Source organism: Idiomarina rhizosphaerae (assembly GCF_024159085.1).
GTDB lineage: Bacteria > Pseudomonadota > Gammaproteobacteria > Enterobacterales > Alteromonadaceae > Idiomarina > Idiomarina rhizosphaerae.
Map to the genome: position 1 here is coordinate 286,026 of NZ_JAMZDE010000007.1, position 115,343 is coordinate 401,368.

Annotated in this window: 96 protein-coding genes and 6 tRNA genes (2 of these 102 cut by a window edge); 42 read left to right on the forward strand and 60 right to left on the reverse strand. The window is 46.6% G+C overall.

Going from position 1 to position 115,343, the window contains the following annotated elements; genetic code table 11:
• From ybeY to NJR55_RS09180, 19 genes are all read left to right on the forward strand, one after another.
• Nucleotides 1-14, forward strand: the 3' end of a protein-coding gene (gene ybeY, locus NJR55_RS09090) for an rRNA maturation RNase YbeY (protein ID WP_253619659.1). 478 nt of this gene lie to the left of the window's left edge; 14 of the gene's 492 nt are visible here — the last part of the coding sequence; its start codon lies off the left edge, out of view; the stop codon is at nucleotides 12-14.
• A complete protein-coding gene (gene corC / locus NJR55_RS09095) occupies nucleotides 11-898 on the forward strand; it encodes a CNNM family magnesium/cobalt transport protein CorC (RefSeq protein ID WP_253619660.1) in 888 nt (295 codons plus the stop codon). Before ybeY ends, corC begins: the two co-directional genes overlap by 4 nt.
• The gene (gene lnt, locus NJR55_RS09100; RefSeq protein WP_253619661.1) at nucleotides 898-2,409 is read left to right on the forward strand and encodes an apolipoprotein N-acyltransferase; all 1,512 of its coding nucleotides are present in this window, start codon (nucleotides 898-900) and stop codon (nucleotides 2,407-2,409) included. The genes corC and lnt overlap by 1 nt, the downstream gene beginning before the upstream one ends.
• A gap of 88 nt (nucleotides 2,410-2,497) precedes the next feature.
• Nucleotides 2,498-2,695: a hypothetical protein gene (locus NJR55_RS09105; protein ID WP_253619662.1), complete on the forward strand. Its 198-nt coding sequence runs from the start codon at nucleotides 2,498-2,500 to the stop codon at nucleotides 2,693-2,695.
• A gap of 36 nt (nucleotides 2,696-2,731) precedes the next feature.
• Complete coding sequence (gene leuS, locus NJR55_RS09110; protein ID WP_253619663.1) at nucleotides 2,732-5,308, forward strand: leucine--tRNA ligase; 2,577 nt, start codon at nucleotides 2,732-2,734, stop codon at nucleotides 5,306-5,308.
• Between the two features lie 3 nt (nucleotides 5,309-5,311).
• The gene (locus NJR55_RS09115; protein ID WP_253619664.1) at nucleotides 5,312-5,797 is read left to right on the forward strand and encodes an LPS-assembly lipoprotein LptE; all 486 of its coding nucleotides are present in this window, start codon (nucleotides 5,312-5,314) and stop codon (nucleotides 5,795-5,797) included.
• A gap of 12 nt (nucleotides 5,798-5,809) precedes the next feature.
• Complete coding sequence (gene holA / locus NJR55_RS09120) at nucleotides 5,810-6,892, forward strand: DNA polymerase III subunit delta (RefSeq protein ID WP_253619665.1); 1,083 nt, start codon at nucleotides 5,810-5,812, stop codon at nucleotides 6,890-6,892.
• Complete coding sequence (gene nadD, locus NJR55_RS09125; protein WP_253619666.1) at nucleotides 6,889-7,518, forward strand: nicotinate-nucleotide adenylyltransferase; 630 nt, start codon at nucleotides 6,889-6,891, stop codon at nucleotides 7,516-7,518. Before holA ends, nadD begins: the two co-directional genes overlap by 4 nt.
• A 63-nt stretch (nucleotides 7,519-7,581) precedes the next feature.
• Entirely contained in the window at nucleotides 7,582-7,899 is a 318-nt protein-coding gene (gene rsfS, locus NJR55_RS09130; protein ID WP_011234202.1) for a ribosome silencing factor, read from the forward strand.
• A gap of 3 nt (nucleotides 7,900-7,902) precedes the next feature.
• Nucleotides 7,903-8,373, forward strand: a complete 471-nt coding sequence (rlmH, locus tag NJR55_RS09135) for a 23S rRNA (pseudouridine(1915)-N(3))-methyltransferase RlmH (RefSeq protein WP_253619667.1) — start codon at nucleotides 7,903-7,905, stop codon at nucleotides 8,371-8,373.
• Nucleotides 8,374-8,381: 8 nt separating this feature from the next.
• Nucleotides 8,382-10,277, forward strand: coding sequence for a penicillin-binding protein 2 (gene mrdA / locus NJR55_RS09140; protein WP_253619668.1), 1,896 nt, complete (start codon nucleotides 8,382-8,384; stop codon nucleotides 10,275-10,277).
• Nucleotides 10,264-11,382 (forward strand): rod shape-determining protein RodA, encoded by a 1,119-nt coding sequence (gene rodA / locus NJR55_RS09145; protein WP_253619669.1) that lies wholly within the window; start codon nucleotides 10,264-10,266, stop codon nucleotides 11,380-11,382. The genes mrdA and rodA overlap by 14 nt, the downstream gene beginning before the upstream one ends.
• A 17-nt stretch (nucleotides 11,383-11,399) precedes the next feature.
• Complete coding sequence (gene mltB, locus NJR55_RS09150) at nucleotides 11,400-12,371, forward strand: lytic murein transglycosylase B (protein WP_253619670.1); 972 nt, start codon at nucleotides 11,400-11,402, stop codon at nucleotides 12,369-12,371.
• Nucleotides 12,358-13,185, forward strand: coding sequence for a septal ring lytic transglycosylase RlpA family protein (locus NJR55_RS09155; protein ID WP_253619671.1), 828 nt, complete (start codon nucleotides 12,358-12,360; stop codon nucleotides 13,183-13,185). Before mltB ends, NJR55_RS09155 begins: the two co-directional genes overlap by 14 nt.
• 62 nt (nucleotides 13,186-13,247) lie before the next feature.
• Nucleotides 13,248-14,405 carry a D-alanyl-D-alanine carboxypeptidase family protein gene (locus NJR55_RS09160; RefSeq protein ID WP_253619672.1) on the forward strand — a complete coding sequence of 386 codons (1,158 nt, stop codon included), beginning with the start codon at nucleotides 13,248-13,250 and terminating at the stop codon, nucleotides 14,403-14,405.
• Nucleotides 14,406-14,417: 12 nt separating this feature from the next.
• Nucleotides 14,418-14,684, forward strand: coding sequence for a DUF493 family protein YbeD (ybeD, locus tag NJR55_RS09165; RefSeq protein ID WP_253619673.1), 267 nt, complete (start codon nucleotides 14,418-14,420; stop codon nucleotides 14,682-14,684).
• Between the two features lie 44 nt (nucleotides 14,685-14,728).
• Nucleotides 14,729-15,394 (forward strand): lipoyl(octanoyl) transferase LipB, encoded by a 666-nt coding sequence (gene lipB / locus NJR55_RS09170; RefSeq protein ID WP_253619674.1) that lies wholly within the window; start codon nucleotides 14,729-14,731, stop codon nucleotides 15,392-15,394.
• Nucleotides 15,378-16,346, forward strand: coding sequence for a lipoyl synthase (lipA, locus tag NJR55_RS09175; protein WP_253619675.1), 969 nt, complete (start codon nucleotides 15,378-15,380; stop codon nucleotides 16,344-16,346). The genes lipB and lipA overlap by 17 nt, the downstream gene beginning before the upstream one ends.
• Before the next feature lie 16 nt (nucleotides 16,347-16,362).
• Complete coding sequence (locus tag NJR55_RS09180) at nucleotides 16,363-16,755, forward strand: MAPEG family protein (protein ID WP_253619676.1); 393 nt, start codon at nucleotides 16,363-16,365, stop codon at nucleotides 16,753-16,755.
• 9 nt (nucleotides 16,756-16,764) lie between these two features.
• Here the strand turns inward: NJR55_RS09180 and NJR55_RS09185 are convergent, their stop codons facing one another.
• The 17 genes from NJR55_RS09185 to rlmE all read right to left on the reverse strand — a co-directional run bounded on the left by NJR55_RS09185 (nucleotide 16,765) and on the right by rlmE (nucleotide 34,088).
• Nucleotides 16,765-17,880: a peptidase gene (locus NJR55_RS09185; RefSeq protein ID WP_253619677.1), complete on the reverse strand. Its 1,116-nt coding sequence runs from the start codon at nucleotides 17,878-17,880 to the stop codon at nucleotides 16,765-16,767.
• Between the two features lie 11 nt (nucleotides 17,881-17,891).
• Entirely contained in the window at nucleotides 17,892-18,776 is an 885-nt protein-coding gene (nlpI, locus tag NJR55_RS09190; RefSeq protein WP_253619678.1) for a lipoprotein NlpI, read from the reverse strand.
• Nucleotides 18,777-18,900: 124 nt separating this feature from the next.
• Nucleotides 18,901-21,051: a polyribonucleotide nucleotidyltransferase gene (gene pnp, locus NJR55_RS09195; protein WP_253619679.1), complete on the reverse strand. Its 2,151-nt coding sequence runs from the start codon at nucleotides 21,049-21,051 to the stop codon at nucleotides 18,901-18,903.
• 180 nt (nucleotides 21,052-21,231) lie between these two features.
• Nucleotides 21,232-21,501, reverse strand: coding sequence for a 30S ribosomal protein S15 (gene rpsO / locus NJR55_RS09200; protein WP_011234216.1), 270 nt, complete (start codon nucleotides 21,499-21,501; stop codon nucleotides 21,232-21,234).
• A 97-nt stretch (nucleotides 21,502-21,598) separates the two neighbouring features.
• The gene (truB, locus tag NJR55_RS09205) at nucleotides 21,599-22,531 is read right to left on the reverse strand and encodes a tRNA pseudouridine(55) synthase TruB (RefSeq protein WP_253619680.1); all 933 of its coding nucleotides are present in this window, start codon (nucleotides 22,529-22,531) and stop codon (nucleotides 21,599-21,601) included.
• Nucleotides 22,531-22,917 carry a 30S ribosome-binding factor RbfA gene (rbfA, locus tag NJR55_RS09210; RefSeq protein ID WP_034820154.1) on the reverse strand — a complete coding sequence of 129 codons (387 nt, stop codon included), beginning with the start codon at nucleotides 22,915-22,917 and terminating at the stop codon, nucleotides 22,531-22,533. The genes truB and rbfA overlap by 1 nt, the downstream gene beginning before the upstream one ends.
• 18 nt (nucleotides 22,918-22,935) lie before the next feature.
• Complete coding sequence (gene infB / locus NJR55_RS09215) at nucleotides 22,936-25,626, reverse strand: translation initiation factor IF-2 (protein WP_253619681.1); 2,691 nt, start codon at nucleotides 25,624-25,626, stop codon at nucleotides 22,936-22,938.
• A gap of 26 nt (nucleotides 25,627-25,652) precedes the next feature.
• Nucleotides 25,653-27,152, reverse strand: coding sequence for a transcription termination factor NusA (nusA, locus tag NJR55_RS09220; protein ID WP_253619682.1), 1,500 nt, complete (start codon nucleotides 27,150-27,152; stop codon nucleotides 25,653-25,655).
• Nucleotides 27,153-27,178: 26 nt separating this feature from the next.
• Nucleotides 27,179-27,637 (reverse strand): ribosome maturation factor RimP, encoded by a 459-nt coding sequence (rimP, locus tag NJR55_RS09225; protein WP_253619683.1) that lies wholly within the window; start codon nucleotides 27,635-27,637, stop codon nucleotides 27,179-27,181.
• Between the two features lie 176 nt (nucleotides 27,638-27,813).
• A tRNA-Met gene (locus NJR55_RS09230) sits at nucleotides 27,814-27,890 on the reverse strand.
• A 75-nt stretch (nucleotides 27,891-27,965) separates the two neighbouring features.
• Nucleotides 27,966-28,052 (reverse strand) — tRNA-Leu (locus tag NJR55_RS09235).
• Between the two features lie 6 nt (nucleotides 28,053-28,058).
• Nucleotides 28,059-28,400 (reverse strand): preprotein translocase subunit SecG, encoded by a 342-nt coding sequence (gene secG / locus NJR55_RS09240; RefSeq protein ID WP_034820144.1) that lies wholly within the window; start codon nucleotides 28,398-28,400, stop codon nucleotides 28,059-28,061.
• A 4-nt stretch (nucleotides 28,401-28,404) separates the two neighbouring features.
• Nucleotides 28,405-29,163: a triose-phosphate isomerase gene (tpiA, locus tag NJR55_RS09245; protein WP_253619684.1), complete on the reverse strand. Its 759-nt coding sequence runs from the start codon at nucleotides 29,161-29,163 to the stop codon at nucleotides 28,405-28,407.
• Nucleotides 29,164-29,250: 87 nt separating this feature from the next.
• Nucleotides 29,251-30,591, reverse strand: a complete 1,341-nt coding sequence (gene glmM, locus NJR55_RS09250; protein ID WP_253619685.1) for a phosphoglucosamine mutase — start codon at nucleotides 30,589-30,591, stop codon at nucleotides 29,251-29,253.
• The gene (gene folP / locus NJR55_RS09255) at nucleotides 30,588-31,403 is read right to left on the reverse strand and encodes a dihydropteroate synthase (RefSeq protein ID WP_253619686.1); all 816 of its coding nucleotides are present in this window, start codon (nucleotides 31,401-31,403) and stop codon (nucleotides 30,588-30,590) included. Before folP ends, glmM begins: the two co-directional genes overlap by 4 nt.
• Before the next feature lie 70 nt (nucleotides 31,404-31,473).
• Nucleotides 31,474-33,420 (reverse strand): ATP-dependent zinc metalloprotease FtsH, encoded by a 1,947-nt coding sequence (gene ftsH / locus NJR55_RS09260; protein ID WP_011234226.1) that lies wholly within the window; start codon nucleotides 33,418-33,420, stop codon nucleotides 31,474-31,476.
• A 41-nt stretch (nucleotides 33,421-33,461) separates the two neighbouring features.
• Nucleotides 33,462-34,088 carry a 23S rRNA (uridine(2552)-2'-O)-methyltransferase RlmE gene (gene rlmE / locus NJR55_RS09265; RefSeq protein ID WP_011234227.1) on the reverse strand — a complete coding sequence of 209 codons (627 nt, stop codon included), beginning with the start codon at nucleotides 34,086-34,088 and terminating at the stop codon, nucleotides 33,462-33,464.
• 91 nt (nucleotides 34,089-34,179) lie between these two features.
• Between rlmE and yhbY the strand changes: the two genes are divergently transcribed.
• Nucleotides 34,180-34,476: a ribosome assembly RNA-binding protein YhbY gene (gene yhbY / locus NJR55_RS09270; RefSeq protein WP_253619687.1), complete on the forward strand. Its 297-nt coding sequence runs from the start codon at nucleotides 34,180-34,182 to the stop codon at nucleotides 34,474-34,476.
• Here yhbY and NJR55_RS09275 read toward each other — a convergent pair.
• The 10 genes from NJR55_RS09275 to grpE form a co-directional block, all read right to left on the reverse strand.
• Entirely contained in the window at nucleotides 34,451-34,999 is a 549-nt protein-coding gene (locus tag NJR55_RS09275) for a hypothetical protein (RefSeq protein ID WP_253619688.1), read from the reverse strand. The genes yhbY and NJR55_RS09275 overlap by 26 nt on opposite strands.
• A 159-nt stretch (nucleotides 35,000-35,158) precedes the next feature.
• Nucleotides 35,159-35,635 carry a transcription elongation factor GreA gene (gene greA, locus NJR55_RS09280; RefSeq protein WP_011234230.1) on the reverse strand — a complete coding sequence of 159 codons (477 nt, stop codon included), beginning with the start codon at nucleotides 35,633-35,635 and terminating at the stop codon, nucleotides 35,159-35,161.
• Entirely contained in the window at nucleotides 35,632-38,856 is a 3,225-nt protein-coding gene (gene carB / locus NJR55_RS09285; protein ID WP_253619689.1) for a carbamoyl-phosphate synthase large subunit, read from the reverse strand. Before carB ends, greA begins: the two co-directional genes overlap by 4 nt.
• A gap of 58 nt (nucleotides 38,857-38,914) precedes the next feature.
• Entirely contained in the window at nucleotides 38,915-40,060 is a 1,146-nt protein-coding gene (carA, locus tag NJR55_RS09290; protein WP_253619690.1) for a glutamine-hydrolyzing carbamoyl-phosphate synthase small subunit, read from the reverse strand.
• 158 nt (nucleotides 40,061-40,218) lie between these two features.
• The gene (dapB, locus tag NJR55_RS09295; protein ID WP_253619691.1) at nucleotides 40,219-41,025 is read right to left on the reverse strand and encodes a 4-hydroxy-tetrahydrodipicolinate reductase; all 807 of its coding nucleotides are present in this window, start codon (nucleotides 41,023-41,025) and stop codon (nucleotides 40,219-40,221) included.
• Nucleotides 41,025-42,257, reverse strand: coding sequence for a dicarboxylate/amino acid:cation symporter (locus tag NJR55_RS09300; protein WP_253619692.1), 1,233 nt, complete (start codon nucleotides 42,255-42,257; stop codon nucleotides 41,025-41,027). The genes dapB and NJR55_RS09300 overlap by 1 nt, the downstream gene beginning before the upstream one ends.
• A 128-nt stretch (nucleotides 42,258-42,385) precedes the next feature.
• Nucleotides 42,386-43,222, reverse strand: a complete 837-nt coding sequence (locus NJR55_RS09305) for a M48 family metallopeptidase (RefSeq protein ID WP_253619693.1) — start codon at nucleotides 43,220-43,222, stop codon at nucleotides 42,386-42,388.
• A gap of 50 nt (nucleotides 43,223-43,272) precedes the next feature.
• Nucleotides 43,273-44,427 (reverse strand): molecular chaperone DnaJ, encoded by a 1,155-nt coding sequence (dnaJ, locus tag NJR55_RS09310; protein ID WP_034820113.1) that lies wholly within the window; start codon nucleotides 44,425-44,427, stop codon nucleotides 43,273-43,275.
• A gap of 102 nt (nucleotides 44,428-44,529) precedes the next feature.
• Nucleotides 44,530-46,458, reverse strand: a complete 1,929-nt coding sequence (gene dnaK / locus NJR55_RS09315; RefSeq protein WP_253619694.1) for a molecular chaperone DnaK — start codon at nucleotides 46,456-46,458, stop codon at nucleotides 44,530-44,532.
• Nucleotides 46,459-46,563: 105 nt separating this feature from the next.
• Nucleotides 46,564-47,229, reverse strand: coding sequence for a nucleotide exchange factor GrpE (grpE, locus tag NJR55_RS09320; protein WP_253619695.1), 666 nt, complete (start codon nucleotides 47,227-47,229; stop codon nucleotides 46,564-46,566).
• A 142-nt stretch (nucleotides 47,230-47,371) separates the two neighbouring features.
• Between grpE and nadK the strand changes: the two genes are divergently transcribed.
• From nadK to NJR55_RS09345, 5 genes are all read left to right on the forward strand, one after another.
• A complete protein-coding gene (gene nadK / locus NJR55_RS09325; protein WP_253619696.1) occupies nucleotides 47,372-48,250 on the forward strand; it encodes an NAD(+) kinase in 879 nt (292 codons plus the stop codon).
• 80 nt (nucleotides 48,251-48,330) lie between these two features.
• Nucleotides 48,331-49,995 carry a DNA repair protein RecN gene (gene recN / locus NJR55_RS09330; RefSeq protein WP_253619697.1) on the forward strand — a complete coding sequence of 555 codons (1,665 nt, stop codon included), beginning with the start codon at nucleotides 48,331-48,333 and terminating at the stop codon, nucleotides 49,993-49,995.
• 86 nt (nucleotides 49,996-50,081) lie between these two features.
• Nucleotides 50,082-50,432: an outer membrane protein assembly factor BamE gene (locus NJR55_RS09335; RefSeq protein ID WP_253619698.1), complete on the forward strand. Its 351-nt coding sequence runs from the start codon at nucleotides 50,082-50,084 to the stop codon at nucleotides 50,430-50,432.
• A 30-nt stretch (nucleotides 50,433-50,462) separates the two neighbouring features.
• Nucleotides 50,463-53,186: an insulinase family protein gene (locus NJR55_RS09340; protein ID WP_253619699.1), complete on the forward strand. Its 2,724-nt coding sequence runs from the start codon at nucleotides 50,463-50,465 to the stop codon at nucleotides 53,184-53,186.
• A 204-nt stretch (nucleotides 53,187-53,390) separates the two neighbouring features.
• Complete coding sequence (locus tag NJR55_RS09345; RefSeq protein WP_253619700.1) at nucleotides 53,391-57,158, forward strand: EAL domain-containing protein; 3,768 nt, start codon at nucleotides 53,391-53,393, stop codon at nucleotides 57,156-57,158.
• 15 nt (nucleotides 57,159-57,173) lie between these two features.
• Here the strand turns inward: NJR55_RS09345 and fadJ are convergent, their stop codons facing one another.
• Nucleotides 57,174-59,300, reverse strand: coding sequence for a fatty acid oxidation complex subunit alpha FadJ (fadJ, locus tag NJR55_RS09350; RefSeq protein ID WP_253619701.1), 2,127 nt, complete (start codon nucleotides 59,298-59,300; stop codon nucleotides 57,174-57,176).
• Nucleotides 59,300-60,610 carry an acetyl-CoA C-acyltransferase FadI gene (fadI, locus tag NJR55_RS09355; protein ID WP_253619702.1) on the reverse strand — a complete coding sequence of 437 codons (1,311 nt, stop codon included), beginning with the start codon at nucleotides 60,608-60,610 and terminating at the stop codon, nucleotides 59,300-59,302. Before fadI ends, fadJ begins: the two co-directional genes overlap by 1 nt.
• 211 nt (nucleotides 60,611-60,821) lie before the next feature.
• Here fadI and NJR55_RS09360 point away from each other — a divergent pair, with 211 nt between their 5' ends.
• Genes NJR55_RS09360 through NJR55_RS09385 form a run of 6 tightly spaced genes read left to right on the forward strand, consistent with a single transcriptional unit; the run spans nucleotide 60,822 to nucleotide 67,745 of the window.
• A complete protein-coding gene (locus tag NJR55_RS09360) occupies nucleotides 60,822-61,778 on the forward strand; it encodes an AAA family ATPase (protein WP_253619703.1) in 957 nt (318 codons plus the stop codon).
• Nucleotides 61,778-62,737, forward strand: coding sequence for a DUF58 domain-containing protein (locus NJR55_RS09365; RefSeq protein WP_253619704.1), 960 nt, complete (start codon nucleotides 61,778-61,780; stop codon nucleotides 62,735-62,737). Before NJR55_RS09360 ends, NJR55_RS09365 begins: the two co-directional genes overlap by 1 nt.
• Nucleotides 62,737-63,213, forward strand: a complete 477-nt coding sequence (locus NJR55_RS09370) for a DUF4381 domain-containing protein (protein ID WP_253619705.1) — start codon at nucleotides 62,737-62,739, stop codon at nucleotides 63,211-63,213. Before NJR55_RS09365 ends, NJR55_RS09370 begins: the two co-directional genes overlap by 1 nt.
• The gene (locus tag NJR55_RS09375) at nucleotides 63,206-64,189 is read left to right on the forward strand and encodes a vWA domain-containing protein (protein ID WP_253619706.1); all 984 of its coding nucleotides are present in this window, start codon (nucleotides 63,206-63,208) and stop codon (nucleotides 64,187-64,189) included. Before NJR55_RS09370 ends, NJR55_RS09375 begins: the two co-directional genes overlap by 8 nt.
• On the forward strand, nucleotides 64,186-66,024 hold the full coding sequence (locus NJR55_RS09380) for a VWA domain-containing protein (protein ID WP_253619707.1): 1,839 nt from the start codon (nucleotides 64,186-64,188) through the stop codon (nucleotides 66,022-66,024). The genes NJR55_RS09375 and NJR55_RS09380 overlap by 4 nt, the downstream gene beginning before the upstream one ends.
• On the forward strand, nucleotides 66,018-67,745 hold the full coding sequence (locus NJR55_RS09385; protein ID WP_253619708.1) for a BatD family protein: 1,728 nt from the start codon (nucleotides 66,018-66,020) through the stop codon (nucleotides 67,743-67,745). The genes NJR55_RS09380 and NJR55_RS09385 overlap by 7 nt, the downstream gene beginning before the upstream one ends.
• Nucleotides 67,746-67,818: 73 nt before the next feature.
• Here the strand turns inward: NJR55_RS09385 and NJR55_RS09390 are convergent, their stop codons facing one another.
• From NJR55_RS09390 to NJR55_RS09440, 11 genes are all read right to left on the reverse strand, one after another.
• A complete protein-coding gene (locus tag NJR55_RS09390) occupies nucleotides 67,819-69,687 on the reverse strand; it encodes a SurA N-terminal domain-containing protein (RefSeq protein ID WP_253619709.1) in 1,869 nt (622 codons plus the stop codon).
• Nucleotides 69,688-69,840: 153 nt separating this feature from the next.
• Nucleotides 69,841-70,113: a nucleoid-associated protein HU-beta gene (gene hupB, locus NJR55_RS09395; protein WP_011234253.1), complete on the reverse strand. Its 273-nt coding sequence runs from the start codon at nucleotides 70,111-70,113 to the stop codon at nucleotides 69,841-69,843.
• A 305-nt stretch (nucleotides 70,114-70,418) separates the two neighbouring features.
• On the reverse strand, nucleotides 70,419-72,743 hold the full coding sequence (lon, locus tag NJR55_RS09400; protein ID WP_253619710.1) for an endopeptidase La: 2,325 nt from the start codon (nucleotides 72,741-72,743) through the stop codon (nucleotides 70,419-70,421).
• 121 nt (nucleotides 72,744-72,864) lie between these two features.
• Entirely contained in the window at nucleotides 72,865-74,136 is a 1,272-nt protein-coding gene (gene clpX, locus NJR55_RS09405; protein WP_253619711.1) for an ATP-dependent protease ATP-binding subunit ClpX, read from the reverse strand.
• Between the two features lie 28 nt (nucleotides 74,137-74,164).
• Nucleotides 74,165-74,785, reverse strand: a complete 621-nt coding sequence (clpP, locus tag NJR55_RS09410) for an ATP-dependent Clp endopeptidase proteolytic subunit ClpP (protein WP_011234256.1) — start codon at nucleotides 74,783-74,785, stop codon at nucleotides 74,165-74,167.
• Nucleotides 74,786-74,884: 99 nt separating this feature from the next.
• On the reverse strand, nucleotides 74,885-76,186 hold the full coding sequence (gene tig / locus NJR55_RS09415; RefSeq protein ID WP_253619712.1) for a trigger factor: 1,302 nt from the start codon (nucleotides 76,184-76,186) through the stop codon (nucleotides 74,885-74,887).
• Nucleotides 76,187-76,367: 181 nt separating this feature from the next.
• Nucleotides 76,368-76,595, reverse strand: a complete 228-nt coding sequence (locus tag NJR55_RS09420) for a hypothetical protein (protein ID WP_253619713.1) — start codon at nucleotides 76,593-76,595, stop codon at nucleotides 76,368-76,370.
• Between the two features lie 99 nt (nucleotides 76,596-76,694).
• Nucleotides 76,695-76,771, reverse strand: a tRNA-Pro gene (locus NJR55_RS09425).
• 27 nt (nucleotides 76,772-76,798) lie between these two features.
• Nucleotides 76,799-76,874 (reverse strand) — tRNA-His (locus NJR55_RS09430).
• Between the two features lie 26 nt (nucleotides 76,875-76,900).
• Nucleotides 76,901-76,977: transfer RNA gene (locus NJR55_RS09435), tRNA-Arg, on the reverse strand.
• Nucleotides 76,978-77,005: 28 nt separating this feature from the next.
• Nucleotides 77,006-77,082 (reverse strand) — tRNA-Pro (locus NJR55_RS09440).
• Here NJR55_RS09440 and NJR55_RS09445 point away from each other — a divergent pair.
• Together NJR55_RS09445 and folD are read left to right on the forward strand one after the other, a co-directional pair.
• The gene (locus NJR55_RS09445; RefSeq protein WP_253619714.1) at nucleotides 77,055-77,234 is read left to right on the forward strand and encodes a hypothetical protein; all 180 of its coding nucleotides are present in this window, start codon (nucleotides 77,055-77,057) and stop codon (nucleotides 77,232-77,234) included. The two genes, NJR55_RS09440 and NJR55_RS09445, sit on opposite strands and share 28 nt — an antisense overlap.
• Nucleotides 77,235-77,322: 88 nt before the next feature.
• Nucleotides 77,323-78,183, forward strand: a complete 861-nt coding sequence (folD, locus tag NJR55_RS09450; RefSeq protein ID WP_253619715.1) for a bifunctional methylenetetrahydrofolate dehydrogenase/methenyltetrahydrofolate cyclohydrolase FolD — start codon at nucleotides 77,323-77,325, stop codon at nucleotides 78,181-78,183.
• A 3-nt stretch (nucleotides 78,184-78,186) separates the two neighbouring features.
• On the opposite strand, the gene NJR55_RS09455 is transcribed toward folD, so the two are convergent.
• Both NJR55_RS09455 and topA read right to left on the reverse strand, forming a co-directional pair.
• Nucleotides 78,187-78,921, reverse strand: a complete 735-nt coding sequence (locus NJR55_RS09455; RefSeq protein ID WP_253619716.1) for a TadE family protein — start codon at nucleotides 78,919-78,921, stop codon at nucleotides 78,187-78,189.
• A gap of 111 nt (nucleotides 78,922-79,032) precedes the next feature.
• Nucleotides 79,033-81,651 carry a type I DNA topoisomerase gene (gene topA / locus NJR55_RS09460; protein ID WP_253619717.1) on the reverse strand — a complete coding sequence of 873 codons (2,619 nt, stop codon included), beginning with the start codon at nucleotides 81,649-81,651 and terminating at the stop codon, nucleotides 79,033-79,035.
• Nucleotides 81,652-81,946: 295 nt separating this feature from the next.
• Here topA and astB point away from each other — a divergent pair, with 295 nt between their 5' ends.
• Nucleotides 81,947-83,290: an N-succinylarginine dihydrolase gene (gene astB, locus NJR55_RS09465; RefSeq protein WP_253619860.1), complete on the forward strand. Its 1,344-nt coding sequence runs from the start codon at nucleotides 81,947-81,949 to the stop codon at nucleotides 83,288-83,290.
• 34 nt (nucleotides 83,291-83,324) lie between these two features.
• On the opposite strand, the gene purF is transcribed toward astB, so the two are convergent.
• From purF to fabB, 10 genes are all read right to left on the reverse strand, one after another.
• Nucleotides 83,325-84,842 carry an amidophosphoribosyltransferase gene (gene purF, locus NJR55_RS09470; RefSeq protein WP_253619718.1) on the reverse strand — a complete coding sequence of 506 codons (1,518 nt, stop codon included), beginning with the start codon at nucleotides 84,840-84,842 and terminating at the stop codon, nucleotides 83,325-83,327.
• 14 nt (nucleotides 84,843-84,856) lie between these two features.
• The gene (locus tag NJR55_RS09475) at nucleotides 84,857-85,351 is read right to left on the reverse strand and encodes a CvpA family protein (protein WP_253619719.1); all 495 of its coding nucleotides are present in this window, start codon (nucleotides 85,349-85,351) and stop codon (nucleotides 84,857-84,859) included.
• Nucleotides 85,352-85,440: 89 nt separating this feature from the next.
• Entirely contained in the window at nucleotides 85,441-85,986 is a 546-nt protein-coding gene (locus NJR55_RS09480; protein WP_253619720.1) for an SPOR domain-containing protein, read from the reverse strand.
• 2 nt (nucleotides 85,987-85,988) lie between these two features.
• Nucleotides 85,989-87,281: a bifunctional tetrahydrofolate synthase/dihydrofolate synthase gene (gene folC, locus NJR55_RS09485; protein WP_253619721.1), complete on the reverse strand. Its 1,293-nt coding sequence runs from the start codon at nucleotides 87,279-87,281 to the stop codon at nucleotides 85,989-85,991.
• Nucleotides 87,281-88,159 carry an acetyl-CoA carboxylase, carboxyltransferase subunit beta gene (gene accD, locus NJR55_RS09490; protein ID WP_011234267.1) on the reverse strand — a complete coding sequence of 293 codons (879 nt, stop codon included), beginning with the start codon at nucleotides 88,157-88,159 and terminating at the stop codon, nucleotides 87,281-87,283. The genes folC and accD overlap by 1 nt, the downstream gene beginning before the upstream one ends.
• A 91-nt stretch (nucleotides 88,160-88,250) precedes the next feature.
• Nucleotides 88,251-89,036, reverse strand: coding sequence for a tRNA pseudouridine(38-40) synthase TruA (gene truA, locus NJR55_RS09495; RefSeq protein WP_253619722.1), 786 nt, complete (start codon nucleotides 89,034-89,036; stop codon nucleotides 88,251-88,253).
• Nucleotides 89,037-89,047: 11 nt separating this feature from the next.
• The gene (locus NJR55_RS09500; protein WP_253619723.1) at nucleotides 89,048-91,405 is read right to left on the reverse strand and encodes a FimV/HubP family polar landmark protein; all 2,358 of its coding nucleotides are present in this window, start codon (nucleotides 91,403-91,405) and stop codon (nucleotides 89,048-89,050) included.
• A gap of 79 nt (nucleotides 91,406-91,484) precedes the next feature.
• Nucleotides 91,485-92,501 carry an aspartate-semialdehyde dehydrogenase gene (locus NJR55_RS09505; RefSeq protein WP_253619724.1) on the reverse strand — a complete coding sequence of 339 codons (1,017 nt, stop codon included), beginning with the start codon at nucleotides 92,499-92,501 and terminating at the stop codon, nucleotides 91,485-91,487.
• Nucleotides 92,502-92,510: 9 nt separating this feature from the next.
• Nucleotides 92,511-93,656, reverse strand: coding sequence for a 4-phosphoerythronate dehydrogenase (locus NJR55_RS09510; protein ID WP_253619725.1), 1,146 nt, complete (start codon nucleotides 93,654-93,656; stop codon nucleotides 92,511-92,513).
• A 21-nt stretch (nucleotides 93,657-93,677) separates the two neighbouring features.
• A complete protein-coding gene (gene fabB, locus NJR55_RS09515) occupies nucleotides 93,678-94,892 on the reverse strand; it encodes a beta-ketoacyl-ACP synthase I (RefSeq protein WP_253619726.1) in 1,215 nt (404 codons plus the stop codon).
• A 133-nt stretch (nucleotides 94,893-95,025) separates the two neighbouring features.
• Between fabB and mnmC the strand changes: the two genes are divergently transcribed.
• Complete coding sequence (mnmC, locus tag NJR55_RS09520; protein ID WP_253619727.1) at nucleotides 95,026-96,846, forward strand: bifunctional tRNA (5-methylaminomethyl-2-thiouridine)(34)-methyltransferase MnmC2/FAD-dependent 5-carboxymethylaminomethyl-2-thiouridine(34) oxidoreductase MnmC1; 1,821 nt, start codon at nucleotides 95,026-95,028, stop codon at nucleotides 96,844-96,846.
• Here mnmC and NJR55_RS09525 read toward each other — a convergent pair.
• Complete coding sequence (locus tag NJR55_RS09525; protein ID WP_253619728.1) at nucleotides 96,811-97,107, reverse strand: YfcL family protein; 297 nt, start codon at nucleotides 97,105-97,107, stop codon at nucleotides 96,811-96,813. The two genes, mnmC and NJR55_RS09525, sit on opposite strands and share 36 nt — an antisense overlap.
• 105 nt (nucleotides 97,108-97,212) lie before the next feature.
• On the opposite strand from NJR55_RS09525, the gene fldB reads away from it, so the two are divergent.
• Entirely contained in the window at nucleotides 97,213-97,734 is a 522-nt protein-coding gene (fldB, locus tag NJR55_RS09530) for a flavodoxin FldB (RefSeq protein WP_034820885.1), read from the forward strand.
• 5 nt (nucleotides 97,735-97,739) lie between these two features.
• Nucleotides 97,740-100,142, forward strand: coding sequence for a zinc-dependent metalloprotease (locus NJR55_RS09535; RefSeq protein WP_253619729.1), 2,403 nt, complete (start codon nucleotides 97,740-97,742; stop codon nucleotides 100,140-100,142).
• A gap of 18 nt (nucleotides 100,143-100,160) precedes the next feature.
• Here NJR55_RS09535 and NJR55_RS09540 read toward each other — a convergent pair whose 3' ends face one another.
• The 3 genes from NJR55_RS09540 to NJR55_RS09550 form a co-directional block, all read right to left on the reverse strand.
• Nucleotides 100,161-100,553 carry an acyl-CoA thioesterase gene (locus NJR55_RS09540; protein WP_011234277.1) on the reverse strand — a complete coding sequence of 131 codons (393 nt, stop codon included), beginning with the start codon at nucleotides 100,551-100,553 and terminating at the stop codon, nucleotides 100,161-100,163.
• 40 nt (nucleotides 100,554-100,593) lie between these two features.
• On the reverse strand, nucleotides 100,594-102,825 hold the full coding sequence (locus NJR55_RS09545; protein ID WP_253619730.1) for a S9 family peptidase: 2,232 nt from the start codon (nucleotides 102,823-102,825) through the stop codon (nucleotides 100,594-100,596).
• 139 nt (nucleotides 102,826-102,964) lie between these two features.
• Complete coding sequence (locus NJR55_RS09550; RefSeq protein ID WP_253619731.1) at nucleotides 102,965-105,112, reverse strand: TonB-dependent receptor; 2,148 nt, start codon at nucleotides 105,110-105,112, stop codon at nucleotides 102,965-102,967.
• Nucleotides 105,113-105,288: 176 nt separating this feature from the next.
• Here NJR55_RS09550 and NJR55_RS09555 point away from each other — a divergent pair, with 176 nt between their 5' ends.
• Nucleotides 105,289-106,935 carry a M28 family metallopeptidase gene (locus NJR55_RS09555; protein WP_253619732.1) on the forward strand — a complete coding sequence of 549 codons (1,647 nt, stop codon included), beginning with the start codon at nucleotides 105,289-105,291 and terminating at the stop codon, nucleotides 106,933-106,935.
• Nucleotides 106,936-107,063: 128 nt separating this feature from the next.
• Nucleotides 107,064-108,767, forward strand: coding sequence for a bifunctional ornithine lipid synthase OlsF (olsF, locus tag NJR55_RS09560; protein WP_253619733.1), 1,704 nt, complete (start codon nucleotides 107,064-107,066; stop codon nucleotides 108,765-108,767).
• Here olsF and NJR55_RS09565 read toward each other — a convergent pair.
• The gene (locus tag NJR55_RS09565; RefSeq protein WP_253619734.1) at nucleotides 108,749-109,450 is read right to left on the reverse strand and encodes a UDP-2,3-diacylglucosamine diphosphatase; all 702 of its coding nucleotides are present in this window, start codon (nucleotides 109,448-109,450) and stop codon (nucleotides 108,749-108,751) included. The genes olsF and NJR55_RS09565 overlap by 19 nt on opposite strands.
• 4 nt (nucleotides 109,451-109,454) lie before the next feature.
• Nucleotides 109,455-109,952 (reverse strand): peptidylprolyl isomerase, encoded by a 498-nt coding sequence (locus NJR55_RS09570; RefSeq protein ID WP_011234283.1) that lies wholly within the window; start codon nucleotides 109,950-109,952, stop codon nucleotides 109,455-109,457.
• A gap of 117 nt (nucleotides 109,953-110,069) precedes the next feature.
• Here NJR55_RS09570 and cysS point away from each other — a divergent pair, with 117 nt between their 5' ends.
• Nucleotides 110,070-111,449 carry a cysteine--tRNA ligase gene (cysS, locus tag NJR55_RS09575; protein WP_253619735.1) on the forward strand — a complete coding sequence of 460 codons (1,380 nt, stop codon included), beginning with the start codon at nucleotides 110,070-110,072 and terminating at the stop codon, nucleotides 111,447-111,449.
• A 28-nt stretch (nucleotides 111,450-111,477) separates the two neighbouring features.
• Entirely contained in the window at nucleotides 111,478-113,022 is a 1,545-nt protein-coding gene (locus NJR55_RS09580; RefSeq protein WP_253619736.1) for a M17 family metallopeptidase, read from the forward strand.
• An 87-nt stretch (nucleotides 113,023-113,109) separates the two neighbouring features.
• Here the strand turns inward: NJR55_RS09580 and NJR55_RS09585 are convergent, their stop codons facing one another.
• Nucleotides 113,110-113,709: a Yip1 family protein gene (locus NJR55_RS09585; protein ID WP_011234286.1), complete on the reverse strand. Its 600-nt coding sequence runs from the start codon at nucleotides 113,707-113,709 to the stop codon at nucleotides 113,110-113,112.
• A 198-nt stretch (nucleotides 113,710-113,907) separates the two neighbouring features.
• Between NJR55_RS09585 and miaE the strand changes: the two genes are divergently transcribed.
• Entirely contained in the window at nucleotides 113,908-114,690 is a 783-nt protein-coding gene (gene miaE, locus NJR55_RS09590) for a tRNA isopentenyl-2-thiomethyl-A-37 hydroxylase MiaE (protein ID WP_253619737.1), read from the forward strand.
• A gap of 55 nt (nucleotides 114,691-114,745) precedes the next feature.
• On the opposite strand, the gene NJR55_RS09595 is transcribed toward miaE, so the two are convergent.
• A protein-coding gene (locus NJR55_RS09595; protein WP_253619738.1) for a dicarboxylate/amino acid:cation symporter crosses the window boundary here: on the reverse strand, nucleotides 114,746-115,343 show its end. 686 nt of this gene lie beyond the right edge of the window; the window shows 598 of its 1,284 coding nt (coding positions 687-1,284); its start codon lies off the right edge, out of view — the gene reads right to left on this strand; its stop codon occupies nucleotides 114,746-114,748.

Below are 115,343 nucleotides of genomic sequence, written 5' to 3' on the forward strand. Positions count from 1 at the left end.
TTAACACTCAATGAGCGACGACAACCTCCACTCAGCCAACGGCTCATCGGGAAAATCCTGGGCAGCGAGACTGCTGCAAGTATTCGCTGGTGAGCCGAAAAGCAGAGAAGAACTCGTCGATTTGATTCAGGACGCCGAAGACCGCGACCTGATAGACAACGATACCAGAGAGATGATTGAAGGCGTGCTCGATGTCGCTGAGCTTAAAGTCCGCGACATTATGATTCCACGTTCACAAATGGTCACCATTGATATCCATCAAGGTGTAGACGAATTCCTGCCTATCGTTATCGATTCTCAACACAGTCGTTACCCGGTTGTTACTGACAATAAAGATCACGTTGAGGGCATTCTGTTAGCAAAAGATTTGCTCAGCTACGGCTTTAACATGACCGATGAAGCCTTTTCGCTGGACAAAGTCATGCGCCCGGCGGTTATCGTTCCGGAGAGTAAACGCGTTGATGTGTTACTAAAAGAATTCCGTTCCAACCGTTATCATATGGCTATTGTTGTCGATGAATACGGCGGTGTATCTGGCTTGGTAACTATTGAAGATATTCTGGAAGAAATAGTTGGCGAAATTGAAGACGAAACCGATGCTCATGGTAACGACGAAAAGACCAATATTCGTCGCCTTAGCCCAAGCCGTTACTCGATAAAAGCTTTAACTACCATTGAAGATTTTAACCAATACTTTGACACCAACTTCAGTGATGAAGAACACGATACTGTCGGTGGCCTTGTTGCGCACGGCTTTGGCCATTTACCGCAGGCAGGTGAAGAAGTTAAACTCGGTAACATGACTTTCCGGGTCACTAACGCAGATAAAAGACGTATTCAACAACTGCAGGTCAGCCTCGACTCTGATACCGATACCCCGCCGGAGTCTGAACAGTAATGATAAAGCTTTCAGGAAGCGTTACGCGCTCTTTGCTGTTAGTGATTTGCGGCGCTCTCCTGACGCTGTCTTATTCACCTTTTCACTGGCATTGGCTGCCATTTATCATACTGCCTATAGTTGTAAGGCTGATATGGCCTCTCGCCCCTAAACGGGCATTCAGGGCCGGCTTTGTCTTTGGCATGGGCTTGTTCGGTGCCGGTTTAAGCTGGATTTACGTTAGCATCGATCAATATGGTGGTGTTCCGGTTCCGGTTACGCTACTTCTATTAGTACTGCTCTTTGCTTATTTAGCACTGTTTCCGGCAATTGCATTTTGGTGCTGGCAGAAGCTCTCTCATCGTAAATTTGCCTGGCGCTTCAGCTTGCCTTTCTTTTGGCTTATTGCTGAGCTACTCAGAGGCTGGCTATTCACTGGCTTCCCCTGGCTAAGTCTCGGTTACAGTCAAACAGATGGCATTTTCGGCGGACTGGCTCCGGTGATTGGTGAAACCGGTATTACCGTGGCTCTTTGGTTTACTGCCATTACTTTGGTTCTGGCACTAAGGTTCAAAAAGCCGGCGTCGCTTTTAATTCCACTTATTTTTCTCACTTGCGCTGTCGTATTTCCTAAAATACAACCCACAGAGAGAAAAGCAGAATCTATGTCGGTATTGCTGGTTCAGGGCAACATTCAGCAGTCATTAAAATGGCAGGCTGAACAACAATGGCCGAATATTCTTCGCTATCTTGATTTAACCCGCCCTAAATTTAATCACGATCTGGTTATTTGGCCGGAATCCGCTATAACCGCGCTTGAGCCATATGCCAGTGATGTCCTCAATACGGTAGAACAGTCCGCGAGTATGAACGACTCAGCCTTAGTTACCGGTATTATTGACTACGACAGGTTAAACGACGATTTTTACAACTCGGTTATTGTGCTGGACGAAGAAAGCTACAGTTACGGTAATGCTAACCGCTACCAAAAACATCAACTGTTGCCCATTGGCGAATTTGTTCCCTTTGAAGACCTTTTGCGCCCACTGGCTCCATTATTTAACCTCCCTATGTCGTCATTTAGCCGCGGGGGATACCAACAACCTAACCTTAAAGCCAACGGCAGCAACCTGGCCATGGCAATATGCTATGAAATAGCTTTTGCAGGGCAAGTTCGTAGCAATACCTACGACGATACCGATTACCTGGTAACCATTAGCAATGACACCTGGTTTGGTGATTCACATGGCCCCTGGCAACACATGCAAATAGCGCGAATGCGTGCAATGGAACTTGGTAAACCCTTGTTGCGGGCAACGAATAATGGTGTCACAGCGGCCGTTGATGAACATGGCCAGTACATAGAACTGGCTCCGCAGTTTACGGCAACAGCATTATCAGCTGATGTTTATCCGGTTAGTGGTTCAACGTTGTTTAATAAAATAGGTAACTGGGGGGCTATAATTCTGGCTCTGTTTGGCCTGTTACCTGTAATCGCTACAAAACGTACTAAGAAACGCGCTCAGACATAGTCATCGGGCGCGAAAATCAGTACACTATAAAGGCTTAGCAGAACTATTCTGTTGCTGTTCTTTTCCATTTTTTCACAGGGATCTCATTATGGAAAATATATTTGACGCCATTCTTTTTGCTGTGCTTGTTGCTGCAGGTGGTCTGGGACTAACTTCTTGGCTCATGCTGTTCGCCATTGATAAATCAGAACCTGCCGAAGTCAAACAACGCGCTGTTTTTGAAAACGGTTTTTTTGGTCTGGCCGGCATCGTCGTTGTACTTCTTATGTGGTACGCAATTAGCTAAACCGATATTTAAATTCAAACGGAATCAGCAGGAATTATGCAAGAACAATACAACCCGAGCAAAATCGAATCTGCCATGCAAAAACGCTGGCAGGAACAAGACGTATTTACGGCAAAAGAACAGCCGGGCAAAGACAAGTTCTACTGCCTGTCCATGTTCCCCTACCCCAGCGGAAAACTGCATATGGGGCATGTTCGTAACTATACTTTAGGTGATGTCATTAGCCGTCATCAGCGTATGCTCGGAAAAAATGTTATGCAACCTATGGGCTGGGATGCCTTTGGGCTTCCTGCTGAAAATGCCGCTATTCAGAATAAAACGGCACCGGCGAAATGGACTTATCAAAATATCGATTATATGCGCGAGCAGTTAAAAAGCTTAGGTTTTGGCTACGACTGGAACCGTGAGCTGGCAACTTGCTCGCCGGATTATTATCGCTGGGAACAATGGTTCTTCACTAAGCTTTATGAAAAAGGCCTGGTGTATAAGAAGAATGCGACGGTTAACTGGGATCCGGTAGACCAGACAGTGCTGGCCAATGAGCAAGTTATTGACGGCCGGGGCTGGCGTTCAGGCGCTAAAGTCGAGCAGAAAGAAATTCCTCAGTGGTTTATTAAAATAACCGATTACGCTGAAGAGCTGTTAGATGACTTGGATCAGCTTGATGGTTGGCCAGAACAAGTCAAAGCGATGCAGCGTAATTGGATTGGCCGCTCAGAGGGTGTCGAAATTGACTTTAACGTCGCATCCTCGGAGCAGACTTTACGCGTTTATACCACCCGTCCTGATACGCTTTACGGCGTTACCTACATGGGCGTTGCGGCACAGCATCCTTTAGCTACGGAAGCCGCCAAAACGAACCCTGAGCTGGCTAAATTCATTGAAGAGTGCAAAAACAGCAAAGTTGCAGAAGCTGATATTGCCACCATGGAAAAGCTGGGTATGGACACCGGTATTAAAGCCGTTCACCCAATGACCGGCGAAGAAATTCCGGTGTGGGTCGCTAACTTTGTTTTAATGGATTACGGTTCCGGCGCTGTTATGGCCGTGCCTGCACATGACCAGCGCGACTGGGAGTTTGCAACGAAATACCAATTGGAAATTCGCCCGGTAATTGAGCCTCTTAGTGGCGATAGTGACATTGAAAAAGCAGCCATTACTGAGAAAGGTACCGTTATTAACTCGGGGCCATATAACGGCATGAGCTCGGCACAAGCCTTTGACGCTATTGCAACCGAGCTAAAAGAGAAAGGCATTGGTGAGCGTAAAGTTAATTACCGTTTACGCGACTGGGGAGTATCTCGTCAGCGTTACTGGGGAACTCCAATTCCAATGCTGAACCTGGAAAATGGCGAGTCCGTGCCCGTACCGGAAGATCAGCTACCGGTTAAACTGCCTGAAGATGTGGTTATGGACGGTGTGAATTCACCGATAAAATCTGACCCCGAATGGCGTAAAACCGAATATAACGGCCAGCCGGCAGAGCACGAAACCGATACCTTCGACACCTTTATGGAGTCGTCGTGGTACTACGCCCGTTACTGCAGCGCACAAACTGATGATGCCATGCTGGATCCGGAAAAAGCTAACTATTGGTTACCTGTTGATCAGTATATTGGTGGTATTGAACACGCCATTTTGCATTTGCTGTATGCCCGTTTCTTCCATAAGTTACTGCGCGATACTGGCTTAGTGGAGTCTGACGAGCCATTCAAGCGTCTGCTGTGTCAAGGCATGGTACTGGCAGACAGCTATTACCGCGAAGATGAAAAAGGCGGTAAGCAATGGGTATCGCCTCTTGAGGTTGACATTGAGCGTGACGAAAAGGGTGCCATTGCCGGCGCTAAGCATAAGCAAGACGGCCAGCCGGTTAATATCGGCGGCATGAGCAAAATGTCAAAGTCTAAAAATAACGGTATTGACCCGCAAACCATGGTTGAACGCTATGGCGCGGATACCGTACGGTTATTTATGATGTTTGCCGCACCACCGGAAATGACGCTGGAGTGGTCAGACTCCGGTGTTGAAGGCGCACAACGCTTTCTACGCCGTCTGTGGAAACTGACTTACGACATAAATAACGCCGGTGGCGCTTGTACAGGTCAAAGCTTAAATGCAAACCAAAAGCAGCTGCGTCGCGAGTTACATAAAACCATCGCCAAAGTCAGCGATGACATGGGACGCCGCCAGCACTTTAATACAGCAATAGCAGCTATTATGGAGCTGCTTAACCACTTACAAAAAGCGCCGCTGGAAAGCGATGCCGACCGTCAGGTATTAGCTGAGTCTATTGATGCTATGGTGCGTATGCTTGCGCCTATCACGCCGCATATTTGCGAGCAGTTATGGCAGGAACTGGGACATCAGGAACCACTGTCTTTCGCCGACTGGCCAACGGTTGATGAAAGCGCGTTAGTTGAAGACGAAAAACTGATTGTGGTGCAAATTAATGGCAAAGTTCGGGCTAAATTAACCGTACCAGCCGATGCTTCCGCAGAACAAGTTGAGCAAATTGCTTTTGATGAAGAAGCCGTACAAAAGCATACTGAAGGCAAAGAAATTCGTAAGAAAATCTACGTGCCTGGAAAAATTCTCAATATTGTTGTTGGATAACCTATGCGCGTTACCATAAACCTTGTACTCACCCTGCTGCTGATAGCCACTCTTAACGGGTGTGGCTTTCAGCTGCGCGGAAACTATCAACTACCAGAAACACTGCAGGCGGTTTCTCTGCAAAGCCAGGTTTCAAAAGAATTAAGTGAGCATATGGAGCAGCGCTTTATTCATTCGGGAATTCAGGTCTCTAAAGCGGAACAACCTGTTGTTGTTCGGCTTCTTTCAGATAAGTTAGAGCGAAGAACATTGTCGTTGTTTGAAAGCGGTCAAGTTGCGGAATACGAGCTTCTGTATCAGGTCAATTATCAGTTGTTCAACAACGAAAAGCTGCTACTTGAGCGAACGGTTGAGGTGGCGCGCGACTATCAGGACGATCCTAACTTTGCATTGGCTAAAACCCGCGAACGGGAAATGCTGGTAGATGAAATGAGAGCCGAAGCGTCTCGCCTTATTTTGCAACAAATCATCTCCGAAATGTCGGAATAGAACTCTTAGCCAATGCAAACTATCTACCCTGAAAAGCTCGAACATTACCTGCAACAGAATGGGGTCCCCCCTGTCCTGCTAGTGTTTGGTGATGACCTTTTACTCAGGAACGACGCGCTGGCTAGTATTCGGAAAAGCATAGCCAGCGATGACCTCGAGCGGGTGCATTGGTTACAAAGTAAAGACTTCGACTGGCAACAACTGTCTTCCGGAGAACAGTCAATGAGTCTGTTTGGCAATATGCGTCTGATTGAGCTGGAATTGCCCGAAAACAAACCCGGTCGTGACGGCTCTGCCGCATTGACCGAATACGCGAAGAATCAGGCTGACAGCGAAATTCTGGTTGTTATTGGCGACCGGTTAAAAAAAGAGACCCAAAACAGTCGCTGGTTCAAAGCACTGGCAGAGCGCGGTCCGCTGGTTCGCACCCAAAGCCCGGATAAATCGCAGCTACCCGCCTTTATTCACCAGCGTGCTCAACGCTATCAACTCACTCTCGCCTCGGGTGTTCCGGAAAAGTTATCAGACTGGTTTGAAGGAAACTTACTTGCTCTGGATCAGGAGCTGAGTAAATGGCAATTGTTGAGCAACGATGGCGTCATTACAGAAGACTTTTTGAAAACATCAATTGATGATGTCAGTCGCTTTAGCGTGTTTGCGTTGCAGGAAAGTATCCAGCAACAAGACTTTGAAGGCGCATTGCATCGGCTGGAACGGTTACTGGACGAAGAAAATGATTTTCACAGGCTCATCTGGATTTTGCAGCGCGAAGTACAACTGCTAACAGCGTTGCAAAAAGCTAAGCAGACACAAGCCGATACAAACGCTCTTTTCCGTCAATTTATGATTTGGCCTAATCAACAACCGGGGTATCACCAGCGCGCAAATCAATTGAGACAACAAACTCTATTGAGTGCACAGCAGTTGATTGAGAGAATAGAAGCGGCGCTTAAGCTTGATAGCGGCGAATCCCCTCTTATACTAACGACTCATCTACTCAGTTTACTTTGCTGTAATAACGCCGACGCCATTAATGACGGGCTTTCGGTGTTTAATCACGGCATTGAGCCAAACGAAAAATTTATTCAGCTATGATACGCGCAATTTTTGGCGGCACTTTTGACCCGATTCATAACGGGCACCTGCAAACGGCAGTCGCTCTGGTGAAAGAGCTCGGTATTTCAACTTTAGCATTAATGCCAAGCGCGGTACCGCCGCATCGTCCGCAACCAGATGCCAGCCCGGAGCAGCGGCTGGACATGGTTAAGCTTGCATCTCAACAACACACGGCTTTCACCGTCGAGGACTGGGAGTTAAGACAGAATAGACCTTCCTTTACGGCGAATACATTAAGTGAGTTTAAAACCCAGTTTCCTGATGACACCCTACTTTTTGTGATGGGGATGGACTCATTAATGAGTCTTCACCGCTGGCATCAGTGGCACCAGCTTCTTGAATACGCTCACCTGGTTGTTATGCCAAGAGCAGGAGTACCTTTTAACCCTCAGGATGACGAGTTGAAAGAGTTTATTTCAACGCATCTGACCCGCGATAAAAACACCCTGCATGAGCAACGCCAGGGGCTGCTTTATATTGCAGAAACCCCGATGGTCGATGTTGCCGCCACCGAATTACGCGAGCAACTTAAACACCGTGAGAATAACCTGCCACTACCTTCCAATGTTTATGACTATATAAGACAACATCAGCTGTATTTGTAACTGAACACTTTTCCTAATTTCTGTTAAACTTCGGGTTTTAATCCTTAAATCGGAGAAAATCTTTTGCAGGCAGAAGAATTGCGTGAATTTGTCATTGATAAAATCGATGATCTTAAAGGTCGTGACGTTCAAATTTTAGATGTTCATGATAAAACGGACGTTGTTGATTACATGATCATCTGCTCTGGCAGCTCGAAAACGCATGTAAGAAGCATAGCTGAACATGTGGCGACAGAAGCAAAGCATGCCGGCACGCCACCTATTGGCGTAGAAGGTGGAGAACAGTCGGAGTGGGTTTTAGTTGACCTTGGCGATGTTGTTATACATGTTATGCAAGACAGCATCCGCGATTTCTATCAATTAGAAAAACTCTGGGGCTAGTCAGTGCAAATTCAATTACTCGCCGTTGGCACCAAAATGCCCACGTGGGTTACTGAAGGCTTCAACGAATATAAAAAGCGGTTCCCGGCGGATTGTAAGCTAGTGCTGCATGAGATTGCAGCTCAAAAGCGTACGCGTAAAGCAGATTTAAACCGCGTGATGCAACAAGAAGGTAAATCACTGCTGCAAGCAATACCCAAAGGGAACCGAATAGTCACTTTAGAGGTCACAGGTCAGGCCTGGGACACACCTAAGCTTGCTCAGCAACTAGAGAAGTGGCAAATGGACGGCAGAGATGTCACTCTATTAATCGGCGGGCCTGAGGGCCTTTCCGATGAATGCCTGGCAGCAGCTGAACAGCGCTGGTCTTTGTCTAAATTAACATTACCCCATCCGGTGGTGAGGTTAATCGTCGCAGAAAGTCTTTACCGGGCATGGAGCCTGAATAACAATCATCCGTACCATAGAGAATAAGAATAATAATGCGTCACCGCACCCACATACGTGATCATGATTCCGAAGCGGCCGTTTTTGGGCGACGCGTGCTTGTTGCTATGGTGATTGTTGTTGCGGCCTTTATTGCTCTGGCGTCAAACATGTATCACCTGCAAGTGAGTGAACATAAAGAGCTTCAGACGCGCTCTAACGATAACCGAATAAAATTACTTCCTCTGGCGCCGAATCGGGGCTTAATCTATGACCGCAACGGTGTTTTATTAGCAGAAAACACACCAATTTACAGTCTGGATGTAACTCCGGAAGAAATCGATAACCTTGAGCAGACCCTAAGTCAACTTCAACAGTTACTCAACTTTCCTGACAGCACTATTGAGCGCTTCTATCGGAATCTAAAAAATCAACGACGTTTTAATAATGTGCCCTTACTCGACGAGTTGAATGAAAAGCAGCTGGCAGTTTTTGCTGCGCACCAACATAAATACCCAGGCATAAGTATCGAAGCTCGTTTGATACGAAACTACCCTCACAAAGAATTATTAACACACGCAGTTGGCTATGTTGCCAAGATCAACCCAAGAGATGTCGAGAGTCTGCGCGAAAGTGGCGAACTACCTAATTACGCCGCCAGTCGGACTATAGGAAAACTCGGTATAGAGAGATACTACGAAAAAGATCTTCATGGCGAAGTCGGCTATCAGAGCGTAGAGGTAAATAACCGGGGACGTGCAGTTAGGACACTGAGTATTGAAGCCCCTAAACCGGGTCAGGACATCGTCCTGGAGCTGGATCTTGAATTACAGCGAAAAGCTGCGGAATTACTGAGTGAGCGACGCGGTTCTATCATATTAATGGATGCCACCACCGGTGGAATACTGGCTATGGTCAGCGCACCCAGCTACGATCCAAACTGGTTCGTCAATGGCATTTCGGTTAAGCAATATCAATCGTTATTGAACTCGACTCAGAGTCCGTTACTTAACCGCGTAACCCAAGGGGCTTACCCCCCTGCATCTACCATTAAGCCTCAGATAGGTCTGCTTGGATTAGAGGATGGCACCATTGAAGAAGATACTCGCATATGGGATCCCGGCTGGTTTGAAATAAAAGGCGTTGACCGACGCTACCGCGACTGGCTGGCCTGGGGACACGGCTGGGTCGATGTAGAAAGAGCCATTACTGAAAGCTGTGATACATTTTATTACGATCTAGCCCTTAAGCTCGGCGTTGATAAGATATCCAGTTTTATGACTGAGTTTGGTTTTGGCGAAAGAACAGGAATAGATATTCACGAAGAAGTCTCTGCACTAATGCCTTCTCGTGGTTGGAAGAGAGCTCGTTTTGGTCAGCCCTGGTATGCGGGCGAAACTCTCTCTGTCGGTATTGGTCAGAGTTACTGGACGGCAACGCCTATGCAACTGGCCGTTGCAACTGCCATGGTTGCAAATAAAGGTGAGCACCTTATTCCCCGGTTGCTTCGCGGCAAAATACAGGACGGTGTATTTGAAGAAGCTTTAATCGCTCACCGGGAAAAATTGACCTTATCCGATAGCAGTAACTGGGAAATTATCACTAGGGGAATGCGTAACGTCAATATGTCACCTAAAGGTACAGCGCATAGAGCTTTTAAAGACGCGCCCTACTCATCGGCAGGCAAAACCGGAACAGCTCAGGTCAGAAGCCTGGGACAGGAAGAGGAATATAATGCAGAAGATATTGCCGAGCGCTACCGCGATAATGCGATGTACGTGGGTTATGCTCCGGCAGACGACCCTGAAGTTGTTGTCGTAGTGGCAATAGAAAACTCTCTTGGGGGCGGTGGAAGTGTCGCGGCACCGGTAGCGAGAGAAATATTAGACGTCTGGCACGCCCGATTTAACAATGGCAACAAACAGCAGGAAAAAACAAATGCTGACAACTGAAGAACGTCAAAGAAGTCCTATTCTGAAGAAGTTACACATTGACGGGCCTCTGCTTATTCCTTTGATTGTACTCTCGGTTCTTAGTTTATTTGTTATTTACAGCGCTGCTGGGCAGGACCTGGAAGTCGTAGAAAGACAGTCGATACGTATAGGGTTATCTTTTGTTGTGCTTTTTGTGGTTGCACAAATTCCGCCACGTGCGCTATCTCGCTTTGCCGTGCCAGCTTTCTGTGGCGGGGTTCTGCTTCTAGTGGCCGTACTTGTTTTTGGTGAAATGGGAAAAGGCGCTCAACGTTGGTTGGATATAGGCCCTTTAACCATACAGCCGTCAGAAATAATGAAACTTGCCATGCCCCTTATGCTGGCCTGGTATATGAATCAACACCCTATCCCGCCCTCCATTTATAGGCTGTTTGGCGCTTTAGTGCTGGTGATTATTCCAACATTACTCATTGCCCGCCAACCCGATTTAGGAACTTCACTGCTGGTTGCCTGCGCTGGACTTTTCGTTATATTTTTAGCGGGATTAAGCTGGAAGTTAGTTACCGCCGCAGCTATTGCTGCCGCAGCCTTTACCCCGGTACTCTGGTTTTATCTTATGCACGACTACCAGCGTCAACGGGTGCTCACTTTTTTAAACCCTGAGCGTGATCCACTCGGTTCAGGCTACCACATTATTCAGTCAAAAATTGCCATCGGTTCAGGCGGCATTGATGGCAAAGGCTGGCTTCAGGGAACTCAGTCTCAACTGGAGTTTTTACCGGAGCGTCATACCGACTTTATTTTTTCTGTTTTTAGTGAAGAATTTGGCCTTACCGGAGTTATCCTTTTGCTTGCATTGTATGGCTTCATTATTTTACGAGGCCTAATTATTGCTCTGCAAACTCAGGATATCTTTTGTAAGTTATTAGCCGGTTCACTGACACTGACCTTCTTTGTTTATGTATTTGTAAATATTGGTATGGTTTCAGGACTATTGCCAGTGGTTGGGGTACCATTACCTTTAATCAGTTATGGTGGCACGTCGATGGTGACACTTATGGCCGGCTTCGGCATGCTCATGTCCATTGCGACCCATCATCGCTTAGTTATGAAAAATGGCTAAAAAAACAGGGAAACTTTATGCGCACCTTATTAGGATTAGCGTTGCTAACCGCAACAAGCAGCTTACCTGCAAATGCTCAGGAGCAAAGCCCTGAGATTGAAAAGTTTATTCAGCAGCAGGTAGAACAGCACCAACTTGACGAAGAGCAAGTTCGCCAATGGCTATTGACTGCCCAGAAAAACGACGAGGTTCTTGAAGCCATTCAACGTCCATGGGAAGCCAAGCCCTGGTACCAATACTACCCTATTTTCTTAACTGAAAAACGCTTAGAAGCGGGCGTTAAGTTCTGGAAAAAACATAAAGAAACGCTGGAACGTGCAGAAGCTGAATACGGAGTACCTGCTCAAATCATAGTTGCAATCATTGGCGTCGAAACCTTTTACGGCAATTATATGGGGAAATATTCCGTTCTGGATTCACTCTACACTTTAGGTTTCCATTATCCTCCTCGTTCAAATTTCTTCCGTTCCGAACTTAGCGAATTCTTTCAGTTAGCAACTGAAGAAGGTTGGGACGTAGCCGAAGCTAAAGGTTCCTACGCTGGCGCTATGGGTTTCGGTCAGTTTATTTCTTCCAGCTATCGGCATTACGCAGTCGACTTTGACAACGACGGACAGAGAGACATCCTGACGAATCCGGTCGATGCTATTGGTAGTGTGGCTAATTATTTTGCAGAACATAAATGGCAGCAAGGCCAACCCGTGGCACAGCCTCTTGGTAATGAACAAGACTGGAAAGCGTTAGTCAGCGACGGTATGAAACCCAATACCACGCGTTCCGAAATTAAGCGTAAAGGCTATGAGCTTCCGCAGCATCAGGCGGTTAATGATGACACCGAAGTTAGGGTATTTGAGTTTGAAACAAAAGACGCTTATGAATACTGGCTGGGATACGACAACTTCTATGTCATTACCCGGTATAACCATAGTCCACTTTACGCGATGGCTGTCTACCAGTTTAGCGAGCAACTGAAAAATGAAATGCAGTAATTTATCAACCATAATGCTGAGCGTGTTTTTGCTCAGTAGTTGCTCCAGCGGTCCCTCCGGCCGATACTCTCAGCATGAAGACAGTGCTCCGACTCGTTTACCTACTGAGTCGGAGTTACGCAGTGCCGTTCCCGTACATGAGCCTATCAGTCCTCAGGGTAATCGGGACTATCGGGTACTAGGCAATGACTATAAGGTAATGGACAGTGCGGTAGGGTATGTCGAGGAAGGTTATGCCTCCTGGTATGGTAATAAATTTCACGGACATCTGACTTCGAATGGTGAATATTATGATATGTACAGTATGTCAGCGGCTCATACTCGGTTACCTCTGCCTACTTATGTAAAAGTCACTAACTTGAACAACGACCGTACCGTTACTGTTAGGGTAAATGATCGCGGACCATTCCATCCTGAACGTATTATCGACTTGTCATTTGCGGCAGCTTATAAGTTGGGTATGCTGGATAGTGGTACAGCCCCGGTTAGGGTTGAAGCCATTAATTTAAAGACTCCAATGCGAGTCGAAGAGCAATCTGCCCCGAGAAGCCAATCGAATTATCATATTCAATTGGTTGCTTCATCAAATATTAACCGTTTATCGCAGTTAAAACACAACCTACCGCCCAAGTTCCAGGAAATTGCAACTACTGAGAAAACGGATGGTCTACATAAATTAATGCTGGGTCCGGTTTCAGAAGAGCAAAGCTACGACTTACTCGAGCAAATACGATCTTCCGGATACCCTAAAGCTTTTCGCGTAAAGGCGGCGCAAAGTCAGACGGATACTCCTGACGCTGTGCAACAAAACTGATATAATTCGGCCTCTTTACGCATTTGATTCACTTTTTGACCGATAAGATAAAGATAATCCCAATGAAAAAAATTTGTCACCTTTTTACCGCCGTAACCCTATTATTCAGCTCAGCAAGCTTCGCCGCTCAATCATTAGTTCCCGATGCGCCGTCGGTTAATGCGAAAGCCTATATCCTTATCGATCACACTACTGGCAAAGTGTTAGCAGAAAATAATTCCAATGAAAGTCTGCCTCCGGCCAGCCTGACCAAAATGATGACCAGCTATATTATTGGTAAAGAAATGCTAGCTGGACGCATTAGCGAGAAGGATATTGTTACTGTCAGCGAAAATGCCTGGGCCAAAAATTTCCCTGAATCATCCAAAATGTTTATCGAAGTTGGCAAAGAGGTCAGTGTTAAAGACCTAAACCGTGGCATTATTATTTCCTCTGGTAACGACGCCTGTGTCGCAATGGCTGAACATATTGCAGGAAGCGAAGACGCTTTCGCCGGCTTAATGAACAATTATGCTGAACAAATAGGCATGGAAGACAGTCATTTTGCAAACAGTCACGGTCTGCCTGATTCAGAGCAATACGTCTCCGCTCGTGATATGGCCACGTTAGCAAGTGCTTTAATAAATGAGACTCCTGAAGAATATAAACTCTACGCAGAAAAATCTTTTACCTACAATAATATCAAGCAATACAATCGCAACTCATTGCTATGGGATCGGAGTTTGAATGTCGATGGCATTAAAACCGGCCATACTAATGAAGCGGGTTATAGTCTGGTTTCTTCGGCAGTTGAAGATGGAACCCGATTAATTGCTGTGGTTATGGGTACTAACAGTGAACAAGCGCGTAAAGTTGAAAGTAAAAAACTACTTAATTACGGGTTCCGTTATTTCGAAACCGTCAAAGCGTACTCTGCCGGTGAAAGCTTCATTTCCCAACGTATCTGGGGTGGTGATTTAGATGAAGTCGAGCTGGGCATTAGTGAAGATGTCGTTATTACCTTACCTAAAGGTCAACGTGATAAATTAAAAGCTAACTTTGAGCTTGATGAGCAGCTACAGGCACCGCTTTCCAAAGGTCAACACGTAGGCACAGTTTACCTTCAGCTAAACGGCGAAGATGTTGCTTCGTTTCCGCTAGTAACTCTGCAAACGGTCGAAGAAGGTGGGTTCTTCAAGAAAATGATGGACTATATAAAACAGCAGTTTACCGAAGAATAAAGGTTTAGATAGATGCAAAAAACTCGTTTTGACGAACTGGTCGACTTTCCCTGTCACTTTACTTTTAAAGTGATGGGGGTTGCTAGTGAAAGCCTTCCTGACCAGGTCGTAGAAGTTTTACAAGAGCATGCTCCGGGCGACTACAGTCCTTCTGTAAAGCCCAGCAGCAAAGGTAACTACCATTCAATTTCTGTTGCTGTGCGTGTTGAAAGCCAGCAGCATATCGAAATACTGTATCGTTCACTGTCAGATATCGAGGACGTTCGCTACGTTCTGTAGTCATAGGGCTAGCCGTTATTGCTGACAAACGTTATAATGACGGCATGAACGATACCCTAATTATCCGTGAATTGGGCAGGCAGCCATACGAACCCGTATGGCATGCTATGCAGGAATTCACTGACCAACGCGACGAACAGACTGCCGACGAACTGTGGGTGGTAGAGCACGATCCTGTCTTCACTCAAGGACAAGCTGGTAAAGCTGAGCATATCCTCGCTCCGGGTGATATTCCGGTTATTCAGGTTGACAGAGGCGGGCAGGTTACCTATCACGGTCCAGGTCAGCTCGTTATCTATTTTCTTCTTAATATCCGTCGTCTTAATTATGGTGTCCGTCAGCTGGTTAATCACATTGAAAACACCGTAATTGAAACCCTTTCCGACTACGAAATTGATGCCAAAGCGCGTCGAGATGCCCCAGGAGTTTATGTCGATGCAGATAAAATCTGCTCTCTGGGACTGCGTATTCGTAAAGGCTGTTCTTTCCACGGATTGGCGTTGAACGTCAATATGGATATGGAACCTTTTTCCCGAATAAACCCTTGTGGCCTTTCGGGCATAAAAATGATTCAAACTAAGGATCTCAATGGTCCTGATAGCTTTAGTGAAGCAGCTGATGCAGTGATAAAACACTTTACCAGCTCTCTTTCCTACAGCAACATTCTTCAACAAACGGGACTCGCTCAAGATTATGTCAAAGCCAGTTAGAGTTGAACCTGGTGTCAAAATGCGTGACGCCGATAAAATGGCACTGATACCAGTACAAATTATTCCTACCGAACGCGACCAGATGTTGCGTAAGCCCTCGTGGCTGAAGGTTAAGTTACCTTCTTCAACTGAGCGTATTGATGAAATTAAGCAAGCAATGCGCAGCCATGGTCTGCACTCTGTTTGTGAGGAAGCATCCTGTCCAAATTTACCGGAATGTTTTAATCACGGTACAGCCAGTTTCATGATTCTGGGCGACATTTGTACACGTCGTTGCCCATTCTGTGACGTTGCTCACGGTCGCCCTCTTCCTCCCGATCCGGAAGAAGCTGAAAAGCTGGGCAAAACCATCCGCGACATGAAAGTGAAGTATGTCGTAATTACGTCGGTTGATCGCGATGATTTACGCGACGGCGGTGCTCAACATTTTGCGGACTGTATTCGTGAAATTCGTAAGCACAGTGAGAACAACATTCAGGTAGAAGTGCTGGTACCGGATTTTCGTGGTCGTATGCAGGTTGCGCTCGATATTCTGAAAGGTGAAGCGCCTGACGTCTTTAACCACAACCTTGAGACTGTGCCTCGCCTCTATAAAGCGGCCCGTCCCGGTGCAAATTACCAGTGGTCTTTAGACTTGCTGCAAAAGTACAAGGAAGCGCGTCCGGATATCCGTACCAAGTCGGGACTTATGGTCGGTCTTGGCGAAACCAAAGAAGAAATACTGGAAGTCATGAAAGATCTTCGTGCGCACGATGTCGACATGTTAACTATCGGACAGTATTTGCAGCCTAGCCGCCATCATATTCCGGTAGCGCGCTACGTGCATCCTGACGAATTTGAAGAACTGCGTGTTGCTGGTGTTGAAATGGGCTTTAGCCACATTGCCAGTGGACCACTAGTTCGCTCGTCTTATCATGCTGACTTACAGGCTGCAGGCGAAACCGTACGTTAATTAGGGAAGAATGACCATGAGCCTTTTACTGTGGTGTTTACTCATTGCCGGAGTCTTACCAATTTTGGCTAAGGCACCAGTGGTTTACTTTCAGAACCGGGATAACGGTTATGACAATAAACACCCCAGAGCTCAACAGCAACGGTTACTTGGGCGTGGAGCCCGAGCCGTTGCCGGTCACTATAATGCCTATGAAGCTTTCCCGTTATTTGCTGCGGCTGTATTGGCGGCCTTAGCAACTTCTCAGGTCACCGACCGAATTGAATTTTTAAGTATTTCTTTTATTGTGCTTAGAGTGCTCTACCACATTGCTTATTTAGGCAACTACGACAAGCTTCGTTCACTTATTTGGTTTCTGGCAACACTTTGCCCAGTGTTAATTCTGGCGCAAGTCGCTATTAGCGTCTAAATCAAAGTATCAATTTTTGCGTTTCAGCAATCTTAAGTAGAGTTCGGGCCATATTTGGGTGTCATGCTGCTCCATGGCGGTTCTAATATTAACTGGACGCCATGCTTGCCTGTCATCTACAGAATTACAGGTATCCGCTTTAAAAAGGCCGACAATAGCGTCCTCCGGGCTTCCTAAACGCCACTTCCCTTGCTTCTTAATCGCAATATCTTGCCAGGACCTGAGTTCATCTTTCCACGGCAGGCTTTTATAAATCGCTTTAACCTGCTGCGCCGCATAATCGTTATGAGCTTCAGTTACAATAATATTCAGGCTGTCATGATCGTAATAGCCATAGCAAAACTTCTGGGCGAGTACTTCCGACATTTCGTACTCATCAGCAAACCCAACCCAGTGTCCCAGCTCATGTTGAATAACTGCTTCTGAACTGTCAGCAGTTAAAGTCAATGTCTGACTATTGGCACTGGCAATACCCTCTTCGGCTAATAGCACTTGCTTATCAAATTGCTGTTCGGAATGACAATTTGCACGTTTTCTCTGCGTATCGGTTACACAAGATAAGTTTTCATCCAAAGTATAGCTAACGCACCAATTCTGAGTATCAAAAGGTGCATTTTGTACTGCGGACAAAAAGTTAAGATAGCGTAGCTTTTCGCCGGAGTCAGCAGCAACAACATTAATTTCCATATTGCATTGCGCGCTTGGCTTATAGCGTTCAATCAGCCCAAACTGACTCTGCAACCAAGAGTCTTTCGAGTTTACCCAGCGATGCATCCATTCGTGCATAGAAATGTTTTGATCGGCTAGCTCAGCGGTAGCCACTTGCCTTTGAGCCTCTGGGTCGCCAGCATCAGCGGCCAGTTCAAGCCAGACGGCATTTGCTCCTGGAAATTCGTTGATTAAGCTTTCTATGGCTGGAAAATAATGCTGCTTTGCCGACCGCTGCCACCAATAATAAGCAGCGGTACGATTATTAAGTTTCCAGTGGTGATTTGCCAGTTGGTGTTGCGCTTTCGTATTACCCTGATGTGCTAACCAGCTCCTTTCTTGTTGTTGGTTATAAATCTGATGAGACCACCCACTTAGAGCAAGTAAAAACAACACAATTAAGAGCCTGACTTTCACTCCTTTTCTCTTTAGCGACTAAGTAACGATTCACGAATGCGGGTTAATTCCACCGACGCATAACGGTGTTCAACGAAGGCATACACATTGGTCATTAAAGCCAATTTAAAGTAGTTAACTGCCTGTAATTGCTCGCCTTTCATTTGCATGTACTTGCCAAGATAAAAATAGGCTTCGCACAAACGTTCAGTCAGCTTTTCCGACTCCCCTAAGTTACGAGTCATACGTTGTAAAAACTCTTCTTCAGAAAGTTTTCCCGCATAAAGCTGTACAATCTGATAACCCCAGTCGGACTTATCCAGTTTCTCAGCGTTTTGCTCAAGGCTTTTTTGTGCCAACGCGGCATCATTTTCATGTTCGGCGAGAAACAGCCAAATAACACGGTAAGGGTCATCGGGTTCTTTTTCCAGGTGGTATTCTAAGTCTTCCTGAGAGAGTTTCGTTCTGGCATCGTAATATTCGGCAATACCTCTGTTTAAATAGGCATAACGATGTTCAGGGTTTAGTTCAATTGCGGAATCAAAGGCTTCGTAGGCGTAATCAAACTCTTGCAATTGCGTATATTGAATACCTAAAAAATTATACGCATCCGCCAGCCTCGGGTTATATTCTAAAGCCCGGGTAAAATCCATTCTGGCAAGAGTTCTTAAACCGACAGCGTCATATAACGCCCCGCGACGGTAATATAGCTCTCCGCGCTGTTCCTCCGTTAAATTTTCTCTTAGCATCTGCCCAATGCGCGCCAGTTCAATTTCATAACGAAACTCTGCGCGTTCAGGCTCTGCAAGCACTACAGTATCAGGTAACTGATTAAATGAACTTTGCGAGGCACAGCCCGTCATGGCACCTAATAACAACAAAGCTCCTATGAACCTAACACCTCTGCGCTCTTGCATAATTTTATCCTTAAATAAACACTGGCCTCTATTACAGCACATTCAATGCCATTCAGGCAAAAAGCAGACATAAAAAAACCCCGTTTTCACGGGGTTTTTAACAAAGCTGAAAAAATCTTTACAATTATTCTTCGCTTTTGCTTTCTTCTTCAGCTGCAGGCTCTGCCGGCGCTTCTGTTGCTGGTTCTTCTTTTTTCTCAGCGGCTTCTTTCATGCTTAAACGTACTCGACCCTGGCGGTCAATTTCCAGTACTTTAACCGGAACAACATCACCAACTTTCAGGTATTCGTTTACGTCGTTAACACGCTCTTCTGCAATTTGAGAAATGTGAACTAAGCCATCTTTACCTGGCAGAACAGTAACAAATGCACCGAAGTCTACGATACGCGCTACTTTACCCTGGTAAATTTTACCGACTTCAACGTTAGCCGTTAACTGCTTGATTTTCTCAATCGCGGCATCGGCATCGGCCTGGTCGCTTGCTGCAACTTTAATAGTACCGTCATCACCAATCTCAATGTTGGTATTGGTTGACTCCGTCAGCTCGCGAATGACTGCGCCACCTTTACCGATAACGTCTTTGATCTTGTCCTGATCAATTTTGATGGTGGTAAAGCGAGGTGCATAAGTAGACAGTTCTTCACGGTGACCGCCAATAGCTTCGTCCATCACTTTCAGAATGTGTAAGCGAGCTGATTTAGCCTGCGCTAATGCACTTTCCATGATGTCGCGAGTAATGCCGTCAATTTTAATGTCCATTTGCAGCGCAGTAATACCATCGGTGTTACCAGCTACTTTAAAGTCCATATCACCTAAGTGATCTTCATCACCAAGAATATCAGACAGAACAACATGCTTGTCGCCTTCTTTAACCAAGCCCATAGCAATACCCGCTACAGAAGACTTGATTGGTACACCCGCATCCATCAACGCCAGTGAAGAACCACAAACGGAAGCCATAGAGCTTGAACCGTTTGATTCAGTTATCTCTGAAACCACACGAATGGTGTATGGGAATTCGTCGTGGCTAGGCATAACCGCCTGAATACCACGTTTAGCCAAACGACCATGACCAATTTCACGACGTTTTGGTGAACCAACCATACCCGTTTCGCCAACACAGTATGGAGGGAAGTTATAATGCAGCATGAAGCGATTGGTGTTCATACCGGTCAGCTCATCAATCATCTGAGCATCACGATCGGTACCTAAAGTTGCAGTTACCAACGCCTGAGTCTCTCCACGGGTAAACAATGATGAACCGTGAGTACGCGGTAATACACCAGTAGCCACACTAATAGCACGAACCATATCAGGGTCGCGGCCATCAATACGCTTTTCACCGGCAATAATACGGCTACGGACAATGTCACTTTCCAGGTCATGGAAAATTTTGCCAGCTTCTTCTAAATCGACATTTTCATCTTCAGCAGTCAGCTTCTCGACCATCTGCTCTTTAACCTGGTCAAGCTTACCTTTACGTTCTGCTTTGTCGGTAGTGCGGTAGGCTTCGCCAATACCTTGCTCTGCCAATTCACGTATTTTGGTCTGTAAGCTTTCATCTTTTGCAGGTGCCTGCCAGTCCCACTTCTCTTTGCCTGCTTCTGCAGTAAATTCAGTAATGGCTTTAATAACGTCCTGCATTGCTTCGTGACCGTACATAACGGCACCAAGCATTTGGTCTTCAGACAGCAATTGAGCTTCTGATTCAACCATTAAGACAGCTTTATCAGTACCGGCAACCACCAGATCCAGTTTCGAGTTTTCTAACTCATCTGCGGTTGGGTTTAATACGTATTCATCGTTCACGACACCAACACGAGCTGCGCCAATTGGGCCTGCGAAAGGAACACCAGAAATAGACAGCGCTGCTGAAGTACCAATTAAGGCAACAATATCAGGATTAATTTGAGGGTTTACAGAAACAACAGTTGCAACAACTTGCACTTCGTTCATGAAACCATCAGGGAATAACGGGCGAATTGGACGGTCGATTAAACGACAAGTCAGAGTTTCATTTTCGCTTGGACGGCCTTCACGCTTAAAGAAGCCACCTGGAATTTTACCGGCTGCGTAAGTTTTCTCTTGGTAATTTACCGTTAATGGAAAAAAGTTTTGCCCTTCGCGAGCTTCTTTTTTCGCGACCACAGTCACTAAAACTGTTGTGTCATCGATGCTGGCAAGTACAGAGGCAGTCGCCTGACGTGCTATTACGCCAGTTTCTAATGTGACTGTATGCTGACCGTACTGAAATTGTTTAGTTATTGGATTCACGTTGCTTTCCTTTACCTTCAAAATATAGAGTATCCGGATTGATACTCGTCTTCTCTCTTTATTTATCTCACCGCATAGTATAGGGGAATTGTGACGAAATTAAGACCCATAAACCTAAAAAAGAATACAAAAAAAGGGCCTGAAGGCCCTTTTTATTTTATTCTTTTCAGAACGTTTGTCTTAGCGACGGATGCCAAGACGTTCTACGATAGCTACGTAGCGTTTTTCGTCTTTACGCTTCAGGTAATCAAGAAGCTTACGACGGCGGCTAACCATACGTAACAGACCACGACGTGAGTGGTGATCTTTCTTATGTTCTTTAAAGTGATCTTGTAATTCAGCCAGGTTTTTAGTTAAAAGCGCAACTTGCACTTCAGGAGAACCGGTATCGTTCTCGCCTTGGCCAAATTCTTTTAAAATCTCAGCTTTCTGTTCAACAGTTAGTGACATGATAACTCCTAAGTTTTGTCAAAATGATCGACGCCAATCACTAATTCAGCATCGATATGAAGGCGGCGATTATACTCGTCACCCGCCATAAAAACAACTATAAATCCACATGCTCTCGTGCAATAACGCGGCGCGGCCATAATTCCGCATTTTTCACCCGTCCAACGCCAAGAAATAGCGAGTTTTCAGTCGTAACCCGCCATTCTTCTGCTTCATTACCATTTTGCTCAGGTAAAGGAATGGGCTGTCCATGCAAAAAGTCGCGAGTTTGCTCTTGAGTTACTGTTACCACGGGCAATTCGCCCAGTAATAAATCAGCCGGATGCAATAACGCATCCAGAGCTTCATAGCCCTCTTCTGCTATCGCTTCCAGTTGTTCCAGAGTCACCATAGCGGCTTCTGCTATGTCAGCCACTGCGTTACGGTGTAACATGGAGACGTGAGCACCACAGCCTAGTAACTGACCCAGGTCATCAACTAAAGTACGAATATAGGTGCCTTTGCTGCAACTCACTTGCAGGGTCACTTTATTGTCCTGAATACCAAGCAGTTCGATAGAGTGGACGGTGATTGTGCGCGTTTTTTTCGGTACTTCAATGCCTTGTCGCGCATAATAATATAATGGACGACCTTCGTGCTTCAGTGCCGAATAAATAGAGGGGGACTGTTCCTGTTCACCAATAAACTGCTTTATTGCGTTAGCAACAGTAGCAGCATCGACTGCAACAGGCTTTTCCTCTACAACTTCACCTTCGGCGTCACTGGTGGTTGTTCTTACCCCCAGCGTAGCTTCAACCCGGTAGGCTTTATCGGCATCCAACAAATATTGCGAGAACTTAGTCGCCTCTCCCAGACAAACTGGCAGAATACCGGTTGCCAGAGGATCCAGCGCACCAGTATGACCAGCTTTTTGTGCATTATACAGGCGCTTAACACGCTGCAGGGCATGGTTTGAACTCATGCCCTGCGGTTTATTCAATAATACTACGCCCGTGACAGCACGGCCTTTGCGTAGACGAGCTTTAGACATTAATCGTCTCCGCTGTTTTCGCTGCTTTTCTTATCTCGTTCACGAGCTTCCGCAACCAATTTGCCCATACGAATCCCCTCGTTTAAAGAGGCGTCGTGCTGAAATTTTAGTTGCGGAACAATGCGTGCTTTGATGCGTTTACCCAATAAAGAGCGAATGAAACCTGAGGCTTCATTTAACACTTTTAACGCCTGTTTTATTTGCTCAGGGTCATCTTGGAAAAAGGTAACAAACACTTTGGCATAAGCTAAATCACGAGAAACTTCCACGTCGGATACTGTGACCATGCTAACGCGAGGATCTTTTATCTCGCGTTGCAGGATCATAGCGATTTCTCGTTGTAGCTGGTGCCGTACCCTTTCGGTACGGCTAAACTCTTGAGCCATAAATTCCTGTGTCCTTGATTACAGCGTACGTTCAATCTGAATGGTTTCGAAGACTTCGATCTGATCGCCTTCTTTGACATCGTTGTAGTTCTTAACGCCGATACCACATTCCATGCCGTTACGAACTTCCTGAACATCGTCTTTAAAGCGACGTAATGATTCCAGCTCACCTTCGTAGATAACAACGTTATCACGCAACACGCGAATTGGAGCTGAACGCTTCACCACACCTTCAGTAACCATACAACCAGCTATGGCACCAATCTTAGGTGACTTGAAGACATCACGAACTTCGGCCAAACCAATAATCTGCTGTTTAAACTCAGGCTGCAGCATACCGCTCATTGCCGCTTTAACTTCGTCAATTAAGTCGTAAATAACGCTGTAATAGCGTAAGTCGACATTTTCCTGTTCAACCAGTTTTCTGGCTGCAGCTTCAGCACGAACGTTAAAACCAACAACAATGGCATTTGAGGCACTGGCCAGAGAAATATCGGTCTCGGTGATACCACCAACGCCGCTACCAATGATGTTCACTTTCACTTCATCGGTTGACAGTTTGGTTAAGGCATCAGAAATCGCTTCCAGTGACCCTTGTACATCAGACTTCAGGACGATATTAAGCTCGGCAACATCACCTTCAGCCATGTCCGCAAACATGTTTTCCAGTTTCGCTTTCTGTTGCTTAGCTAATTTCACGTCACGGTATTTACCCTGACGATAGTTAGCAACTTCACGCGCTTTACGCTCGTCTCTTACAACCGTTGCTTCATCGCCTGCCTGAGGGACACCGGACAGACCCAGTATTTCTACAGGAATAGATGGACCCGCTTCTTTAATTTCTTTACCGGTTTCGTCGCGCATCGCACGAATACGACCATATTCAAGTCCGCACAGTACAACATCGCCCTGCTTCAACAGACCGCGCTGAACCAATACTGTTGCTACCGGGCCACGACCACGATCCAGACGTGATTCAACCACAATACCTGAGGCCATCCCGGTTTTCTCTGCACGTAAATCCAGTACTTCAGATTGCAGCAAGATAGCTTCTAGCAGCTCATCAATGCCTTCACCAGTGTGAGCCGACAGTGGAATAAACTGTACGTCACCACCCCAGTCTTCAGGGATAACTTCCAATTGCGACAACTCGTTCTTCACACGATCGGGGTCAGCGCCTTCTTTATCCATTTTGTTGATAGCAACAACCAATGGAACGCCAGCTGCTTTCGCATGCTGAACCGCTTCTTTGGTTTGCGGCATAACACCGTCATCTGCTGCAACCACCAAAATAACAACGTCTGTTGCGCCTGCACCACGTGCACGCATAGAAGTAAAGGCGGCGTGTCCCGGAGTATCCAGGAAAGTCACCATGCCATGACCGGTTTCAACGTGGTATGCACCAATGTGCTGAGTAATACCACCCGCTTCGCCAGATGCAACTTTGGCCTTACGAATGTAATCCAGCAAAGATGTTTTACCATGGTCAACGTGACCCATAACCGTAACGACCGGCGCACGAGGTGCTTCTTCACCGCCTTCCTGACGGTCAGAAAGCACTTCTTCTTCCAGCGCATTATCTTTTACTAATGCAGGTTTATGACCCAACTCTTCAACCACCAGGGCGGCGGTGTCCTGATCAAGAATCTGGTTAATGGTGACCATCTCGCCCATTTTCATCATTGTCTTGATAAGGTCACTGGCTTTAACCGCCATACGGTTAGCAAGTTCACCAACGGTAATGGTCTCACCAATTTTCACATCACGTTCAACTGGTTGAGCTGGTTTATTAAAGCCCTGTTGCAGCGACGAGCCGCGACGAGCACCTTTACGACGCTTCTCGCGGCGTGGAGTCTCATCACTTTCTTCATCTTTACGACGACGTTTCTTACCGCGTTTACGGCTTTTACGTTCTTCATCAAAGTCTTGTGCGTCTTCAGCTTCTTGAGCGGTAGATGACGTTGTAAAGTGCACGTCTTCTTTTTCTTGCTGTTTACGTTTTTGCTCTTCTTCTTCCCAGCGTTTTGCATTCTCTTCCGCCAGTTTACGAGCTTCTTCCGCTTGCGCTTCCGCTTCTTTCTCTGCTTTCTTACGAGCTTCTTCTTCCTGTTGACGCTTCAATTTTTCGGCATCGGCTTTCGCTTTGTCTGCCGCTTCACGTTCTTCAGGTGTCATTGCAGCACGCTTTTCAGCTTCTGCTTTTTGACGCTCTTTCTCTTTTTCTTTGCGCAGCTTTTCTTTTTCAGCTTTTTCTTTCTCAGCCTTTTCGCGTTCTGCTTTAGCCTTGGCTTCCGCTTCTTTACGCTGCTGCTCTTCTTCGCGCTGTTTTTCTTCTTCGCGAAGCTTCGCTTCTTCCGCTTCTTTCTCTTGTGCTAAGCGCTCTTGTTCTTCACGTTCCTGCTCTTCGCTTGCTGAACGTTTCACGTAAGTACGCTTTTTACGCACTTCTACCTGAACGGATTTAGAATCTCTTCCACCGCCAACGCTTAACGTACTTTTTGTTTTACGCTTTAAAGTCATTTTGCTGGGTTCAGAGCTGCCGCCACCGCCGTGCTGACGATTCAAGTGAGCCAGTAATTTCTGTTTCTCTTCTTCGTTAACAGAATCACCCGCTTTCTTGGTCATGCCCGCTTCAGCGAACTGCTGAACCAGACGATCAACTGTTGTACCGACATCTGTGGCCAGCTTATCGAGCGTTACTTCTTCCATAGTCTGTTGTACCTCCGCTGATCGTTCTACTGTTCTTCATTGAACCAGCAAATATTGCGAGCTTTCATAATTAAATCGCCAGCCTGCTGTTCATTTAATTCTTCAATATCGGCTAAGTCGTCAACACCCTGTTCCGCTAACTCTTCCAAAGTTGTCACGCCTTTGCTGGCTAATACATAAGCCAGGTGACGCTCCATTCCTTCCAGGTTTAACAGTGTGTCATCTGGTTCAGCCGATTCCAGAGATTCTTCTGTAGCCAAAGCTTTCGTGGTTAAATAAGCACGCGCTCTGCCACGTAATTCTTCTACGATATCTTCGTCCATTCCTTCAATATCAAGGAATTCTGCAACCGGAACATAAGCCACTTCTTCAAGTGAAGAGAAGCCTTCGTCAACCAGTACATTTGCAAAATCTTCATCGATATCTAAAGTCGACACGAACAAGTTCAATAGACGCTGAGTTTCAGCTTCATTTTTCTCATTGAACTCATCTTCGGTCATAACATTCAGCGTCCAGCCGGTTAGCTGGCTGGCCAGGCGAACATTCTGTCCACCTTTACCAATGGCTTGCGCCAGGTTATCTGCCGCAACCGCAATATCCATTGTGTGTGCATCTTCATCCACAACTATAGACGCTACTTCAGCAGGTGCCATCGCATTAATCACGTACTGAGCCGGGTTATCATCCCAGAGCACAATGTCTACGCGCTCGCCGCCAAGTTCACCGGATACCGCCTGAACTCGTGCTCCGCGCATACCAACGCAAGCCCCAACAGGGTCTATACGCTTATCGTTGCTCTTAACCGCAATTTTAGCACGCGACCCCGGATCTCGGGCAGCACCACGTAACTCAATCATCTCTTCGCCTATTTCAGGCACTTCGATACGGAACAATTCCAACAAGAAGTTAGGATTAGTTCTGCTTACAAATAATTGTGCACCACGAGCTTCTGGACGAACGTCATAGAGCAAACCGCGAATACGGTCGCCAGGACGCACCGATTCACGCGGTAACATTTCGTCACGATAAATAATCGCTTCTGCGTTATTACCTAAATCCAGAATAACGTGTTCCCGGTTCGCACGCTTAACAATACCGCTGACCATTTCACCCACTTGCTCACGGTATTCATCAACAACCTGAGCTCGTTCGGCTTCACGTACTTTTTGTACAATGACTTGTTTGGCAGTCTGGGTCGTAATACGGTCGAACTGTATCGAATCAATTTGTTCTTCTACGTAATCACCGGCTTGTACAGACGGGTCTTCATATTGCGCTGCTGACAAGCTAATTTCACGGTAAGGATGTTCTAACCCTGAATCCGTGTCTTCAACGACTAACCAACGACGGAATGTATCAAACTCGCCGGTGGTACGATCGATATCAATGCGAACTTCAATATCGCCGTCGTACTTCTTTTTGGTCGCATGAGCCAATGCTGACTCTAACGCTTCAAATATTTTTTCGCGTGGTACTGCTTTTTCGTTTGAAACCGCTTCTGCGACTAACAGTATTTCTTTACTCATGAGTGCTGCCTCGCCAACGCAATCTTTTAATCAAATGCCGGAACCAGGTGAGCGTTTTTCACATCACGCATATTCACCTGAAGAGTATCGTTATCAACGGCAAGGGTCAGTTCTTCACCCTCAACCGCAATCAATTCTGCCTTAAATTTTCTTTTGTTCTTTTGCGCCGCTACTAACTCAAAAGCAACGGTTTCATTTATATAAGGCTGCATTTGTTGGGCATTAAAAAACGGTCTTTCCATTCCCGGAGAGGACACTTCCAGGTTGTATTCAACATTAATAGGGTCTTCAACATCCAGTAGTGAGCTGACCTGATAACTCACGTCTGCACAGTTATCCACACTGATACCTTCCGGATGATCGATATATACCCGTAATGTTGAAAACTTACCGGCGCGAATAAATTCTACGCCCCACAATTCAAAGTCCAGCGCTTCTACCGCTGGGCGAATTATATCGGTTAACCGTTCTTGCAAATTTGCCAATTACTGCCTCCTGAAACAAAAAAAGGGCGCAAGCGCCCAGTGTTCTGGCTATCCTAAGATAGCTAAGGCCGCATAGCAAAAAGCCCCGAGCTGCTGCGGGGCTTTCTGAACACTGGACCCTTTGTCAGTTATTTTAGCAAAAGCGACGCCTTAATGCGAAACGCTGCTACTAAAATTGGTTGCGGGGGCAGGATTTGAACCTACGACCTTCGGGTTATGAGCCCGACGAGCTACCAGACTGCTCCACCCCGCGTCCGAAACTTGTTGCACATTATACGTATTTTTCGTTTATTTTCAACCTCTGAGGCAACAATCAGAGAGCTAATTTTGGTGCAGAAGGCGGGACTTGAACCCGCACGCCCGTAAGAGCACTACCCCCTCAAGGTAGCGTGTCTACCAATTCCACCACTTCTGCAAAATCTTAGTCAATTGGCGGCACGTCAGATTCAGATTCTGACTTATCATCCGCTGGAGGTAACTCTTGCTCTTCAGCCGGAACTGAAAGGTCTGAAAAGTCATTTGACGACTCATCAGTAGAGGTCGATAAGTTACCCAATACCAGGCTCAGAATGAAAAACACTACCGCTAACCCGGCTGTTGCCCGGGTCAGGAAGTTACCTGAACCTGATGAACCAAAAACAGTGTTCGATGCGCCTGAGCCAAAAGATGCGCCCATGTCTGCGCCTTTGCCTTGTTGCAGCATGATAAAGCCAATTAAGACCAAAGCGACAACGAGAAATGCGATCATCAAAATTTCGTACATAATTTTACCCTTGAGCAGCTTGGCAAATAGCAACAAAATCTGATTCTTTCAGACTTGCGCCACCTATCAGGCCGCCATCAATGTCTTTTTGCGCAAATAATTCGGCAGCGTTGTCAGCTTTAACTGAGCCGCCGTACAATAACGGCATTTTCTCACCAATCGCGCCAAGTTGCTCTACCAGTAACGCTCTTAATTTTGCATGAACGTCCTGTGCTTGTTCTGGTGAAGCCGTTTCTCCGGTACCAATTGCCCAAACGGGCTCATAGGCCAAAACAATTTTACCGGCTTGTTCTTTAGGAAGGTTAGCTAAAGCCGCTTTCGCTTGCTGTGCTACAACTTCCCAGGTGTTTCCCTCATCGCGTTGTGCTTTATTCTCACCAACACAAATTACCGCTGTCATACCGGCATTAACAGTAGCTAAGGCCTTCTCATTCACCATTTTGTCGGTTTCTGCGAACAGCTGCCGACGTTCTGAATGTCCCACTAGTACATAGCTAACACCAAACTCTTGTAGCTGTGCGGTTGAGATCTCGCCGGTAAAGGCGCCACCAGTGTGTTCAGATACACTCTGAGCACCAATGGCAATGTCATCGTAATAACATTGATTAGCCAGCTCGCCAATAAGGGTGAACGGAGGACAAATGACTAACTTAACTTGCTGAAGCTGGTTAAGTTTTTCCCGCAAAGCCGCAGACATTGTTTTCGTTAGCTCGCGATTTCCGTTCATTTTCCAATTTGCAATCACTAGTGATGCATTAGGCATAGTTTGTCCTCTACTCCAGAGCGCGGGAATAGTAGCGAAACACTCGCCAACTTACAAGCGAGATTTTCATCACTACCCGCTAACTGTTTAATTTGTAGCCGCTTCGACCTCGTTCGCAATTTGCTGAGCAAAGGCTTTTACCTTAGCTTCGTTCTCGCCCTCAACCATTACGCGAATTAAAGGCTCAGTGCCAGACTTACGTAATAAGACCCGACCAGTGCCTGATAAAGCGTTCTCAACTTCACGAACGACACTTTTCACATTTTCTGATTCCAGCGGCTGTTTATCGCTCTCAAAGCGGACATTAACAAGTACTTGCGGCAGTTTATGAAAGTCGCAGCTCAGTTTCTCCAGAGACTTTTGTTCCTGATACATAGCTGCCAATACCTGTAGGCCTGCTATAATGCCGTCTCCAGTAGTGTGATGCTGACGGTTTATAACATGGCCGGAATTCTCCCCGCCCAGATACCAGTCACGCTTAACCAGTTCCTCAATAACATAACGGTCGCCGACTTTCGCACGAACGAATGGAATACGCCGTTTGTCCAGCTCTTTTTCTAACGCAAAGTTGGTCATTAAGGTACCAACAACACCACCCTGAAGTTGCCCCTGATTCTGCGCCGTAACGGCAAGCATATAAAGAATTTCGTCACCGTCAATGGGGCGCCCGTTTTCAGTCACCATCATGATACGATCGCCATCGCCGTCAAGCGCTATGCCAAGGTCTGCTTTGGTTTCCAGTACTTTATTCTGTAATGCCGTTAAGTGCGTTGCGCCGCACTCTTTATTAATATTGAGGCCATTTGGCTGGGTTCCTATTTCTGTCACTTCAGCACCCAGTTCACGAAACACATTCGGCGCAATGTGGTAAGTCGCGCCGTGAGCACAGTCAACCACTATGTGAAGCCCTTCCAACGTCATTTCGTTAGGGAACACGCTTTTACAAAACTCAATATAACGACCTGCGGCATCATTAATGCGTTTTGCCCGCCCTAACTCTTCCGAAATAACGCAATCCATAGGCTCGTCCAGCAAACGCTCAATTTCAAGCTCTACCGCATCAGGAAGTTTGTGTCCGTTATCAGCAAAGAATTTAATGCCATTGTCATAATATGGATTATGAGAGGCGCTGATTACGATTCCGGCAGCGGCTCTGAACGTGCGTGTAAGATAAGCAATTCCCGGGGTGGGCATTGGGCCCAGGAAGTCCACGCCAACACCAGCAGCGGCTAAACCGGCTTCCAGTGCTGACTCAAGCATATAACCAGAAACCCGGGTATCTTTGCCCACTAATACGCGACTAGTTCCTTTAGCGGCAAGTACGCGCCCGGCTGCCCAGCCAAGCTTTACAGCAAATTCAGGGGTTATCGGGAATTGCCCGACACGTCCGCGCACGCCATCGGTGCCGAAATATTTACGCTCACTCAAAGGTGTTCTCCTTCTATAGTTGCTGCAACCACTTTCATCGCATCAACTGTCTCCTTAACATCATGAACGCGAATTATACGTGCTCCTTTCATAGCTGCAATGGTTGCAGCCGCTAAACTGCCTGCTAAGCGGTCTTTTACTTCACGTCCAGTAACATGACCTATCATGCTTTTTCGTGACATTCCCACCAATAACGGTAACTGCAATTCATGAAACGCCTGCAAACGTTGCAATAACTGATAGTTATGTCGCTGCGACTTGCCAAAACCAAAACCAGGATCCAACCAAATCCTCTCGCGTCCTATACCCGCCTTTTCACACGCTATGACACGCTCTTGCAAAAAAGCTTTAACGTCGCAAACAACATCATCGTAATTAGGGTTGTGCTGCATACTCCGCGGCTCTCCCTGCATGTGCATCAAACACACCTCTGCGCTTGTCGCCGCCAGCGCTTCCAAAGCTCCTTCTTCACGCAAGGCGTTCACATCATTAATTATATTCGCGCCGACTTCTATCGACTCTGTCATGACTTTGGGTTTGGTTGTGTCCACCGAAATAGCAACATCAAAACGCTCTCTTACCGCCTTTACCAAAGGAACGACTCTGTCCAGCTCTTCTTGTTCAGCAACCGAATAAGCACCAGGGCGGGTTGACTCCCCTCCAATGTCCACAATGTCAGCGCCGTCTTTAATCAGCTGTGCAACGTGGTCTATTGCATCATTTAGGCGGTTGTACTCCCCCCCATCTGAAAATGAGTCCGGAGTGACATTAACAATTCCCATAACTCGCAACGGCTTTGGATTTTTCGGCATGGCTTAGCTCCGCTAATAACTGTGTCCTACAAAAAAGCCACCTCTCGGTGGCTTTTTAAAAGAATCAACGTTAAGAAGTTGCATCCCCGGGTTTATCAACATTGATGGGGCGATCCGGACGTTCTTCGGTGTTCTCTGCCTTAGCAGCCCCACCGTCAGAATCATTACCACCACTGTCTCTGTCATCCCAGTCTTTTGGTTGACGAACATCGCGACGGTTCATCAAATCATCAATTTGGTCGGCATCAATAGTTTCATAGCGAACTAATGCGTCCTTCATTGAATGCAAAATATCTTCATTTTCTTCCAGCAATTTTTTCGCGCGCTGGTAGTTACGATCAATAACTGACTTAACTTCTTCATCAATAGCGCGAGCCGTGTCATCTGACATGTGCTTGTGCTGAGTTACCGAGCGGCCGAGGAATACTTCATTTTCATCTTCAGCATATAGCAACGGCCCCATTTTTTCTGAAAGCCCCCACTGGGTAACCATTTTACGAGCAATTTCAGTTGCACGTTCAATGTCATTAGAAGCACCGGTGGTCACTTTATCGTTTCCATAAATAATGGCTTCTGCAAGACGCCCACCGAACAGACTTGAAATCATACTTTCAAGATGCTGTTTACTGTGGCTGACACGATCCTGCTCTGGCAGATACATGGTCACACCCAGTGCGCGGCCTCGTGGAATAATCGATACTTTGTAGACTGGATCATGTTCTGGTACCAGACGACCAACAATGGCGTGGCCGGCTTCGTGATAAGCGGTCATCGCTTTTTCATCATCCGTCATCACCATTGAGCGGCGCTCTGCACCCATCATGATCTTATCTTTTGCTTTATCAAACTCTTCCATTGAAACCACACGCTTGTCGCCCCGGGCAGCAAACAGCGCAGCTTCATTAACTAAGTTCGCTAAATCCGCTCCAGAAAAACCCGGAGTACCACGAGCAATTACTGACGGTTTAACGTCATCACCTAATGGTACTTTACGCATGTGCACTTTAAGAATTTGCTCACGACCACGAACATCCGGTAAACCAACAATAACCTGACGGTCAAAGCGACCCGGACGCAGTAAAGCAGGGTCTAATACATCTGGACGGTTAGTCGCGGCAATAACGATTATGCCTTCATTACCTTCAAAGCCATCCATTTCAACCAGCATCTGGTTCAATGTTTGTTCACGCTCATCGTGACCACCGCCAAGTCCGGCACCACGCTGGCGACCCACGGCATCAAGCTCATCAATAAAGATAATGCATGGCGCAGATTTTTTCGCTTGTTCAAACATGTCACGAACACGGGAAGCACCAACACCAACAAACATCTCAACGAAGTCTGAACCGGAAATACTGAAGAACGGCACTTTTGCCTCGCCGGAAATCGCTTTAGCAAGCAGTGTTTTACCTGTTCCCGGAGGACCAACCATGAGCACGCCTTTGGGGATTTTTCCACCCAGACGCTGAAACTTAGAAGGGTCTTTCAGATAATCCACAAGCTCTGAAACTTCTTCTTTGGCCTCATCGCAACCAGCAACGTCTTTGAACGTTGTTTTTGATTGCTCTTCATTCATCAGCTTGGCTTTGCTTTTACCAAACGACATAGCCCCACGGCCGCCACCGCCCTGCATCTGACGCATGAAGAATATCCATACACCAATTAACAGCAGCATCGGGAACCACGAAATAAAGATAGATGCCAGAATACTCTGCTCTTCCGGCGGAGTACCTTGTGTTTCTACATCGTTTGCCAACAAATCATCCAGAATTTTTGGATCATATTGAGTTGGTACAACGGTTTTATAAGATTGACCATTGCGAGTCATACCTGAAATAGTGCGTCCATCATCACCAAATTCAGCACGACGAATGTTGCCATTATTAACCTGAGATACAAATTCGCTGTATACCATGGTTGATGATGACGTTCCGCTCGGACTGAAGCTCTGAAAAACGCTCATCAGTACGACAGCTATTACAAGCCACAAGATGAGATTCTTTGCCATATCGCTCAAAGCCTATTACCTCTATTAAAAATCAACTACCCAACAGGGTACTACAGTTTATAGTCTGTCGCTACCAAGTAGACCTCTCTAGAACGTGCTCTTGAGGACTCTGGTTTTCTCGTTTTCACATCGTTAAACGCTGCTCGTACATCTTTCAGGAAAGATTCAAAACCTTGCCCCTGAAACACTTTGACGGCAAAACTCCCGCCTGGTTTCAAAACCTGATGGCACATGTCCAGCGCCAGCTCTACCAAATACATAGAGCGCGCCTGGTCTACCGTGCCATTGCCGCTCATATTAGGTGCCATATCAGACAGCACCACATCAACATTTTTACCGCCGATACGTTCTAATAAAGCTTCCAGTACCGATTCTTCACGAAAATCACCCTGAAGAAAATCGACCCCGGCGATTGGGTCCATCGCTAAAATATCACAAGCAATGATTTGACCGTCGCCGTTAAAGTAGTCAGCAACGTATTGTGACCATCCACCCGGAGCCGCTCCTAAATCAACGACGGTTTGACCTTTTTTGATCAGTTTGTCCCGTTTTTGTATTTCTTCCAATTTAAAAACAGCGCGGGAGCGTAATCCCTTCTTCTGTGCTTTTTGGACAAACTGATCGTCAAAATGTTCTTTCAGCCAGCGCTGACTACTCACACTGCGTTTTTTTCCCATGATTTAACGAAGTTTCCTTAATTGTCTGGCCTGAATACCTGATCTGGCGTTACAATGTTAAAAAATCAAGCTCTAAAATGGATATTATCGAATGTCATTAAGTAATAAGCAAAAACAGCATTTAAAAGGTTTAGCACATCCGCTTAAACCCGTCGTACTACTTGGGGCTAACGGCCTTACTGAAGGTGTTCTTGCAGAAGTTGAGCAAGCACTTGACCACCATGAACTAATTAAAATAAAAGTTCCGGAAGAAGATCGCGAGCTCAGAAAGCAAATTATGGCAACCATTGTACATGAAACCGGTGCCGCTGAAGTGCAAATTATCGGTAAAACACAAGTGATATACCGTGCTGCAGAAGAGCCTAAGATTCGCCTTCCTCGCGGTTAATCTTTTGAATCGCAGGCTTAAGAGCTAATGCTTTCGCTACTAACTCTAATGCCTGCGATTTCTCCATCCACTTATCTGTAGTGGAAAAATACGCATCCAGCATCAAAGCCATGCATTGTTCATCATCTTGCAGCCCGTAGGCTTTCAATAACGGCTCTATCTTTTTGTGCGCTTTTAAAAACTCAATTCGCCGTTTGCGCTCTTCCTCTACCACGCTGGTCTTAACATAGTCGCCATGAGTATAAGCGTAACTGGGTTCGTGCAAGGTATAACCCGGAGCGAAAAACCAGTTAAGAGAAATTCTTTCTTGCAGTAGTTTCCGGATAATTTCGGCAAAAGGTAATTTGTTACTACGTTTCCAGTTGGCGTAATCGTTGGCATTGCGACCTAACCACACGGAAACATCTTTATAAGTTGCCTTTTGTGAGATGAGTTTTAAACGTTCGAAGCACTCCGTGACGCTAAGTTCATCAAGAGGTGTATGCTGAAGAGTGTTAAATGATAGTGACTGTTCCTTGTCCATTGTCATCTTCTCTTGTAAATTTAATGTTAGAAAACACGGTAAGAGCAAACTATACAATAAATCGTATAAAAAACAAACAGGAATGCATTTCAAAAGCTAATAAAAAGAAAAAGGCTGGTAAACTTGCGTTTCCAGCCTTTTATAAACTTATTATTAATATTACTTATATTGTACTGCAACAACCTCGTATTCAACTTCACCATTAGGCGTCGTTACTGTCGCAATATCATCAATTTCTTTACCAATAAGTGCACGCGCAATGGGTGAATTCACAGAAATTAAATTTGATTTAATATCCGCTTCATCATCGCCGACTATTTTATAAGTAACTTCTTCGTCCGTTTTTGTGTTGTAAACGGTGACTGTGGAACCAAAAATAACTTTACCGTTATTTGGCACCTTAGTTACATCAATAATCTGCGCGTTGGAAAGCTTGGATTCAATTTCCTGAATACGACCTTCACAAAAACCTTGTTGCTCACGCGCTGCATGATATTCCGCATTTTCTTTTAAGTCGCCATGCTCGCGAGCATCAGCAATAGCTTCAACAATGCGCGGACGCTCCACCGTTTTTAAACGTTTAAGCTCGTCTCGTAGTAATTGCGCGCCATGTTCCGTCATTGGAATCTGGTTCATATTAACGATACCCTTTTATGTAATTCTTGTACCGAGCTCACCCGAGCCCGATCATCCGCTGTATTTGCTTTTACTGTCGCAAACGCAGCATTCAATGTTGTGGTGTAAATGACTTTATTCAACAGTGCCTCGCGGCGAATATAGACCGAGTCTTCAATCGCCTGACGGCCTTCTACTGTATTTATAATATAGCAATATTCGCCGTTTTTAATCGCATCAACAATATTTGGACGGCCTTCTTGCAGTTTATTTACAATACTGCAGTCGATACCTTCTTCACCAAGCATTTTCGCCGTACCGCGCGTGGCTTCCAAACTAAAGCCTAAAGCCAATAAGCCTCGGGCTAAGTCCATCAGGCGTTGCTTGTCACTGTCTTTTACAGAAATGAGCGCTTTACCTTTTTTAGCCAGCGCTTCGCCGGCACCCAGGTTCGCTTTCGCATAAGCTTCTTCAAAGCTTTCACCCACGCCCATAACTTCACCGGTTGAACGCATTTCAGGTCCGCGAATAGGATCCACGCCCTGGAATTTAGCAAAAGGAATAACCACTTCTTTCACCGAGTAATACGGTGGAATAATTTCTTTTACATAGCCCTGCTCTTGCAGTGACTGGCCAACCATTACTCGCGCTGCCACTTTGGCTAACGGCACACCCGTTGCTTTAGAAACAAAAGGTACGGTTCTCGCAGCTCTTGGGTTTACCTCAATCAGATAAATTTCATCATCTTTAACCGCAAACTGAGCATTCATCAAGCCATTTACATTCAATTCAAAAGCTAACTTACGCATTTGTTCACGTAATTGAGCCTGAATAATGTCACTCAATGAGTACGGAGGCAATGAACACGCAGAGTCACCCGAGTGAACACCGGCTTCCTCTATATGCTGCATAATGCCGCCAATTAGAACATCGGTACCATCGCAAATAGCATCAACGTCAACTTCTATCGCGTTATCAAGGAAACGATCCAGCAGTACCGGCGCGTCGTTTGAAACTTTGACCGCGTCAGTCAGATAACGTTGCAAATCCGCTTCATCATAGACAATTTCCATTGCCCTGCCACCCAGAACATAAGAGGGACGAACAACTAGCGGATAACCGATACGTTTAGCCTCAGTTAGTGCTTCGTTAAAGCCTGTAACTGTTGAGTTTTCGGGTTGTTTTAATCCCAGGCGGCGTACTGCAGTCTGAAAACGCGCTCTGTCTTCCGCACGGTCAATCGCGTCAGGCGATGTACCGATAATTGGAACGCCATTGGCCTCAAGCTCACGCGCCAGCTTCAACGGAGTCTGACCACCGTATTGAACAATAACCCCTTTAGGCTTTTCAATACGAACAATTTCAAGGACATCCTCGAGTGTAATAGACTCAAAGTAGAGACGATCTGATGTGTCATAGTCGGTAGACACAGTCTCTGGGTTGCAGTTAACCATAATGGTTTCGTAACCGTCTTCGCGCAGCGCCAGCGAGGCATGCACACAGCAATAGTCGAACTCAATGCCCTGCCCTATACGGTTAGGCCCGCCACCGATAACCATGATTTTTTCTTTGTCCGTCGGCGCCGCTTCGCATTCTTCATCGTAGCTTGAATACATGTAAGCTGTGCCAGAGGCGAATTCAGCCGCACAGGTATCAACACGTTTGTAAACAGGATGAATTTTATACTTATAACGCTTTTTACGAACTTCTGCTTCACTCACATGCAGAACGTCGGCTATACGGGAATCAGCAAAACCACGGCGTTTCAATACCGTCATAACGTCTGCGGTGAGCCCGGCTAAACCAAGTTCATCAATTTCTTTTTCGAGGTGTACAAGCTCTTCAATCTGAATCAGATACCACTCGTCTATGCGTGTCAGCTCAAAGACTTCGCGTACCGTCATTCCTAAGCGGAAGGCGTCGGCGATATACCAGATGCGCTCTGCGCCCGGCTCTTTTAATTCACGGATGACTTTTGAACGAGCATCTTTAGCTTCTAAGTCCACAATAGGGTCAAAACCCGAGGCTCCAAGCTCAAGACCACGCAGGGCTTTTTGCATCGACTCCTGGAAGTTACGGCCAATAGCCATGACTTCACCTACCGACTTCATTTGCGTGGTCAGTCGGTCATTGCAGTTAGCAAATTTTTCAAAGTTAAAGCGCGGTATTTTCGTTACAACGTAGTCTAACGCTGGCTCGAAAGATGCTGGTGTTTTACCACCAGTTATTTCGTTCTCCAGTTCATCCAGCGTATAACCAACCGCTAGCTTCGCAGCAACTTTAGCGATTGGGAAGCCTGTGGCTTTTGATGCCAAAGCCGACGAACGGGAAACCCGTGGGTTCATCTCGATAATGACCATACGTCCGGTATCAGGGTTAACACCGAACTGTACGTTTGAACCACCAGTTTCCACACCAATTTCACGCAGAACAGCCATTGCCGCATCACGCATTAGCTGGAATTCTTTGTCTGTCAACGTCTGGGCAGGGGCAACCGTAATTGAGTCACCGGTGTGAATACCCATAGGGTCAAAGTTTTCAATGGTACAGACAATAATGCAGTTATCACTTTTGTCTCGTACCACTTCCATTTCATACTCTTTCCAACCCAGCAATGACTCATCAATTAGCAGTTCGTTGGTTGGAGAAAGGTCTAACCCGCGTCGACAAATTTCTTCGAACTCTTCGCGGTTATAGGCAATACCACCACCACTGCCGCCCATAGTGAAGGACGGTCGGATAATACAAGGAAAGCCCAGTCGACTAAGAACATCAAAGGCTTCATCAAGGCTATGAGCCATTTCAGCGTTCGGTGTTTCCAGACCAATCGCTTTCATCGCTTTGTCGAAGCGATCACGGTTCTCTGCTTTATCAATCGCATCGGCATTGGCGCCAATCATTTCAACCTTGTAGCGTTCCAGTACACCGTGACGGTCTAAATCCAGCGCACAGTTCAAAGCGGTTTGACCACCCATGGTCGGCAACACCGCATCTGGACGCTCACGCTCAATAATTTTCTCTACTACTTCCCAGTGAATTGGCTCGATATAAGTTGCATCGGCCATTTCCGGGTCAGTCATAATGGTAGCAGGGTTAGAATTTACCAAAATGACTCGGTAACCTTCCTCGCGCAGCGCTTTGCACGCTTGAGCGCCGGAGTAATCAAACTCACAGGCCTGGCCGATAACAATAGGGCCTGCCCCCAGAATCAGAATGCTTTTAATGTCGGTACGTTTTGGCATAAAGTCGCTCTATCTGTCCTTTCGCTACGGATGACGGCATCGAATATCATTCGACGAATCAGGCTTTGGCCTGCATCAATTCAATAAATTGGTCAAACAGTTCACTGGCATCGTGCGGCCCCGGACTTGCTTCGGGGTGCCCCTGGAAACTAAAGGCCGGCTTATCTTTGCGGCGAATACCCTGCAATGTTCCATCGAACAAAGATACGTGAGTCACTTCCAGGTTATCCGGCAGATGTTTCTCATCAACGGCAAAGCCATGGTTCTGGCTGGTAATCATCACCCGTTTCGTTTTTAAATCTTGTACCGGGTGGTTAGCACCGTGATGACCAAACTTCATTTTCATGGAGTGCGCACCACTGGCAATCGCCAGTAACTGATGGCCAAGACAAATACCAAAAATTGGAATCTCTTTATCCAGTAAGTCTTTGATTGCTGTAATCGCATAATCACAAGGCTCAGGGTCACCCGGACCATTCGATAAGAAAACCCCATCGGGTTTTAATGCCAGCACATCCTCGGCGGACGTTTGAGCCGGTACTACTGTAATTTTACAGTTTCGGTCAGCCAGCAAACGCAGAATGTTGTGTTTACAACCATAATCGTAAGCGACTACATGGTATTTATTCTGCTCTGGTTTCGTGTGGCCTTCGCCCAGCTGCCAGCTACCGCCCTGCCAGTCGTAGGGCTTATCGCAGCAAACTTCTTTCGCAAGATCCATTCCCTTTAAACCCGGAAACTTCTGAGCCAATTCCTGCGCTTTACTTTCATCCAGCTCGCCAACCAAAATGCAGCCATTTTGCGCGCCTTTCTCGCGCAAAATACGAGTTAAACGACGCGTATCAATATCTGCAATACCCACCACATTGTGACGTTGCAAGTAAGCGCTAAGCGTTTCCTCGCTACGGAAATTGCTGGCTTTCATTGCCAAATCTCTAATGATAAGTCCTTTCGCCCAAACCTGATCAGACTCTGCATCTTCAGAGTTAATACCGGTATTGCCTATATGGGGATAAGTGAGAGTAACGATTTGTTCTGTATAAGATGGGTCAGTAAGAATTTCCTGGTAACCTGTCATGGCCGTATTGAAGACCACTTCGCCGACTGCAAAGCCTTCGGCTCCGATAGCGGTTCCGCGAAACACGGTCCCGTCAGCAAGCACCAGAATCGCTCGTTTAGCGGATTGACTCGCTAGAATACTCAAGGGCAACCTCCGTACATAAAAAAACGGGTAAATCAATAATTTGACTTCCCCGTCTTGCGTCCTGAACCGCGCGTTTTGCCAAATCACGCCGGCCTTCGGACTGATTCAGGCAAATTCCCGCCATTCTACGAAATATTACGAAAATCGTCCAGCAGTATTTATTGCTTGAGCATGCGTTGCAGTATGTCCTGCAAATTTAAGGTGTCCTGCAGACTATATAAACCGGGCGCTTGTTCTTCAAGCCATTTGGCGGCACGTAAGGCTCCGTCGGCAAAAGTTTTTCGATTACTGACACGATGTCCAATCTCAATTCGTTCACCCGCAACCGCAAGCGTAACCTGATGCTCACCGATAATATCCGCTGCCCGCATTACAGAAAAACCTATACCCTCATCGCTGCGCAGTCCGTCGGAGCGAATACCATCGTTAACCTGCTCCCAGCTTTGCTGCCGGCCTTTTGCTGCAGCCTGCCCCAAACTCAGCGCGGTTCCCGATGGACCATCTTTTTTGTGCCGGTGATGCGCCTCAAAGATCTCAATATCAGCATTGGGTAATGCGGCACTGCTTATACCAACCAACTGTTCCAGCAAAGCAATGCCAACGCTGGTATTACTGGCATACAATACCGCTACAGTCTCGGCCGCCTGAGCCAGACGTTCTTTCTGTTCTTCGTTTAACCCCGTAGTGCAAACAACAATAGGTAATTGATATTGTTCAGCAAGCTTCAGGTTTTCAGTTAGTGCTTCAGGCAAAGAAAAATCAATAAGGACATCAATTTCCTCGGGCTGCAACTCATCGGCACTAATAAAGTGAACGGGTTCATTCTCTGTCGCACTCTTGCCGTAACTGCTGCTATTTTTTCTGACAATTGCAGCACTCAGGCTGGCTTCATTATCGTTCACCAGGGCCTGAATAACCGCTTGCCCCATTCTGCCCGAGGCTCCGAATATGCCCACATTGATCATTATTTTGACTCCGTCGCTAAATGAGTTTGATCCTGCAACAGGTTTTCACTACGCGCAACAACTCTGGAAACCATCATATCTCCGGTTACATTGGTCAGGGTTCGGGCCATGTCAATGATGCGATCAATAGCAGCAATAAACGCAATGCCTTCTAACGGTAACCCAATAACGTTCAGGGTAACGGTTAACATGACCAGAGCGGTACCCGGTACGCCCGCAGTTCCCACCGAAGCCAGCGTCGCGGTTAGCATGATCAAACCGTAATCCATCCACTCTAACGGTATTCCGTAGAGCTGCGCAATAAAAATAGAAGCCACAGCCGGATAAATACCACCGCAGCCGTCCATATTAATGGTTGCACCTAAAGGTAAAACGAAGCTGGCGTAATCCTTCGATACACCCAAACGTTCGGTGACAGCCCGGTGAGCCGCCGGTAAAGAGCCAAATGAACTGCAAGTGGTAAAGGCTACAATCTGGGCATCAAATACTGCTTTGAAGAACTGCCAGGGACTCATACCGCCTGCAGTGCGAATTAAACCGCCGTAAACCACCACAATATGGATAAGACAAGCCAAATAAATAACACCAACAAATTTCGCCAGTGGCAGCAAAGTGCTAAAACCGTATTCACCAATAACCCAGGACATTAACCCCAGCACACCAATAGGCGTTAACTGCAATACCATACGGGTAATTTCATACATGACTTCAGCGCCTGACTTTATCGTCTTACGCAAAGGCTCGCCTTTGCCTTTTAAACACTGAATAGCAATACCGACCAAAGCGGCAAAAACTACGATTTGCAGTACATTACCTTCGGTTAACGCTGCGAAAGGATTGCTGGGCACAAAATTGAGGAAAACTTGGGCTATGCCGGGAATTTGCTTTTCATTTTGCTCCGTTGCGGTCAAGGTGGCTGCCGGGCTCATGTCAATTACACTGGCCAAAGTTAAGCCAATGCCGCTGGCAATCACTGCAGTCAGCATAAATAAACCTATGGTTTTAGCACCCAAACGACCTAATTTCTTACCATCATTCAAATCGGTAATGGCACTGACAATGGCACAGAAAATAAGCGGCGCGACCAACATCTTAATGGCTTTTATAAATAAATCACCAAGAGGCTTAAGCGCAACGCCAACTTCAGGAGCCAGCCCACCTATTAGCATTCCTAATACAAAGGCACCTAAAACACGTTGCCAAAATGGAATTGCAAACCACGCTTTAAACATAATTCCCCAGCCGCTTTATAAAAAATGGGAGCTAGGGTAAAACGTTAAAGGGGCGGTCAAAAAGAATAAATTGAACTAGGTTATAACCTTTTGAAAGGCAGAGGGAATGAGCTGTTCCCTCTGTTACTTTATTTGTCTGAACTGCCAACCGATGCCGGACGTTGACAGTCTGGCGTATTCCCCGCTGCACGAGCAGCAGAGTAACGCGCTTGCAACGACGGGATCAGCGCTTCAAGATCCTTAATACGAGTTTTCGGATTCGGGTGAGTCGACAACAGTTCAGGCGGCGATTCACCGTCTGAAGCCGATTGCATATTGCGCCAAAGCTCAGGAGCCTCTTCCAGTTTGAACCCAGCGTCGGCCATATATTCCATACCCAGTTCATCCGATTCTGATTCATGGGTACGTGAATAAGGCAGCAGGATACCAACCTGAGCCCCTACACCTAAAGCAGCCATTAATAGGCCGGCTTTATCGTTATCCAACTGAGTACTGGCAAGAATGCCACCAAGCTGCAAACCAAGTCCGACCATCATGTTACTGGAGATACGCTCATTACTGTGTTCAGCAATCACGTGGCCAATTTCATGCCCGATAACCGCCGCAAGCTGGTGTTGGTTTTCGGCAACCTCTATCAGGCCGTCGTATACGCCAATATAACCACCGGGCAGAGCAAAAGCATTGACCGTAGGCTCTGCAAAGACAGTCACTTGCCAGTCCATCTGGCTATAATTTCCCGGCAAATTTTCAATTAACGCATCGCTGACACAACGCACGTAAGCATTGACCTCAGCATCGTCATTAATTTTCTGTTCTTCGCGCATCTCCTCGTAAGAGGCAGCCCCCATTTTATTCAATTCGCTACTTGAATAAAGTTGCAGCTGCGAGCGCCCCGTCGGAGATTTAGCACAACTGGAGAGCATCACCAACATGCAGGCACTTAACGTCACGGTCTTCCAATTCATTGACTGCCTCCGATCTTTTTTATCATGCACTTACTATAGTGATAGACAATCTAGCTACGTAAGTCATCAAAGAATTGTTTCACGCCGTCAAAAAAACCTTTTTCCTTAGGTCTAAATTTGGCTGCTTCATCGCCGGTACCCATTGAATCTTCAAGCTCTTCTAACATGTCGCGTTGCTTAGATGACAGATTTACCGGGGTTTCAATCACCACCTTGCAAATTAAGTCGCCGACTTCACCAGTGCGGACTGACTTAACGCCTTTACCGCGTAACCGAAAATGTTTACCCGTTTGTGTCTCTTTAGGCACTTTCAGTTTTACTTTGCCATCTAAAGTTGGCACCTCAATGTCACCACCAAGAGCGGCTTTAGTAAAGCTTACTGGCACTTCACAGAACAAGTTATTGCCGTCGCGGGCAAAAATAGGGTGTTCCCGTACGTGAACCTGAACGTATAAGTCACCTGCAGGTGCTCCGTGCTCACCCGCTTCGCCTTCATTAGCTAAACGAATTCGGTCGCCGGTATCAACGCCAGCCGGAATCTTAACCGATAACGTTTTAGTCTCTTCTTTACGGCCATGTCCATGACATGTGCGGCAAGGATCTTTAATAATCGTACCTGTTCCACGACATTGAGGACAGGTTTGCTGCACAGCAAAAAAGCCCTGGCGCATCTGAATCTGACCTGAGCCATGACAATGACCACAGGTTTGCGGCTTACTGCCTTTTTTCGCACCGCTACCGTTACAGTCGCGACATTCCACCAGTGTTGGAATTTCGAGCTCAACAGTTTTACCGCGAACAGCTTCTTCCAGCGACATATCCAGGTTGTAGCGCAAATCCGCACCGCGTTGCGCGCGGGCTTGCTGACGTCTGCCGCCACCAAAAATATCACCGAAGACATCACCAAAGATATCAGCAAAATCAGCACCGCCACCGCCGAATCCGCCTGCACCATGGCCAGCTCCGCCCTGGCGTGCCTGTTCGAAAGCTTCATGCCCATATTGATCATACATCTGGCGTTTCTGAGGATCAGAAAGAACTTCGTACGCCTGCTTAATCTCTTTAAACTTAATTTCCATATCTTTATCACCCTCGGTTCTGTCCGGGTGATACTTCATTGCCATACGTTTGTAGGCTTTTTTAATGTCACGTTCATTGGCGTCTTTCGATACGCCCAGAACCTGATAAAAATCTTGCGTCGCCATAATTTCTTCGTCTTCTATCTGTGCTGTTTGTCAGCCTGATACAAATACACGGGTATTACCTTGCGGCAACACCCGTGTGCTTTTGCGAAGTTGCCTTAATGCTTACTTCTTATCGTCGTCTTTGACTTCTTCAAATTCAGCGTCAACGACATCATCATCCGCTTTGGAAGACTGCTGTTCACCGCCAGCTGCACCTTCAGCACCTTGTTGTGCCTGTTGCTGCTGAGCTGCTTCCATCAGTTTCTGCGATGCTTCCATCAACGCCTGAGATTTCGCATCAATGGCTTCTTTATCACCATCTTTAGACGCTTGCTCAAGTTCTTCACAAGCTTTCTCAATGGCGTCTTTGTCTTCCTGAGACAAGGCATCGCCAACTTCTTTCAGCTGGTTACGGGTTGCGTGAACCAAACCGTCTGCCTGGTTACGTGCCTGCACCATTTCTTCAAATTTCTTGTCTTCTTCAGCGTGCGCTTCAGCATCTTTAACCATTTTATCGACTTCAGACTCATCCAGACCAGAAGATGCCTTAATGGTAATCTTCTGTTCTTTGCCTGTGTCTTTATCTTTGGCTGATACGTGCAGAATGCCGTCCGCATCAATGTCAAAAGTGACTTCAATTTGTGGTACACCACGAGCCGCTGCACGAATACCTTCCAGGTTAAACTGACCCAGAGATTTGTTATCCGCAGCGCGTTTACGCTCACCCTGAATAACATGGATAGTTACTGCAGACTGATTGTCTTCAGCCGTTGAGAAGGTTTGCGATTCTTTAGTCGGAATCGTTGTGTTCTTCTCAATCAGCTTGGTCATTACGCCGCCCATGGTTTCGATACCCAGCGACAGAGGACAAACGTCCAGCAGCAGAACGTCTTTCACATCGCCCTGCAGTACACCAGCCTGAACCGCAGCACCCACTGCAACAGCTTCGTCAGGGTTCACATCGCGGCGTGGTTCTTTACCGAAGAAGTCCGTTACCGCAGCCTGTACTTTCGGCATACGAGTCTGACCACCAACCATGATGATGTCCTGAATGTCACTGACCGACAGATCAGCATCGGCTAAAGCCTGTTTCAATGGCTCAAGCGATTTTTTGATTAAGTCTTCAACCAGTGATTCCAGCTTCGCACGGGTCACTTTAATGGCCATGTGCTTAGGACCAGCGTTGTCTGCCGTAATGTACGGCAAGTTCACTTCGGTTTGCTGAGCTGACGACAATTCAATTTTCGCTTTCTCTGCGGCCTCTTTAAGACGCTGCATAGCTAATGGATCTTTACGCAAGTCCATGCCCTGGTCTTTTTGGAACTGCTCAACTAAGTAGTTGATTAAGCGGTTATCAAAGTCTTCACCACCTAAGTGCGTATCACCATTAGTTGCCAGTACTTCAAAGGTGTGCTCGCCTTCAACTTCGTCAATCTCAATAATAGAGATATCGAACGTACCACCACCTAAGTCATAAACAGCGATCACGTTGTCGCCGGACTTCTTGTCCATACCGTACGCTAAAGCAGCAGCTGTCGGTTCGTTAATAATACGTTTGACGTTAAGACCCGCGATTTTACCGGCGTCTTTTGTCGCCTGACGCTGAGCATCGTTAAAGTAAGCCGGTACAGTAATTACCGCATCCGTTACTTTCTCGCCCAGAAATTCTTCCGCTGTCTTTTTCATCTTTTTCAGGACTTCAGCAGAAATTTGCGGCGGCGCTTTTTTGTCACCATCAATTTCTACCCATGCGTCACCGTTGTCAGCCTTAACAATTTTGTAAGGCATAATGCCGATATCACGCTGTACTTCTTCGTCCTGAAAGCGACGGCCGATAAGGCGCTTAATCGCAAACAAGGTTTTGTTTGGGTTGGTTACTGCCTGACGCTTTGCCGGTGAACCTACCAAAATTTCGCCATCATCAGTAAATGCAACTACTGACGGAGTTGTACGGTCGCCTTCGCCGTTTTCAATAACGCGAGCTTTGCCACCATCTAGTACAGCAACACAAGAGTTTGTTGTACCTAAATCTATACCAATCGTTTTACCCATGATTCGTCTCCAACTTCTGATTCATGTAATTTGTTTCGTTACCCCTTATCTGGGGTGCCTATGTTCGAATTTCAATACCCAACATAGGGATAATTTTCGATTTTGTTACGCTTTTGTATCGACACCCGAGTTCGAGTTACGCGCAACCATCACCATTGCCGGACGCAACAGGCGTCCATTCAGCTCGTAACCTTTTTGCATTACCGCCATAATGGTGTTGTTCGGATGCTCATCAGATTCCTGCATAGACATGGCCTGGTGTTGATCCGGATTAAAGGCTTCGCCTTCTGCACCAATTGCTTTTACTCCGAACTTTTCCAGTGTTGAGGTTAAGCTTTTGTAGGTCAGCTCAATGCCTTCTACGAAATTTTTGTTCGCCTCGTCTTCTTTATCAGCCAGCTGTAAAGCACGTTCCAGATTATCTACCGAAGTCAGTATCTCATTAGCAAACTTCTCTAACGCAAACTTATGTGCCTTTTCAACATCCTGACTGGCCCGGCGACGCACATTTTCCATTTCAGCCTGAGTGCGCAATACCGAGTCGCGCTGATCATTCACTTTCGCTTCGGCTTTACTTAAAGCCAGTTCCAGCTCAGCAATGCGATCCGTTTGATCCGATGACTGCCCTGCAGTTTCAGCTTCATCGGCAGCTACGTCCTGCTGCAACGCCTCTTCCGCTGCCTGTGCGGCTTCCTGTTCCGCTTTTTGCTGCTCTACGGTCGGCTCATCAGCCGTTTCGTTTTTCTGTTTCGAATCGTTTTTATCGGTCATAAGTGACTCTCTTTAACCAGTTTAAAATTAAGGTTGCAGGATTAATGGGGGCAAGTTTTTTTCTTTCAAGGGGATTTCTCTTACTTGATAAATTTTCTTGCTCATCGTAGCGTAAGCACACGAACGCATAAGGATCCCGTTAATGAGCGCATTTACAAAGATTGGGTTACTCGGCAAAGCCGACGACCGTGGTACCCAGTTAACCTTAGAAACGATTACCACGGCTTTAATTCATCGTGGTTTTGCGCTGTGTCTGGAAGCACGTACGGCGGAGCAATTAAACTTGCCGGAAGAAGTCGAAACGCTAAGCCTGCAGGATCTAGGAGAATGGGCCGAAATTGCTGTCGTCGTCGGTGGTGACGGCAACATGCTCGGTGCTGCCCGCGCTTTATGTGAGTACGATATCGGTGTTATCGGCGTCAACCGCGGTAATTTAGGTTTTTTAACCGACTTAGATCCCGATGAAGTCATGACCCCTCTGTTGTCAGTACTCAATGGAGACTATCACGTAGAAGAGCGTTTCCTGCTCTCAGCCGAAGTCATTAACAACGGCAATTCATCGGGCACCGGCAGAGCAATTAATGAAATTGTTCTGCACTCCGACAAAGTCGCTCACATGATAGAGTTTGAACTCTATGTGAACGACCATTTTGTCTTTAGCCAACGCTCTGATGGTTTAATTTGCGCCACCCCAACCGGCTCCACCGCCTATTCATTATCGGGCGGCGGCCCTATTTTGCATCCAGGCCTTGACGCAATGACTCTGGTGACTATGTTTCCCCATACCTTAAGCAGCCGACCAATTGTCGTCGACGGTAACAGTGAAGTCAGATTAAAGGCAGCTTTTGACAATGACTTGCTGCAAATTAGTTGCGATGGCCATGTCAGGATGACAGTGCACCCCGGCGATGATGTCATTATCAAAAAATACCCGAAAGCCTTACGCATGATTCATCCGATTGACCACAACTACTATCACGTATTACGTAATAAACTAGGCTGGGGTAGCCGACTTTTTTAAACGGGATACTTGCATTTCGATGCAGCTACTGTATAAATACTGTATAACCTGTATATATCAACAGTATTGGAGCGAAGGCTATGTTATCCCAATTAACTATTCGCAACTTTGCAGTCGTTAAATCGTTAGACATTGAATTTCACAACGGCATGACCGCTATCACCGGCGAAACCGGTGCCGGTAAATCTATAGCTCTGGATGCCCTGAGCCTTTGTCTGGGTAGCCGGGCCGACGCTAACTGGGTTCGCCCGGATCAGGAAAAAGCGGAAATTACAGCCGTTTTTGCTTTGGAAGATGCCAGCCCCGCTCACCAATGGTTAGCTGAGAATGAGTTTGATGCTGATGATGACTGCGTATTACGTCGGGTTATTCAGCGCGACGGACGCTCCAAAGCATGGATTAACGGAACACCGGTTCCTGTCAGTCAGCAAAAATCTCTGGCACCGCTGTTGGTCAACATTCATGGTCAACACGAACATCAACTATTGTTAAAAGAAGAGCATCAATTAACTCTACTCGACAGTTACGCCCGCCATAAACACTTGTTAGACAAGGTTCAGCAAGACTATAAAAACTGGGCTTCAGTTGAAAAACAATACCAAAGCTATCAGCAACAAAAAGAAGAGCTGGAAGCCCAACGTCAATTACTTGAATACCAGGTTAATGAACTGAATGAGTTCGCGCTAGCTGATGGCGAATTCGAAGAGCTGGAGCAAAAACACAAACGCTTAAGTAACAGCAAGGTTTTACTCGAAGCTGGCGTGTTTGCTTTAAACGCTCTTTACGAAGGAGAGCACAATAACGCATCCAGCCTGGTTCAATCCGCCAGCCAGCGCTTAGCTGAAGCTGAAGAGATGGACACCTCACTCTCTCCTATTAACCAGTTACTGCAACAGGCAAAAGTACACATTGAAGAAGCGGCACTTGAATTACGCCAGTATCAGGACGATTTAGAGCTCGACCCGGGCGAACTTCAGATTATAGAAGACCGCTTAAGCGCCGCTATTCATTTAGCGAAGAAGCACCAGATACCCGGCTCCGAACTGAGCCAGCAACACAAAAAGTTAATAGATGAGCTTAATAATCTAGAGCAGGCCGGTGAACAAGCGGAAAAGCTGGACGAAGACCGACAGCAGGCCCGCAAAATCTATCGAGAGAGTGCCCTTAAGCTTTCCACAAGCCGCGAGCAGGCAGCTGCGGAATTAAGTCAAAAAATAAGCAGCTCGATGCAAGAATTGAATATGCCGCATGGTCGTTTTGTTATTCAGGTCGAACATGATGCCAACGCCCGGGCTACCCGACAGGGTACCGATGAGGTCGAGTTTCTGGTAACAACCAACCCGGGACAGCCCATACAGGCGCTGAATAAAGTCGCTTCTGGGGGTGAACTTTCGCGAATTAGCCTTGCCATACAGGTGATGACAGCAACACAGAAAACGGTTCCTACCATGATGTTTGATGAAGTTGATGTTGGTGTCAGCGGCCCTACCGCATCAATAGTGGGTTCTATGCTTCAGGCTTTGGGGAAAAGCTCTCAGGTTATTTGTGTTACTCACTTACCGCAAGTCGCGGCTAAAGCTCATCAACAGTTACAAGTGAGCAAATCAACTGATGGAGCCGAAACTGAAACCGCAGTGATTGCGTTATCGAAAGAGCAAAGAGTTATCGAACTGGCGCGTTTGTTGGGCGGCGACAAAGTCACCGACATGGCGAAAGCTAATGCGAGGGAATTACTCGCCAGTTAAATTCGTTCTATACTGGCGTTCGGGTAAGTCATTGTTTATCATCGACGCCAATACAATCAATTGAGATTAATTTTAATAGGTATTTCATGTCAAGATTTGGAGTTTTTCTAGTTGCCGTTATAACCTTAAATGGCTGTTCTCTTCTCGATAAAATGGTATATCGTATTGATATCCCACAAGGAAATTACCTTGAGCAGGAAGATGTCGACAAGTTGCGGGTGGGAATGACTGAAGAGCAAGTTGTCTTTGTGCTGGGAACCCCTGTTGCGCAGAATAGCTTTGACTCTGACCGCTGGGTATACCTTTATAAAATGGATCCCAATTCAGGTGAAGATTACCGTAAAGAGCTGGTACTTACCTTCAATGACAAGCGTTTGCAGGATTTTAAAGGCGACTTTGATAAGCCAGAAGACTTTAACCAGGCATTGGATCAGTAACTCGCCTCGAAATCTACATCAAGGAGAATTATGGCGAACTCTTCACTTAACGATGAGGTCGTCCGTGTTGTCCGAAGTTCTGGAGACAAACGAGACTATCAGCACCTGACACTAGAGAACCAACTTAAGGTGTTGTTGGTTCACTGCCCTGATAGCCAGAAAGCCGCGGCGTCTGTCGCGGTAAATGCCGGCCATTTCGATGATCCTGAACATACTCAGGGGTTGGCTCATTTTTTAGAACACATGTTATTTTTAGGAAGCCAGGCGTTTCCTGAACCCTCCGCTTTCGGCCACTTCTTAAATTTGCAAGGTGGCCAGCACAACGCCTGGACAGGCACTGAATTTACTAACTACCATTTTGACTGCAATGCTAATGCACTGCCGCAGGCACTGGAATTTTTTTCCGCTATGCTGAAGAAACCGTTGCTGTCGGAGAGTTGGATAGACAAAGAAATAAGTTCTATAGAGTCTGAGTTTCGTCTGAAGCAGAATGATGAGCTCAGACGTTTGTATCAGGTTCATAAGGTTACGGCTAACCCAAAACACCCCTTCAGTCAGTTTTCTGTGGGCAACCTTAATACCCTCAGACACGACGAGCACGGTACCTTAAAAAGCAAGTTACAGCGCTTTTTTAACGAGCACTATGTAGCACAAAGAATGCGGCTGGTCATTGCTGGTCCTCAGTCTATTACTGAACTCGAACAATTAGCTCACAGCTACTTTGCCGATATTAAACAACAACGCACCGACAAAACTTCTATTAACGCTCCTCTTTACCGCCAGGAGCAAAAGGGAGTGTGGATAAAAGTTAAGCCCGTCAAAGCAGCTTACCGCCTTATTTTGACATTACCGTTACCAAGTATCGACGCAGACTACCCGCATAAAACCACCAGCTTTATCGCGCATTTATTGGGCTACGAGGGGCCGGGAAGTTTATTCAGCTCTTTACGCTCTAAGGGATGGGTCAACTCACTCTCGGCTGGAGGGGGAATCAGTGGCAGTAACTTCAAAGATTTTAATATTAATATCCAGCTTACTGAGTCTGGACGCCGCCATGTTGAAAAGGTTGTTCAGTGGGTTTTTGCCTATATAAGAAAAATTGAAGCTGAAGGGATTGAAGACTGGCGCTACAAAGAGCGCCGTATTACCACAGAAATGAGTTTTCTGTATCAAGAGCCGACTCCGGTCGGAGAATTGGCTAACCAGCTCTCCGTAAACGCTTTTCACTATAAACCGGAAGACACACTGTACGGTGATTATCGTATGGATGGGTTGAATCACTCTTATGCTGCAAAAACCCTGCAGCAGATGACCGCCGAGAATGTGCGCATTACTTTAATTGCTCCTGATGTACTTACGACTGAAGTCGCACCGATTTATCATACAGAATATGGTTTGAGCCCTATTAGCCAAAAGCAGTTTCAGTTATTTTTATCAACACCTGATGACTTCAACTGTCAGCTACCCAAGCCCAATCGTTTTCTCAACTCCCGGTTTAAACCTTTGCCTCTGGAGGCGGGTGGCTCTCTGCCAACACGATTAGAGGACAGTGCACAGTTACAGTTATGGCATCTGCAGGATCGTGATTTCCGGGTGCCCAAAGGCCATATTTACTTGTCCTTAAGGTTGCCTGCGGTAACCAATTCAGCTTTTCACTTCGCTATTGCCAGATTATGGTCTGAGCTAATGATAGATGCGTTAAATGACGACTTGTATGACGCCGAAGTGGCCGGCTTGCACTTTAATATTTACCCTACTCAAAATGGCATAACGATACATACAACTGGGCTTTCTGCCGGGCAAATTCCATTAATGCAACATCTTATCCGGCGAGCTTTAAAGACTCGTTTTGCGAGACGCCGCTGGCAGGATCTAAAACAAAGCTTGTTAAGTAACTGGCACTCAGCTCATCAGAGCCAGCCTCTTAATAAGCTTTTTGCTGAACTGAATCAGCAACTGCAGTCAGGTTTATTTCGGCTTAACGATTTAGCCAGTGAATTGGAAAAGGTCTCTTTCCGTCAGTTTACAATAGAAGTAGCTAAGCTTTTTTCCCCTGTGCATGTTACTGCGCTAGCTCACGGCGACTGGCAAAAAGGCGACGCTCTTAAGCTGGGACAGCTTATTAAGAATAATCTTCCCGACCAACGAAGCGTTCCTAACAAAAGACTTCCTGTTAAACGTGTCCGCGATTTTTGTTCGCAGCAATTAATTGTTCCTGCTGAACACTCAGACACCGCTGTTTTGCTTTATTTTCAAGGCGAAGATGATACTTCGACCGAGCAAATCAGCTTTATGCTCTTGCAACAGTTAATTCATCAACCGATATTTCAGGCTTTACGAACCGAACAACAACTGGGTTATGCCGCCGGAAGCCAGTACTTTCCGGTGCAACGTCTACCCGGAATCTTATTTTTCTTACAGTCACACGAGTTTGATGCCGATAAACTTTATCAAGCAATATATGACGTGATTAACGTGCAACTCGATGAGCTTGAGAATCTGACGCTGAAGGAATGGCACCACGCTAAGTCAGTACTTAAGCAGCAAATTAAGACAATTGATCGCAACTTAAGGGTTCGCAGCCAGAGACTTTGGGGCGCTATTCAACTCGCCGATACAGGGTTCAATCGCCAGCAAGAACTTCTCAGCGCCCTGGAACATTGCCAACTCAGTGACTGGCTGGAACGAATAAAACTGCGTTTAGGTGATAAATCGCAAGCTCTAAGGCTTCAAACCCAAACTCTGACCGAGTAGAATAGTCTTTGACAGTAAGTACCTCTCTCGTTATCTTAACGATATATTAACAATAAAGAGCTGCTAAAGTAGCCATTCAATAGGTTTGTCGTGAATTTTACATTGCCTATAAGAACATTATGCTCTGCTCTTTTTCTATGTATTTTGTTATCCGAAAGCTTTAGCTTTCATGTTTACGCACAGCAGTCCCCCTCAGACAATTCAGTGCATCAATGGACCTTTAATGAAGGCTTACCCAGCAACCATGTAAATGCTATAGCCCAGGGGCCTGAGGGTTTCTTGTGGATAGCGACAGTCAGCGGCCTAACTCGGTTCGATGGCAACGAGTTCAAAAACAGTTTAGCTGTACCTGAGGCGAAGAAGCATTTACTTTCAGATGATATCGAACATCTGTATTTTGATACGTCGGGTGCACTATGGCTCGGAACCCAAAGCGGTCTGGCAAAACTCCAGTTTTCATCAGAACATAAGCTTCAGACGTTCGATTTATCGGGTCATCAGTCTGGTGAGCGTACTCGTATAAAGCACATATCAGAAGATACGAAGGGCCGGTTACTGATTGCTACAGACAGACTAATTTACCGCCACACTCCCGGAACAGAGGGTTTTGAACCCTTAAGTCTAAGCTATAACGGCACCCCAATTGAGCAAGTCAACTATATTTATCACGGAAAAAACTGGAACTGGTTAAGTACTGATAATCAGGGGTTATTTGTTTGGGACGGTTTTTCCAGTGAAGTTTTTGCGGTGAATAAACAAAATCCAATTACAGAGAAAATACCCGGCAGCCTGCTTTATTCTGCGGTTCACTTTCAAAATCAGCTGTGGCTTGCAACCGAGCAAGGTTTGATTCTATTGGACAAAGATTTACGCCTAAAGCCCCTTCCAGAGTACCTTAACAACATAGGAAGAGTTAATAATTTAGCGTTGACTCAGAGCAATTCCGCAATTTTACTCAGTACGACAAAAGGCCTGTATGAATTACGAAATGGGAAGCTCACCCAGCTACATAATGCGCCCGCAACCGCAGCTATAGAAATTACCCGGGGGGATGTTTTTTTCTTAACCAATAATCAGGGCGTATTTCAAATAGACACGCCTTTTGCTCCGGCTATCCTGGCTTCCGATTCCAATAAAAAGCAAAACTCAGCAAGCATCAACATTCCGCAACTGATGCAACAAGTATCAGCAGCAATAGAAGATAACAAGGGTAACTGGTGGTTAGCGACAGAGTTAGGGTTATTATTTTACGATACGGTCAATGGAGAAATATCGGAGCTTAATCACTACCCTGACGCTCAGTTTGAGATAAATAAAATGCGCTTATTCGCGGACCAACTTTATCTTGTCAATAACTCCGGAGCGCTATATCAGTACAATATTATTAATAGAGACTGGAATTCGCTGGTAACGTCATCATTCTCAGCAACGCCCGATAATTTGAACTTAACGCCGTTTGGCCATTCGCTTTGGCTGCATACAAAGACTGAAGCCATCGAAATAAGCGCGTTTGGAGAAGTTTCACAGAAAAAAGCAATTTCTGTCGATAATGAACGGTTAGACAAACCGCCTCATATTGATTTAGAAAGAGTCAGTAATACTACATTTATAGCTGATTTTACGGTTCCGTTTTCAGCAGCTCCGGCAGAGTTACACTATCGCTACAAATTGAATCAGGCGGAAAGTAACTGGCAAACTCTAGAGAAAAGCAGAGCATCACTGCAACTATCTTCATTGCCCTCCGGATCTCATAAACTAGAAGTTCAGGTGGCTTATCGTGATGACCGTTGGTCGCCATCGGCTGTGGCTCATCTTGACGTGGCCGTTCCCTTTTGGAAAACGCCTATAGCCTGGACCGGCTACATACTTATCAGTATTCTGTGCTTGTTCTCGTACTGGCTTTATCAACGCCAGCGTCAGGCAAAAATGTGTCGAGACCTTAAACAATACCGCAGGCAGGCTCAAGGCGTATTATCCAGCCGTTACCAATGCTGGGAGTGGGATCTCGAATCGGGTGAACTGATACGACAGAATATCTGGGACAACTGCCCTGCTTTTCCTATTGACGGTATACGGCTAGGCCTATCTGGTGGCAAATCGAATGTGCACCCAGAAGATCTAAAACGACTGAAAGAAAGCCTTGAAGACCATTTAAGTGGAGAGTCTGAGTTGTTCGAATGCAGCTACAGGCTGGACAATCAGGGCAACTGGCTGTGGGTGTTAGATAGAGGAAAACTTCAAACTAAGGATGAACACCGAACCATGTTCGGCACGCTAAGTGATATAAGCAGTCTGGTAAGCTCTGAAGAACGAATTACAATGCTGGCCTCTTCGATTACGAATATATCTGATGGAATTTGCATCTTCGATCGTTTTTTCCGAAAACGCGAAGTCAATAATGCGTTTGAGCGAATTAGCGGCTTCAGTCGTGAACAGGTGATAGGTCAGTTATTAACGCTTGAGTGTTATCCCGAAAGCTTTGTTAATCAGATAAAGAGATCGGTAATTAAAGAGGGAACCTGGCGTGGTGAAATCACCGATGTTAAAGCTAACGGTGATGAGTTCCTGATGGAATTAACTCTTGATGCTGTTCGGGATGATAACGGCGAGGTATCTCTCATTGTTGCCAGTTTTTCAGATATCACCGAAAGGCGCCATACGGAAAACGAACTTCGCCGCCTGTCAAACACAGACACATTAACAGGACTGCCGAACCGCTCTTACTTTCAGGTTAGTCATTCAAATCTGGTTAGGAAAAAAGTTTCACATACTTTATTACTCTTTGATTTAGACGACTTTAAGAAAATTAACGACTCCTTAGGTCATGAGATTGGTGACGAACTTTTATGTCAGGTTGCCGAGCGACTCATGGATATTGGTCGTCGACAGGACACTCTTTACCGTTTGGGTGGAGATGAGTTTGGTTTGCTTATTGAAGATAGCGTAGACATTAACCTAATTGGCGATTTAGCCAATCAAATTAACCTTAAGGTGGCAGAGCCTTACTTTATTGAGCAGCAAGAAATTGTCATTGGCAGTTCCATTGGCATTGTACTTTACCCTCACGACGGCCACACTTCGCAAGAGCTTTTACAGAAAGCCGATATGGCCATGTATCATGCGAAGCAGCGTGGCGGGAATTGTTATCAGTTTTTCAGCCAGTCAATGAACGAGAACGCGGTCAAACGACTTAAGCTGGAAAATGAATTAAGAGCAGCATTAAAGTCTCATAATATTCGGGTTTACTATCAGCCGAAAATAGAAATACACTCCGGGCATATTGCCGGACTAGAGGCACTGGCTCGCATTGAAAGTGAAGACGGCTCAATGATTAACCCGGCAGACTTCATTCCTCTGGCCGAAGAAACCGGGCTTATCATTCCCCTGGGCGAAGAAGTTTTGCGGCTGGCATGTCGTGATATGAAGCGTTTTATGGCCTGTCAGGGCTCACCAAAGAGCATTGCTGTTAATTTGTCTGCCCGACAGTTTATGCAATCAAGTCTGGCCTTACAAATTGAGCAAATTTTACGTGAAGAGGGTTTGCACCCTCGCCATGTTGAGTTTGAAATAACCGAAGGTATGGTCATGAGCGACCCTGAACGTGCCATTACTATGATGGAAAACCTCTCAGATATGGGCGTAAAACTGGCTCTGGATGATTTTGGCACAGGTTACTCCTCGCTGTCGTACCTTAAGCGTTTTCCGATGAACAGTCTGAAAATTGATAAAGCCTTTGTTGATGACATAACCATCAACGACAAAGACCGTAATATGGTCGCGTCAATTATTGCAATGGCGCATAACCTTGGGCTAAAAGTTGTTGCGGAAGGAGTTGAAACTAAAGCCCAGTTACAGACATTAAAAAGCCTCAAATGCGAATACATTCAAGGCTTCTATTTTGCCAAACCAATGCCGGCTGATGCGTTAATTGAGTTTATTGAGCAGCACAACGAAGTCGCTGCTCAAGTTTAACGTTATTAATAAAGGCTATTGATAAAAATTCCAGCCATTTTCCAGCATTTGCTTCAACAAAGGCGCAGGTGTGTATCGTTCGCCACGCTCTGCTGCCAGCTTCTCTAGCTTATTCACTATGGTTTCAAGCCCCTGGCTGTCCATATAACGGAATGGTCCGCCAAGGAAAGGTGGGAAACCGATACCAAAAATTGCACCAATATCACCGTCGCGAGGACTGCGGATAATCTCTTCCTGTAAACAGTAAGCAGCTTCATTCAGCATGGGCAATAAACAGATATCAATAATTTCGTCCGCAGACTTGTTCTCGTTCGGATCAATATCCAGCAAAGAATACACTGAAGTGTCTACCGGTTTGCCCTTTACACCCTTTCCATATTGATAAAAGCCTTTTTGGTTTTTCTTACCTTTGCGGTCGTCGTCAATCAGCTTCTCAAAAGCTTCAGGCGCTTCAAAGCGATTACCCAGCTCTTTCACTAATACCGGAGCCACTTTTGCAGCAACATCAATACCAACCTCATCCAGTAAAGTAATTGGACCCACCGGGAAACCAAATTTCACCAGAGTTTTATCTAAATGCTCTATAGGTTCTCCGGCTAACAACAAGCGTGCCGCTTCATTCATGTAAGGTGCAAGAATACGGTTAACGTAGAATCCGGCACCATCTTTTACCACTATCGGAGTTTTGCCCTGCTTCTTAGCCAGAGACACCGTTGTGGCTATGGTCTTATCTGAGGTCCCAGGGTGGGTAATAATTTCTGCCAACGGCATTTTATCCACCGGAGAAAAATAGTGGAGGCCAATAACCTGTTCCGGGCGCTTGGCTGTAGCCGCTATTTGAGTAATAGGCAACGAACTCGTATTAGTTGCAAAAATGGTCGACTCGGCGGCGTGCTCTTCCACGTCAGCAACCATTTTTTGCTTCAGGTTAAGGTCTTCAAATACTGCTTCAATAACCACATCGGTACGCTCAAAGCCGCTGTAATCAAGCGAGCCGCTTAACATCAGCATGGTCTTTTCAAGCTCGGCGCGACGCATATGACGACGCTTCACTTTTTTATCTAAACGCTCGTAACTGTAATGCAACGCATGCCGAATTCCGTCCTCAGCGATATCCTTGATGCGCGCAGGAATGCCTGCTTTAGCCGCCGTAACATAGGCAATGCCGCCACCCATCAATCCACCACCTAAAACGCCAACCCGTTTAACCGTATCGGGTTTAACACCATCGGCACCGGTTTCTTTTTTCATTTCTGTGGTGGCGAAGAAAATCTGGCGCAGCTGATAAGATTCCGGCGTCATCGCCAGTTCACCAAAGCTGCGGGCTTCCTTGTCTAAGCCAGCTTCGCGGCCGCGCTCCACACCTTCGCGTACCGTCTGAATGATTTTATCAATTGCAGGGTAATTGCCCTGAGCTTTCTTCTGCGCCTGCTCACTGGCCTTTTTAAAGATAATGTCACGGCCAAACTTGGTCGCCTCCAGCACTTTGCTGATACCCTTAAGTGGTGGCTTAGTTGCTTTTGGTTTACGTTTTAACGCGTGCTCAACGGCAACATCCAACAATATGCTTTGAGGCACAACCTCGGTAACGAGCCCTGCTTTCAAAGCCTGTTTAGCACGCAGTTCTTTACCAGTAAGGATCATCGTCAACCCTTGCTGAACACCAACCAGTTCAGGCAGACGTTGAGTACCACCACTACCCGGTAACAAGCCTAATTTTACTTCAGGTAAGCCCAGAGCTGTCTTGCTGTTTTCGGTACAAACCCGCACATGACACGCCATGGCCAGTTCCAGTCCACCGCCCAGGCAAGCTCCGTTAATAGCGGCAACCACAGGTACATTTAACTGCTCGATGCGATCAAACATAGCCTGCCCTTTTCGCGCCAGACTTTCTGCGTCCACGGCATTCTCACAACCGTCTATCATGTTGATATCAGCACCGGCAATAAAGGAACCTGACTTACCACTGATAAAAACCACTCCCTTGACAGAATCATCGCTTTCTAAACGATTCATCAAACTGCCAACTTCTTCAGCAAATGAGTCTTTTAAGGTATTCATCGACTCACCAGGGACATCAATCATAATTACGGCGACGCCGTCGTCCCTAACTTCCATAGTGAATGCTTTATCCTGACTCATTATTCTGTCTCCACAATCATTGCTGCACCCAGGCCACCGGCGGCACAAGCGGTTGTTAAACCGACACCACCACCGCGACGGCGCAATTCATTCAAAGTCTGTGTAATCATTCGGGTACCGGTGGCGGCAAATGGATGACCATAAGCAATGGAGCCGCCCAGTACATTAAATTTATCCATATCGATTTCACCAATCGCTTTATCACGCCCCAGCTTCTCTTGCGCAAACTTGTCGCTGGCAAACATTTTCATATTCGCTAAGGTTTGCGCTGCAAAGGCCTCGTGCATATCAATAAGGTCTAAATCGTTTAAGCTCATACCGGCACGGTCTAAAGCAACCGGTGTCGAATAGGAAGGCCCCATCAGCATATCTTCTTCCACCTGTAAGGCAGCAAACGCATAACTGCGTAAGTAGCCGAGTACCGGCAGACCAAGTTCTTTCGCGCGGCTTTCGGTCATCATCATGACGGCGGAAGCCCCGTCCGTTAACGGTGTGCTGTTTGCTGCAGTCACTGAACCATGCTTGCGATCAAATACGGGTTTTAATTTCGCTAGTTTTTCTATCTGACTGTCGCCACGGATATTATTATCGCGACTCAAATGCTTTTTATAAGGCTCAGGGTAGGCAGTCATCACTTCGTCACTTAGCCAACCAGCTTCCCATGCAGCATGAGCCTTTTGGTGCGATCTTACCGTTAGCTCGTCCTGGTCGGCACGGCTAATGTTATGCGTTTTCGCCATTTGTTCCGCCGTTTGCCCCATGCTTAGCCCGGTGCTGTATTCAGCCACAGCCGGTGGTACAGGCAATAAGTCTTTAAACCCTAAGCGCTTCAATATAGAAAACCGTTGTCCTAATGTTTTTGCTTTATTTAAATCGACTAATGCACGTGCCAGACGTTTACTGACACCAATAGGTAATACCGAAGACGAGTCGGCACCACCAGCTATGCCGCCACGAATGTGTCCAGCCACCATAGCTTCGGCAATATTAACCGCCGACTGAAAGCTAGTAGCACACGCGCGGGATACACTGTAAGCATCGGTACCAACGGGCAAACTGGTGCCCAATACTATTTCACGGGCAATGTTAGGCGCTTCCGGCATTTGCACAACCTGACCAAACACCAGTTGCTCAACCCAGTCACCATCAATACCGGTTTTATTCACTAATTCCTGAACAACCATTTTACCTAAGTCGACTGCGGGTATGCCGTGAAAGTCCGTTGCTTGTTTCGCAAATGGTGTTCTTATACCCGCCACAAAGGCAATTCTTTCGCCATTTATGGTTAGCAAGCGTTGTGCTGCTGTCATAATAAATCCTCAATTCAAAAACCAATACTGGTCTGACCACAAATTATGTTACAAATTCTAGCCCGTAATAGAGCAGATTAAAACCACCGTTTTCGGTAAAGTATGCTGTATAGATTGAAATTTCGGAACAAAGACAGCATTGTTGCTGTCATTGCTATGCAGTACTGACAGCATAGTCAGTTTTCGCCGATAACGACAGCCTGGAGTAAACATGACCGCGACAGCGTTTCAAAAGCTACAAAATTACCTGAATCGGCAAGTGCTTGGACAGCCGGACTTCACTCAAAACCTTTTAATTGCCGTATTGGCTGACGGCCACCTGCTGGTAGAGGGCCCTCCCGGCCTGGCTAAAACCCGTGCAGTACAAGCTTTAGCAAAAGGTATTGAAGGTGACTTCCATCGGGTGCAATTCACTCCCGACTTATTGCCTGCCGATTTAACCGGTACCGACATTTTTCGTCCCGAAACTGGACAGTTTGAGTTTCAACAAGGCCCTTTGTTCCATAATTTAATTCTGGCCGATGAAATTAACCGGGCCCCAGCAAAAGTTCAGTCAGCTTTACTGGAAGCTATGGCAGAACGGCAAATTACTGTTGGTCAACGTAGCTACCCGCTTTCTGATCTTTTCATGGTACTAGCAACACAGAACCCTCTGGAGCAGGAAGGAACCTACCCACTTCCTGAGGCCCAACTGGATCGTTTTCTATTGCATTTAAAACTCGACTATCCGGATGCCGATACTGAACAGCAAATTCTGCGTCTAACCCGGGGGGAAGCCTTATCAGGTGATCTCGATATACCTACTCCGTTAACACAAAAGCAGCTATTCGACGCACGTCACGAAGTTTTGCAGTTGTACTTAGATGAAGCTGTCGAGAACTATCTGGTTCAACTGATTATCGCCACACGTCAGCCGCAACGCTACGACCAGAATTTAGCACAATGGATAGGCTATGGCGCCAGCCCTCGTGCTACTATAGCGTTGGAGCGCTGCGCCAGAGCTAAAGCCTGGTTAGATGGTCGTGACTTTGTAACACCTGACGATATCATTAGTGTTTTCCACAACGCTTTACGCCACCGGATTATTTTAAGTTATCAGGCAGAAGCCGACGGCGTATCACATGATCAGGTTCTTGATACGATACTGAAACTTGTACCGGCACCATAATGTTAAGAACTGAAGTTGAACAATGGCTTAAGCAGTTGCACTGCGATGGAGTCAGTCCCGGTATTCAGGAACTTCTTTATTATCGCAGCAAGATCAATGCTTTTGCGCGCCATCATAAAAGTCTTCCACGCTCAAGCCAGACCGGCCCCTTGCTAAGCAAAAGCCGTGGTCGCGGAATGGAGTTTGATGAGGTACGGCATTACCAGCCGGGTGATGATATCCGCTCCATTGACTGGCGGGTAACCGCGCGAACCGGTAAAGCTCATACTAAGCTCTATCGCGAAGAAAAAGAACGCCCGGTATTTATTTGGGTGGACTTATCTCTGACTCAGCTTTTTGGCAGCCAATTTGTGTTCAAATCTGTTCAGGCCTGTCATTTAGCCGCGGCACTGGCCTGGCAGGCACAACACAAAGGCGACCGTATTGGTGGACTCATTGGCAACGGCTGGCAACATCAGGAGTTAAAACCTATAGCCCGGCAAAAAGGCGTTTTACGTTTATGTCATGCACTTCTGGAAGTTCATAATGACAGCCTGACCCGTTGGCAAAACAAGCAAAAACAGCAACAAAACACGCTGGACGATAATTTAAAGCGGATACGACAACTGGTTAAGCCCGGCAGCAGCATTCATGTTATCAGCGATTTCTATAACGCCAGCGAACGCTTTCTGGATGGTTTGCGCGTACTTTCCCAGCATAATTCAGTTCGTTGTTTTGGGCTTTACGACCCTATGGAGCATGAGTTACCTCAGGGGTACTCGTCGCATCCGCTGGCAATTACCGATGGTCAGCAACAAGTTAGTATAAACCTCGCAGACCAACAGCAAAGAAAAACATACCAGAATGCCGCCGAACTTCGCTGGAATAGTATTCAGCAAGAATTCAGGAAGCGGAAGTTGTCTTTAACACCAATATCCAGTGCCTTACCATTGGAACAGCAATGGGCAGAGGTAAAATAATGCAGCAACCGTCACTAAATAATCTTAATGATATTGTTGAGCCGGGAGCAGCGAATTGGTGGCCGCCTTCCTGGCCGACAATTGCTATTGCCGTTGCGCTACTGGCTGGCATTGCTTTATTTATTTTTTGGTTAGTTCGGCGTCGACAGCAGTCGCGCGTGCGCAAAATCGCGATCCGGCAGTTACAACAAAACAGAAACATAAGCATCGAAGAGCTTACGGTGATACTTAAGCGCACCGCGCTGGCTTATTATCCCAGAGAACTCGTTGCGGAAAAACACAGTCACCAATGGATAAGTTTTTTGCTCACTCCTCTGTCAGAAAAGGAAAAGGCAACGTATGAGCCCTTGCTTAGTGAAGCTAATAAGAACTTTTATGGCATTGCTGATAAGAACTTTAATCAACACTACTACGAACTCGCTCGCCTGTGGCTGAGTAAAGATTTGAGCAAACAACCCGGAGCCGAAGATGTTTGAATTTGCCTGGCCATGGATGTTTTGCCTACTGCCCTTACCCGCAATTATCTGGAAATGGTTTCCGGCCGTACGTAAAAATAGCTCGGCTATACGCCTTCCCAGTACTTACGGCTTAGTTAGCGGCAGTCAGAGCTCTGGTAAACGCTGGTTATTATTACCGCTGATGGGTTTATGCTGGATCATGCTGGTCGCTGCAGTGGCAAGGCCTCAATGGTTGGGCGAGCCGCTAGCAATTCGGGCTGAGGGACGAGAAATTATGCTGGCTGTAGACTTATCCGGCAGTATGGAAATTGCAGATATGCAACTGGAAGGCCGCTCAGTGAACCGTCTAACTACGGTTAAGCACGTTTTGAGCGATTTTATTGAACGTCGCGAAGGTGACAGGCTCGGACTGATTCTATTTGCAGACACGGCTTATTTACAGACCCCCATGACTTACGACCGCAACACCGTAAAACAGATGCTTAATGAATCTGTACTCGGCTTAGTTGGCGAACGCACCGCGATAGGAGATGCTATTGCTTTGTCTGTGAAGCGCTTTCGCGACGACGAGGAGTCAAACCGGGTACTGGTATTACTAACCGATGGTCAAAACACAGCCGGTAACCTGACTCCTGAGCAGGCACTTGAACTGGCTCAGGCTTACGATGTAACGATATATCCTATTGCGGTCGGTGCTGAAGAAGTAGTAGTTGATAGCTTTTTCGGACAACGAAGAGTTAATCCAAGCCGCGACCTCGACGTACCTTTAATGCAAAGTATCGCTAAACAAACTGGTGGTAAGTACTTCCGCGCTCGCAGCACCAATGAGCTCGAAGAAATTTATCAACGCCTGGACAAACTGGAGCCTATTGCTGGCGACCCTCAGCAATTGAGACCTCGAGTGAGTTTATTTTACTGGCCATTGGCAATCAGTTTTCTTCTGTTTATTGCGGTAGCCTTGTTGCATTATCGTCCATGGGGGAGACGTTCATGAGCGAATTTCACTTATTGCGTCCCTGGTGGTTACTGGCACTAGTTCCAGTCGCACTGCTGTATTGGCGTTTACTCTACAGTCAGAAACATCAGGCCGGATGGCATCAATGGCTCCCCGGACATCTCTCAAAAGTATTGGTGAAGTCAGGGACACAACCATCCCTTTGGCCAGCCCACCGCTTTCTGTTAATTTCAATTCTGGCAACATTAGCTCTTTGCGGGCCAACCTGGGAACGACTGCCACAACCGGTTTACCAGCTTGAATCGGGACAGGTTGTGATTATGGACATGTCGCCATCGGTTTTAGCCGATGATATAGCGCCTAACCGTTTAACCAGAATGAGATACAAAGCCATTGATTTGGTCCGGGCAGGACTTGATGGTGATACCGGTCTTATTGCTTACGCCGACGATGCTTTTATCATCAGTCCGCTTACTGCCGATAACCGTAATTTAATAAATTTAATCCCTTCACTGTCACCCGATATTATGCCGGCGCAAGGCAGTGAACCTCTGTTAGCTCTGAAGCTGGCTGACGACTTATTAAAGAATGCCGGCTATCCTCAGGGCGATATATACTGGCTTACCGACGGTATTAGTAGTAGCGAACTCAACCAACTCAGTGGTTATTTGCGCTCTATCGATCATAGGGTTTCTATTCTGGCGGTTGGTACTGAAGAAGGTGCTGCAATTCGCGATAGCTCAGGCCGTTTGTTAAAAGACAACAATCAGGTCATTATTGCCAAAACTTATCCTTCGCGATTATCTGATCTGGCTTCTATTACGGGAGGAGCCTTCTCATCAGTAACCGCCGACAATAGCGATATTGATAAACTGATAAACCAGGCACCATTGACGCGTGAAGGTAAAGACGGTGATGAACAACAACAAGGAGACGCATGGCGTGATATGGGCCCTTACGTTGCACTCTTTATCTTGCCTATTATGTTGTTCAGCTGGCGTCGGGGCAGCCTGCTAAGCCCTTTGTTAATCTCTATGTTATTGCCTTTAATCGGCTTCACTCCAAGTGCTCATGCTGAACAGGAGTCCGTCTGGGAGAAACAACTACTGAATCAGGAGCAACGCGCACAGCGTTTGTATCAGGAAGAAGAATATCAGCGGGCGGCTAACCTCAGTAGAACTCCGTTCCGTCAGGGGGCAGCTCTGTATCGCGATGGTGACTATGAAGCCGCCGCCGAAGCCTTTTCTCAAGACGATTCGGCAGAGGCGCAATATAATTTAGGTAATGCACTGGCTCACCAGCAACAATACGATGCGGCAATAGAAGCTTACGACAACGCTTTAGAGCAACGCCCTGACTGGTCCCAGGCAGCCGAAAATAAGCAACTCGTTGAGCAATTGAAGCAACAGCAGAAATCAGAAGACTCCGGCGGTTCAGACGAATCCTCCGAGGAGTCAGATTCTGATAAAAACGAATCGGATAAGAATTCTGAGCAAAGTGGTGACGGCGAGGAGCAACAAAGTAATCAGCCCAATAACAGTGATGGGCCCCCTAATCCTGATGAAAGGGGTCAGCAGGACGGAAAGCCGGATGCGGAACAAAAAGAACAGGAGCAGGAGCCTTCTCAAGAAGAAACTCAGGAGCAGCAACGCCAGGACGCAAGCCCAGAAAGCCAAGAGGAATCCAGCGAACTACTTCAACAGAAGGTGCGCGAGGGCGAGATTGACCCTGAAAAAGCCCAACAACTGGAGCAGTGGATGAACCGGGTGCCGGATGACCCAAGTATACTGCTACGTAATAAAATGCTTCTGGAGAGCCAGAAACGGCGTCAGCGCAGAACCTCAGAACCCCAGGGAGACGATAAAAAATGGTAAGAGTATGGCGACACATTATCTTATTGATGAGCTTTTTACTTGTGAGCCAGCTTGCTCACGCCGATGTCTCTGAGGTTACTGCTACGGTCGATCGTAATCCGGTTACGGCGAACGAATCCTTCGTATTAACGATAACCGTTGATGACGATGTTGCTAACGACAGCTTTTCGCCATCTGAGCTATTAAAAGACTTCGTTGTAGGCAGAACATCGGTCAGTCGCCAGACATCAATCATTAACGGGAAGCTTAGCAAACAGACGCGCTTTACAACCGTGCTTATTCCCCAATCTGCCGGAGAATATAAAATCCCTGCAATTAGTATAGGTGGCGCCTCGTCGGCTCCTATTTCATTGCAAGTTCTGGAACCCGGCAACAACCAGGATAACGAACAGAAAATCGCTTTTCTGGAAGCTCGCGTAGACAATCAGCAAGTCTATTTGCAACAGCCTATCACTTATGTTGCACGGCTATTTCTTGCGGCCGATTTGAACAAAGGAAACTTAATACCGCCTGAAGCAGAAAACGCCGACATTCAGCAAATTGGCCGGGACGAAGAAAGCACTGAAATGGTCAATGGTCGTCGCTATAAAGTTTATCAGCGTGTTTATCAAATAACGCCAAGCAAGTCAGGTTCTTTAAGTATTGCAGGCGCACGTTTCGACGGCGAGGTTTTCACTCAGGGACAGCGCTCTATCTTTTCTTCGTTCTCCAACACACAACCTGTCAGCACCATCGCTGAAACTATCGAGGTTGAAGTACAGCCCGTCCCCGATAATTGGCAAGGTCATTGGTTACCCAGCGAGCTTGTCAGTATTTCTCAATCTGTTTCGCCTGAGCAAGAGACTTATACCGTAGGTGAACCTTTCACTATTTCCTACATGCTGACCGCTGTTGGTGTAAAACCAGAGCAGCTACCAGATGTTCGCCCAAGTTTTCCCGATACGGTAAGAATTTATCCGGATGGCGATGAGACGGATCAATTTAGTCGCAACGGCGTTATTATTTCTCAAAAAACAATAAGCTTCGCGGTCGTCCCTAATCAGCCTGGGCCATTAAGAATTCCGGCACTAAGCATTCCTTGGTTTAATACCAAAACAGGCAAACCTGCATCGGCGATAACCAAAGAGCTAAACTTTTCTGTCGCAATGGGTGATGGCATGCAGTCTATTCCCAAGACAAGTAATAATGCCGAAGCTAAGGCTTCTGAAGAGCCCCCCCTAAATGATGAGAAAGTAACTCAAACTGAGACGAAAACCCACTCAGTTGAATGGAATATCTGGATAATTAGCTTGCTCGCACTAGTACTGGTTGTTTCAATTATACTGAACGCATACCTTCTCTGGAGTCGAGGCACTAACTCTAAGAGCAAAGTTTCGACGCGCGAAACAGCAGAAGATAAATCTCGCAATCTAAACAAAGACAAATTATGGAGAGAGTTTCAGCTAGCCTGCCGTAACAATAACGCACAAGAAGCAAAAGAGTCTTTGCTGAAGTGGGCAAACCGTTATTTTGAACGCTCCTTTAATAGCATAACTGAGCTGTCTCAATACCTATCAATAGAGAAGGCATGTTCAAGCTTGCAACAAAGTCTTTATCAGCCTAGGGCTACCTCATGGCAGGAGGGGAAAACGCTCTATAAAGACGTTAAGGCCTCTATAGAAGCTAAAAAAAATATAACAACAACTAAAGACGTGTTGCCAAATTTGTACAGCAATAACTGATAAACTCACTACAATAGAAATAAAAAAAGGCTCAGACTTGTCACGGTCTGAGCCTTTTTTGCGATATTAACTTCTACGGAGTTGATAAACGTTTTATATCTGCGTCCGCTTTTAAGTTATTAATGAAGGCTTGCAACATAACCTGAGCCTGACGATTCCGCATCTGACTCTTTAACTCGTCAAGTTGGCTGTCATCAGGACTTCCTGGAGAAACTTCGGTCAATGCAACCACAGCAGCATCTCCATTCGGTAACGCAACCGTGTTAAAGACGCTCTCATCGTTTGCTGAAGGAGACATTGAGAATAGCTCACGTACGATAGTTCTTGGGTACTCACCATTGTTACGCTGGATGCTGTCTACCCAGACAATTTCGTCGCTCACCTCTTCACCCGCTTTCCAGGCTTGCATCCATTCTTTCGCCTGCTCAAGCGCTAATTGCTGAGCTTTTTCTACACGCAGTTCGGACACTATTTTTTCACGAACTTCGTCCAGCTCTTTTACTCGCACCGGTTGATGCTCAGTTACACGCACTACCAGTGACCGATCATCCGAAGTTTCAATAATATCACTGTTCAACTTCTCTTTAATTAGCTGCTCTGAGAATAAGTTGTTAAGAACAACATCGTCGCTCAGGGGCGTTGGGGCTCTGTCACGAGTGAATAAATCGGAACGGCGTACAGTGACTCCAATTTCTTCAGCCGCGGGCTCCAACGTGTCAGGTTGCTCAAAACTAATTTCCGCTAGTTTCTGCTGTTTCTCAAAATAGCGATCTTCTGCCTTTTCGGTTAACAACTGCTGACGCACTTCGTCTTTCACTTCGCTAAATGGTGTGACTGAACCTTCGCGTAAATCAGTAAGTTTAATAATGTGGTAACCAAAGCTCGTTTCAACAACGTCTGATAAATCACCAACATTTTCTAACTCAAAAACGGAGGCATCGAAATCTTCATCCATCATTCCGGCTTCTATCCAACCTAGATCTCCGCCCTGCTCAGCTGAGAAAGTATCATCTGAATATGTTTGCGCTACCTCCGAGAAGTCGGCACCTTGTTCAAGTTCAGCAAGCGCTTCTTCAGCTTTCTTTTTAGCGTTATCAGTATCGAACTCGATCAGAATATGAGAAACACGGCGCTCTTCTTCAGTCGAATATTGCTGCTGACGCTCATCGTAATATTGGCGTACTTCTTCGTCTGAAATTTCGACTTCCGATTCAACAGCAGCTAAAGAAAGCTCGACATAGGCGACGCTGAGTTTTTCCTGAGTCCGGAACATATCTTGATTTTGCTGATAGAAATTTTCAATATCCTGTTCCGCAATCTCTACCTGCTCTTCGAAACTCTCATTGCTAGCCAGCAAAAAGCCGCCTGAACGCGATTGGCTTTGTAAGCGCATAAAGGCAATAGCTTCAGGTTCAAGCACGAACGCGGTCGCAGACAAGCCTCGTAGTAACTGATTTCGGGTCATATCCTGTTGCATCACTTTTGCGAAAGCTTCGGGGCTATAACCCGCATTACGCAAAGCCATCAGGTAGACATCGTTATCAAATTGTCCTGCTGTACGAAATTGAGAAATATCACGGATTGCAGATTTTACCTGCTCAGGACCCACTCTCATCCCGTTATCTTCAGCGTATTGTACTAAAAGCTCTTGTTCGATGAGTTGCTCTAATACCCCACTGCGTAAATTACGCATGTAATCTGGATCGGAAGTAATAGCAGAAAACATATCACCGAACTGCTCTTGCAAGCGGCTACGCTCGTTTTCATAAGCACGATCGTAGTCACTACGAGGAATTTCTTCTCCATTAACTTTTGCGACAGCATCTTCTGTGTCACTAGTGATATAACCACCAACACCAGCTAATGCAAAAGTTAGAATGATTAACACAAGAATGGCCTTAGCAGTATAACTCTGCGAGCCTTCCCGAATCCGCTCTAACATAATAAGGCTTTCCTTATTTAACCTGAATAAACAACGTCACATTATAAGGTGATTCGTCTTAAAACTCACCATTCATACAAAAAAATAACCCGAGGTTTTATAAACCTCGGGCTACTATTATTATTCTTTAAAAAAAGCGCTAATGCGCTTTAATTAATTTACTGCGTCTTTCAGTGCTTTACCTGCTTTAAAAGAAGGAACTTTAGCAGCAGCGATCTGAATAGTCTCACCCGTTTGAGGGTTACGACCAGTACGAGCAGAACGCTCACGCACGCTAAACGTACCGAAGCCAACTAATGCGACTTGGTCATCTTTTTTTAGAGCATCAGTTACTGCATCGATCATAGAGTCCAGAGCACGACCAGCAGCAGCCTTAGAAATATCTGCACCTGCCGCGATTTTGTCAATAAGCTGAGACTTGTTCACAGTATCATCCCCTTAGATTGTTATTATCAAGTTTCCGTGGTTCCATTCGGATTTTAAAATGGGCCAGAACGGTTATATCAAGCTTGATTTAATTGTTCAAGCACCATTAAGTCCAAATGGCTTTCCTATCCAGCTGTTCGTATGTCATACATGTGAATCAGCTATAAACTCTAGGCTACCACAGTCTTTTAGATTGAAAACCCTTTTTACTCACTTTTTAACGAAAAAATGCGGTCTGAGGCATGATTTCTCATCCGCAGACCGCATTCTAGTGCTTGAATATGACTTTAGTATTATATTGCTGGTTACTCCTTAACCAAAGCAACATCTAATACTTCATCAATCCATTTTACCGGTTGAATCACTAAATCTTCTTTTACGTTATCAGCAATTTCTTTTAAGTCGCGTTCATTTTCTTTAGGAATTAACACATGCTTAATTCCGCCACGGTGCGCAGCCAGCAATTTCTCTTTTAAACCACCAATGGCCAGCACTTCACCGCGCAACGTAATTTCGCCCGTCATTGCTACATCAGAACGAACAGGTTTACCGGTTAAAGACGACACCATAGCGGTCACCATAGCAATACCTGCACTAGGCCCATCTTTCGGTGTTGCGCCTTCTGGCACATGCACGTGAATATCGCGTTTTTCATGGAAGTCGTCCGCAATGCCCAGCTTGTCAGCACGGCTACGAACCACTGTCAGAGCCGTCTGAATCGACTCCTGCATAACATCACCCAAAGAACCTGTGGTGGTTGTCTTTCCTTTACCAGCGACGTTAGTTGCTTCGATAGTCAGTAAGTCACCACCAACTTCAGTCCAGGCCAGGCCCGTAACCTGCCCCACCTGATTAGCTTCTTCGGCTTTGCCGTAATCAAAACGTTGCACGCCCAGATAGTCGCTCAGGTTGTCACCGGTAATCTCAACATGCTTTATCGACTTATCCAGCAAAATTTGCTTAACCGATTTACGACACAGGCGCGATAACTCACGCTCAAGATTACGCACTCCGGCTTCGCGTGTGTAATAGCGGATAATGCCAATAATTGCGCTGTCCTGAACCGTTATTTCATTTTCTTTTAAACCGTTACGGCCAATTTGCTTGGTTAACAAATGTCGCTTCGCAATATTCAACTTCTCTTCTTCGGTGTAACCCGACAAGCGAATCACTTCCATACGGTCTAATAATGGTGCCGGAATATTCATACTATTAGATGTCGCCACAAACATGACATCTGACAGGTCATAATCGACTTCAAGATAATGGTCATTGAAATTAACGTTTTGCTCCGGATCCAATACTTCAAGCAATGCTGAAGCAGGGTCACCGCGCATATCAGCCGACATTTTGTCAATTTCGTCTAACAGAAACAGTGGATTACGAACGCCAACTTTTGACATTTTTTGGATCAGTTTACCCGGCATAGAGCCAATATAAGTACGACGGTGACCCCGTATTTCTGCTTCATCGCGTACGCCCCCCAGAGCCATACGCACATACTCACGCCCCGTCGCCTTGGCTATCGACTGTCCCAGCGACGTTTTACCTACACCAGGAGGGCCCACTAAACAAAGGATCGCACCTTTCACTTTGGTGGTTCGTTGTTGGACCGCCAGGTACTCGATAATACGTTCTTTAACTTTCTCTAATCCGTAGTGGTCAGCATCTAAAACTTTTTCAGCGTGAGCTAAATCTTTCTTAATGCGCGAACGCTTTTTCCATGGAACCGATACCATCCAGTCGATATAGCCGCGTACGACTGTTGCTTCCGCTGACATGGGTGACATCATTTTCAATTTTTGTAGCTCGGCTTCGGTCTTTTTCTTCGCTTCAGCCGGCATCTTAGCGTCATCGATTTTCTTCTGTAACTGCTCAAATTCATCGACGCCATCTTCGGTTTCACCCAGCTCTTTCTGAATGGCTTTCATTTGCTCATTCAAATAATATTCGCGCTGGCTTTTTTCCATCTGCTTTTTAACACGACTACGAATACGCTTTTCTACTTGCAGAATATCAATTTCACCTTCCATCAGAGCCATCAGGTGTTCGATGCGCTCCCGAATGTCAGTAATTTCAAGAATGGCCTGCTTTTCTGCAAGTTTCAGCGGCATATGAGCAGCCATAGTGTCCGCTAAGCGATCACCGTCTTCAATGCCAGACAAAGACGTCAGTACTTCCGGTGGTATCTTCTTATTTAGCTTTACATAGCCCTCGAACTGATTCAGTGCCGAACGAATAAGAATCTCTTCTTCTTTTTCCGGCAGCTCTTCCGCTGCCAGATAATGAATGCTGGCCTGGAAGTATTCTTCGTTATCCTGCAATTCATCCAGCTGTGCCCGCTGCTTACCTTCAACCAGCACTTTAACGGTGCCATCGGGTAGCTTCAGTAGCTGTAACACCGTTGCAACTGTACCTACCTGATAAATATCCTCAGTAGTAGGTTCATCCACAGAAGCGTCTTTCTGAGCCGCCAGAAAAACTTGTTTATCTTCATCCATAGCAGCTTGTAAGCATCGAATCGACTTTTCCCGACCGACAAACAGTGGTATCACCATATGCGGGTATACCACAACATCTCTCAACGGCAGAACCGGCATCGTTAATTGTTCGGTGCGCTCTTCGCTCATTAAATTCTCTCCCGACCTAGGTTTACTTTGTAATATGCGGTCTTTACCTGAAAGTTCAATCCTTGACAGAAAAAAAGGGCCTTTCCGGCCCTTTTTTGAACACTTTTAATACAGTTTCGGATTATTCGCCCGAAGCCTGCTTATTTTTCTGCTGATTCGCGTAAATTAGAATAGGATCGGATTCACCAGCGATTACCGACTCATCCACCACAACTTTCGCGACCCCTTCAATAGAAGGCAGTTCATACATAGTGCCCAGCAGAACACCTTCAACAATGGAACGTAGACCACGAGCACCTGTTTTGCGAGCCATGGCTTTTTTCGCGATAGCTCTTAAAGCGTCTTCACGAAACTCCAACTCAACGTCTTCCATTTCAAACAAAGCTGAATACTGTTTGGTTAACGCATTTTTTGGCTCACGCAAAATTTCAATCAGTGCTTCTTCGTCGAGCTCATCTAAGGTGGCGACAACCGGTAAGCGACCGATGAATTCAGGAATCAGGCCATAGCGAACCAAGTCTTCCGGCTCCACTTTAGCAATAATTGCCCCTTCTTCACTTTGCGTCTTACTCTTCACTTCTGCGCCAAAACCAATACCGGTTCCGGTAGACAAGCGTTGCTCGATAACTTTATTCAAGCCGGCAAAAGCACCACCACAAATAAACAGAATTTTTGATGTGTCGACTTGCAAAAACTCTTGTTGAGGATGCTTACGGCCACCTTGAGGTGGTACCGACGCAACCGTTCCTTCAATCAGTTTCAGCAAGGCCTGCTGAACACCTTCGCCACTGACATCGCGAGTAATCGACGGGTTGTCAGACTTACGTGAAATCTTATCAATTTCATCAATATAGACAATGCCGCGCTCTGCTTTCTCAACGTCGTAATCACACTTCTGTAAAAGTTTTTGAATAATGTTTTCAACGTCTTCGCCAACATAACCCGCTTCGGTTAACGTTGTTGCATCCGCCATAGTAAACGGCACATCCAAATAACGTGCTAAGGTTTCAGCCAGGAAGGTTTTCCCTGAGCCTGTCGGGCCAATTAACAGGATGTTACTTTTGCCAAGCTCAACTTCCTGGTTCGCTGAACCGCGTAAGCGCTTATAGTGATTATATACGGCTACTGAGAGCACCTTTTTGGCGCGATCCTGACCAATAACATAGTCGTCCAAATGCTTACGAATAGCTTTTGGCACAGGCAACTCATCCTGATCCGGAACCGGAGACAGTTGATGAATTTCTTCTTTTAGAATGTCATTGCACAGCTCAACGCATTCATCACAAATGAACACGGACGGTCCCGCAATAAGCTTCTTAACTTCGTGCTGACTTTTGCCACAAAAAGTGCAATATAGCGGCTTATCGCCGTCACCTTTGGACTGATCCGTCATGCTTTTCTCCTAACTGCTCTGCGCCAACTCAGGACTCTTCGCCACGCTGACGTAAAATACCATCAACCAGGCCGTAATCGATTGACTCTTCTGCCGATAAAAAGTGATCGCGATCGGTGTCTCTGGCCACTTTCTCGTAATCCTGACCTGTGTTCTCCGCTAACATACGGTTTAAGCGCTCTTTAAGATCCAAAATTTGTTTCGCATGAATTTCAAAATCTGACGCTTGTCCCTGGAATCCACCTAACGGCTGATGAATCATGACCCGGGAGTTTGGCAGACAGTAACGCTTACCCTGCGCACCACCAGCTAATAAGAACGCGCCCATACTGGCCGCTTGTCCCATACATACGGTGCTAACATCCGGCTTAATAAAGCGCATGGTATCGTAAATAGCCATACCAGCTGTCACTACGCCACCAGGCGAGTTAATGTAAAGGTAAATGTCTTTATCAGGATTATCTGATTCTAAAAACAATAGCTGAGCCACAATGAGATTGGCCATGTGGTCTTCTACCTGACCACAACAAAAAATGACACGTTCTTTTAAGAGACGTGAATAGATGTCGTAAGAGCGCTCACCTTTCGAAGTCTGCTCGACGACCATAGGGACTAGCTGTGCCATTGGATCCTGAATATCGCTCGACATGTTTTATAAAGCTCCTGAAATAAAAATGGCTCGTATGAGGTCATACGAGCCATTAAACCAAGCTGTAGCGGGACCCGTCAAGGATTCCGTTACACGAGATTACTGCTGCTTCGGATTCATGATGTCATCAAAGCTCGCTTTTTTATCTTTAACCGCGGCTTTTTCCAACACGAATTCAATTGCTTGCTCTTCCAACGCTAAGTTGCGAACTTGCTGCATCATATCGTTGTTTGACTTATAGTATTCCACAACTTCCTGCGGGTCTTCATAAGCAGAAGCTGCCGTTGCGATGATTTCATCAACTTTCTTATCATCGGCTTTAAGCTCGTTACCACGAATCACTTCACCTAATAACAAACCAACTTTAACACGCTCTTTCGCTTGTTCTTCGAACAGCTCAGCCGGTAAGTCAGGCATTTGTTCAACATTACCACCAAAACGTTGAGCAGCTTGCTTACGCAACTGGTCAATTTCCTGGTCGATCATTGATTTAGGCAATTCAACGTCGTTGTTTTCAACAATACCCTTCAGTACTTGTTCTTTAACTTTTGCTTTCACTGCGTTTTTCAGCTCGCGTTCCATGTTTTTGCGAACTTCTTCTTTCAACGCTTCAACGCCGCCTTCTTTCACACCAAACAATGCAACGAACTCATCGTTTAGCTCAGGCAGGTCACGTGCTTCAACTTTCTTAGCAGTTACCACGAATTGCGCTTCTTTACCTTTCAGGTTTTCAGCGTGGTAGTCTTCCGGGAAAGTGACTTCGATAGTCTTTTCTTCGCCCGCTTTAATTCCTTTGATTTGATCTTCAAATCCAGGAATCATACGACCTTCGCCCAGTTCTAGTGCGAAGTCGTCAGCTTTACCGCCTTCAAATTCTTCACCGTCAATAGAACCAACAAAATCCATAGTGACACGGTCACCTTTTTTGGATTTACGCTTAACTTCTTTCCAGTCAGCGTGTTGTTTCTGCAACGTTTCCAGCATGTTGTCGACGTCTTTATCAGTGACTTCAACAGCAGGCTTTTCAACTTTTACTTTGTCCAGGTTCTGTACTTCTACTTCTGGATACACTTCGAACGTAGCCGTGAACTCAAGATCTTTACCTGGCTCATTGACTTTAGGTTCAATTGCAGGTGCGCCAGCAGGGTTCAATTTTTCCTGCATAACAGCTTCAAAGTACTTACTTTGCATGACACTTGACGCTGCACGTGAACGGGCTTCGCGACCAAACAACTTCTGTAATACGTTTGGTGGAATTTTTCCTTTGCGGAAACCATTCACACGACGATGGCGATATTCTTCTTTTAATAAGCGTTTTACTTCGCTATCAATTGTATCTGCCGGGACTGTAACAGTCACGCGACGTTCTAAACCTTGAGTTGTCTCTACAGAAACCTGCATTGCTTCATTACCTCGGTTTCAATCAATGAATGTTACTCGCATCAACTTATCATTATAAAAAATGAGATACGGCAACGGCGTTGACCTTTAAAAATGACGCAGCATTATAGCGAGGTGACCGCCCGGAGTCGAGCCCCCGAGCGGCAATTTTTAGGCTTCACTTTAACGGAAGGAAAAATAACTAAGATTTGTCTTTAAGCTTAAGGAGTAGATTGTTGATTTCGCCCAGTTTATCCGGTTTGTCCCCGGCCATGTTTTCTTGATCGGCGACTTCGGTTTCCAGTTCATCATAACGCCACTGCGTCAGCACTTCGATTTTCTGCGCATTTGAAAGCTCAGGATCATTTGCCACGTCTTGCGGAGAATCGAACGCTTCAGCGGGATTCTTTAAACTTTTCTTAAAGTCCATAACAATAGCTCCAGCCAAGGATTAACAACAAAATCTTTTGATTAAGTATTAGATAAATGTAGCAGTAGTGGCTGAAAAGAAAAAGGGGAATTAGTGTAATGGTCGGCGATGCAGGATTTGAACCTGCGACCCCTTGGACCCAAACCAAGTGCGCTACCAAACTGCGCTAATCGCCGAAATACAGGATGTTACTTCAAAAGAAATGGGGTGGATGATGGGACTTGAACCCACGACAACCGGAATCACAATCCGGGGCTCTACCAACTGAGCTACACCCACCACTGAGTGATTTCTTTGGCGCGTTATGGCGCACCCGGCAGGATTCGAACCTGCGACCCACGGCTTAGAAGGCCGTTGCTCTATCCAACTGAGCTACGGGCGCATATCGAACCAATAAACCGTCAAGAGAATGGTCGGCGATGCAGGATTTGAACCTGCGACCCCTTGGACCCAAACCAAGTGCGCTACCAAACTGCGCTAATCGCCGAATTTCTCCGAAAGCCGTGTCATACGCAGCTTTTAAAAACGCTATTGCTGGTCGACAACGGTGGCGAATATTACCTGCTGAAGACTGACCCGTCAAACTTTTTTTCGGTTATCGGTGCCGACTGGCTACTTTTGCAACAACCTGACGACTAAACCAACAACCGGTGACATTCAGGGCAGAAAAAAGTTACAATACAGCGCATATATCACCTTGAATTCTCTCATCTTTGGGAACGTCATTATGCCAGCTCAAATTATCGATGGTAAAACCATCGCTGCCACTGTTCGCCAAGCGGTTAAACAGCAAGTAAAAGAACGTATTGATTCCGGATTACGGGCACCGGGGCTAGCTGTTGTCCTGGTCGGAAGCGACGCCGCTTCAGAAGTTTACGTGGGCAACAAGCGCCGTGCCTGTGAAGACGTTGGTTTTCGCTCGTTTGATTACGACTTACCAATAACCACAACACAAAACGAACTTGAGAAGCTCATTGAAGAGCTGAACGATGACGACGCCGTAGATGGCATTTTAGTTCAGCTTCCATTGCCTGCAGGTCTGGATGCCACACCAATTTTAGAACGAATTCGCCCGGATAAAGATGTCGACGGTTTCCATCCTTTCAATATCGGACGCTTGTCCCAACGCATCCCGGCTTTGCGCCCCTGCACTCCTAAAGGCATTATGACACTGTTAGAACACACGCATGTCGACTTACATGGATTAAACGCCGTGGTTGTCGGGGCATCGAATATTGTTGGTCGTCCAATGAGTCTGGAATTATTATTGGCCGGAGCAACAACAACCGTGTGTCATCGCTTTACCAAAGACTTATCTGATCATGTAAAGCGTGCCGATATCGTCGTCGTCGCAGTAGGCAAGGCGGAATTCATTCCCGGTGAATGGATTAAGCCTGGCGCCATCGTCATAGATGTAGGAATGAATCGCCTGCCCGACGGCCGGTTAACCGGTGACGTTGAATTCTCTGTCGCTGCCGAGAGAGCTGGCTGGATAACGCCTGTTCCCGGTGGGGTTGGCCCCATGACTGTGGCTTCATTAATTGAGAACACATTGCAGGCCTGTGTTGACTATCACGACGCACGTTAGATGTTATTGCTTTCGGTAGCCGCTTAACATGACATGTTGAGCGGTGTTCGATAACCCCCACAAAGGCTTATCGAATAAAGTACCGCGGCCTGCACAGTAAGTCGCGGCTTTTGAATCTGAGAGTAAACTCTGTGTTGCCGCCAGAAAATCAGCAGCAATTGGAATTTCCAGCGGCAGGCACCAATAAGTCTCAATAACCAAGACGCGTGCCTGATGCCATTCCTCGGAGGCATTATCACCAGCCCGGGCATGATAATGATCGACCGAAATTTCCAATACATCTTTTTGCAATTCGTGATCCCAGCGCCAGTCGGAAAACTGTCGAAAGTCATCAGTACTGGGGGACAGAACCTTTAATTGTCCAAACCGTGAGAAGTGCAGTCGCTGTTTAGCTATAGCCTCAGCTGCGGCGGCTATTTTGTTATCTATGTTCAGTTGTGGTTTTAAACCGGCCATTCCTGCCGCCAGCGTGTTCACCATGGCATTATTGTTACCATGGCTAAGACTTCCCGCTCTCACTGCGTACTGATTCGCTACCGTGAGTGTTTGCTGCGCCCACCAAATAAAAAGAGCCTGAACAAAAGTAAAAACGCAAGCAACGATAACAGGCCAGACGACCAGCAATTCAACACTCGCCTGCCCGGATTGTTTTTTCAGTATTTTAACGGGGTTCAGAAAAGAAAAACCCGCTGCTAGAAAAGCAGCGGGAAGTGTTATGCTCAAGCGAGACAATAACATGAGGACCTCCGTGTCCGGTGTGCCGTGTCCTTCAATAGACACGGCACTATGTTAGTCCAGCTGATATATTTTAACTATTGGCAAATTGAGTGTTTGCCCGTAAGTTTTTAGCTACTTATCCTCAACCTGCCATTTACCATTACGGTAGAAAGCCTTCCATCCTGTTTGTTTCTTCTTAATTTCAGTTACAACGTACTGTTCTTTGTTTTTTCTTGAAAAACGAACAATAGCATCATTACCGTCATCATCTTCTTTCGGGGCTTCCGCTAGGTACTTGAATTTTTCCGGTAAACGATCTTTAAACTGAGCCAGTTCTTTTACCGTAACTGCCCGAGTTTCTCTCGATTTAGGGAAGGTATTGGCCGACAGGAAAATACCGGAGGCACCGTCTCTTAGCACAAAGTAAGCATCCGACTCTTCACATGGCAACTCGGGTAACGGCACCGGGTCTTCTTTCGGTGGCGCAGCTTCTCCACTTCGCAGTAATTTCCGGGTGTTTTTACATTCACTGTTAGTGCAGCCAAAGTACTTACCAAAGCGTCCCGTTTTTAACTGCATTTCAGAACCGCACTTATCGCATTCAATAGTGGGCCCGTCATAGCCTTTAATGCGGAAAGTGCCCTCTTCAACCAGTTGCCCGTCACATGTCGGGTTATTACCACAAACGTGTAACTTACGTTTTTCGTCAATAAGGTAACTGTCCATTGCGGTGCCGCATTTAGGACAACGTTTTTTGGCCCGCAGCGCTTCAGTTTCGCGCTCTTCTTCGTCAGTCACCTCTATAGCTTCTTCGCCCGGTGTCAGATTAAGCGTTTTAGTACAACGTTCTTTGGGCGGCAGGTTATAACCAGAACAACCAAGGAATACGCCCGTGGAAGCCGTTCTTATTCCCATTTTTCGACCACATTCAGGGCAGTCAATATCGGTAAGAACCATGCTGTTCTCACGCATACCGCCCTCAGTAGGTTCCAGTTCTGCTTTTTCCAGGCGCTCTTTAAAGTCGGCATAAAACTTATCCAGAGTCTCTTTCCAGTCACGTTTTCCGGCGGCAATATCATCCAGAGCCTGTTCCATTTCCGCCGTAAAGTTATAGTTCATTAACTCAGTGAAGTTCTCAATTAATCGATCATTGACAATTTCACCCATTTTTTCCGCAAAGAACCGACGACTCTCAACCCGAACATAACCGCGATCCTGAATGGTAGAAATAATTGAAGCATAAGTTGATGGGCGACCAATGCCCCTTTTCTCCAGTTCTTTGACTAAAGAAGCCTCACCATAACGCGCAGGTGGCTTAGTAAAGTGTTGTTCCGGATTCAGTTTCTCAAGCTGCAATGCATCGCCTTTTTTAACATCGGGCAAGGTCGCATCACCGTCTTTTTTACTGCTGGCCGGAGGCATCACCTTAGTCCAACCGGCAAACCGCATAACGCGTCCGCGAGCTTTCAATTCAAAATCGCCGGCGGTTGCCGTCAAGGTGGTACTGTCGTAACGAGCTGGTACCATTTGGCAGGCCACAAATTGACGCCAGATAAGCTCATACAAACGTTGCGCATCTCGCTCAACAGAAGATAAAGATTCGGATTTAACCTTCACATCTGACGGACGTATCGCCTCGTGGGCTTCCTGCGCATTACTTTTTGCACCATAGCGAACAGGAGCATCCGGTAAATAGTCTTTACCGAAATCCTTGGTAATTAATTCACGACAGGCATCGACAGCTTCAGAACTTAAATTGGTTGAGTCGGTACGCATATATGTAATATGACCCGCTTCATACAAACGCTGAGCCATCATCATGGTTTTTTTAACACCAAAGCCTAATCGGGTACTGGCGGCTTGCTGCAGAGTCGAGGTAATAAAAGGCGCACTGGGTTTGCTGGACGTTGGCTTATCTTCACGCCCGGTAATTTCATAGCCGGCTTTTTTCAGTAACGCTAAAGCCGCGTCCGTTTCCTGTTTATTGGACGGACGGAAGTTCTTACCTGCCTGCTTCATCACCTGCATGCGCAAAGACTCGTCCGCAGGCGTATTTAAGTCCGCATGGACGTCCCAGTACTCTTCCGGTACAAAGGCTTTAATTTCACGTTCACGTTCAACCACAAGCCTTACAGCAACGGATTGAACACGTCCTGCTGACAACCCTCGTGCGATTTTCTTCCACAACAGGGGCGACACCATAAAACCAACGACTCGATCCAGGAAACGTCGGGTCTGCTGTGCATTAACCCGGTCGGTGTTCAGCTCTGCCGGATGTTGAAAAGCTTCTTGAATGGCTTTCTTAGTAATTTCGTTAAACACCACGCGTTTATAACGCGAGTCATCACCACCAATAAGTTCCCGCAAGTGCCAGGCTATCGCCTCTCCCTCGCGGTCCAAATCCGTTGCCAGAATAATTTCATCTGACTTTTTGGCTAACTGCTTTAGCTCTTTAACGACTTTTTCTTTTCCCTGCAAAACTTCGTAATGCGCTTCCCAGTCATTTTCCGGGTCAACCCCCATACGAGCAATCAGTCGCTTATAATCACGTTCTTTCTGGTATTTTGCCTTAGCATCCGGCGACATTTTGCGTACTTCCGCAGCCGGCTTACTCTTTATTGTCTCAGTGGCACGGGTAGGTAGATCACGGACATGACCAACGCTGGACTTAACGACAAAGTCCTTACCTAAATACTTATTAATCGTTTTGGCTTTTGCCGGAGACTCGACAATGACGAGCGATTTTGCCATAGAATAATCGTTCTCTTGTTGTAGATGACCGTGTATATACGTGCTAACAGTAACAATTACAAGTGCAATTGCTCTTTAGCGGCCTTTTTTAGGTATATCGGTTATTGTCTGCAGAAACAACCGCAACTGAATTATTTGATAAAAATTCGCACAAGTTAAATAAACAGTCACAATTACATTAGCAAGCCAAAGTCCAGAAAAATAAAGGCTTTCAAGGCAGTTTTAAAACAGTATAATGGCATTAAGTTTCTATTTTCAGGTGCACAACACGTGCGGGGAGTATCGAAAAGTGAGCATGCAACACTTCGAAGTCAACTATGACGGTTTGGTTGGCCCAACTCATAATTACGCTGGACTGTCGTTCGGCAACGTTGCCTCTTTAGCTAATGCAAAAGCAACATCCAGCCCCAAACATGCTGCCCTGCAAGGCCTTAAAAAAATGAAAGCCTTGCACGATATGGGAATGAAGCAAGGCGTGTTAGCCCCACAGGAACGCCCGGATATTTTTGCATTACGTCGCCTGGGCTTCCATGGTACCGATTCCGAGGTGTTGTACCGTGCAGCAACCGAAGCACCTGCAATATTTCAGGCCGTTTGTTCCGCTTCCAGTATGTGGACAGCCAATGCCGCGACGGTGTCGCCCAGTGCGGACACAGCTAATGGAAAAGTGCATTTTACTCCGGCGAATCTGACCAATAAGTTTCACCGGTCATTAGAACCACAAACCAGTGGCCGTATTCTGCAGGCAATGTTCAATAATGGTCGTTATTTTGAGCATCACACTCACCTGCCGGATAACGAACACTTTGGTGACGAAGGTGCCGCGAACCACACTCGCCTGTGTCGTGAATATGGTCATGCCGGAATTGAGCTTTTCGTCTTTGGCCGTTATGCCTTCGACAGCTCCAAACCGGCCCCCAAACGCTTCCCGGCAAGACAAACACTGGAAGCCTCTCAAGCAATTGCCCGGTTGCATGGTTTAAGTGAAGATAACACCGTTTACATTCAACAAAACCCCGATGTTATCGATCAGGGCGTATTCCATAATGATGTTATCGCGGTCGGCAACCAGAATGTGCTTTTTTATCACGAGCAGGCTTTTACAGATACAGAGTCGAAATTAGCAGAAATTCAACGTAAATTCGGCGAACATCCGCTACATTTCATTAAAGTTGCTACAGAACAAGTTAGCATTCAGGATGCAGTAAATACCTATTTATTCAATACTCAGTTAATTACACCGCCCGATGGCCAAATGACCATTATCGCGCCCACAGAGTGTCAGGAAAACGACAATGTCCGTTCGTATCTTGAACAGTTAACGCAAAGCGCTGACAGCCCAATTAAGCGGGTTGAATACTTTGATGTGAAGCAGAGTATGCGCAACGGCGGTGGCCCAGCCTGTCTGCGTTTACGTGTTGCTTTAAACGATGAAGAAATAGCGGGTGCAAACCAGAATTGCCTAATGTCTGATGGGTTATTTAATCGTTTGAATAAGTGGGTAGAGAAGCATTACCGTGATGAATTAGCAGTTGATGACTTACGTGACCCGGCGCTATTGGAAGAGTCGCGTACGGCACTTGATGAGTTAACACAAATTATGAAGCTGGGTTCGGTGTATCCATTCCAGCAAGACTGAGCGCCCCGCGCTCAGTCTTTTATTTCAGAATGAATTAATCGTTGTCGTTGTGAAGTTCGAGGTTGGCGTCTTCTGAACCGTCACGATCGGATCTTGCAACGTCATTACGCGCCGCATGCAAGCGATCTAAGTATTCCTGACTCACATCACCTGTTACGTATTCACCGCTGAAGACCGACGTCTCGAAGCGCTTAATTGAACGGTTCTCTGCTCCTACCGCATCAATCAAGTCGTCAAGATCCTGGTAAATGAGACCATCAGCCTTAATCATGTCGCGAATTTCTATTGCTTCACGCCCATGACCAATCAGCTCGTTAGCACTTGGCATATCAATGCCGTAAACGTTCGGGAAGCGAATTTCCGGAGCCGCTGAAGCAAAATATACTTTCTTCGCACCGGCTTCACGAGCCATTTCAATTATCTGCTCTGAAGTTGTTCCACGTACAATTGAGTCATCAACTAACAGAACGTTCTTGCCACGGAATTCCGCGCTAATAGCATTTAACTTGCGGCGTACTGATTTCCGTCGCTGAGTCTGCCCCGGCATAATAAAGGTACGACCAATATAACGGTTTTTCACAAAGCCCTGACGATAAGGCAGGTCCAGCACACTGGCTATCTCTAAAGCGATATCACAGCTGGTTTCAGGAATTGGAATAACCACATCAATATCGAGGTCGGCGTAATCACGTTTCAGCTTTTCGCCCAGCTTACGTCCCATGTTAACCCTTGATGCATACACCGAAATACCATCGATAAATGAGTCAGGACGAGCAAAATAAACGTACTCGAAAATACATGGACAATGCATAGGTTTATCGGCGCACTGGCGCGAATACAGTTTACCGTCGTTAGTAATATAAATAGCTTCGCCAGGCTCAACATCTCGCACATATTTAAAGCCGGTGCCATCAATGGCAACGCTTTCAGAGGCAACTATGTACTCCTCGCCTTCTTCGGTATCACGCTTGCCCAGAGCTAAAGGACGAATGCCCCATGGGTCACGAAAAGCCACCATGCCATGCCCCAGGATCATTGCTACCACAGCATAAGCACCACGCACCTGACGGTGAACCGCAGTCATGGTGCGAAAGACATCTTCTTCGCTCAAGGTTAAGCTTTCATTTTTGTCCAACTCATTGGCAAAAACGTTCAGCAAAATTTCCGAGTCGGAGGTGGTATTGATATGCCGACGGGCAGTTTGAAACAAATGCTCCTGAACGTCTGCAGCATTGGTTAAGTTGCCGTTGTGCGCCATGGCAATACCAAAAGGCGAGTTAACATAGAATGGCTGCGCTTCTGCTGAGCTCGAACTTCCGGCTGTAGGATAACGCACATGACCGATACCGACGTTACCTGACAACCGGTGCATGTGACGTGTATGGAACACATCCCGCACAAGTCCGTTGGCTTTTCTTAAACGCAAAGTACAGTGTTCATCAACTGTCATAATACCAGCGGCGTCCTGGCCACGATGTTGAAGCATGGTTAACCCATCGTAAAGCGCTTGGTTAACAGGCTGCTTACCAACAATACCAACAATACCACACATGTCTTTTCACCTTTTTATACAGGTTGAGGGACTAAAAAACTGGAGCTGTTTTCCAGATAGCTGAAAAACCACTGAATAAATACACCGAAATGAGGAATTAATACGGACTCCTTCCACCAGTTACTGGAAGATAAAGTGGTGAAGGAATCGATAAAGAATAATAAGGCACTGACAATTAGCACTCCGCGTAAAGCGCCAAAGACCAAACCAAGTACCCGGTCGGTACCGGATAAGCCGGTATGATGAACTAATTGAGACAGAATATAGTTAATAATAGCGCCCAGAATAAGTGTCGCTACGAATAGTGCGGCAATAGCGGCTGCATTTCTGACCAGCGGGTCACCAATTTGGGTAAAGTATACCGCAAGATCTTCGTAGAACTGACTAGCGATAAAAAAAGCAGCTATCCAGATGGCCAGAGACACGGCTTCTTTAACAAACCCTCTTACCAGGCTGATAAGCGTAGAAAGGCCGATAACAATAATAATGGCGTAGTCAATCCAGAGCATAATGACTCACAATTGCTGGGCTAAAGACGCGGGCGATTTTAACAGAATGCGATTCATAATGTGATTTCTTTTCGCATATATTGCAAAACTCATGGCCGGTAAGTAATGACCTTACCCTCAAGGCCAGTTAATTCTTTTAACGGCGTCAGTTGCTTTTCAAGTTCTGTTTTTGACGTATCCGGACCAACCAATACACGGATCAAAGAGCCTCCGGACGTCTCTTGAGAGTATGCGGCAAAGCCTTTTGCCTGTAGCTGTGAAATAAGCCGCTTAACACTATCTTCCTGACTAAAAGCACCTAACTGAATAACCCAGGCTTTACCATCGACCGCGAACTCGGCTGGCTCACGTGGTGGAGCTTGTACATTGCTGTCCTCCTGAACCGAAGCGGCCTCATCTGCTGTCTTCTCAACATTTGATGACGCTTCTTCAACTGTAACGGGCTCTGCTACTGTTGTATCTGAGAGAGTTTCTGGTTTCTGCAGCTGCTCCTCTACTGCGGGCTTTAATGGAATGGTTTCCATTGGTTCCACAGGCTCTTTCTTTTCGCCATCAAGCACATCTGGAATAATGATCACGGCTAACGCCACAAGTATTAAAGTGCCAACGAGACGATTTTGTAGAGGACTGGACAAACTCAAACTCCTTTTAGGTACGCGTTAATTCTCGCTACAGTGTAAAACGAGCCGAAGCCGAAAACCAGAGCCTTGCCATCATTCATTTGCCATTGCTGCGCTGCTGTAACTGCGGCTGCAAACGCCTGCTCCACCGATTCAAACGGGTAACAGGATTCTGTAGGTAATTTAGCACTGATCACCAAGTTATCCGCAGTTTCACCACGAGGTTCCGACAATGAACCAAGGTACCAGGAAAAAATCTGGGAACTCAATGCGTTAGCGACACCGGCATGGTCTTTGTCACTTAACATCCCCACAACAGCAAAAACTTTATGTTGTGGATAAAACTTATTCAAATAGCGACTGGCATAAACTGCAGCCTGAGGATTATGAGCAACATCCAACAAGACTTCCGTACCATTAACGCCATGATATTGCATTCGCCCCGGCAAACTTGCCTGCGTAATACCGTCGCGAATAGCCGATAAGCTAACGGGTAACGGCAATTGTTCGATAGCCGCAATGGCTGTTGACGCATTGATAAGAGGCAGTTTGGGTAACGGTAAGTCATTCAATTGGGTGTTCTGACTACGATAACTCCAGCTTTCATTGTATTCGGTGCGATGAAAGTCACGCCCGACTTGATAAAGCTTAGCCCCAATGCGCTCTGCATTTTCTGCAATACTGGCCGTTGGATTCGGTTCACCGCAAATTAAAGGTTTACCCGCCCTGGCAATACCAACTTTTTCATACCCAATTTGTTCACGATTATTTCCGAGAAAAGCAATATGATCGATGCCGATGCTGGTGACCACAGCCACGTCAGCGTCAACACAGTTAACGGCGTCTAACCGTCCCCCGAGGCCTACCTCAAGAATAGCGACATCCGGAGACTGGCGACCCATTAACCAAAGCGCCGCTAAAGTACCAAACTCAAAATAAGTTAATGACGTATTGTTACGAGCCTGCTCAATAGCATGAAATGCTTTAACGTGTTCGGAGTCAGGCAATTCTTGAGCATTAACCCGAACCCGCTCGCGATACTCGGTAATATGCGGGGAGGTATAAACGCCGGTAGTGTAGCCCGCCGCCTGCAGAATGGTTTCCAGATAGCAAACTGTTGAGCCTTTACCATTGGTTCCGCTAACCGTTATGACTAAAGGTGCGGGCTTTAATACGCCGGCATTAGCAGCGACTCTGGCTACACGTTCCAGACCCATATCAATATTTTTCGGATGAAGTTTTTCGAGGTAGGTCAGCCACTCCTGCAGTGATGCTGTCACCGCAGGAGCTGATAAAGATATTTCCGCCATTACTCGTTTACGCTTACTTCCGTAGCTTCGGTAGAAGGTAAGTTTTGCATTTTCGCCAACAAACGGGCAACAGTATCGCGCATATCACGACGGTCGGTAATCATGTCGATAGCCCCATGTTCCAGCAAGAACTCAGCGCGTTGAAAACCTTCCGGTAAGGTTTGACGAACCGTTTGCTCGATAACTCGAGGTCCGGCAAAACCGATGAGTGCTTTTGGTTCGGCAATATGAATATCGCCTAACATTGCCAGACTCGCAGAGACACCACCCATGGTCGGGTCGGTTAATATCGAGATGAACGGCAGACCTTCTTCGCTCATACGGGCTAAAGCTGCAGATGTCTTGGCCATTTGCATTAACGACATCAGAGCTTCCTGCATACGGGCACCACCGGAGGCAGAGAAACAGACCAGCGGAATACGATGCTTAAGGCAAACTTCAGCAGCCAGTACAAACTTAGCCCCCACGACCGATGCCATGGAGCCGCCCATAAAGTTAAAGTCAAAAGCAACCGCAACTAAAGGAACGCCCTTTACGGTACCTTTCTCGGCAATTAATGCGTCGTTCTCGCCCGTGCTTTTTTGTGCGGCAGCAATACGGTCTTTGTATTTTTTGGAATCTTTAAAGCGTAGAACATCTTTTGGCTCTAAATCTGTGCCTATTTCTTCGCGATTGTCTTTATCCAAAAAAATATCTAAACGGCTGCGCCCGGTGACTCGCATGTGATGATCACACTTAGGGCAAACATTAAGACTGCGTTCTAAGTCAGCCTTATAAATAATATTGCCACAGGCCGTGCACTTACTCCACACGCCCTCTGGAACGCCACGTCTTTTGTTAATTTTTGGCTTCGCAAGAATTCTTTCTATCCAGCTCATACTATTCCGCCCAAAGGCTGTTATTAGTCAATTTGATGTAGCTTACATGGTACCACAAATGGGTCAAGCAAAGAGGTCATAACAGTGACTCTTAATCGCCTAGCCACAAAGGTCCCAGTGGAGCATCGGGTATATTATAGTGTTCCGGGTAGGTTACTGCCACCAGATAAAGTCCACCGGGTTTCGCTGTAGCAGCTGCCTTGGTGCGGTCTTTTTCTCTTAGCAGTTCGCCAATCCACTCCGGGGGCTGCAAATGCTGACCAACAACGATCAGGCTGCCGACGATATTGCGCACCATGTGGTGCAAAAAGGCGTTCGCCGAAATATCCACGATAATATAATCGCCACGGCGTTCAACGGTTAAATCGGAAACCTTACGAAACGGCGTATGCGACTGACAATGAGATGCCCGGAAGGCAGTAAAGTCGTGTTCACCGATGAGCGCCTTAGCAGCTTCTTGCATAATCTCAGCATCAAGCGGTTGATGATAATGACTGACCCCGGCTGAATGGATACCCGGACGGAATCTGGTATTGGCAATAATATAACGGTAACGTCGCGATGTAGCGCTAAAACGGGCACTGAAATCATTATCAACTTCCTGCGCCCAACGCACAGCAATACCGGCCGGCAAATTACTGTTCACTCCCAACGTCCAGGCTACGTCAGCTCTTGGTACCGGGACATCAAAATGCACTATCTGTGCGGTAGCATGAACACCAGCATCCGTTCTGCCGGCACAGGTCACCTCAACAGGAGCATTCGCTATTTTACTCAAAGCCTCTTCAACACACTGTTGAACACTGGCTACTTCACGTTGTCGTTGCCATCCATAATAACGACTGCCGTCGTATTCAAGGCATAAGGCCATTCGCATACTACTTTATCCTACGAATCTAGTTTTTGTTGCAGCGTCTTAGCTTCATTTGCCAGCGCTTCATCATCACCTTCTGCTAATTGCTGAAGAATCTCCCGCGCTTCGTCCTCTTCGCCCATTTCAATATAGGCTCTGGCCAGGTCAAGCTGACCCGCCGGGTCATCATCTTGTGGAGCGCCTTCGGCATCTCCCGATTCATCATCCGGTAAAACATCTTTTACTGCCGACGACTGATAGCGATCGCTGTCTTCGTCTTCCTCATCGGCGTCCGCCATTAAGGAGTCAATATCCACAAATTCATCGTCATCAGTTGCGCTAAACGCGTCAACATCAGTTTCGCTTTCGGTCTCGTTTTCTTCTGTAACCGATTCGTCTGCACCGGCACTGTCTTCGGCTGTATCGGAACCACCAAATAGTGACTCTAAGTCTTTATCAGCCTCATCTTCAGCCTTATCAAGTTCCGCATCGTCGTCGGGAACTTCCTCTTCAAGATCATCCAGGTCGTCCAGCGACTGCGTCAACTCATCCGACTCTTGCAGCAACTGTTCCAGATTATCCTCTTCGGAGTCTTCTTCTACAGGCTGGCTTTCCTCCTGCGAGGTTAGCTCGGTTTCTTCTTGATCGGGAGTCTCTTCTGGTTGAGCCTCATCAGCTTCAGGTTCATCTTCCGCTTCGGAGCTGTCCGTTTCTATGTTTTGAGCTTCCTCACTTTCCAACTCATCGGCTTCGCTTTCCGCAAGACCCAACTCAGCGAGAACATCATCAACCTCGCTGTCGTCAAAATCATCCGGCAGCAAATCATCACTTTCCTGGTCTGAATCAGTTTCACTTTCGTCCGGCTTATCATCAGTTTCAGGTTCATCATCGCTGTCAGCTTCTTCAGGGCTTTCTGAAGGTGCGTTGTCAGACAGAATGTCATCTATATCATCGACGTCCGCTACTGCAGACTCTTCTTCTGTTGCTTCGTCTTCTTGCTGAATATCTTCAGAATCCGGTTCATCAACGTCAACACCTGATGACTCCGGCGACTCTTCTTCATCGTTGACGGAAAGGTCAATTGCCTGCTCATCGTCGTCGTCGGCTTCGCCAAACAAACGGTCCAGCTCATCCTGAGACAGTTCACTAGACTCTTCGTCTTCTTCATCCGGCAGCACAGCCTGATCATCGTCATCTAAATCATCTTCTACAGCCGGTTCAGCTTCTGTTGCCGGTTTTGGCTCTTCCTTCTTGCCGTCATCTTTTCCGTCATCAAGACGAACGCTCAAATCAGCAGCTTCCGGTTCGCTCGAATTCCCGGTTAACTCGGCCTCTAACGCACTTAAGTCGTCACCTTCGTCATCAGTGCTTTCTTCACCGTCAATATCGAATAAGCCATCCGTACTGTCGTTGGGCACATCTCCCAGCAATTCTTTATCGAGTTCAGCGGCGGCTTCTTCTTCAGTAAGCTCTTTACTAGTCTTCTCTTCCGGCTCTTCATCTTCCTCTACCGGCTTGGCTGAACGGCGTAAAAAGAAGAACACAATGAGACCGATAATGAGCAGTGCCGGTAATACTGATACAAGCAACATATTCAGCGGGCTTTGTAACCAATCAGAAAACCCGGATTCTTGCTCCAGTTCTTCTCTAGCCTGCTGTTCAAGCAGCTCTCGTTGTTGAGCTAATACCTGTTGAAACTGCACTTCCAGTTCATCGGTTTTACTCACATTATTGGCAAGCTCATCTAAACGCGACGCTAGTGCGTCGATACGCTCCTGCAGAGACTTGTTCTCATCATACATGCGCTCAACCGCCTGCATGGACTGCTGCATATCAGAGCGTAGTTCCTGAAAGTTTTGTTCCTGTCGCTGTTCAACTTCCTGAATGGTTTGTTCAGCTTTTTCCCTAGCCTGCTCAAGTAACTCCTGCTGTTCCGCGCGAGTTTTCTGAGTTTCCTGCCGAGCTTGCGAGAGTTGTTGAGACTTGGTTTTTAATTGGCTATCTACCACGACTTGCCGACGAGCCGCTTCGGGATTAACCATTTTGATTTCTTGCAAGGAAGGTATACGCAGGTAAAAGCCATTGAGCATGCGGTTCATATTACCGTCGACGAAGGCATCATCGTTCGCCTGCACAATAGCAACCATAGTCTGATACTGAGTTACACTGGAGTGTGGCTTATAACGCCGCGCAATATCCCACAGCGTGTCGTTGCTGCTTATAGGCCCATAGCGCTCTTGGCCGATACGGACATCGGTTGCTTCTGAGCCTTTCTCGCCTTTTATAATGACACCGTCCTGCCAACCTGCTGCAGCGACAGTTATATTGCCGGACAACACCATGGCTGCCAGCGAGAAGTATCTCAGTACCTGCACTATCTTGGTTTTTCTCATCCTTTAGTCTCTGCCCGCGCTTTGCTCTTATCTTTAACGGCGTCCGTTAAAAAAACTTTATGACATACAGCTGCTTAAATTACCAGTAATCGCGAATTAAAGTTTCCGCAATTTGTATGCTGTTGGTTGCCGCGCCTTTGCGTATGTTATCCGATACAACCCATAAATTAAGTCCATTAGGGTGGCTTATATCTTCACGCACCCGCCCTACAAAGACATCGTCATTGCCAGCGGCATTTCCCACTTGAGTAGGAAAGTCCTCGCGCTGTTCCATTAAAGTAACACCTGGCGCTTCACTTAACAGCTGTTTTGCATGCTCAGCTGTAATTGGCTGTCGCGTTTCAATATGAATGGCTTCTGCGTGTCCGAAAAACACAGGAACCCTAACCGCAGTAGGATTCACCCGGATACTGGGATCATTAAATATTTTTTGAGTTTCCCACACCATTTTCATTTCTTCTTTGGTGTAGTCGTTCTCCTGAAAAACGTCTATTTGTGGAATACAGTTAAAAGCAATTTGTCGACTGAAGTTAGCAACCGTAGGCTTCTTTCCGTTTAAAAGTTCTGCGGTCTGCTTTGCCAACTCCTCCATCGCCTCTTTACCAGCACCCGATACCGACTGATAAGTACTGACATTAATACGCTCAATGCCAACCGCATCATGAATAGGTTTAAGTGCAACCATCATTTGAATGGTCGAGCAATTCGGATTAGCAATAATATTGCGGTTTCTGAAATCGGCTAGCGCCCAGGCATTAACCTCCGGCACCACCAAAGGAATATCCGGCTCGTAGCGATATTCAGAGGTATTATCAATAACCACACAGCCTGCTTCAGCAGCTTTGGGGGCGAACTCGCGTGAAATTGAACCGCCCGCTGAAAAGAACGCGATATCAGCATTAGACCAGTCAAACTCACCAGCATCTAACACTTCTATTTCTTCGCCGTTAAAATCGACTGTGGCGCCGGCAGAACGAGCACTTGCTAAAGGAAAAAGTTCTGCCACCGGGAATTTTCGCTCAGCTAAAATTTCTATCATTTGCTGACCCACTAAACCTGTTGCACCTAATACAGCAACGCGAAACCCATGTGACATGCTAACTCCTTACTTAGACAATAGCCGGGCACTAAAGCCCAACTGTAAAAACTGGATATATTGCTCGCTATTATGGCATGTAACGACCTGATTAATGAACTCTCTGCGCGGGCTTTCTTTGCGATAATTGCGTCGTAAACTATCAAAACCTTCGGTAGTGAGACCCTGTTGTCGGAAAAGTTCATCGTCCTGGAACAAGTCGTAGTGTTCTTTTGCCCACTTATTAAGAACGTCCAGTGAGTGCAACTCACGCGCGTCACAATGACTCCAGGCGACTGCGGGCAACACATCGGGCAAAGTTTTGCCGGCAGATTTGCCAAAATGTTCCAGCAATGCATTTGCAATCATTACCGCTCCCCCAACTTTACCTTCCAGACTGTGCCCGGCAATGTGCGGAGTCGCGATATCAACATAAGGAACCAAACCCGACAGTACCTCAGGTTCATTTTCCCAGACATCCAGCACCAGCGACGGGCGACCGCCCTGCTCGACTCGCTCCAGTAAAGCGGTGTTGTCTATAACCGCCCCCCGGCTGGCGTTAATTAATAACTGCTGCGAATGCAGTGACTGCAGTGCCGTATTTTCAAACAAATGCCGAGTCGGGAATTCGCCGTCTCGCGTCAGAGGCACATGGCAGGAGATAATATCGGCTGTTAATACACGCTGCCAATGGTCATGGACAAATTTAACGCCTTTTTTACACAGGGGCGGATCATAATAATGAACATTGAGTCCCAGAGCTTCCAGCCTTTTCCCCGCGGCTTTTCCCGTATGCCCGGCACCTACAATAGCAACATCGATTTCATCAGCTACATACTGAGGTTTGCCACTTAACCAATTGAGCACCGCACACAAAACATATTCACCAACTGATTGCGCATTCGCCCCCGGGGCGTGAGCAAAACCAATGCCCCGCTCTTTTAGAGCCTGAATATTTATATGCTCAGTACCAATGGTTGCGGAAGCAACAAATTTAAGTTTAGGAGCTTGCTCTAAGAGAGATTCATCAACTTGAGTAACAGAACGTACGAGTAAAGCGTCAGCTTCTGCCAGCAGTTTCTGCGGAGGGATTCGTTCAGAAAAGTAGGAAAGTGTTCCCGCACCCGACAATAAGTCGGAAAGTGCGGGAATATTCTGATCGGCAACGATTTTCATCGAAGTAACCGATCTTGTCGGTTATTCAGAGTATTGGCGCATCACTAACGATGCGTTTGTACCACCGAAACCAAAGCTATTAGACATAACCGTTCGCAGTGGTGCTTCTGTTGTCTGCTGAATAATGTTCATGCCGTCGGCTTTTTCATCCAGCTCTTCAATATTGATTGAAGGTGTAACGAAACCATTCTTAAGCATCAGCAATGAATAAATTGCTTCATGAACACCCGCAGCACCCAAAGCGTGTCCCGTCATTGCTTTTGTCGCGCTAATCATCGGGGTTTTCTCCGGGAAAACTTCGCGAATAGCCTCTAATTCTTTAACGTCACCAACCGGTGTACTGGTACCGTGAGTATTCAGATAGTCGATTGGAGTATCCACTGTTTCCATCGCCATTTTCATGCAGCGAACGGCGCCTTCACCCGACGGAGCTACCATATCGTAACCGTCTGAAGTCGCACCATAACCAACAATTTCACCATAGATTTTGGCACCACGAGCTTTTGCCGCTTCCAGTTCTTCGATAACCAAAATACCGCCGCCGCCGGCAGGTACGAAACCATCGCGACCCTGGTCGTAAGTACGTGACGCTTTTTCAGGCGTATCATTGTACTTAGTACTTAATGCGCCCATTGCGTCAAATTCCATGCCCAGAGTCCAGTGCAGTTCTTCACCACCGCCGGCAAAAACGCGGTCTTGTTTGCCGAACTGTATTAATTCCAGCGCATGCCCAATACAGTGAGCTGATGTTGCGCAAGCTGAGCTGATAGAATAATTAACACCTTTAATTTTAAATGGTGTTGCCAGGCAAGCTGAAGTCGTTGACGCCATGCAACGAGGTACCATGTAGGGGCCTACTTTTTTCACGCCACGTTCACGCAAAATATCAGCTGCTGCAACCTGATGCTCACCAGAAGCGCCACCGGAACCAACAACTAACCCCGTACGCGGGTGAGAGACTTGTTCTTCGGTTAAGCCTGAATCCTCGATAGCCTGCGCCATTGCGATATAGGCATAAGCGGCTGAATCGCCCATAAAACGCAGCGCTTTACGGTCAATATGGTCTTTGGGATCTAACTTAACCTCGCCCCATACCTGACAACGCAAGCCCATTTCAGCAAAAGATTCTGAACGGGTGATGCCTGATTTGCCGGTGCGTAATGATTCCAGCACTTCTTCTTGATTGTTCCCGATACTTGATACAATACCAAGTCCGGTGATAACAGCTCTTCTCATTCTATAATCCTGTCTGACATTTCTACGTCGATATCTTACCAACGTCGTGTGTGAATGTGGTCTGCTTTGTCCACTGTTGTTCGTAAAGTTGTTATTATAGCGGTCATCAACCAATAAATCATGGGATAGCCGCTTGAATTCTAATTCATCTGTTCAGTTTAACGAGCAAGGCGTACCCGTTTCCACTACTTTCGATGATATTTATTTTTCTGTCGAAAGCGGTGTTGACGAAAGTCAGTACGTATTTCTGGCGCAAAACGGATTACCCCGTCGCTGGCTATCGCTACCAGCTCATTATAGCTTTACCATAGCCGAAACCGGGTTTGGTACGGGCTTGAACTTTCTTCTGACCTGGAAACAGTTCTTAGAGCAGGCGCCTGCCAGCACACGTCTCCATTTTGTCAGTTTCGAAAAATTTCCTTTATCGCGCCAGCAACTTGAACAAGCATACCAGTTACTGGAACCCATAGCGGAATTCAGTCAGTCGTTCCTGGAGCATTACCCGGCAACGGATCCCGGCTGTCATCGCATTATACTATCACAGGGCCGGGTCATTCTGGATCTGTGGATAGGCGACCTTAATGAGCTACTCCCAGAATGGCTTCCACAGGCACAAAACCAAATTGACGCCTGGTTTCTCGACGGCTTTGCTCCGGCAAAGAACCCGGAAATGTGGCAGCCAACACTTTTTGATGCCATGAAACAAACCGCACATAGCGAAACAACTTTTGCTACCTTTACCGCTGCCGGCAGTGTCAGAAGAGCACTACAGCAAAGCGGATTCGAAGTTCAAAAAGTAGCGGGCTTTGGTCGCAAACGAGAAATGCTCTGTGGTCACTACCATAGCGCCGAAGTTTGTCAGAAATATTACGACCGGCGTGATGTTACCATTATTGGTGGTGGCATCAGTGCGGCATGTTCTGCGCTTGCACTGAAGCAAAGAGGCGTGAACGTCAGAGTTATTAGTGCCGGCACCGCTGACGGTGCATCCGGAAACCCTCAGGGAGCAGTTTATCCTCTGTTACACGCCGAACATACGCCGCTCAGTCGTTTCTACTGGCAGGCGTTCTCCACAGCCACCAGCTTCTACCGTAACTTTTGTGCCGACCATTGGTTTCCTGTCGGTGTTATGCAGCCGGCCTTTAACGATGACAGAGCCCGGCGTTATCAACGCATAGCCGATAAACTTTACGCGCCAGGCACGGTACGCTATTTATCTCAGCCGGAGGCAGAACAAAAGGCAGGGGTTTCGCTGGCGGTTCCGGCGCTGCATTACCCTAAAGCCGGATGGTTACGACCGGAGGCTGTGGTCAAAAGCCTTTTAGAAACAGCACAAATTGAGCTTATTGAAGGCGAAGCTAAGGCTCTGAAGGAAACTGAAAGAGGCCGTTGGCAGATATCACTAAAGGACGGAAGTTTGCTGACCGCTGAGCGAGTTCTCATTGCCACGGGTCACCACGTCAATTCGTTATTGCCGGAGAGCGTTAAACCGCTGCCAATACAACCGGTTCGCGGACAAGTCAGTCTGGTACAAACGACACCATTATTGTCTTCGCTAAAAACGGTTTTATGTTTCAAGGGGTATTTAGTTCCGGAAGATGACAAGCATCACTGTGTTGGCGCAACCTTTAATCGCGATAGAGAGGATTTAGAACCAACCCCGGAGGACGACGAAGAAAACCTGAAACAACTGGCTGAAAACGCGAGGCAGCCATGGGCTGAGTCTCTGCAATTAACATCTCAAAGAGTCTCGGTACGGGCTACCAGCCCCGATCACCAGCCTGTTACCGGAACGGTTGCCGAAAACTTATATGTTATTACAGCGCTTGGGTCTCGGGGCTTCACTTCTGCCCCTATTCTGGCAGAAGTGCTTGCCTGTCAGTTAACCGGAGAGTTAACGCCGTTAACTCAGGATGCTTTACGCCGCATCTCCGTTAGTCGCTTTAAGGGCTAATTTGTCCAGTACATTGTTAATGTGAGCCTGGTCGGCCGGAGACAACTCATGCCGCGTTTTGTGAACTGCCTCACGCAAAGCCGGCATAATTCTCTCCGGTTGTGTCTCACCGGCCATTTCCAGTTGCGCAACGACTAAATCGAAATGCCCTCGCAAATAACCGCAAGCAAATAGCTCATCATCTGTGCCGGAAACCACCGCATCATCGAATACGGTTTCAAGTTGTTCCACTAATTGATCAAAGTCCGTCCGAGTTCCCATCTGCAGTTTCCCGTTGAAAAACAAAGGCGCTCATTCTAACGGTCTTTTTGTTACAATGCATCCGCATCACAGACTCAACCTATGACTGAGGTAGTTATTATGTCCCTGGAAATTGGCTTGTTTTACGGCTCTACCACTTGCTATACCGAAATTGCTGCAGAAAAAATTCAGCAAGCCATTGGCGAGGACATTGTTCAGCTGTTTGATATAAAAAATACCCCGCTAAAAGAAGCTGAACAATTTGATATTCTTATTTTTGGTATTTCCACCTGGGATTTTGGCGAACTTCAGGAAGACTGGGAAAGCCATTGGGATGACATAAATGACGTGAACCTGCGCGGTAAAGTTGTTGCGCTTTTTGGCATGGGTGATCAGGAAGGTTATACCGATTGGTTCCAGGACGCTCTGGGCATGCTGCACGATGCCATAGCGAACCACGGCTGCAAGCGCATTGGTTTTTGGCCAAATCAGGGCTACGAATTTGCCGCCTCCAAAGCGTTAACCGCAGATAACACTCAGTTCGTCGGTTTATCACTAGATGAAGACTCCCAATATGAGCTATCAGATGAACGTATCGAACAATGGACGACGCAAATTTTAGAAGAAATTGCCGAACAATTAGGATAATAAAAATGCAAAGCTTTCTTTCAAAAACCCTGCTGTTACTCGCTTTGTTAATGTCGATAACGGCTCAGGCAAAAACCGAAGTTCCCAGCATTGACCAGTTCACCTCGTCATTTCAGGAGCACCCCGGTTTTTTCACTTTTTACCACGATGAAGCGAATGCAAAGTTTTATCTGGAAGTACCCAGACAAGGATCACAGTTTATTTTTCAAACCAGTCTTCCCTGGGGCTTAGGTTCTAATGATGTCGGGCTGGACCGCGGTCAACTGGGTGAAACTCGGTTAGCATCATTTCATGTTGAAGGAAATAAGGCATTATTGGTTCAACACAATACCGAGTTTCGTGCACAAACGCGGAATCAGGCTGAACGCAGCAGCGTCAATCAAGCATTTGCCGATGCCGTACTCTATGGTTTTGACGTTGTTGCGAGCAACGATGAACGAGTGTTAATAGACTACACCCCTTACTTGTTAAGTGATGTACACGGTGTTAGTAAGCGCTTACAGCAAACCGAGCAAGGACAATTTAAGGCCGATACAAGCCGCTCAGTGATTTACCCTGAACGCAGTAAAGCCTTTACGGAAAATACCGAACTGGAAGCAAAAGTCACTTTTGTCGGTGACGGAAAAGGGCAGTGGGTCAATCAGGTTGCGGCCAACGCCGATGCACTTTCTTTGCACCTGCACCACTCTTTTATAAAGTTACCTGACGCCGGATACCAACCCCGGGACTTTCATCCAAACAGCGGCTTTTGGGCTCACAGCTTTAAAGACTACGCCGCACCTCTTGGTGAATCGATGACCGTGCAATATATCCCGCGTCACCGGTTGAATAAGAAGGACCCTATTGCCTCACAAAGTGAAGCGCGTGAACCTATTGTTTATTATCTTGACCCGGGTGCACCGGAACCTGTCAAAACGGCATTGCTTGAAGGTGCCCGCTGGTGGGCTGAGGGCTTTAAGGCCTTAGGTTACGAGAATGCTTTTCAGGTAAAAGTTCTGCCCGACGATGCTGACCCTATGGATGTGCGCTATAACGTCATCCAGTGGGTTCACCGTGCAACCCGTGGCTGGTCTTACGGCTCGTCGGTAGTAGACCCTCGTACCGGCGAAATCATTAAAGGTCATGTCACCCTAGGATCGCTGCGTGTCCGCCAGGATATGAAAATAGCCGAAGGCTTGTTAACGCCTTTTATCGAAGACCCCAGTGAACTTAAGAGCGCAGTAAAAAATATGGCTCTGGCTCGTATTCGTCAATTAAGTGCACACGAAATAGGCCATACCTTAGGAATTGCTCATAACTTTGCTGCCAGTGCCTCAGACAGAGCTTCCGTTATGGACTACCCTCACCCGTTGGTGAACCTGACAACCGATGGCGGTTTAAGCCTAAGCAACGCTTATACCGAAGGCTTAGGAACCTGGGACAAACAGGTTCTGGCTTATGGGTACAGTGACTTTGGCGGTATGCCATCGTCTGACGAGCAACTAACTCGTATTCTGGACGAAAATAAAACGCTCAATCTCAGCTTTATTTCAGACAGAGATGCACGCCCCGCCGGTGGTGCTCACCCTCAGGCACATTTATGGGATAACGGTAGCGAACCTGTTACCGAGCTTGAGCGACTGCTTTCTGTGCGCCAGCAAGTGCTGGATAATTTCAGCAAAGAGATGCTGAACAACGATCAGCCGTTAAGCCAGTTACAATCGACTTTTGTACCTATTTACTTATTGCACAGATACCAGACCGAAGCAGCAGTAAAATGGCTGGGTGGTGTTAATTACCATTATTTTATGGCTGACGACTCTACGGACGACTACCAGCCGGTAGGTGCTGCCAGACAACAAGCTGCTCTGAAACAGTTGTTAAAAACCATTCAGGCAGATACTTTGCGTGTGCCTTCGCATATTAAACAATGGCTGGTTCCAGCAGCTTACGGTGAAAGCCCGTCGCGCGAGAACTTCAATGGTAAAACAGGGCTAATACCCGATACCGTCAGCATGGCTGCCAGTGCCGCGGATCATAGTTTAAGTTTGATGTTAAACAGCCAGCGTCTGAACCGGTTAGCACAACAACACGCGGACAACGACCGCGTACCCTCTCCGGCCGGACTGATGACAGCTATTTTTAATACCGTTTTCAGCGACTGGGAAAACGCGAAGCAAGATCCTGTTCAGCAGCGCTTGCTGGCAACGGCCATCAACGCCGAAGTAAGAGCGGTAAAAAATTCGGGATTGGCTGCAGAAACCCGGTTAGTTATGCGAGCCGAGCTGGCTGAACAACAACAGCAGCTTGCCAAGTCCGACTCACTACTAATACAGCAATTAGCAAAGGATTTAGATAAATTCTTAAACGAAGGGGAATGGCCGGAACAATACGAACCCGAGCCGTTACCGCCGGGTTCGCCAATCTAAAGATAAAGCCAGGGCCGCTTACAGCGGCTCTGGAAAATCGTCTAACTGCTCTTTGGTTTTGCCATGAGGCGTTGGCTGACGAGTTTCCGGATCAATGTGTACGAAAACAATATCATCAGCTGAACAAATATTTTGCTTGGTGTGCTTATTGCGCACCAGACAAGTAATAGCTAATGACGTACGTCCCACAGATTTTACCTGCAGACCAAATTCAACGACATCGCCCTGAAACGCAGAAGTTTCAAAGGTAATAGCACCAATATGCTTAGTTACCAGGCTTTTTGCCCCTAACTGGCAACTGGCAAAGATATAAGCTTCTTCGTCAATCCATTCTAAAATACGGCCACCAAATAGCGAACCGGCAAAGTTCAAATCATTTGGCATAACCAGTCGGCGAGATAAAAAGCGCATAGTCACTCCTTGTTCATGGAAGATATGTACATATTATAACCTATTGTTCGCCAATGGTTTGTTGAAAAAATTGAGCAATCATTGAATATAAATGAATTTTTGTATTACGCCCGTTAATAGAATGCTTTTTCCCCGGATAATTCATCATTTCAAAAGCCTGAGCATTGTCCTGCAACTGCTTATAGAGCTTCGTGCTATGAGTAAACAAAACATTGTCATCGGCCATTCCATGATAAATCAGTAAATCACCTTTTAAATTTTTACTGTATGGAAAAACCGATGAGTTTTTATAGGCGTCACCATCACCCGGCATACCCATAAAACGTTCGGTATAATGCGTATCATACAAACGCCAGTCGGTTACCGGTGCGCCAGCCACTCCAGCCTTAAAATATTCAGGTGCTTTAAACATAGCCAGCAGCGACATGTAACCGCCGTAACTGTGACCATATATACCGATGCGCTTTGGGTCGACATAAGGCAGGCTGGTTAAATACTTAACCCCAACCACCTGATCGTCGACTTCCGGGCTGCCCATATTCTTATAAATAGGTGCCTCAAAACGCTTCCCTCTATTCGCCGAACCGCGGTTATCCAGAGTGAAAACAATAAAGCCCTGTTGAGCCATATACTGAACAAAACCACTGCCCCAGCTTTTGGTTACTCGCTGCGCTCCGGGACCGCCGTAAACATACACCAGCACCGGATATTTTTTTTCTGCATCAAAATCTCTTGGCTTGGTCATTTTGTAATAAAGCGTCTGCCCGTCTTCAGCTTTTAGCTCACCGAACTCAGGGTAACGCCAGTTTCTCAAGTAAGGAGACAGTGGATGCTCATCTGTCACTTCGTTTTTGGCCAACCACACCAAATGATTACCTGTTGGCCCGTGCAAACTCACTTGTTTAGGCTGCTGAGGCGATGAATAGGTATCCAGATACAAGCGCACATCGGCATCAAATTCAATACGGTGCATACCTTCGCGCGTTGTAATGCGCGTTGGGTTGGCCGCAGAACTTGCATTTAGCTGGGTACGATACAGATGAGATTCTAGTGGTGATTTTTTCCGAGCGGTAAAGTACAGCGTGCCAGTACTTTCATCAATCGCTTCCAGTTCATCTACTTGCCAATCACCCGAACTCAATTGACGAATTAACGACCCGTCCAGACGATATAAATAAAGGTGTTTGAAACCACTTCGTTCAGATGCCCAAATGAAATGCTTATTATCATTTAAGAAATACAAGTCATCGTGCAGATTCAGCCAGCTATCCGAGGTTTCTGTCAACAACTCACGCTGAGTTTCGCTTGCTCGATTATAAAGCCAAAGCGTCAGTGCCTGCTGATTTCTGCTTTGCCATTGGTAACTCAAACGATTGCTGTCACCAACCCACTTAACCCGGGCTAAATACCCATCATTCAAATTATTCAGCTGCAGCCAGTTGGTCTGTTTATCGGCAATTTGATATACACCCAGGTCAATCTCTACGTTGTCACTTCCGGCGAACGGATAACGCTGTTGTATGGTTTCAATTCGGTCTGCGTATATTTCACTGCGGGTAGCGAGAGGAACAGGGCTTTCATCGACTTTAGTTAACGCGATAGCTGACTCATCCGGCGCCCACCAGTAACCGGTCATGCGCTTCATTTCTTCCTGTGCAACAAACTCTGCCATGCCAAACTTAAGCGTTTCACCGCCTTTGGTTGTAACCGCATGTTCTTCACCACTGGCAAGGTCAATAAAGTACAAATTCTGTTCCCGGACAAAAGACACGTAGCTGCTTTTTGGCGAGAACTTAACGTCAGTTTCAAAAGCATCAGTTTTTGTCAGCTGAGTCACTTTGTCGTCGTCAGTCTGGTAGTAAAAAACGTCGCCGTTATAGGGGAACAGTAGTGCATCCCCTTTTGCTGACCAGCTGTACTCAATTATACCATTGCCGCTAATGCGCTGACGTTCCCTGCGGGCTTTCTCTTCGTCAGATAATTCAAGCTCATTGGCAGCGATCTGGTCTGCTGCGACTAACAATTTATGTGTATCGGCTTCGATATCATATAACCAGAGATCGTAACGTTGCGGCTCTTCCTTACTGCCTTTTAAATAAGAAAGGTATTGACCGCCAGGCGCAAACTTTAATGATTTTGGTGTTTCACCCGTAAGACCAGGAGCACTAAATAGACGCTCTATAGTTAACTCTTCGGCAAAAACAGAGAGGCTAAAACAGCCAAAAAAAATAACGGCAATCGTCTGAATACGACGATCAAAGAAAAAAGGCATGATGTAAGATCCAACAGTTGGTTTATTCCCGTTAATACTAACAAAGTTCGGGATAAAAATCGGTTGGCTGCGGTGAAATAACACGAAAACGCTACCGCCGAATTACGACGATAGCGTTATTTTCCGGAGGGCTGTTCAATTAGAAGCTAATAGAAACTCCAGCCTGAAAACGACGACCTGTAACAGGCGCATCATCTTTTATAAAGGAGCTGTGCACAAAGCCTAACTGATCCGTCAGGTTTTCACCCTTCAGGTAAAGAGTAGCACCGTAATTTGCTAACCACTCAGGGTAAAAGTTGACGCGGGCGTTGAGTAAGCCATAGGCATCGGTTACGGTCTCATTTTGCCCTATTTTATCCTGTTCCATATAGCGCGTGTAACCGATAGCACCATCCCAGCCAACGGCCTGATAACGTACTTCTGTACCAACGCGTTGAGCCGGAATTCTCGGCAAATCATCGCCATCACGCTGTTTTGCTCGAGTGTAATCACTAAAGCCGTGAAGCGACCATTGCTCCGCGAATTTCCAGTCTAACTCAAGTTCGTAGCCATAAAGCTCGGCGTCAACTTGTTTAAACTGAACGACTTGCAGACCGCCGTGTTCATGAGCATGCTCCTCTTCATGGGCATGTTCATCGTGGTCATGGTCTTCATCACCATGCAATTGTTCACTGTTCAGGCCAATAAAATCATCGTAAATGAAGTCATCAACGCGGTTGTAGAACACGTTCAAATTTGCATGAAAACTGTCATTTTCATAATGGAACCCGGCATCAATGTTGTTTGACGTTTCAGTTTTAATCGCAACATCATTCGGCTCAACATGATACTCGTTAAGCTCTTCTTCATGCAGCTCATAACCCAGGCCTAGCTCGTAAGTACGGGTTGCAAAGTGATTCCCGTTAGCAAAAACTTCATTTGCAGCCGGAGCTCTTTCTGCATGACTGAGGTTAAATGAAACCGATGTGTGGTCACTGAAATGATAGAGGTAACCGGCAGACGCTGAAGTTGCATCAAAGGTATCCAGTTTGCGCTCTTCGCTTGAAAGCGATGTACGCTCGTGACGAACACCTAAATCAACGTGATGAGCTCCAAATTCCTGCTCTACGACCCAGAACAAGCCTTGAGTACGGCGAGACGTGTTCGGCGTGAAGGCTTCTTCCCCAAAAGCAGATTTATCGCTGATGTCCCACTGCCAGCCGACAGCACCTTTCCACCCTGCAATCTCTTTATGCTGACCAATCAGTCGTATCTCTTTTTGCTCATTTTCAAATTGAGTTGCAACGAAGTTGTCTTCAATTTCCTGGTGTTGGTAATCGGTTAAAGCGGCACGAAAATCTAAGCGGTTAAAGCCACTAAAAGGGTTACGCCATTGACCGGCGAATTGAATACGTTCCTGCTCCAGCTCTGCATAAGGGCCGGCCTCTGCGTGGTCATGCTCTTCTTCATGACCGGGCTCTTCCTCATGCTCATCTTCTTCCTCACCATGACCGTGGTCATGACCGGGAATACCGTACTCCTGATAAAGCCCCTGGTATGATACTCCGAAAAAGCCGTCATCAAACTGGTAACTGGCGCCAATGGTGCCACCTTGAGCGTCAATGAACGAGTTCTCAACATGGTCCACCGTTTCACCTTCGTCATTCGTAAAGGATGGCGTCTCATAATCATTTGCGCGACGAATAAAAGCATCGGTATAAAGTGCCCAGCGACCATTGCCTATTTGTAAGTCGTAAGAACCTTCTTTGTTATCATTGTTGGTTGAGGCTGACACATTGGCATTACCTTGAATGCCGTAAACAGGCTCAGAAGGGATCCGGTTGTCGACCACGTTAATCACGCCACCAATTGCCCCACTACCGTAAAGCAAAGTTGCCGGCCCCCTTAATACCTCAATTTGTTGTGCTGTACTGGTTTCAGTTGTAACTGCATGGTCGGGACCACCACGGGATACGTCACCAGTATCGAGACCATTTTGAGTAATTTTCACTCTCGGCCCACCCAGTCCACGAATAATCGGGCTACCGGCGACATTCGCGAAATGGGTGTTATTGATGCCCGGTTCCATTGCCAGAGTTTCCCCCAGACTATGGGCATTCTTTTGCTTAAGCGCGTCACCGGAAATAATATTGACAGGCTGTGCTGATTCAAGTGCCGTCTTATCCAGCGGGCTGGCATTAATGACAATGACTTCATAGTCATTAATGTGTTCATGTTCTTCTTGCTGTTGCGCATGCGCGACGGTACTTGTTGCCAGTAATGCAAGAGTTAACGCATTCAGTTTCATAACCACTCCAGTTAACGTTGTTTCAGATTAACGCCATCTCGTTATTGTAATAATATAACATTACGAAATCCTGATACGTTTTGCAACACTCTTTCAATTATCCACTCTGGTTGTCTGTTATCTGCTGCGGTACACTAGCTTCGCTATTATGATAAAAATAAAACCAAGGACATGATATGAAGCCATCCCATATTCTTCTGCCCGTCACATTAAGCCTGCTGGTAGCGGCTTGTGGCGCATCAGAACCCGAATCACAAACGACGGAAATCCGTGCTGAAGAGTCCAATATTCGTGCTCATTTAGAGTTTCTTGCAGACGATGACCTTAAAGGTCGTGAAACTGGTAGTAACGAGCACGAAATTGCCTCGAACTACATCGTTTCTGAGTTCAAACAGTTAGGCCTTGAGCCTGCTGGTGATGACGGCACTTATTATCAGCGCATTCCTTTTCGTAAAAGTACACTGAAAGAAAACAGCGCCCGAATGACCTTTGAAAACAATGGTGAAGTGGTCGAGTTTGAATTCCCTAAGCAATTCATTACCGGTCCAAGTCATTATGAAGAAAAAGATGAAATTACTGCGCCATTAGTTTTTGTCGGCTATGGTATGGAAGCTCCTGAGTTTGGTCTTGATGACTACAACGCCCTTGACGTAGAAGGCAAAATTGTTGTCATGTTAACAGGCCGTCCGGAATTTTTACCTAGCGAGGAAGGTGCTCACCTGGCCAACATTAAAAGTGATATTGCCCGCGAAAAAGGTGCTGTTGGCATTATTACACTACACACGCCAGTGCGCGAAAAAACTCGCAAATACGAAACCAGTGTTTATTACACCAAGACACCTCGCATGACCTGGTTAGGTCCTAATGGCTTACCTAAGGGTGAAGAACAGCAATTAAAGGGATCAGCCTATATTGATGACGAACCTGCACAAAAACTGTTTGCCAACGCACCGACTGAATTAAGCACTATCTTCGAGAAAATCGAAGAAGACCCGGACTTCTCTCCTAAAGGGTTTGAACTGGAAGGTCAAGTCACTCTGGCTCGCGAATCTCGTCACGAGGAAATTTCCAGCCCTAACGTCGCAGCTGTATTGCCGGGTTCTGACAAAACGCTGAAAGACGAATATGTTGTTTACACTGCGCATTCCGATCATATTGGCGTGATAAAAGACATGAGTCGCGAAGACAATATCAATAATGGCGCTATGGATAATGCCAGTGGTGTTTCTATCATGCTGGAAACCGCGCGTTTGTTTGTAGAGTCAGAGCAAGAATTTGACCGTTCAATTATGTTCTTGTCGGTCACCGCAGAAGAAAAAGGTCTGTTAGGTGCGGACTACTTTGCCAATAACCCAACGGTTCCTTTAGAAAATATCGTAGCAAACGTAAACCTGGATATGCCGGTACTACTGTATGATTTTGCCGATGTCATTGCCTTTGGTGCTTCCCATTCAACTTTGGGTGACACCGTTAGCAAGGCAGCCCAGCAATTCGATACAAAGCAAAGCCCTGACCCTATGCCTGAGCAGGCTATTTTTACGCGCTCAGACCATTACACTCTGGTCAAAAAAGGCATTCCGGCGGTATTTTTAATGACCGGCTTTACCTCACGTACCGAAGGTGAAGACGGCGGCGAAGTCTGGGGCGAGTTTTTTGCTGAGCACTATCACAAGCCCAGCGATGGACTCAATTTAGATATTAACTACGAAGCCGGAGCCCGCTTTACCAACATTAACTTTGCCATTGGTAAAGAAATTGCGAACGCTGATAAGCGTCCACAGTGGCTGGAAGACTCGTTCTTCGGTAAGCAATTTAACGACTAAGCTTACGGTTAAAATACAGAACGAATTCCATGGGGCCCTAACCGGCCCCTTTTTTTTGTCAGCGACCGTCATTAAACTGTCATTTACGCTCTCTACACTTTTAGCATCAGTAGCTGCCGGAGCACTCGATGTTATCTGTAGACAAAGTCGTTAATGACAAGCTTCCACTCATTAAAGGTAAACCCTGGTTAGAGAAGCCAACAACCTGGGTTTTACGCAACCTTTTACACGAAGAAGACATTCAGAAGTTTGGCAAAAGCTCTCCCTCTTTAGAAGGCATAGACTTTGTTGAACACACTCTGGACTACTTCAATTTCACTTACTCCTACTCTTCGCAAGAACTGGATAATATCCCTGTAAGCGGACGTCTGGTTATTATTGCGAATCATCCGATAGGCTCTCTTGATGGGCTGGCGTTATTAAAGTTAGTCAGTGAAATGCGCAGCGATGTAAAAATAGTTGCCAATGAATGGCTGTCTGCACTCGAACCGCTTAACTCCCTGTTGCTGCCGGTTAATGTCTTTGGCGGCAAACCCAGCCGCAAAGACATTCGCAACATACACAACCACCTTCACGACGAAGGGTGCGTCATACTATTTCCTGCCGGTGAGGTTTCCCGGTTACGCCCTAACGGGGTACGTGACACACACTGGCAAAGTGGCTTTCTGAAAATAGCCAAGGCAACCCAAAGTGACATTTTGCCCATACGTCTCGACGCTCATAATTCAGCCTGGTTTTACACCGCTTCTATGGTCTATAAACCTTTAGCCACAATGCTCCTGGTGAAAGAAATGTTTCGCCAGCAACGTAAGCAGGTTAAATGTCATATAGGCCAAAGAATTCCGGTTGAAGCCTTTCTGCACCAAGGCCTGAGTGTGAACCAGCAGGTTAAACTGTTTAAAAAGCACTTGTACCGTTTAGGTACTCAAAAAAAATCAATTTTCCCAACCCAGACAGCAATAGCCCGTCCTGAATCGCGCCAACCTTTGAAAGCGGCTATTGAGGCCTGTGAATTACTCGGTGAAACCCCATGTGGCAAAAAGATTTATCTGTATGAATTTAGTGGTAGCTCTCCTATTCTTCGGGAGATAGGTCGCTTACGAGAAATCGCTTTTCGCACCGTAGGCGAAGGTACCTGGCGTAAACGCGACCTTGATGAGTACGATACCTGGTATATGCACCTGATACTCTGGGATCCGGACGATCTTGAAATTGCCGGTGCTTACCGTCTGGGCGACTGTAAAAAAATAATAGAAGCGCACGGCCAAAACGGACTCTACAGTGACGGATTCTATGAGTTCTCAGACGCTATGAAGGAGCTTTTTCCGCAAAGTCTGGAGCTGGGCCGTTCATTTGTACAACCCCGGTACTGGGGTAAACGCAGCCTGGACTATCTCTGGGTTGGTATTGGCGCGCTGTTACGTAAGCACCCTAATTATCGCTACTTATTTGGCTCCGTCAGTATTAGCAATGCGTTACCAAAAGATGCGCAGGCAGCTTTAGTTAAATTTTACAGCAGCCATTTTCCACCGCAAACAGCAATGGCCAGAGCAAATATTCCTTATCGTTTAAACACCGACTCAACAGTGCCTGACTTTACCGGTAACAACTACGCCGATGAATTTGTTCTGCTAAAAAGCTACATGGCGAATATCGGCTCTGCCATTCCCACACTTTACAAACAATACTCGGAGCTATGTGAACCCGGCGGAGTACAGTTTTTAGAGTTTGGCGTTGACCCGGATTTTAATCATTCGATAGATGGGCTGGTGTTAGTGGATACCACCAAACTCAGTGCGAAAAAGCGCAAGCGTTATTTAGAAACGAGATAAGCACTGGCCTGCTGATACCAGTCACCCAGTACAATACGTTTAGCGGGTTTGCCATCAGCGAGTGTGAAGCAATGCACTGCTGGCCGGTGTGTGTGACCATGAATGAGCTTCCTAACGCTGTGATTTTCCATAACACACAGCACTTCGTTGTGCTGAGCATCCATTTTATAAAGCTGTTCGGGGGTTAATTCAGGTCTTTGGCTACTGGATTTTTGCCGTAACCGGTTTGCAATACGCATACGCCAGGACAAGGGTAAGCTACGCATAATACCTTTGACCAGAGCATTCTGGATAATAGCCCGATAACGCAGGTAACCTTTATCCAGCGTGCATAAGGTATCACCATGCATCAGTAGTACCCGCTCGCCATACAAGTCAATGACCGTTTCATCCGGGAGAAGGGTTAAGCCAACGTCGCTGGCAAAACGCTCGCCCACCATGAAGTCGCGGTTTCCGGCCATGAAATAAAGGCGCACACCACTGTCTGTCATATGCTTCAGCTGATTTTTTACTTGCGCTGCAAACTCGCTGGTGTCGTCATCACCCAACCAGGCATCGAACAAATCGCCCAGAATATAAAGCGCATCAAGATTGCGGTGTTGCTGACAAAAGTCACTAAAGGCAGCCAGTATATCTGGCCGCCCCGGACTTAAATGTAAGTCAGCGATAAAGCCGGTGGTCATGGAATCAGTCTTTAACCGACACACTTTCAATAACCACGTCTTCAACCGGCACGTCTTGATGGAAGCCCGCTGAACCGGTTTTCACGTCTTTAATGGTGTTTACCACATCCATACCTTCAACAACTTCAGCGAATACACAATAACCATAGCCATTCGGTGTTTCATTCTGAAAGTTTAAAAAGGCATTGTCGTTCACGTTAATGAAAAACTGAGACGACGCTGAATGAGGATCGGGCGTGCGCGCCATAGCCACCGAGCCAACCACATTGGGTTTTGCTGTCGGCGCTTCGTTTTCAATATTCGCGCGTGTTTCTTTTTGCTTCATGCCGGGCTCAAAACCACCGCCCTGCACCATGAAGTTACTAATAATACGGTGAAAAATTGTGCCGTCATAAAAACCGTCACGGGCATACTGTAAAAAGTTATCTACAGTCTTAGGCGCGGTTTCATTGTGCATTTCTAAAGTGATATCACCATGGTTGGTATGTAAAACGACTTGCATTGAATGTACCTGTTTCATTGACTAAACCAGCCAATAGTGTACCAGAGCCGTACCATAGGTGGTATCATAAGCCCCCAGTTTTCATCGCTAACCGTTTAAAAGTAAGAGACACTATTTATGGCATTAACCGTATTTAACACCCTGACCCGCAAAAAGCAGTCATTTGAGCCTATTCAACCCGGCCACGTGGGTATTTATGTTTGCGGTGTTACCACTTACGACTACTGCCATATTGGCCATGCCAGAACTTATGTCGCTTTTGATATTGTCGTGCGTTATCTGCGTAAGCTAGGGTACAGCGTCAAATATGTCCGCAATATCACCGATCTGGACGACAAAATCATTAAACGTGCAGCTGAAAAAGGCGAAGATTTTCATCAGGTGACTGAGCGTTTTATTCGGGAAATGCACAAAGATTTCGACGCGTTGAACTTAGTCCGTCCCGATATTGAACCGCGTGTGACCAGTCATATGGATGAAATCATCCAGATGATTGAACGCCTGATTGAAAACGGCAACGCCTATGAAGCCGGCAACGGCGACGTTCTGTTTGATGTTTCTACATTTAACGATTATGGCAAGCTCAGTCGTCAGGACTTAGAACAGTTACAAGCGGGTTCACGGGTTGATGTTGATGCGGCCAAGCAAGACCCACTCGACTTTGTTTTATGGAAAGCAGCAAAACCAGGTGAACCGAGCTGGTCATCTCCCTGGGGTGAAGGTCGCCCGGGCTGGCATATTGAATGTTCAGCAATGAATAAGAAGCACCTAGGCAGCACTTTCGATATTCATGGTGGCGGCTCTGACTTGTCTTTTCCTCATCATGAAAATGAAATAGCTCAAAGCTGCTGCGCAAATCAATCTGAGTACGTAAAGTACTGGATGCACAGTGGTATGGTTCAGGTCGACAATGAAAAAATGTCGAAGTCACTAGGTAACTTTTTTACGATTCGCAGCGTACTGGAACAATACGACGCGGAAACGGTTCGTTATTTTCTGCTGTCGAGCCACTATCGCTCGCAGCTGAACTATACTCAGGAAAATCTGGATCAGGCGCACTCCGCTCTGGAGCGCTTATACACCGCATTGCGTGACGTAACACCGCAAACCGCCAGCGAAGAGTTGCGTAGTAAATACTGGCAGAGCTTTCAGCAGGCAATGGACGATGACTTAAACGCGCCGGAAGCCATGAGTGTATTATTTGAAATTGCCCGGGAAATTAACCGTAACCGCGAGAGTGCTCCGGACACAGCCGCGCAATTAGCGCACGTTTTGCTTGAGCTGTCTGAAGTAATGGGGCTGCTGCAACAGTCTCCGGAAGAGTTTTTACAAGGCGATGACGACGATGTCGCCAAAATTGAAGCGTTGATTGCCAAGCGTAATCAGGCCCGGGAAGATAAAGACTGGGCTGCAGCAGACGAAGCCCGTGATGAGTTAACCAACATGGGTATTGTCTTAGAAGATGGTGCAGAAGGCACCCGCTGGCGTCGCGCTTAACCGACAAACTGATTAAGAGGTTCAACCTATGGCATTTGCACAACTGCAAATCGTCAGCTCACTGGCTGACGCATACTCAAAAGATGGTGCCGATGCACTTATCTTAATTGGAAATTTTGACTCTATTGACGACTCAGCTCTGGCTGAAACTATTCAGCAGGCACAAATTACCGATCAAAGAGTGGGCAAACAACCTTTACTGTTAAAAGCTGACGGCGTTCCCGGCCAGCGCTTGGTCGCTGCGCCTACCGGGCCGTTAAACCGTGACTTTGACGATGTCCGCCAAGTTTTCGATGCGGCACATGCGGCAGCAAAAGTTGCACAAGATGCCGGTGCTCGCCACCCGGTTATCGCGTTGAATAATGTCAATGTGAATGACGAGCGTTATCAGCAAGCCTTTTTGGCTGCTTACCTTGGCTTTTGTCAGGCACTTTACCAGCCACTGGAAGCTCGTGAAGCTCATGGTGAAGAAGCCATTGAACCGACTCAGAACGTCATTTTAGTCGGAGAGCTCGACGCCGAGTGGGCTATGGCAGTTGAAGCCGGTAAACGCGTTGCCCGCGACCTTGCAGGTACCGAACCTGAGCGTATGGCACCCCCCAAATTCGCTGAGTACTGCCGCCAGGCCTTTGCGCACACATCGGTTAAGGTCACTGTTATTGATGACTATCAGCAGCTACAGCATGAGTATCCTTTGTTGGCGGCAGTTGGTCGCTCGTCAATGGCTGTAGAGCGTCATCGCCCCTGCGTTATTCGCCTTGAGTATCACGGCAATAACCCGGAGCGCACGGTCATGTTCGCTGGTAAAGGTATTGTTTATGATACCGGTGGTGCTGACTTAAAAACAGGTGGTCATATGGCCGGTATGAGCCGCGATAAAGGTGGTGCCGCGGGCGTTGCCGGCTTCTTAAAAACGGTTTCAGAATTACAGCCAGAACACCTTAATGTGGTTGCTGAAATTGGCGCGGTACGTAACAGCATTGGTTCAGATGCTTTTGTTGCCGATGAAATTATTACCGGCCACAGCGGCAAACGTGTGCGTATTGGTAATACCGATGCCGAAGGCCGCCTGATAATGGCCGACTTGTTGTCGCATTTGCGCGAAGAAGCGGCGAAAAGTGACGGCGAACACGAGTTGTACACGGTAGCAACTCTGACAGGCCACGCAGCCCTTTCAAAAGGTCCATACAGCGCTCTGGTACCCAATGGCCATGCGCGTCGTCAGAATCTGGCTCAAGCTTTGTTCGATGCCGGTGAAACCTATGGTGATCCAACAGAAATATCCTGGTCGCGTCGTGAAGACTTTGACTTTGTTAAAGGCCGTACCTTGTGTGATGACTTACTGTCATCTAACAACGGTCCTTCTGCCGCTACGCCACGTGGACACCAATTCCCAATGGCATTTCTGACCGGAGTTTCCGGTCTGGACAATCACGGTATTGATAGTGAACACCCAATAAGTTATATCCATATTGATATTGCCGGTAGCGGCGTAGAAGGCGGAGACTGGCAACATGGCAAACCAACAGCAGCTCCGGTTACTTGTCTGGCGGGTCATTACCTGAAGAAATAGCTTTTACGAAAACGCCTTATTAAAGACAATAAAAAATGCCCGGTTCCGTTTAATCAGAACCGGGCATTTTTTTATCTAGCGTTTACGTTAAGAAATAAAGTCTGGCCCAAAGCCATTGGTCCATAAAATGGCCGTTGTTGCCATAAGTACAACCATAGCAATAAGACCTGCGGTAACTACCGAACTCGCGTAAAGAAAACCACGTTCTTCCGGAATGTGCATAATAACCGGTAGACCTGAATAAAGCAGGTAAACCGAATAAGCCACGCCAATAAGAAAGACGGAAGCAACAAACCACAATTCAGGATAAATTGACGCTATCCCCGACATAATAACCGGAGTTGCCGCGTAAGCTGCTAATTCAAGTGATTTCGTATAACTGGGATCAGCACCAAAAGTTTTTGCCATCCAGTAAATTAAGTAAGCCAACGCAAACGTGGCTCCCAAAATACCAATATACATTGCAACACCGAGCATGATGCCACTGCTTTGGGTAAGATAAATAGACTCGCGGGCACCAACACTCCAGCCGATATGAGCTGAAGCGTAGTAAGCTGCCAGACAAGGTAATATTGCTATCAGTAAAATATGAGAACACGAATAAAGAAAGCTCTCACGCTTGCTGTCTATCGATTTCCACTCTTGTGCTGGATGGGCGTATAACCCCCAAATATGATTCAGTATCATAATTTCACTTCCCCATAGTTCGCGGTCATACCGCCGAATTCGTAAATACGTTATAATTTTTGATGCGGGTACTGCTGAAAAATTCACCCCATGCACCTAATATTCAGCACCATCTGTATTCTGTCAAGGCCTTTTGTTATAGAACAAAGGGTTAGTTGTTAATTTCTTATTACACCTTTTACGCCAAGAAGGATCGCTGTGAATTATAGTCTCGTCGAACCCTATCTCAATCTGCTCGACCCAATACACTCATTTTTACTTTGCCGGACGCCTCCTGAGTGGGTTAAGCAAGCGTCGCTGGCTGATAACCTACCCGTGATTTTATTGGACCATTTACATTGTGAGCTAAAGGCGGCTCAAAGTGCAGCCTTATTGCTGCGCCGTTATGCCGTTAATAAAAATCACGGACAAGCCCTGCTTGACGCTCTGCAACCGTACGAAGACCTGGTTTATCGCGGCCTTGGGAATTTTCAGCAACTTAAACAAAGCAAGCAACTGTCTCACGCTTTACAAGCAGCAGAGTCACAGCCATACGCCGACGAAATTATTGATAAAATGTCCCGCTTAATTCGGGAAGAGTTGCATCATTTCCAACAGGTTCTCGAAATAATGCAGGCACGAGATGTGCCACTTTATAAGCTCAGCGCATCGCGTTATGCGGCCAGCCTTATTCGGCATGTACGTACATACGAGCCGCAGGCTTTAATTGATAAGTTAATTATAGGCGCTCTTATTGAAGCGCGCTCTTGTGAGCGCTTTGCCGCACTGGCTCCTTATCTGGATGAGGATATAGCCCGCTTTTACGTGTCCCTGTTACGTTCAGAAGCACGCCATTATCAGGATTACCTCGAGTTAGCGCAGAAGCTAAGCGATACGGACATTACCGAGCGGATTAATCAGTTCAGAGAGTGGGAAGCAGAATTGATTATGTCTGAAGATACGAAGTTACGTTTTCACTCAGGAGTACCGGTGCACGCTTAAATGTGCACCGGCTCTCGAAGAACAACCGGAGAGGTAACCGGAAAAACGTCAGCCGTTAGAGCTCTTCCAGCTTTTTGCCTGCGTCTTTGTCATAATAAACATCTTCATCAAAGTCGCCTTCTGAGCGCGCAACCACACAGCTGACCATAGCGTCACCGGTTACGTTAACGGCTGTTCGGGTCATATCCAGCAGACGGTCAACACCAATAATCAGGCCAATACCTTCAACCGGTAAACCAACCTGCTGCAGCACCATGGCGAGCATAATGAGTCCAACCCCGGGCACGCCAGCTGTACCGACAGACGCCAGCGTCGCAGTCATAATTACCATCAGGTATTCAGCGACGCCTAAATCCAGACCATAAACCTGCGCAATAAAGACGGTAGCAACACCTTGCATAATAGCCGTACCATCCATGTTGATGGTAGCCCCCAGCGGCACAGTGAAGGAACCCACACTGTTACTGACGCCTAAACGACGGGTAACGGTTTCTAAAGTGATAGGCATAGTCGCGTTACTACTCGCTGTACTAAAGCCAAACAGTTGAGCGTCACGCATCTTACGCATAAAGATGCCCGGTTTAACCCGTGCCAGAACGCGCATAAATATGGGGTAGATAATTAAACCATGAGCAAGCAACACAAACAGTACA

Coding starts and splice junctions, on each gene's coding strand:
- carB (WP_253619689.1), bottom strand. CDS start 38,856: ATGCCAAAACGTACCGACATTAAAAGCATTCTGATTCTGGGGGCAGGC.
- NJR55_RS09160 (WP_253619672.1), top strand. CDS start 13,248: ATGAAAAAAATTTGTCACCTTTTTACCGCCGTAACCCTATTATTCAGC.
- nusA (WP_253619682.1), bottom strand. CDS start 27,152: ATGAGTAAAGAAATACTGTTAGTCGCAGAAGCGGTTTCAAACGAAAAA.
- rpsO (WP_011234216.1), bottom strand. CDS start 21,501: ATGTCACTAACTGTTGAACAGAAAGCTGAGATTTTAAAAGAATTTGGC.
- NJR55_RS09390 (WP_253619709.1), bottom strand. CDS start 69,687: ATGTTAGAGCGGATTCGGGAAGGCTCGCAGAGTTATACTGCTAAGGCC.
- purF (WP_253619718.1), bottom strand. CDS start 84,842: ATGTGTGGTATTGTTGGTATTGTTGGTAAGCAGCCTGTTAACCAAGCG.
- NJR55_RS09370 (WP_253619705.1), top strand. CDS start 62,737: ATGCAGCAACCGTCACTAAATAATCTTAATGATATTGTTGAGCCGGGA.
- rodA (WP_253619669.1), top strand. CDS start 10,264: ATGCTGACAACTGAAGAACGTCAAAGAAGTCCTATTCTGAAGAAGTTA.
- NJR55_RS09105 (WP_253619662.1), top strand. CDS start 2,498: ATGGAAAATATATTTGACGCCATTCTTTTTGCTGTGCTTGTTGCTGCA.
- NJR55_RS09335 (WP_253619698.1), top strand. CDS start 50,082: ATGTCAAGATTTGGAGTTTTTCTAGTTGCCGTTATAACCTTAAATGGC.
- NJR55_RS09570 (WP_011234283.1), bottom strand. CDS start 109,952: ATGCAAGTCGTTTTACATACCAACCATGGTGATATCACTTTAGAAATG.
- NJR55_RS09365 (WP_253619704.1), top strand. CDS start 61,778: ATGTTAAGAACTGAAGTTGAACAATGGCTTAAGCAGTTGCACTGCGAT.
- NJR55_RS09305 (WP_253619693.1), bottom strand. CDS start 43,222: ATGAATTGGAAGACCGTGACGTTAAGTGCCTGCATGTTGGTGATGCTC.
- NJR55_RS09360 (WP_253619703.1), top strand. CDS start 60,822: ATGACCGCGACAGCGTTTCAAAAGCTACAAAATTACCTGAATCGGCAA.
- truB (WP_253619680.1), bottom strand. CDS start 22,531: ATGTCTAAAGCTCGTCTACGCAAAGGCCGTGCTGTCACGGGCGTAGTA.
- astB (WP_253619860.1), top strand. CDS start 81,947: ATGCAACACTTCGAAGTCAACTATGACGGTTTGGTTGGCCCAACTCAT.
- nadK (WP_253619696.1), top strand. CDS start 47,372: ATGAGCGCATTTACAAAGATTGGGTTACTCGGCAAAGCCGACGACCGT.
- NJR55_RS09155 (WP_253619671.1), top strand. CDS start 12,358: ATGAAATGCAGTAATTTATCAACCATAATGCTGAGCGTGTTTTTGCTC.
- lipA (WP_253619675.1), top strand. CDS start 15,378: ATGTCAAAGCCAGTTAGAGTTGAACCTGGTGTCAAAATGCGTGACGCC.
- NJR55_RS09300 (WP_253619692.1), bottom strand. CDS start 42,257: ATGTTTAAAGCGTGGTTTGCAATTCCATTTTGGCAACGTGTTTTAGGT.
- mrdA (WP_253619668.1), top strand. CDS start 8,382: ATGCGTCACCGCACCCACATACGTGATCATGATTCCGAAGCGGCCGTT.
- dnaK (WP_253619694.1), bottom strand. CDS start 46,458: ATGGGTAAAACGATTGGTATAGATTTAGGTACAACAAACTCTTGTGTT.
- corC (WP_253619660.1), top strand. CDS start 11: ATGAGCGACGACAACCTCCACTCAGCCAACGGCTCATCGGGAAAATCC.
- nadD (WP_253619666.1), top strand. CDS start 6,889: ATGATACGCGCAATTTTTGGCGGCACTTTTGACCCGATTCATAACGGG.
- truA (WP_253619722.1), bottom strand. CDS start 89,036: ATGCGAATGGCCTTATGCCTTGAATACGACGGCAGTCGTTATTATGGA.
- lon (WP_253619710.1), bottom strand. CDS start 72,743: ATGAGCGAAGAGCGCACCGAACAATTAACGATGCCGGTTCTGCCGTTG.
- folC (WP_253619721.1), bottom strand. CDS start 87,281: ATGGCGGAAATATCTTTATCAGCTCCTGCGGTGACAGCATCACTGCAG.
- clpX (WP_253619711.1), bottom strand. CDS start 74,136: ATGACGGATCAGTCCAAAGGTGACGGCGATAAGCCGCTATATTGCACT.
- NJR55_RS09565 (WP_253619734.1), bottom strand. CDS start 109,450: ATGACCACCGGCTTTATCGCTGACTTACATTTAAGTCCGGGGCGGCCA.
- clpP (WP_011234256.1), bottom strand. CDS start 74,785: ATGTCGAGCGATATTCAGGATCCAATGGCACAGCTAGTCCCTATGGTC.
- NJR55_RS09275 (WP_253619688.1), bottom strand. CDS start 34,999: ATGGACAAGGAACAGTCACTATCATTTAACACTCTTCAGCATACACCT.
- leuS (WP_253619663.1), top strand. CDS start 2,732: ATGCAAGAACAATACAACCCGAGCAAAATCGAATCTGCCATGCAAAAA.
- mltB (WP_253619670.1), top strand. CDS start 11,400: ATGCGCACCTTATTAGGATTAGCGTTGCTAACCGCAACAAGCAGCTTA.
- greA (WP_011234230.1), bottom strand. CDS start 35,635: ATGAACCAGATTCCAATGACGGAACATGGCGCGCAATTACTACGAGAC.
- NJR55_RS09455 (WP_253619716.1), bottom strand. CDS start 78,921: ATGTTATTGTCTCGCTTGAGCATAACACTTCCCGCTGCTTTTCTAGCA.
- cysS (WP_253619735.1), top strand. CDS start 110,070: ATGGCATTAACCGTATTTAACACCCTGACCCGCAAAAAGCAGTCATTT.
- dnaJ (WP_034820113.1), bottom strand. CDS start 44,427: ATGGCGACGCAAGATTTTTATCAGGTTCTGGGCGTATCGAAAGACGCC.
- NJR55_RS09380 (WP_253619707.1), top strand. CDS start 64,186: ATGAGCGAATTTCACTTATTGCGTCCCTGGTGGTTACTGGCACTAGTT.
- NJR55_RS09475 (WP_253619719.1), bottom strand. CDS start 85,351: ATGCTCTGGATTGACTACGCCATTATTATTGTTATCGGCCTTTCTACG.
- secG (WP_034820144.1), bottom strand. CDS start 28,400: ATGTACGAAATTTTGATGATCGCATTTCTCGTTGTCGCTTTGGTCTTA.
- olsF (WP_253619733.1), top strand. CDS start 107,064: ATGTTATCTGTAGACAAAGTCGTTAATGACAAGCTTCCACTCATTAAA.
- NJR55_RS09550 (WP_253619731.1), bottom strand. CDS start 105,112: ATGAAACTGAATGCGTTAACTCTTGCATTACTGGCAACAAGTACCGTC.
- NJR55_RS09180 (WP_253619676.1), top strand. CDS start 16,363: ATGAGCCTTTTACTGTGGTGTTTACTCATTGCCGGAGTCTTACCAATT.
- infB (WP_253619681.1), bottom strand. CDS start 25,626: ATGGAAGAAGTAACGCTCGATAAGCTGGCCACAGATGTCGGTACAACA.
- NJR55_RS09340 (WP_253619699.1), top strand. CDS start 50,463: ATGGCGAACTCTTCACTTAACGATGAGGTCGTCCGTGTTGTCCGAAGT.
- rlmE (WP_011234227.1), bottom strand. CDS start 34,088: ATGGGAAAAAAACGCAGTGTGAGTAGTCAGCGCTGGCTGAAAGAACAT.
- recN (WP_253619697.1), top strand. CDS start 48,331: ATGTTATCCCAATTAACTATTCGCAACTTTGCAGTCGTTAAATCGTTA.
- ybeD (WP_253619673.1), top strand. CDS start 14,418: ATGCAAAAAACTCGTTTTGACGAACTGGTCGACTTTCCCTGTCACTTT.
- NJR55_RS09540 (WP_011234277.1), bottom strand. CDS start 100,553: ATGCGCTTTTTATCTCGCCGACTGGTTATGCCAAATGATTTGAACTTT.
- NJR55_RS09585 (WP_011234286.1), bottom strand. CDS start 113,709: ATGATACTGAATCATATTTGGGGGTTATACGCCCATCCAGCACAAGAG.
- NJR55_RS09525 (WP_253619728.1), bottom strand. CDS start 97,107: ATGGGAACTCGGACGGACTTTGATCAATTAGTGGAACAACTTGAAACC.
- folD (WP_253619715.1), top strand. CDS start 77,323: ATGCCAGCTCAAATTATCGATGGTAAAACCATCGCTGCCACTGTTCGC.
- rbfA (WP_034820154.1), bottom strand. CDS start 22,917: ATGGCTCAAGAGTTTAGCCGTACCGAAAGGGTACGGCACCAGCTACAA.
- lnt (WP_253619661.1), top strand. CDS start 898: ATGATAAAGCTTTCAGGAAGCGTTACGCGCTCTTTGCTGTTAGTGATT.
- NJR55_RS09580 (WP_253619736.1), top strand. CDS start 111,478: ATGGCATTTGCACAACTGCAAATCGTCAGCTCACTGGCTGACGCATAC.
- NJR55_RS09115 (WP_253619664.1), top strand. CDS start 5,312: ATGCGCGTTACCATAAACCTTGTACTCACCCTGCTGCTGATAGCCACT.
- NJR55_RS09385 (WP_253619708.1), top strand. CDS start 66,018: ATGGTAAGAGTATGGCGACACATTATCTTATTGATGAGCTTTTTACTT.
- NJR55_RS09505 (WP_253619724.1), bottom strand. CDS start 92,501: ATGTCACATGGGTTTCGCGTTGCTGTATTAGGTGCAACAGGTTTAGTG.
- grpE (WP_253619695.1), bottom strand. CDS start 47,229: ATGACCGATAAAAACGATTCGAAACAGAAAAACGAAACGGCTGATGAG.
- NJR55_RS09545 (WP_253619730.1), bottom strand. CDS start 102,825: ATGCCTTTTTTCTTTGATCGTCGTATTCAGACGATTGCCGTTATTTTT.
- NJR55_RS09510 (WP_253619725.1), bottom strand. CDS start 93,656: ATGAAAATCGTTGCCGATCAGAATATTCCCGCACTTTCCGACTTATTG.
- NJR55_RS09375 (WP_253619706.1), top strand. CDS start 63,206: ATGTTTGAATTTGCCTGGCCATGGATGTTTTGCCTACTGCCCTTACCC.
- tig (WP_253619712.1), bottom strand. CDS start 76,186: ATGCAGGTTTCTGTAGAGACAACTCAAGGTTTAGAACGTCGCGTGACT.
- fadJ (WP_253619701.1), bottom strand. CDS start 59,300: ATGAGTCAGGATAAAGCATTCACTATGGAAGTTAGGGACGACGGCGTC.
- accD (WP_011234267.1), bottom strand. CDS start 88,159: ATGAGCTGGATAGAAAGAATTCTTGCGAAGCCAAAAATTAACAAAAGA.
- fabB (WP_253619726.1), bottom strand. CDS start 94,892: ATGAGAAGAGCTGTTATCACCGGACTTGGTATTGTATCAAGTATCGGG.
- folP (WP_253619686.1), bottom strand. CDS start 31,403: ATGCCGAAAAATCCAAAGCCGTTGCGAGTTATGGGAATTGTTAATGTC.
- NJR55_RS09420 (WP_253619713.1), bottom strand. CDS start 76,595: ATGGACTTTAAGAAAAGTTTAAAGAATCCCGCTGAAGCGTTCGATTCT.
- nlpI (WP_253619678.1), bottom strand. CDS start 18,776: ATGCAAGAGCGCAGAGGTGTTAGGTTCATAGGAGCTTTGTTGTTATTA.
- holA (WP_253619665.1), top strand. CDS start 5,810: ATGCAAACTATCTACCCTGAAAAGCTCGAACATTACCTGCAACAGAAT.
- tpiA (WP_253619684.1), bottom strand. CDS start 29,163: ATGCCTAATGCATCACTAGTGATTGCAAATTGGAAAATGAACGGAAAT.
- fadI (WP_253619702.1), bottom strand. CDS start 60,610: ATGACAGCAGCACAACGCTTGCTAACCATAAATGGCGAAAGAATTGCC.
- topA (WP_253619717.1), bottom strand. CDS start 81,651: ATGGCAAAATCGCTCGTCATTGTCGAGTCTCCGGCAAAAGCCAAAACG.
- lipB (WP_253619674.1), top strand. CDS start 14,729: ATGAACGATACCCTAATTATCCGTGAATTGGGCAGGCAGCCATACGAA.
- NJR55_RS09555 (WP_253619732.1), top strand. CDS start 105,289: ATGAAGCCATCCCATATTCTTCTGCCCGTCACATTAAGCCTGCTGGTA.
- yhbY (WP_253619687.1), top strand. CDS start 34,180: ATGTCATTAAGTAATAAGCAAAAACAGCATTTAAAAGGTTTAGCACAT.
- dapB (WP_253619691.1), bottom strand. CDS start 41,025: ATGATCAATGTGGGCATATTCGGAGCCTCGGGCAGAATGGGGCAAGCG.
- NJR55_RS09535 (WP_253619729.1), top strand. CDS start 97,740: ATGCAAAGCTTTCTTTCAAAAACCCTGCTGTTACTCGCTTTGTTAATG.
- NJR55_RS09500 (WP_253619723.1), bottom strand. CDS start 91,405: ATGAGAAAAACCAAGATAGTGCAGGTACTGAGATACTTCTCGCTGGCA.